The sequence below is a fragment of the Sphingomonas sp. BK069 genome (assembly GCF_014193405.1).
GTDB lineage: Bacteria > Pseudomonadota > Alphaproteobacteria > Sphingomonadales > Sphingomonadaceae > Sphingomonas.
This window is the reverse complement of record NZ_JACHZH010000001.1, coordinates 670542-781319: the sequence shown is the minus strand read 5'-3', so window position 1 is coordinate 781319 and position 110778 is coordinate 670542. Positions and strand designations below refer to the sequence as shown.

The window sequence follows — 110778 nt, the reverse complement described above, 5'->3', positions numbered from 1 at the left end:
CGGCGGTGGCCAGACGGTGTGGGGGGATGAGCATGCTCGATCGGTGCCGTGCTCCTAAGCAGGCAGGAGCCCAGGGTTACGAAGCGCACGCTCGCGGCTCTGGGCTCCTGCGTGCGCAGGAGCACGAGGATAGCGTAGAAGCATCAGCGTAGTAACCTGCCGTCACCCCGGACTTGATCCGGCGTATGGTGCCGCGGATATGACATTGGTGGCGCTCGCGGGACCATGGATGCCGGGTCGAGCCCGGCATGACGGGGCGGGGGCGCTAGGTGGGCCTAGCGCCGCTTCCGTCTCAGCCGCCGTAGCAGCCCGCGCTTCTCGAACGCCTCGAACATCTCGCCCGGCCCCTCTGGATCGAGCACCTCATTGTCCGCGAGCCACTTCTCGACCGCGCTGAGGTCGTCCACCTCATAGGGCACCAGCGTCCGCCCGCTGCCGCGCAGCGCCTCGATCGTGGCGATCAGACCGTCGCGTTCGACCCGCTCGCTCACCATCGCCGCGTCGACGCCGAGATGCTCGGCGATCAGGTCATCGCGGATCGCGGCGATGGTCGCCGCGCCGTCGGTGATGGTGACGTCGCACTCGGTGTCGAGCCGCAGCGAGCGGTTGTTGAAGTTGGACGAGCCGATCCGGATCGCCTGGTCGTCGATCACCGTCACCTTGGCGTGGCAGTAGATCGGCGTGCCCTTCTCGTTGACCGGGTGGTACATTCGGAAGCGCCCACGATGGTCGCGCCGGCGCAGCTCGGTGACCAGCCGCGCGCGCGCGGTGTCCATCGCGATCGGCTCGAGCCAGCCCTGCGCGGTCACCGGGTTGATCACAACGATCTCGGGCGGGTCGTCCTCCACCAGCCGCGCGGCGATCGCCTCGGCGATGCGGCGCGAGGCGAAATATTGGCTCTCGGCGTAGATGCGGTGCTTGGCCGAGGCGATCAGCGCGAGGTACAGCCGCTCGATCTCGAGCAGTTCGTCCTGCCCGTCATACCGAGGCTGCGAGCGCGACACCGCGACGTCGACGTCGGTGAAGACGGGCGTGAGCGACTCGGGCCAGCAACTGCCCTCGCGCGGCGGCGGCGGCGCGATCTCGGCGCCGCCCGCGATGGCCCACCGCGTGCGGCACAACTCGCCCAGCGCGCCCGCGACCGGGCCCTGCAGCGCGGTGGTGGCGTCGTGCCACGGCTTGTACGCGCGCCCGCTCGGCGACGTGCGACGCGGGTCGTCGTCGACGTGCGCGCGCGTGTCCCAGCGCTCGTCGGTCATGTCGATGCCGCCGCAGAAGGCGAGACAGTCGTCGATCACGACGATCTTCTGGTGTTGCGAGGCCGCGACGGGATGGTGGCCGTCGAGCAGCAGGTGGATGCGCGGCTGGCGATAGCGCCAGTTGAGCAGGGTCCACAACGTCTTGCCGCGCCCGAGCGTCTTGATCGCGCCTTTGTCCCAGCGGAGGATGTGGACCTGCAACCCCGGCGTGCGGTCGACCAGCCAGGTGATGAAGGCACCGACGTCGGTGGGCGCCTCGGGATGATCGTCGTCGTAGGCGAGATTGATGCGCGCGTCGAAGTCCCAGCCGACCAGCAGGATCTGGTGCTGCGCGCGTAGCATCGCCTGGCGCGCGGCACGGAAATAGGCGTCGGCGTCGATCACCACCGCGGCCTGGTTGGCGCGCTCGACGCGCCAGCGCGTGTCCTCGGGGAGGATCACAGGATCTCGCGCACCAGCTCGGGCGGGCGCGCCAACCGCACGCCCTTGTCGGTTTCAACGAGCGGCCGCTCGATCGTGGCGGGATCGCGCGCCATCAGGTCGAGTGCGGCCTCGTCGTCGGCGACCGTCGGTGCGTCCCTGCGCAGGGCGGCACGCGGCGCGATCCCGCCGCGCGCGAGCAGCGCGGCGAGCGTGTCGCGCGAGGGCGGCGTCTTGAGATACTCGATGACGGTCACGTCGGCTCCGGCGTCCTGCAACAGCGCGAGCGCCTGACGCGACTTCGAGCAGCGCGGGTTGTGGTAGATCGTCGCCGACGCGCCGCTCGCCACCGTCACGCGTCCTGGCGCGCCAGCCACTCCTCCAGCCATTTGATCGTGTAGCTCCCCTGCTGGAACTCCGGGTCGTCGAGCAGCGCCTGGTGGAGCGGGATGGTGGTCTTCATCCCCTCGATCACGAACTCCTCCAGCGCGCGGCGAAGACGACGCAGCGCTCCCTGCCGGGTGGTCCCATAGACGATCAGCTTGGCGATCATGCTGTCGTAATAGGGCGGCACGGTATAGCCCGCGTACAGCCCCGAATCGACGCGGACGTGCATGCCCCCCGGCGCGTGATATTGCGTCACGCGGCCCGGCGAGGGCGCGAAGGTGCGCGGGTCCTCGGCGTTGATGCGGCACTCGATCGCGTGGCCGCGGAAGACGACGTCCTCCTGGCGCAGCGTCAGCGGGTGGCCCTCGGCGACGCGGATCTGCTCGCGCACGAGATCGAGTCCGGTGATCGCCTCGGTCACCGGATGCTCCACCTGCAGGCGCGTGTTCATTTCGATGAAGTAGAACTCGCCGTTCTCCCACAGGAACTCGATCGTCCCCGCGCCGCGATAGCCCATGTCGGCCATCGCCCTGGCGACGATCCCGCCCATCCGCTCGCGCTCCTCGGCGGAGATGACGGGGGAGGGCGCCTCCTCCAGCACCTTCTGGTGGCGGCGCTGGAGCGAACAGTCGCGCTCGCCGAGATGGATCGCCTGGCCGTTGCCGTCGCCGAACACCTGGAACTCGATATGGCGCGGGTTGCCGAGATACTTCTCCATGTAGACCGTGGCATCGCCGAATGCCGCCTTCGCCTCGGTCCCGGCCTGCTGCATCAGCGTCTCGAGCTGGTCGGGCGACTGGCACACCTTCATGCCGCGCCCGCCGCCACCGCTCGCCGCCTTGATGATCACGGGATAGCCGATCTGCTCGGCCAGCGCCTGGGCCTCGGCGACGTCGCTGATCGCACCGTCCGAGCCCGGCACGAGCGGCAGCCCGAGCGCGCCCGCGGTGCGCTTGGCCTCGACCTTGTCGCCCATCACCCGGATATGCTCGGGCTTCGGACCGACGAAGATCAGGTTATGCAGCTCGACGATCTCGGCGAATTTGGCGTTCTCGCTGAGGAAGCCATAGCCCGGGTGAATCGCGTCCGCGCCCGAGATCTCGGCCGCGGAGATGATGTTGGGAATGTTGAGGTAGCTGTCGGTCGCCGCCGGCGGCCCGATGCAGATCGCCTCGTCGGCGAGGCGGACGTGCATCGCGTCGGCATCGGCGGTGGAGTGTACCGCCACCGTCTTGATGCCCATTTCGTGGCACGCGCGGTGGATCCGCAGCGCGATCTCGCCGCGGTTGGCGATCAGCAGCTTCTTGATCTGGGGCAAGGGCGTTACTCGACCACCACGAGCGGCTGGTCGAACTCGACCGGCTGGCCGTTCTCGACCAGCACCGCCTTGACGGTGCCCGCGCTCGGCGCGGTGATCGGGTTCATCACCTTCATCGCCTCGACGATCAGCAAGGTGTCGCCCGCGGCGACGCTCTGGCCCACCGCGGCGAAGGGCTTGGCGCCCGGCTCGGCGGCGAGATAGACGGTGCCGACCATCGGCGAGCGCACGGCATTGGCGTGCGCCGGCGCGGACGGGCCGGCGGTGTCGACCTGCGGCGGCGCGCCCGCGGCCGGCGCGGCGACGGCGGGCGCCGGCGCATAATGCACCGGCGCGGCGACCGCGGCGGCCTTGCGCGCGACGCGGATCTTTCGCTCGCCGTCCTCGACCTCGATCTCGGTCAGCTGGGTGGTGTCGAGCAGCTCGGCGAGCTGGCGGACCAGATCGACGTCGACCTGCATCGCGCCGCCGTTGTGAGAGATGTCAGCCATGCAACCCTGTTTCCCCTAGATAGGGCGCGCCTCCTGTCAGAAGCGGGCCGCGGCTTCAAGCGCGAGCATGTACGACATCGCGCCGAAGCCGGCGATGGTTCCCTTCGCGGCGCTGCCCACCAGCGAGACGTGGCGGAAGCTCTCGCGCGTGTGCGGATTGGACAGATGCACCTCGATCACAGGCGTCTTGATGCTTTTGATCGCGTCGTGCAGCGCCACCGAGGTGTGCGTGTAGGCCGCGGCGTTGAGCAGCACCGCGCGCGCGTCCACCGCCTGCGCCTCGTGCAACCACTCGACCAGATGCCCCTCGTGGTTCGACTGGCGCAGGTCGACCCGCAGGCCGAGCTCGCGCGCGCGGTCCTCGAGCTGCCCGGCGATGTCGTCGAGCGTGTCATGGCCGTAGATCTCCGGCTCGCGCGTGCCGAGCAGGTTGAGGTTGGGGCCGTTGAGGACGAAGACGGTGTCGGTCATGCGCTCCCTTGGGGTCGTTGCCCTTCGTGCAGGTGTCATTGCATCCGGCGCGGCGCGGCGCAACGTTGCCCCTGCGGGTCCGCGGGCCTAGATGGCGCGCATGGCACATTCCGACGGCACCATCACCATCACCCTCAACGGCGAGCACAAGCGAGTCCCTGCCGGACTCTCGATCGCGGGCCTCGCGGAGTCGCTCGGGCTGGTGCCCGAGAAGCTCGCGGTCGAGCGCAACCTCGAGGTCGTTCCGCGCTCGACGCTGGGCGAGGTGCAGGTCGAGGACGGCGACGAGCTGGAGATCGTCCATTTCGTCGGTGGCGGCGACCATGCCGCGCCGCTCACCGACGACACATGGACGGTCGCGGGGCGCACCTTCCGCTCGCGGCTGATCGTCGGCACCGGCAAGTACAAGGACTTCGCGCAGAACGCCGCCGCGCTCGAGGCGTCGGGGGCGGAGATCGTCACCGTCGCGGTGCGCCGCGTCAACGTCAGCGATCCCAGCGCACCGATGCTGACCGACTTCATCGATCCGAAGCGCGTGACCTACCTGCCCAACACCGCCGGCTGCTTCACCGCCGAGGACGCGATCCGCACGCTGCGGCTGGCGCGCGAGGCGGGCGGCTGGGATCTCGTCAAGCTCGAGGTGCTCGGTGAGGCGCGCACGCTCTACCCCAACATGCGCGAGACGCTGAAGGCGACCGAGGTGCTGGTGCGCGAGGGCTTCAAGCCGATGGTCTATTGCACCGACGATCCGATCGCGGCGAAGCAGCTGGAGGAAGCCGGCGCGGTCGCGATCATGCCGCTCGGCGCGCCGATCGGTTCAGGTCTGGGCATCCAGAACCAGGTGACGATCCGGCTGATCGTCGAGGGCGCGGGTGTGCCGGTGCTGGTCGACGCCGGCGTCGGCCAGGCGAGCGACGCCGCGGTGGCGATGGAGCTCGGCTGCGACGGCGTGCTGATGAACACCGCGATCGCCGAGGCCAAGGACCCGATCCTGATGGCGGCGGCGATGCGCGCGGCGGTCGAGGCGGGGCGGATGAGCTATCGTGCCGGCCGCATGGGCAAGCGCCGTTACGCCGACCCGTCGAGCCCGCTGTCGGGGCTGATCTGAACCGTGAGGAATTGACGTACGTCAATCCTCAAGGGGAACATCGCCGTTTCGGGTCCGTTGTTCTGTCACCGGGTTACACTAGACGGAGAACGACGATGGGCGAGCTCACCGACAAGATCAAAGGCAACGTCAACGAGCTGGTCGGCAAGGCCAAGCAGGCGATCGCGGATAAGGATCCGGCGGATCGCACCGCGTCCGACGATCGTCTCGCCGCCGAGGGCGCGGCGCAGGAGACCAAGGGCAAGGGCCAGCAGTTCGCCGGCAAGGTGAAGGGCGCACTCGGCGACGATATCTGATCGTTGCGTCCTGACGATGAGGGGCCGTCGCGGGAGACCGCGGCGGCCTTTCGTCGCTAATCGGTGTAAGGAAGAGGCGCTTACAATTCACATGGCGTCATCCTGAACTCGTTTCAGGATCCACTGTGTCGCTCACCCAGCAGCGGCGAAGGCGCGAAGCCATGAATCCTGAAACGAGTTCAGGATGACGCTGATCAATAAGGGAAAGCCGGTCGCCGACGCCCCGACCTCTCCCCTCAACCCTGCCGCAGTGCGCTCAGCGTCAGCCCCGCGGTGATCTGCTCGACGTCGGTGCGGCAGTGGATCAGCCGCACGCCGCGCTCGGCGAGCGCGCGCTCGAGCGCTGGCGCAAAATCCTCGGTCCGCTCGACCGTCTCGGCCCAGCCGCCATAGGCGCGCGCGAGCGCGGCAAAGTCGGGATTGACCAGCCGCGTCGCCGACGGGCGACCGGGATATTCGCGCTCCTGGTGCATCCGGATCGTCCCGTACGCGCCGTTGTCGACGAGGATGACGAGCAGGTCGACGCCGTGCTGGACCGCCGTGGCGAGTTCCTGGCCGTTCATCAGGAAGTCGCCGTCGCCTGCCAGCGCGACCACGCCGCGTCCCGGCCGGCGCAGCGACGCCGCCACCGCGGCGGGCACGCCATAGCCCATCGCTCCGGCGGTCGGCGCCAGCTGCGTCCCCGGGCCGGCGTAGCGCCAGTAACGATGCCACCAGCCCGAAAAATTGCCCGCGCCGTTGCAGATGATCGTGTCCGCCGGCAACTTCTCGCGCATGGTCGCGACGCAGGGGCCGAGATCGAGCGCGACGCCGTCGCGGCGGCGGGGCGTGCTCCACGCCTCATAGGCGGTGCGCGCCTCGGCGGCGTGCGGGTGGACGCCGCCGTCGAGCGGCACCAGTGCCTCGGCGAACTCGGCCATGCCGGCGCAGATCGCGAGGTCGGTAGCGTAGGTGCGCCCCAGTTCCTCGGGGTCGGGATGGACATGGACCAGCCGCTGGCCGGGGTGATCGGGCGTGATCAGCTGATAGCCGTCGGTGGTCGCCTCGCCGAGCCGCGCGCCGACCACGATCAGCAGGTCGGCGCCGCGCACGCGCTCGACCAGCGCGGGGCTGGGGCCGTAGCCGAGGTTGCCGGCATAGGCCGGGCAATCGTTGGCGATCGCGTCCTGGCGGCGGAAGGCGGCGGCGAGCGGCACGCCGGTGCGAGTCGCCCAGTCCGCCATCGCCGCAGCGGCCGCCACGTCCCAGCCGGCGCCGCCGACGATCGCGAGCGGGTTCTCGGCGGTGGCGAGCAGGTCGCGCAGATGCTCGATCGAATCCTCGTCGACCGCCTGGGCGACGCGTTCGACGCGCGCGCGATCGGGCGCGGTGACGGTGTCGAGCAGCATGTCCTCGGGCAGCGCGAGCACCACCGGGCCGGGGCGGCCGTTGATCGCGGTGGCATAGGCGCGCGCGACATATTCGGGGATGCGCGCGGCGTCGTCGATCCGGGCCGCCCATTTCGCGATCGGCGCGAACATCGCCTGGAAGTCGATCTCCTGGAACGCCTCACGGTCGCGCGTCGAGCGGTCGACGTCGCCGACGAACAGGATCATCGGCTGCGAGTCCTGCATCGCGACATGGACGCCGATCGCGGCGTTGGTCGCGCCGGGGCCGCGCGTGACGAAGGCGATCCCGGGGCGATGCGTCAGCGCGCCATCGGCGCAGGCCATGAACGCGACGCCGCCCTCCTGCCGGCACGTCACCACCTCAATCGCAGGGGTGTCGTGAAGCGCGTCGAGTACCGCCAGGAAGCTCTCCCCGGGTACGGTGAAGAGACGGTCGCAGCCCTGGGCGACGAGCTGGTCGACGAGCAGGCGTCCACCGGTGCGGGGTTCGGTCATGCGGCGAGCCTAGCCGCCCGAAAGGGTTAGGCGAAAGGGGTATTAGTTCCTAAGCGGCGCGGCTTCCTTTTCTCCCCCCGCGAGATGCCGCTGTCACCTCCGGCGAGCCTATTCCCCACCTTCCGTCATCCCGGACGTGTTCCGGGATCCACTCCGCCGCGCGAGCAACGCTCTTGGAGTGTGCGGCACGGTGGACCCCGGCACAGGTCCGGGATGACGAAGGGGACTCACAACGCGATCTCTCCACGACCGGACGTGCCCATCACCGAGACCATGCAGCATCGTCCCAAACCCACCGCACACCACCGATTGCCTTCGTCGCGCCGAGCGCTAAGGATCGTTCGCATGCGGGACACGGTGATCTTCGACTTCGGCGGGGTGATCACCTCGTCGCCGTTCGCGGCGTTCAACCGGCTGGAGCGCGAGCGCGGCGTGCCGATCGACCTGATCCGTCGCCTCAACGCCACCGATCCGGACAGCAACGCCTGGGCGCGCTTCGAACGCGCCGAGATCGACGTCGCTACCTTCGACCGCGACTTCGCCGCCGAGGCCAGGGCGCTCGGCCACGAGCTGCGCGGGCGCGACGTGCTGCCGCTGCTGTACGGCGATGTCCGCCCGCGCATGGTGCACGCGCTCGACTGGCTCAAGCGCGAGGGCTTCCACATCGGCTGCATTACCAACAACGTTCCTGCCGGCGACACGCCGCGCGACCCTCAGGCGGTCGCTGCGGTGGCGGCGGTGCTCGCGCGCTTCGACCACGTGGTGGAGAGCAGCAAGGTCGGCATCCGCAAACCCGACCCGCGCATCTATCTGATGATGTGCGAGACGCTCAACAAGCGCCCCGACCAGTGCGTCTACCTCGACGACCTGGGGGTGAACTGCAAGGCCGCGGCGCAGCTCGGCATGGCGGCGATCAAGGTGAGCGGCGAGGGTCAGGCGCTCGACGAGCTGTGCGGCGCGCTCGGCGTCGCGCCGGGACATTTCTGAAGGAGACAGCGGGTGGTGGACAAGCTGTACGACGGCGCCGCGGCGGCGCTCGACGGGCTGCTGTTCGACGGCATGACGATCTGCGCCGGCGGCTTCGGCCTGTGCGGGATCCCCGAGCGGCTGATCGACGCGATCCAGGCCGCGGGCGTGACCGGGCTGACGGTCGCCAGCAACAACGCCGGGATCGACGGCGAGGGGCTCGGCAAGCTGCTGCGCACGCGCCAGATCGCCAAGATGATCTCGAGCTACGTGGGCGAGAACAAGGAGTTCGAGCGCCAGTATCTCAGCGGTGAGCTGGAGGTGGAGTTCTGCCCCCAGGGCACGCTGGCGGAGCGCTGTCGTGCCGGCGGGGCGGGCATTCCCGGCTTCTACACCAAGACCGGCGTCGGCACGTTGGTGGCCGAGGGCAAGGAAGTGAAGGCGTTCGACGGCGAGGACTATATCCTCGAACGTGGCATCCGCGCCGATCTCTCGATCATCAAGGGGTGGAAGGCGGACACCAGCGGCAACCTCGTCTTCCGCAAGACGGCACGCAACTTCAATCAGCCGATGGCGACCGCGGGCAGGATCTGCGTCGCCGAGGTGGAGGAGGTCGTGCCGGTCGGCGCGCTCGATCCCGATCACGTCCATCTGCCGGGCATCTACGTCAAGCGGATGATCGTCGGCGCGCCCTACGACAAGAAGATCGAGTTCCGCACGACTCGTCCGCGCGCGGAGGCCGACGCGGCGTGAGGTCACGGCTGCTGCTGACGGTCGCGGCAACGGCGCTGCTTGCCGGCTGCGCGACCGCGCGCCCCGAGCGTCCGCCCGCGCGCGCGGTGAGCGCCGTCCCGGCGGCGCCCGTGTCCGCCCCACTGCCGGCCGGGGCGATGGCCTATCTGTACGGCTCGGCCGAGGCCGCGGCGCTGAGCGAGCAGACCTATAACGCGCTGACCGCCTATGTCCGCGGCGTGATCGAGCGCGCGCGCGACCGTCGCGGGCGGCTGCCGACCGAGCGCCGCGCCGGCACGCTGCCGCGCTGGCCCAACTCGGCGGTGCTGGTCCCGGGTGCGACTGCGGCGAGCGCCGAGACGATCCCGTGCAGCGCGCTGCCGCCCGCGGTGGTGCTCGACATGGACGAGACCGCGGTGCTCAACCTCGGTTATGAATATAACGACGCGCGCACGGGCGCGGCCTATGACGCCAAGCGCTGGGATCGCTGGGAGCGGACCGGCGCCGACAAGGTCGTCGCGGTGCCCGGCGCGGTGGCGGCGTTCCGCCAGCTGCGCGCGCTCGGCGTGACGATGGTGATCAACAGCAACCGCTCCGCCGACAACGCCGCCGCCACCGCGGCGGCGCTGCGCGCGGCGGGGCTGGGCGACTTCCGCCACGGCGACACGCTCTACCTGAAGGGGGACGCCGACGGCCGCTCGGGCAAGGACGGTCGCCGGCTCGAGATCGCCAAACATTATTGCGTGCTCGCGCTCGTCGGCGACCAGCTCGGCGACTTCGCCGACCTGTTCAACCCGCCCGGCCCGGCGCCCGCGCTCGGCCGCCGCGCGCTCGCCGGGGTGGGGCCGATCCAGGCGCGCTGGGGGCAGGGCTGGTTCGTGCTGCCCAATCCGGTCTACGGCACCGGGCTCGGCACCGGCTGGGACGAGACCTTCCCGCAGGACAAGCACTGGGGCGACGCCCCGGCCGAAGGAGCGAAGTGATGGCCGTGGAAGCCAAGGGATGGGACCGCAACGGCATGGCGGCGCGCGCCGCGCGCGAGCTGCGCGACGGCTATTACGTCAACCTCGGCATCGGCATCCCGACCTTGGTGGCGAACAACATCCCGGACGGCATCACCGTCACGCTGCAGAGCGAGAACGGCATGCTCGGCATCGGTCCGTTCCCCTACGAGGATGAGGTCGACCCCGACCTGATCAACGCGGGCAAGCAGACGATCAGCGAACTGCCGCAATCGGCCTACTTCGGCAGCGAGCAGAGCTTCGCGATGATCCGCGGCGGGCATATCGACCTCACCGTGCTCGGCGCAATGGAGGTGTCCGAGCACGGGGACATCGCCAACTGGATGATCCCCGGCAAAATGATCAAGGGCATGGGCGGCGCGATGGACCTCGTCGCCGGCGTCAGGAAGATCATCGTCGTGATGGAGCATGTCGCCAAGGACGGCGCGCCCAAGTTCATCCCGGCATGCACGCTGCCGCTGACCGGGCGCGACGTGGTCGACATGATCGTCACCGACCTGGCGGTGTTCCAGCGCCCCGACCATCACAGCGCCTTTCGCCTGATCGAGCTGGCACCGGGGGTGACCGCGGGCGAGGTCGCCGCCAAAACGAGCGCGCACTACAAGGTCTGACGCGATGGCGTACACGCTGATCACCGCCAATCGGAACTATTCGAGCTGGTCGCTGCGGCCGTGGCTGCTGATGCGCGCGCTCGGGATCGCCTTCGAGGACCGCGTCGAGCCGTTTGCCTCACTGGACAACCATGAAGCGTTCCGCGCCTTCTCGCCGACGGGACAGGTGCCGGTGCTGATCGACGGCGAGCGGACGGTATGGGACTCGCTCGGCATCGCCTTGTACCTCGCCGAGCGCCACCCGGGTGTATGGCCGACCGACGCGGCAGCGCGCGCCTGGGCGGTCTGCGCCGTAGCGGAGATGCACGGCGGCTTCGGCGCGCTGCGGCGCGAGCGGACGATGACGGTGGGGCAGCGGATCAGGCCGACGCGCGGCTCGGAGGCGCTCGCGCGCGACGTCGCGCGGATTGCCGAGCTGTGGGACGAGGGCCTGTCGCGCTTCGGCGGCGCGTGGCTGGCGGGTGAGCGCTTCACCGCGGTCGACGCCTTCTACGCGCCGGTGGCGTTTCGCGTTCGCGCATGGGGGATCGACGTTGGCGCCGCGGGTAAGCGGTGGGTCGAGACGCTGCTGGCGCACCCGGCGACGCTTGAGTGGGAGGCTGCCGCCTTGGCCGAGACGTTCCGAGAGGAGGGGCACGAGGCCGAGGTGGCGGCGTATGGCGAAGTGACCGAGGACCTTCGCGCCACGGTGTGAGGAAGCCGCATCGCGCGGCGCGGTGCTCCTGCGCACGCAGGAGCCCAGGGTGACAGAGCGGGGCCCTCGCGGCGTTGGATTCCTGCGTGCGCAGGAACACGAGGCGTTGCATAGCAAAAACTCCCCGCGCCGAGCGCCGTCATCCTGAACTCGTTTCAGGATCCACGGTGCGGCATACTCAACCGCGGAGGCGTCTGCGGGACGGTGGATCCTGAAACGAGTTCAGGGTGACGCCAGTGGGTTAGTGATTGCGACATTTCAGACCCATTCCACTGGAGAGAGGCCACCTACGCACTTACCCATTCTGCCGATCATCAGCCGCAAGCCACGACATTTCCTGTCACTCTGCCTTGGACCCGCGCACCTTTTCGGTTAACAGCCGCAGATCATGCCAAGCCCGCGCACCTTGTACGAGAAGGTCTGGGACGCTCACGTGGTCGAGCGCCGAGACGATGGTTCCTGCCTGATCTACATCGACCGCCACCTCCTCCATGAGGTGACCAGCCCGCAGGCGTTCGAAGGCCTGCGCACCGCCGGCCGCCGCGTGCGCCGCCCCGACCTCACGCTCGCGGTGCCCGATCACAACCTGCCCACCACCGCGCGCACCGACGCCGCGGGGCAGGAGCTCCCGATCGCCGACCGCGAGAGCGCCGAGCAGCTCGCCGCGCTGCGCCGCAACGTCGCCGAGTTCGGCGTGCCCTATATCGACGCGCTGTCGGCGCGGCAGGGGATCGTCCATGTCGTCGGCCCGGAGCAGGGCTTCACGCTGCCGGGCACCACGATGGTGTGTGGCGACAGCCATACCTCGGCGCATGGCGCGCTAGGCGCGCTCGCCTTCGGCATCGGTACCAGCGAGGTCGAGCACGTGCTGGCGACCCAGACGCTGATCCTCTCGCCCTCCAAGACGATGGAGGTGCGAGTCGACGGCACGCTCGGCTATGGCGTCAGCGCCAAGGACGTCGTGCTCGCGATCATCGGCCGGATCGGCGCCGCGGGCGGCACCGGCCATGTCATCGAGTTCACCGGCGAGGTGATCCGCGCGCTGTCGGTCGAGGGTCGGCTGACGATCGCCAATATGTCGATCGAGGGTGGGGCGCGCGCGGGCATGATCGCGCCCGACGAGACCACCTTCGCTTATCTCAAGGGCCGCCCGATGGCGCCGCAGGGCGAGGACTGGGCGCGCGCGGTCGAGTGGTGGCGCACGCTGCCGAGCGACGCCGGCGCGCGCTACGACAAGGTCGTGCGGCTGGAGGCGAGCGACATCGCTCCCGCGCTCACCTGGGGCACCAGCCCCGAGGACGTCGTGCCGATCACCGGCAGCGTGCCCGCGCCCGACAGCTTCGCCGACGCGTCGAAGCGCGCCGCGGCGCAGAAGTCGCTCGATTACATGGGGCTCACCCCGGGGATGCGGATGCAGGACGTGCCGATCCAGCATGTCTTCATCGGCAGCTGCACCAACAGCCGCATCGAGGACCTGCGCGCCGCCGCCTCGGTGGCGAACGGCCGCCGCGTCGCCGATGGCGTGCGCGCGCTGGTGGTGCCCGGCTCGGGGCTGGTCAAACGCCAGGCCGAGGCGGAGGGGCTCGACCGGATCTTCACCGCCGCCGGCTTCGAGTGGCGCGAGCCGGGCTGCTCGATGTGCCTGGCGATGAACCCCGACAAGGTGCCCGCGGGCGAGCGCTGCGCCTCGACCTCGAACCGGAATTTCGTGGGAAGACAGGGACCTGGCTCGCGTACCCATCTGTTGTCGCCGGCGATGGCGGCGGCGGCGGCGGTGACCGGGCGACTCGCGGACGTCCGCGAGCTGATGGGCTGAAGCACAAGAACCAAGGGGTTGCGTGATGAAGAAAGTGCTCATGTTCCTGATCGCCGGCTCGGTGCTGAGCGGCGTGGCGGCCTATGCGGCGATCGCCAAGCCCGCGATCCCGCCGAGCAACCCGGCGCGCTGATGGAGGCCGTCACCCGCGTCAGCGGCACCGCTTATCCCTGGGGCGCCAAGAACGTCGACACTGACGTCATCATCCCGGCGCACTGGCTCAAGACGATCACGCGCTCCGGCCTCGGCCGCGGCGCGTTCGAGACGGTGCGCGCGCAGCCCGGCAACCTCTTCGACGACCCGCGCTACGCCGGCGCCCCGATCCTGATCGCGGGCGACAATTTCGGCTGCGGCTCGAGCCGCGAGCATGCCGCCTGGGCGCTCGCCGACATGGGCGTGCGGGCGGTGATCGCGCCGAGCTTCTCGGACATCTTCTCGGGCAACGCCTTCAAGAACGGCATCGTCACCGTGGTGCTGCCGCAGGAGGCAGTGGATCGGCTGGTCGAGGTGGCGAAGACCGACCCGGTCACCGTCGATCTCGAGACCATGACGGTCACTACGCCGTACCAGGATCGCTATTCGTTCGAACTCGACCCCTTCCGCCGTCGCTGTCTGATGGAGGGGCTGGACGAGGTCGGCCTCACGCTGGCAAAGGATACCGTGATTTCGAATTTCGAGGAGCGGCTCGGCGTCGAGCGCCCTTGGATCGGGCACGGGAGAGTGGACGATGCGGGCCTTGCTGTCGAGGGTGCCGGGCGGGCCTGACACGCTGGAGATCGGCGAGTTGCCCGATCCCGTCGCTGGGCCGGGCGAGGTGGTGGTCGCGGTCAAGGCCTGCGCGATCAACTATCCCGACGTGCTGGTGATCGAGGATCGCTACCAGATGCGCCCGCCGCGCCCGTTCGCGCCGGGCGGCGAGATCGCCGGCGTGGTCGCCGAAGTCGGGGAGGGCGTCACCCGCTGGCAGGTCGGTGACCGCGTGATGGGTAACACGATGATGGGCGGGCTGAGCGAGCGGTTGCGCTTCGCCGCAGACTCGCTCCACGCCGTGCCCCTTGGGCGCAGCTTCGAGGAAGCCTCTGCGCTGCTGCTCACTTATGCGACGACGATCCACGCTCTGGTCGACCGCGGCGCGATCGCCGCGGGCGAACGGCTTCTGGTGCTGGGCGCCGCGGGCGGGGTCGGGCTCGCGGCGGTCGAGCTGGGCAAGGCATTCGGTGCGTACGTCGTCGGCGCGGTGTCGAGCGAGGCCAAGGCGGTGGCGGTGCGCGCGGCCGGTGCGGACGAGGTGCTGGTCTACGATCGCGCGCCGTTCGATAAGGAACGGAGCAAGGCGCTGGCGGACCGCTTCAAGACAGCGGCGGCGCCGAATGGTTTCGACCTTGTCTACGATCCCGTCGGCGGCGACTATGCCGAGCCGGCGCTGCGCTCGCTCGGCTGGGAAGGGCGCTATCTCGTCGTCGGCTTTCCCGCCGGCATCCCCAGGCTGCCGCTCAATCTGACGCTGCTGAAGAGCTGCGACGTACGCGGCGTCTTCTGGGGCGCGTTCGCCGCGCGTCACCCCGAGCGCAACCGTGCGCACATCGCTCGCCTGTTCGAGCTGTGGGCCGAGGGCAGGATCGCGCCGCGCGTTACCGAGGTGTTCCCGTTCGAGCGCGGCGGCGAGGCGATCGCCCGCATGGCGGCGCGCGAGTCGGTCGGCAAGCTGGTGGTGCGGGTGGGGGCGTAGGTTGCACCGTCGCCGCGGCCATGTCGCCGGGTGCCGCGTATCGTCGCGAGTAACGGCGCGGTGCGCGGCGCCCCGACCGGCCCTTTCGGACGGCGCCATCATCCGGGGGATCAGGTGCCAACCGGCACGGTGAATCCCGGAACAAGTCCGGGATGACGGAAGAAGAAGCAGGCGATTGCCTTGACCTCCCGCATGCCTCGGCCGTCCGCCCGTTGCGCCGCGCCCCTGCGCGCACTATCCCGGTCTGCTACACCGTGGGGAACCAGCATGACCACCTTCGAGGACCGCCAGCGCGCGTTCGAGGCCAAGTTCGCGCGCGACGAGGAAGTGGCGTTCCGCATCGTCGCGCGGCGCAATCGCCTCGTTGGGCAATGGGCCGCCGAGCTGATGCAGCTCACCCCCGCTGAGACCGACGCTTATGCCAAGGCGGTCGTCCAGGCCGACTTCGAGGAGGCCGGCGACGAGGATGTGGTGCGCAAGGTGTACGGTGACCTCACCGCCGCCAACGTCGACGTCGACGAAGGCGCGGTGCGCCGCGCGCTCGAAGAGAAGACGATCGAGGCGCGGCGCCAGCTGCTGCAATCGGAGTAAGACGGATGCCGATGGAAGGGGCGGAGATCGCCGCGCTGATCAAGGCGGGCATTCCCGATGCCGAGGTGGAGATGACCGATCTCGCCGGCGACGGGGACCATTGGTCCGCGCGCGTCGTGGCGCCGTCGTTCGCCGGCATGCCGCGGGTGAAGCAGCATCAGGCGGTCTATGCCGCGCTGGGCGGTCGCATGGGCGGCGTGCTGCACGCCTTGCAGTTGACCACCGCCGTCCCGAAATAAACGCGGTACAAGAGGGTTGAAGCGATGACCGACGACACGAACGCCCGCATCGACGCGGTGGTGAAGAACAATCCGGTGGTGCTGTTCATGAAGGGCACGCCGCTGTTCCCGCAGTGCGGCTTTTCCAGCCGCGCGGTGGCGATCCTGGAGCGGCTCGGCGTCGCGTTCGAGAGCGTCGACGTGCTGCAGGACCAGGCGATCCGGCAGGGCATCAAGGGCTATTCGGACTGGCCAACGATCCCGCAGCTCTACGTCGGCGGCGAGTTCGTCGGCGGCTCGGACATCATGATGGAGATGTACGAGTCGGGCGAGTTGGCCGCGCTGTTCCAGAACGCCGGCGCCGCGACGGCCGAGGCGAAGTAGCCGACTGAAAGGGGGGCACACGTCCTTCGCAGAAGCGGCTCGTAAGCTTCCGAATTCCTTCGTCACCCCGGCGAAGGCCGGGGTCCGGTTGGGACGGCGTCGTGAGTCTCACGTCCGTCCCTCAACTGGACCTCGGCCTTCACCGGGGTGGCGCGCATGTAGGGCATCAGGCCGTACCAGCTGCGATGCGCATCGCCGCGTGCTCCTGCGCCGCTACGATCGGGTAACGCACGGCTCATCACATCTTGGGCCGAAGCGTGATGAAGCGCATGAGCGCGATTGGCTAGGGGAACCATCGAGGCGTCCGAGGTAGGACGACCACGCTCCGCATCGAGTGGCGCTCGGCGGGAGACCGTCAGCTGTAAACAATCGCGACGACGTCCATGCATAACGCCATTGACTACAGCCGTAATCGAGATGATTACAGTCGTAGTCAGTGAGGAGTGAGTCGTGGCCGAGCGGATCAGCGATGCCGAGCATGCGGTGATGGAGGTGCTGTGGGATGACAGCCCGCTCACCGCGCAGGACGTGGCCGAGCGGGTCGACCCCGCGCGTGGCTGGAGCGCCGCGACGGTGAAGACGTTGCTCGGTCGGCTGCTCGCCAAAGAGGCGGTGTGCCACGAGGTCGACGGCCGCCGCTACCTCTACAGCCCGGCGGTCCAGCGCGAGGATTATGTCGAGGGCGAGTCGCGTCGGCTGATCGACCGGCTGTTCGGCGGCCGGCTCACCCCCTTGGTCGCGCACCTCGCCGAACGCGACGCGCTCACCGAGCAGGACATCACCGAGATCGAGGCACTTCTGCGGGAGTTGAAGCAATGATCGCCTGGGCCATGGAATCCTTGCTCGCGTCGGCGCTGCTGATGCTCGCGGTGCTGGTGTTGCGCACGCCAGTGCGGCGGAGCTTTGGGGCACCGGTCGCCTACGCGCTGTGGGCGATCCCGGCGCTGCGGCTGCTGCTGCCGCCGCTACCCGCCGGGTGGCGCGCCGAGGCGCTGCCGACGCTCGCGTCGCTGCCCGCGGCGGAGCCGATCGCGCACGCGCTCGAACCGGTCGCCGCGCTGCCCGCGTTGGTGCCGCAGACGGCATCGCTGCTGCCCGCGATCGTGCTCGGCACCTGGGCGGCCGGTGCGGTCGCGCTGTTGCTGTGGCAGGTCGCCGATTACTGGCGCTTCCGCTATCGGCTACTGCGTCACGGCCTCGCGCTCGACCAGATCGGCGGCGTCACGATCGTGCAGAGCGAGGCGGCGAGCGGACCGGTGGCGTTCGGCGTGTTCGACAAGGTCGTCGCTTTCCCGCGCGATTTCGCCGCGCGCTTCGACGCGGAGGAGCGCGCGCTCGCGCTCGAGCACGAGCTCGGCCATCACCGCCGCGGCGACCTGGTCGCCAATTGGGTGGCATTGGCGGTGCTCGCGCTCCACTGGTTCAACCCGCTCGCCTGGTTCGCCTTCCGCGCCTTCCGCGCCGACCAGGAGATGGCCAATGACGCCGGCGTGCTCGCGCGGCTCGGCGGCGCCTCACGCCATGCTTATGGCTGCGCCATCGTCAAGGCGGCGCACGGCCGCGCCGTGACCGCCACCTGCCACCTCCACACCGTCAAGGACCTGAAAGGGAGATTGCGCATGCTGAGCCGGACTCGCGCCTCGCGCGCCCGCACGACGCTCGGCGTCGCCGCCACCGCCGCGATCGCGCTCGGCGCGCTGGGGCTCACCGCCTCGGGCACGCAGGCGGCGGAGCGGATGCGTGGCGGGGTCGAGGAAGCGGTCGGGATCGACCCGCACGGCTTCGACGACGCTTTGTCGCTGATGGCCTCTTTCCCCGAGCCGCCCGCCGCGCCGGCGGTGCCGAGCGCGCCGGCCGCTCCGGCAGCTGGCCACCACCGCCAGCGAGTCACGATCGTGCGCGACGGCCAGACCACGACCTTCGAGGACCAGGAAGCGGCCGACTACATCGCGGCGCACCCGGCGCCGACCCCGCCGGTGCCCCCGGTCGCGCCGCTGCCGCCGGTGCCCGCCTTCGCCTCGGTCCCGCCAATGCCGCCGGTGCCGCCGGTCGCGAGCCGCCGCTGCGGCGGCGAGCCGTCGCGCTTCGTGATGAGCGCTGCGCAGAACGGCCAGCGCGTCACCGTGATCTGCACCGACCATGTCGAGCGCGCCGCGCGCGAGGCGAGCCGGGCGGCAGTGGAGGCGCGTGGCCAGCGCGTCGGTGCGATGCGCACCGCGCTCGCCAGCCTGGAGCAGACCCGCGCCCAGCTCGCCGCCAACCGCGACATGCCCGCCGAGGCGCGCCGCGAGGCGGTGCAAGGCGTCGAACAGGCAATGCGCGAGCTGCGCGACGAGATGACGCGGCGCGACGACGACTGAGCCGCGCCGCTTGCTTCGCCCCCGCTTGCTTCGCCCCCGCTTGCTTCGCCGCCGCGTAGCCGCCATCTGGTGGCGCGATGGCGAAGCCTCCTCCCACCGGCCTGGCCGTCCCGCTCGAGCCGCTCGTCACCCGCGTGCTCGCTCCCAACGCCTCGGCCTATACCTACACGGGCACGCAGACGCATATCGTCGGACGTGACGATATCGCGGTGATCGACCCGGGCCCCGACGACGCCGCGCACCTCGCCGCGCTCCGCGTCGCAATTGCGGGCCGTCCCGTGCGCGCTATCCTGATCACGCACCATCACCGCGACCATTCCCCCGCCGCGCGCACGCTCGCCGCCGCGACCGGCGCACCGATCGTCGGCGCCGCCGCCACGGTGCGCGGCGAGGCGGGCGAGGGCGCTGCGGTCGATGCCGCGTTCGACCGCGACTATGCTCCCGATCGAGTCCTCGCCGATGGTGACAGCGTGAGCGGCAGCGGCTGGACCCTCACCGCGCTCGCCACGCCCGGCCATACCAGCCAGCACCTCGCCTATGCGCTGGAGGAGAGCGGGGCGCTGTTCTCGGGTGACCATGTCATGGGCTGGGCCACCAGCGTGATCTCGCCGCCCGACGGCGACATGGGCGAGTATCTGGCGAGCCTGGAGACGCTGCTCGCGCGCGACGACCGCGTCTACTACCCCGGCCACGGCGAGGCGGTGGAGCGACCGCAGCGGCTGGTGCGCGGCATGCTCGGGCATCGCCGGCAGCGTGAGGGCCAGATCGTCCGCCTGCTCACCGCCGCGCCGCACACCGTCGCCGCACTGGTCGAGCGCATGTACGTCGGGCTCGACCCGCGGTTGGCGGGGGCGGCGGCGCGCTCCGTGCTGGCGCATCTGATCGATCTGGAGCGGCGCGGCGCGGCAACGCAGGAGGGGGGCGCGTGGCGGATCATCTGACCGGGCTGGGCAAGCTGCTGGTGTCGCTGGCGATCGCCACCGCGATCCTAGTCGCGACCTTCGTCGGCTACCGTTACTATACCGAGCGCTACGCCGTCTCGACCGACGACGACGGCGTCGCGGTGGCGCGCGTCGTCGCCGGGCGGCTGTACGGCAGCAGCGACCTGCGCGTCAGCCATCTCGCGGGCACGGTGCAGTCGACCGCGTCCACCACCCGGATGTTCGGCTGGCTGCGCTACGTGCGGCTGATCAAGGCACCTTACGACGTCGACTATTTCGTCAACCTCGGCGCGCTGGCGCCGCGCGACTTCCGCTACGACGCGCGCCGGCGCACCCTGCTGGTCGAGGTGCCCGACGTCGTCGTCGGCAACCCCAACGTCGACGAGGGCCGCGTCACGCTCGACACCACCACCGGCTTCCTGCCGCCGCGCGGCGCGATGGCCGAGCTGCAGAAGATGGTGTCGGCCAAGGCGACCACGGTCGTCGCCGCCAAGGCGCGCGAGCCCGAGAACATGCGCAAGGCGCGCGAGAACGGCCGCGCCGCGCTCGAGCGGCTGTTCGCCGGCAGCCTCGACGCCGCGGGACTGCCCGTGACCGTCACGGTGCGCTTCGCCGGCGAGCCGCGCACCGGCAGCAGCGAGCGCTGGGACCTCACCCGCTCGCTCCAGGAAGTGCTCGGCAACAGCAGCTGACTTGATCCGGCGGCGCTGCCGGGCCATCTGCGCAGCCATGAACCAGCCGACCAACCTCGCCGGGCTCGACCTGCGCGCCGAGATCGACCGCCTCCGCAAGGAGCGCAACGCCGTGATCCTGGCGCATTACTACCAGAAGCCCGAGATCCAGGATTTGGCCGACTTCGTCGGCGACAGCCTCGACCTGAGCCGCAAGGCGCAGGCGACCGACGCCGACGTGATCGCCTTCTGCGGCGTGCGCTTCATGGCCGAGACCGCCAAGATCCTGTCCCCGCAGAAGACCGTGGTGCTGCCCGACATGGACGCGGGCTGCTCGCTCGAGGACAGCTGCCCGCCCGAGCAGTTCGCCGCCTTCCGCGCGCAGCATCCCGACGCGATCGCGCTGACCTACATCAACTGCTCGACCGCGGTGAAGGCGCTGAGCGACGTCATCGTCACCTCCTCGTCCGCCGAGACGATCCTCGCCAAGATTCCGCCCGAGCAGAAAATCATCTTCGGCCCCGACCGCAATCTCGGCGGCTATCTCGCGCGCAAGACCGGGCGCGACCTGATCCTGTGGCCGGGGGTGTGCATCGTCCACGAGGCGTTCAGCGAGACCGAGCTGCTCAAGCTCAAGGCCGAGCATCCCGGCGCGCCGGTGGTTGCGCACCCGGAATGCCCCGCGGTGATCCTCGACCACGCCGATTACGTCGGCTCGACCCGCGGCATCCTCGAATATGCGATGGCGATGCCGGGCGACACGCTGATCGTCGCGACCGAGCCGCACATCATCCATCAGATGGAGAAGGCGCTGCCGGCCAAGCGCTTCATCGGCGCGCCCGGCGCGGACGGCAACTGCAACTGCAACATTTGCCCGTACATGGCGCTCAACACGATGGAGAAGCTGTACCTCGCGCTGCGCGACCTCACGCCGCGGATCGAGATCGAGGAAGGGCTGCGGCTCGAGGCGAAGAAGAGCCTCGACGCGATGATGAGCATGGCCGGCGCCACGGTGGGGCAGGGCGACCTCGGCAAGGTGAAGGTGACGGGGGACTGAGGGAGGCGGCCCCGCTTCTTCTGCACCCCTTCTTCCGTCATCCCGGACTTGTTCCGGGATTTACCCGTCCACGTCCTCGCCGGCCGCTGGGTGAGCGGAACGGTGGATCCTGGAACAAGTCCGGGATGACGGTGGAGGGTGGTTGGATGTTGATCCCCAACCCCCGCTCTCCACCATCCCCCGTCACCCCCGTGCTTCCCCTCCGCCGCCGCCGCCGTTACGCAGGGCGGCGATGAAGACGCTTCTCCCGCTCGCCCTCCTGCCGCTGATCGCCGCCGCCGCGCCCGCCGCCGATCCCTATCTCTGGCTCGAGGACATCGAGGGCGCCCGCGCGCTCGACCAGGTCAAGGCGTGGAACGCCGAGACCGAGGCCGTGCTCACCAAGGATCCGCGCTACCAGCAGGACCGCGCCCGCGCGCGCGAGATCCTCGACGACGAGGCGCAGATCGCCGATCCCGACGCGGTGCTCGGCCAGCAGGTCACCAACCTGTGGCGCGACGCGCGCAACCCGCGCGGGCTGTGGCGCGTGTCGCCGCTCGCCGACTATCGCGCCGGTAGGCCCCAGTGGCGCACGCTGATCGACGTCGACGCGCTCGGCAAGGCCGAGGGCAAGAGCTGGGTGTGGCACGGCGCCAGCTGCCTCGAACCCGCTTATACGCGCTGTCTCGTCAAGCTCAGCAACGGCGGCACCGACGCGCAGGTGGTGCGCGAGTTCGACCTCACCACCGGCCGCTTCGTCGACGGCGGCTTCGTCGTGCCCGAGGCCAAGAACGACGCTGCCTGGATCGACGCGGACACGTTGCTGGTCGCGACCGACTGGGGCCAGGGCTCGCTGACCGAGTCGGGCTACCCGCGCATCGTCAAACGGTGGAAGCGCGGTACCCCGCTCGCCGACGCGCGGCTGGTGCATGAGTCGCCGGTCACCGCGGTGGAGGTGACCCCGCTCGCCTTCGTCGACGCGAACCGGCGCTGGCCGATGATCAGCGTCGGGCGCAGCTTCTTCGATCGGGCGTTGCTGCTCGGCACCGACGACGGCCGCTTCGTCCCGCTCGGGCTGCCCAAGAACGCCGACGTGATGGAGGTGATCGACGGCCGCGTCGTCGCGCGGCTGAGCCAGCCCGCGCTCGGCTTCCCCGCCGGCGCGCTGGTCGCCTGGTCGCTCGCCGACATCGCCGCGGGCCGACGTGCGACGCCCGAGCTGGTGCTCGCGCCGACCGAGCGCCAGGCGATCGAGGAAGCGGGCGCGAGCGACGATGTGCTCTGGGTCAAGCTGCTCGACGACGTCTCGGGCAAGCTGCTCGCGCTGCGCCGCGCCGGCGACGGCACGTGGACACAGCGGGCGGTGCCGCTGCCGGGCAACAGCACGGTGCATCTTGCGACGCAGGTCGGAACCAGCGACGAGACCTTCGTCTCGGTCGAGGGCATGCTGACGCCGCCGACGCTGTACGTGGCGGGCGAGGAGGGGGCGCCGCGCGTCGTCCAGTCGCTGCCGGCGCGCTTCGACGCCAGCCGATTCGCGGTCACGCAGCGCTTTGCCACCTCGCGCGACGGCACGCGCGTGCCATACTTCCTCGTCACCAAGAAGGGCGCCACCGCCCCCGCACCCGCGCTGATCAACGCCTACGGTGGGTTCAAGCTCGCACAGACGCCAACCTATCTCACCGGCCAACCCTATCGCGCCGGGCCGCTGGCGCTGTTCTGGGTCGAGCAGGGCGGCGCCTATGTGCTCGCCAACCTGCGCGGCGGCGGCGAATATGGCCCGCGCTGGCACCAGGCGGGACTGCGCGAGAAGCGCCAGAACGTCTACGACGACCTCCACGCCGTCGCCGAGGATCTGGTGCGCACGGGCGTGTCGGCGAAGAAGAAGATCGCGGTATCGGGTCGCTCCAACGGCGGGCTGCTGGTGGGGGTGGCGCTGACGCAGCGGCCCGACCTGTACGGCGCGATCATCGCGGGCTCGCCGCTGGAGGACATGAAGCGCTACTCGCACCTGTCCGCGGGTGCGTCGTGGATCGACGAATACGGCGACCCCGACAGGCCCACCGACTGGGCCTTCATCCGCCGCTACTCGCCCTATCAGAACGTGCGCGACGGGGTGCGCTACCCGCCCGCCTTCTTCTATCTCTCGACCAAGGACGACCGGGTCCATCCCGGCCACGCACGCAAGCTGGCGGCGCTGCTGAAGGCCAAGGGCAATCCGGTCTATTTCCACGAGTACCTGGAGGGTGGCCACGCCGTCGGCGCCGACCATGCCGAGGACGCCAACCGCGCCGCGCTGCTCGACGCCTTCCTGCGGCGCGAGCTGATGGGGAAGAAATAGAGTGTGCCCCGGCGGAGGCCGGGGCCCAGGTAGGAAACCCCGGTGAGTCTCAGGACCGCTTCCTACCTGGACCCCGGCCTCCGCCGGGGAACGGTGAAGACGCGCGACGCCAGCCGATATCAGCCCAAATGCCTTGACTCGCCCCCGTCCGCCTCCAGACAAGGGCGCCTTCAAAGACACTTACGGGAGCAAGCGCGTGGAGAGCAGCCGGCGGGACCTGATGATGATGATGGCGCTCGGCGGCGCCGGCGCGGCGGCGGTGACCGGCGCGGCGGGTGACGCCGAGGCGGCCGCTCCCGCGATCCCGGCCAAGGTGATCCATCACGTCTTCTTCTGGCTCAAGAGTCCGGGCGACGCCGGCGACCGCGCCAAGCTGATCGCGGGGCTGCGCACGCTGGCGGGCATCCCCGCGTTGCGCGGGCTCCACATCGGCGTGCCCGCGCCGACCGAGCAGCGCGACGTGATCGATTCGAGCTGGGACGTGTCCGAGCTGATGTTCTTCGACACGGTTGCCGACCAGAAGGCCTATCAGGACCACCCGATCCATCGCGCCTTCGTCGCCGAGTGCGAGAAGCTGTGGCGCAAGGTGACGGTGTATGACGTGCTCAGCGCGTGAGGTGAGGAGGGCGGGCGATGGCGCCTGCCCTCCCGTTCCCCGGCGAAGGCCGGGGCCCGGTCGGAAGGCCTTCGTCGGTCTCCCCGGCGTTCCTCAGCTCTTCGCCGGGGAACGGAAGCGCGTGAAGCGGGCCGGATAACCGTCCAGGCGAAAGAGCGGAGCGCGCGCGACCACCCGAGCCGCGCCGCTCCCGGGCCTCAGTGCATCAGCTCGACCGCCATCGCCACGGCCTCGCCGCCGCCGATGCACAGCGAGCCGACGCCGCGCTTGGCGCCGCGGTTCTCCAGCGCCGCCAGCAGCGTCGCCAGGATGCGCGCGCCCGAGGCGCCGATCGGGTGTCCCAGCGCGCAGGCGCCGCCGTTGACGTTCACCACCTCGTGATCGAGCGCGAGCTCCTGCATCGCCACCATCGCGACGCAGGCGAAGGCCTCGTTGACCTCCCAGAGATCGACCTCGTCCTTGCTCCAGCCGGCGCGCTCCAGCACCTTCTTCATCGCCGGCACCGGCGCGGTGGTGAAGCGCGCGGGGCGATGCGCATGCGCGGCGTGCGCGACGATCTGCGCCACCGGCTTGATCCCCAGCCTCTCGGCGACCGACAAACGGGTCAGCACTAGAGCGGCGGCGCCGTCCGAGATCGAGGAAGCGTTGGCCGCGGTGATCGTGCCCTCCTTGGCGAAGGCGGGCTTGAGCGTCGGGATCTTGGTGATGTCCCCCTTGCTCGGCTGCTCGTCGACGCTCACCGTCGTCGTGCCCTTGCGCCCGACCACGTCGACGCTGACGATCTCACGGTCAAATGCGCCGCTCCGCTGCGCCGCCTGCGCGCGCTGGAGCGAGGCGATCGCAAAATTGTCCTGCGCCTGGCGGGTGAACTGATATTCCTGCGCGGTATCCTCGGCGAACACGCCCATCGCCTTGCCCGGCTCATAGGCATCCTCGAGACCGTCGAGGAACATATGGTCGAACAGCCGGTCGTGGCCGATCCGCGCGCCGCCGCGGTGCGCCTTGGAGAGATAGGGCGCGTTGGTCATGCTCTCCATGCCGCCCGCGATCACCAGATCGACCGAGCCGGCCGCGAGCGCGTCGCTGCCGAGGATCGCTGCCTGCATGCCCGAGCCGCACACCTTGTTGAGCGTGGTGGCCTCGACATGCTCGCCCAGCCCGGCGCGGATCGCGGCCTGGCGCGCGGGGGCCTGGCCGACCCCGGCGGAGAGCACGTTGCCCATGTAGATCCGCTCCACTGCGGCGGCATCCACCCCGGCGCGCTCGACCGCGCCCTTCACCGCCGCCGCGCCGAGCTCGCTCGCGCTCAGGCCCGCCAGACTGCCCTGCATCGAGCCCATCGGCGTTCGCGCATAGGATAGGATGACGACGGGATCGGTGGCCATGACGGGGTTCCTCTCGGGCGATTTGTTGCACCGCATCTAATCGCTCGCGGGCGGCTTTACAAACCGCTAGGCGGTCGCGGGTGACCAGCGAGACGGCAGCGAGCAAGCGGCGAACGGTGCGGAGCGAGCGCTCGATAGGAGGGGAGGTCGGTGCACGCTTGTTGCTCCTCGTTCCCCGGCGCAAGCCGGGGCCCAGGTGGGAGACATTGCGGTTCAACCACTTCGGTCTTCCCACCTGGACCCCGGCCTGCGCCGGGGAACAGCCAGTGGTGTGGAGCACGTTTTCTTCGCGCCGCCGCTCAGCGTCTCACCATGGCTGACCCGCTCGTCTGGCCCGCGCTGCTCGGTGTGCTCGGGGCGATCGTCGGCAGCTTCCTCGCCACGATCGCGGTGCGCTGGCCCGCCGGGCGCTCGGTGCTGACCGGCCGCTCGGCGTGCGACACGTGCGGCCGTAGGCTCGCCGCCCATGAGCTGGTGCCGCTCGTCAGCGGCGCGGTCGCGCGCGGCAGGTGCCGCAGCTGCGGTGCCGCGATCGACCAGCGCCACCTGCTCGTCGAGGCGGGCTGCGCCGCAATCGGCGTCGCCGCCGGGCTCGCGGCGCCGGGTTGGGAAGCGGCGGCGGGTGCGCTGTTCGGCTGGCTGCTGCTGGTGCTCGCTTTAGTCGACGCGAGCGACTTCTGGCTGCCCGACGAGCTGGTCGCGGCGCTCGCACTCGGCGGAGCAGCGAGCGCCTGGTGGTGCCCGCCTGATCTCGCCGAGCGCGTGATCGGCGGTGTCGCCGGCTTCGCGCTGCTGTGGCTCGTCGCGGCCGGTTACCGCCGCTGGCGCGGGCGCGAGGGGATGGGTGGGGGCGATCCCAAGCTGCTCGGCGCGATCGGGCTGTGGCTGGGGTGGCGGCTGCTCCCCGCGGTGTTGCTGGTAGCGGGGTTGGCCGGGCTCGGCTGGGTCGCCTTCCAGCATCTGCGCGGGCGCGGGCTGGCGCGCGACGACGCGCTGCCGCTCGGCACGCTGCTGGCGATCGCGGCTTATCCGGCGTGGCTCGTCATGATAGTCTCGGCGCCATGACGCTCGCTCTCCTGCTCGCGCTGGTCCAGGCCGCGCCGGCACTCCCGACCGACTCGATCGATGGCCTCCCCCTCAGCACGCTGCCGCGCCAGGAACTGCCCACGCGCGGCTGCGCCGCCTATCTTTTCTCGACCGGCCAGGTGCGCGGGCTCGCGGCGGTGGCCACCGCTGATCCGGCGACGCTGCGGATCGCGCTCGACGGCTCGGTCCGCGACCTGCCGCGCGCCGCGGCGGCGGGCACGGTCGCGCTCGGGCTTAATGCCGAGTCGATCTATCGCGCCTCGGAGGTCACCGCGACGGTGCAGCTCACGATCGAGCCGCGCCCCAACCTCAACAACGGCGCGGCCGTGCCCAGCGCGACGCTGCGGCTCGACCGTCCGGGGCAGGACACGCTGGTGGTGCCGCTCGCCGGGCTGGTCGGATGCGCGCCCGCCGCTGCCAGGCCGCGCTGAGCGGGACGGCATGAGAAAGGCCCGGCGGACCATGTCCGCCGGGCCCCTGCTCACGACTCGTGTTGCCGACGCTGGCGCGTCAGTGCAGCGAGTCGATCTCCTCCTTCAGCCTGAGCTTCTGCTTCTTCAGGTCCGCGATCACGATCGTGTTCGGCGCCGGTCGCTGCGACTCGCTGGCGATGCGCTGCTCGAGCGTCGCGTGCTTCGCTTCCAGGGCCGAGAGGTGCGCGGTCTGCATGGCAGTAGCCTCCTTCTTGGTTGAACGGAACTTCGGAGTGAACCACGAAATCGCCGAGAAGTCGCGTCTCTTTTGGTGACGATCGGTCGACCGCGGCGACGATGCGACGACTCGTGCGCGGCGCGTCGAATGCGCTAGGGAGATTGCCGGGGCCGCTGCTAGGGGCGGTGGCGTACGATCTGAGAGGTGGCGACAGATGCAGGCGGACGCGGACGAGGTGGAGATCGCGGCGCGGCTCGGGGCGCTCCGGCTCGAGCACCGCGACCTCGACGCCGCGATCGCCGCACTGGGCGGGGGCGCTACCGCGGACCAGCTCCAGCTGATGCGGCTGAAGAAGCGCAAGCTGCGGCTGCGCGACGAAATCGCTCTGCTCGAGGATCAGATCATCCCCGACATCATCGCCTGAGCGCACGGGCGCGCGAATGATGGTCAACGCGCTTGGCGGCGCGAGGCAGTTCGTGGCAGAATCAACGGCATGGCACAGCTATTCGACGCCGAGCGGATGCAGCGGCGGCTGATCGATACCTTCTACATGGAAGCCATGGTGCTGGCCGACGAGGCGCGCCACTATTTCGACGAGGGTGGGCGCGCCGAACGCGAGTCGCTCGCGCCGATCGAGCGGGTGACGTTCAGCTGCGAGTCGCTCAAGGTGACGACGCGGCTGATGCACGTGATCGCCTGGCTGCTGACCCAGCGTGCGGTGATCGCGGGCGAGCTGACGCCGGGGCAGGCGATCGACCCGGCGCGTCGCCTCGGTGCCGCCCCCACGACCGAGCCCGGCGAGGTGGAGGCGCTGCCCGAGCGCGCGCGCGCGATGATCGCGGCGAGCAGTGAGTTGCACCGCCGCGTCGCCCGGCTCGACCGCGCGCAGCTGGCGGAACAGCCGTCGGCGAGCCCGGCGCGCTCGATGCTCGATCGGCTCGCGACCGCGTTCTGAGGGTGGGGGGCGAAAGTCGTTCTGAGAGCGACTGGACCGCACTCAGACGGAGGAGATACATCCGGCTTCCCTCGATCTTCGCCGCGCCCGCGCTGCCGTCATCCCCGCGCAGGCGGAGATCCAGACACGCTGACGTCGCGGTTCCAACGAGGACCTGCGCGTCTGGATTCCCGCCTTCGCGGGAATGACGGAGGACGTGATGCGGTAAGGCACCACGACGGACACGCTGCTCGCGCGCCGCTGTCCGGCGGAGTCGCCCGCGCTACCTCGTCGCGTACCTCACGCCGCGATCCGCGCCCGCGCCGCCGCATATTCGCGCGCGATACGCTCCACCCGCTCGGCCACCGGCTCGACCCGGTCGACTGCGCCGATGCCCTGGCCCGAGCCCCAGATGTCGCGCCACGCCTTGGCCTTCGCGCCGCCCTCGTTCCCCGCGGCCGAGCCGAAGTCCATCGTGCGATAGTCGCCCTGCGGCAGGTTGTCGGGATCGAGCCCGGCCGCGGTGATCGAGCCGCGCAGGTAATTGCCGTGCACGCCCGTGAAGAGGTCGGTGTAGACGATGTCGGCCGCGCCGCCGTCGACGATGCCCTGCTTGTAGCGCGCGTCGGCGCGCGCCTCCTCGGTGGCGATGAAGGCCGAGCCGATATAGGCGAAGTCCGCCCCCATCGCCTGTGCCGCCAGCACCGCGTCGCCCGTGGCGATCGCGCCCGACAGCGCCAGCGGGCCGTCGAACCAGGCGCGGATCTCCTGCACCAGCGCGAAGGGCGAGAGCTTGCCCGCGTGGCCGCCGGCGCCGGCGGCGACCGCGATCAGTCCGTCGGCGCCTTTCTCGATCGCCTTGCGGGCGTAGCGGTCGTCGATCACGTCGTGCAGCGTGATCCCGCCCCAGGCGTGGACCGCGTGGTTGAGGTCCTCGCGCGCGCCGAGCGAGGTGATCGTGATCGGCACCTGCCACTTGGCGCAGACCGCGAGGTCGCGCTCGAGCCGGTCGTTCGAGCGGTGGACGATCTGGTTGACCGCGAACGGCGCCGCCGGCCGGTCGGGATGCGCGCGATTGTGCGCCGCCAGCTCCTCGGTGATCTGGTGGAGCCACTCGTCGAGCAGCGCCTCGGGGCGCGCGTTGAGCGCGGGAAAGGACCCGACGATCCCGGCCTTGCATTGCGCGATGACGAGCTCCGGTCCCGATATGATGAACATCGGCGAGCCGATGATCGGCAGCCGGAGGCGGGACAGGAGCGGCGGTGTCGACATGATCGGGGTTATGTGGAGGCGCCTCGGCGCTGGCAAGGCTGACGCCACGTCAACCGGTCGGCGCCGCGTCGATCCGCTCCAGCGTCGCCGCGGCGGCGTGCGCGTTCTCGACGTAATGCGCCGCCGAAGCGCGCAGCGCCGCCACCGCGGCGTCGTCGAGCTCGCGCACCGCGCGCGCGGGGCTGCCGATGATCAGGCTGCGCGGCGGGAAGACCTTGCCCTCGGTCACCAGCGCGCCCGCGCCGACGAGGCAGTCGTCGCCGATCACCGCGCGGTTGAGCACGATCGCGCCCATGCCGATCAGCACGCGCTCGCCCAGGGTGCAGCCGTGCAGGATGGCGCGATGGCCGATCGTGCAGTCGGCCCCGATCGTCAGCGGCGCGCCGGGATCGGAGTGGAGCGTGGAGCCCTCCTGCACGTTGCTGCGCGCGCCGATCACGATGTCGGTATTGTCGCCGCGGATCGTCGCGCCGAACCACACGCCGACATCCTCACCCAGCCGCACCGCGCCGATCACGTCGGCGCTCGGTGCCACCCAGGCGCGCGCGGCGAGTGTCGGTTGCTGTCCCTTGAAGGCGTAGAGCGGCATCGGTCGTCTCTCCTGTCGCTGCTGTCCCGCGGCGGGAAGCGCGCGCGGCATGGGGAACATGGTCCAAAAAGTAAAAATCACGTTAAAGCATAGTCATGGATCGCAGACTCGTCCTCACCAATGAAGGCGCCCGCCACCCGTTCCGTCGGTCGCTGCCGCCGCCCCCTCCGCTCGTCGCCGCGCCGCCGTCGCGCACACGCGAGGACGCGAAGCTGTTCCTGCTGAGCTTCTCGGCCTTCTTCACCTGCTTCTATACGCTGATCGCCTGATCGCGACGCGACGGCCGCGCTTCTTGGCACGGCGTGGCGCCTGGCGCATGCGCTTCCCTGATCCGAGTTCGGCGAAGGCTCTTCTCACACCGCCGTCATCCTGATCTCGTTTCAGGATGCCCTGCGCCGCAGGAGCTGATGGTTCGGCCCGCGCGGGGGAAGTGAATCCTGAAGCGAGTTGAGGATGACGGCGGTAGAAGAAGTGCTGCCGCGCGACCTGGCCCGCAGCCCGAACCAGCGCCCGATCATCGCCGCTGTCCTACACGCATGCGCTCTGGCACGAGGCTCGGCCGCGCTCTGTCTCATCCCCGGCGGTCGCGCGCGACGACACACGCCGGCACCATATCTCAGCTAGCCCCGCGCGCGCGTCCTGGCGCGACTCAACATTCGTACGATCCGCGCCAGCGACTCAACATTCGCAACATTCGCGCGCCCGGCAGACCTCACTTCCCGGCCACTGGCTTGAGTCATTCCTTGCGTCAAATCAACAACTTGCGAGGATATCTTCGCGTCAAGTCACGGCTGGAGCGAACGTTGGGTCCCGATGGATCCGCGCGCCCGTCAGTCGCAGGCGCGGTGCAGTCGCTGCGCGATCCAGGCGGAGACCACGCACATGCCCGCCACCACCAGCAGCAGCTGCGCCGGCGTAACGCCCATGGCGGTGATCGCCGCCACCACGATCGAGCCGATCGTCATCGCGCCGGCGTTGACGACGTTGTTCGCCGCCACGGTGCGCGCAGTATGGTCCTTGGTCACCGTGGTGGTGAGAAAGGCATAGAGCGGCACGACGAACATGCCGCCGAAGATCGCGACGCCGAGCAGCGCCAGCAGCACCAGCGCGGCGTGCGGCTGGTGCAGGAAGCCGACCATGTCGAACAGATGCCCCGGCGCCGCCGGCGTCCACAGCCCCACCACCCAGCGGAAGGCGAGCACCGCCACGCCCATCGCGATCACCGAGGCGGGCGAGTAGCGCGCCGAGATCTGCCCGCGCAGCAGCAGATTGATCACCACCGATCCGATCGCGACCCCGACCGAGAAGACCGCCAGCACCAGGCTGGCGACGCTCGCGTCCGCGGTCAGTACATTCTTCACCAGCGGCGGGAAGACGATGATCAGCACCGAACCGATCGTCCAGAAGAAGCTGATCGCGCAGATCGCCAGGAACAGCCGCGGGATGTGCATCGTCCCCGCGATCAGGCGCCAGGAGGCGCGGAACGGGTTCAAGTCCACCGCCAGCTTGGGCCCGAGCCGCGGCGCCGGCGGCACGGCGCGCGCGGTGAGCCAGCCGAGCAGCGCCACCGCGATCGTCAGTGCCGCCACCAGCGTCGTGGAGCGATAGACGAAGCCCGCCACGATCGTACCGAGCAGGATCGAGAGATAGGTCCCGGCCTCGACCAGCCCGGTGCCGCCGAGCACGTCGTCCTCGTCAAGATGCTGCGGCAGGATGGCGTATTTGATCGGGCCGAAGAAGGTCGAGTGGACGCCCAACCCGGTCACCGCGGTGAGCATGAGCACCAGCGGGAACGTCACCGCGCCGGTGCGTGCCAGCATCAGTCCGGCGGTGCCGACCGCCATGATCGCGATCTCCACCGTCTTGACGATCCGGATGATCCGCGCCTTGTCCATCGTGTCGGCGAGCTGCCCGGCGAGCGCCGAGAGCAGGAAGAAGGGCAGGATGAAGAGCGCGGCGCTCAGCGCGTTAAAGAAGCTCTCCTGCGTCTCGTCGGCGAAGATCTCGTAGGTGGCGAACAGCACCATCGAGGTCTTGAACAGATTGTCGTTGAAGGCGCCGAGGAATTGGGTGGTGAACAGCGGCAGGAAGCGCCGCCGCTTGAGCAGCCCGAGGGCATTGATCATGACGCGGGACCATGCCCTTCAGATAGTTGGTACGTGGCGCGGCCATAGCCCCTGGGTGCGCGCGTTCCAAACGCTGTTTTTCGCGGGCGCGGGTTGCGCCGCGGGCGCGCGCGGTCCACGTCGGCGGGCGATGCTGTCGCTGCCCAATCTCCTGACGCTGTCGCGGATCGTCATGGTGCCGCTGCTGGTCGCCTTCCTCTGGTGGCCGAGCTGGCAGGCCGGATTCGCGATCGCCTTCTGCCTCTACTGCCTGATGGGGATCACCGACTATTTCGACGGATACCTGGCGCGCGCGCAGGGCACCGTCTCGAAGCTGGGCGTGTTCCTCGACCCGATCGCGGACAAGATCATGGTCGCCGCGGTGATCCTGATGCTGGTCGGGACGCGCCACGACGACGTCGCGGTGATCACCGGCGTCCATATAATCGCCGCGCTGGTGATCCTGCTGCGCGAGATCGCGGTGAGCGGACTCCGCGAGTTCCTCGCCGGCCTGCAGGTATCGCTGCCGGTGTCGCGGCTGGCCAAGTGGAAGACGACGCTCCAGCTGGTGTCGCTCGGCGCCTTGATCCTCTCGGGCGCGGTGCCCGCGGCGGTGTGGGTCCACCAGGTCGGGCTCGCCAGCCTGTGGGGCGCCGCGGCGCTGACGATCGTGACGGGGTGGGACTACCTCCGCGTCGGTCTGCGGCACATGGATTGAGCGCGGTGCGGCTCTTGTATTTCGCCTGGGTGCGCGAGCGCGTCGGCGTCGGCGAGGAGGAGGTGGCGCCCCCATCGTCGGTGACAACGGTCGCCGAGCTGGTCGCCTGGCTCGCCGCCGCGAGCGAGCGTCACGCCGCCGCCTTCGCCGAGCCGGCGCGGCTGCGCGCCGCGGTCGACCAGGCGTTCGTGCCGCTCGACGCGTCGATCGCGGGCGCGCGCGAGGTGGCGATCTTCCCGCCGGTGACGGGCGGGTGATCCGCGTCGCCGTCTCGCCCGCCGTGATCGACGTCGCGGCGGAGCTTGAGGTGCTCGAGCGCGACGGCGCGGTGGCGAGCTTCACCGGGCTGGTGCGCGGCGACGACGGGGTCGCGACGCTCGAGCTGGAACACTATCCGGGGGCGACCGAGACCGCGCTCGAGCGACTGGCCGCCGCGGCGAGCGCGCGCTGGTCGCTCACCGCGGCGACGATCGTCCACCGCGTCGGCGCGATGGCGCCGGGCGAGCGGATCGTCTTCGTCGGCACCTGTGCCCCCCACCGGTGCGCGGCGCTGGAGGCGTGTGCCTACCTCATCGACCGGCTCAAGACCGACGCGCCCTTCTGGAAGCGCGAGACGGTGAACGGCGCTTCGCGCTGGGTCGAAGCGCGTGACGGCGACGGGGAGGCGGCGGCGCGCTGGGAGTAGAACCTGTCTCCGCTCTACTGTGCCCGGCGAAGGCCGGGGCCCAGTCGGGCGACGGTAGCGAGACCCACTCCCGCCTTCCCAGCTGGGCCCCGGCCTCCGCCGGGACACGAGTTTCCGCTCGCCTCAGCGCGGTAACACCCAATGGACGCGGTCGATGTAAGTCGCCGCGATCGGCGTTCCGGTATCGTCGAGGGCCGCGGTGAAGCGGCCGCGGCGCTGGTAGAGCCGGCACGTCGCCTGATCGAGCGCGTCATGTCCGCTCGACGCGGTGACGCTGCACCCGGTGACCTTGCCCGCGGCGTCGACCTGGACCGCGATCGCGACCACGCCCTGCTCGCCGGCGCGGATCGCGGAGGGCGGATAGTCCTCGGTCGAGATCCACCGCGTGCGATCGCCTCTCGCGCGGACGCCGCTCGCCTTGCTCAGCGGTGGCGGGGGCGGGGTGATCTCCACGGTGCCGCTGCCACCGCCGATGATCGGCGTGATCGGGATGATCGGGGTGACAGGCTCGACCGTGAAGGACGTGTCGGTGGTGGTCGGCACGACCGGCTCGGGCGTGACGATCGTCTGAATAGGCTGCTGCTTGGACGCGATCTGCGTCGGCTGCGGCGCCGGATCAGGTGGCGGCGGCGTCTCCGCCGGGATGTTGCGGATCGTCAGTTCGGTCGTCACCGTCGTCACGAAGCTCGCCGCCATGCCGCTGACGAACACATAGCCGATCAGGCCATGGATCGCAGCAACCGCGGCGAGGGTGGTGACGCGTCTCGAACTGGGGACCCGGTCTGCATAAGCCATGCGACAACCCTCCAACCTGGAGTGCCGTGGCGGCCATCTTGCCCGACCATCGGCGAGCTCCGGATCCGAGAGGCTGCGCCTCGGCCCGCGGGCGGTCAATCCGCCGTTCGATCCGTTCCGGTCGTGAAATGGGACAGGCGAATTCGCTTCAACCCATTCGGGCGGCGTCATCCTGAGCTTGTCTCAGTATCCACCGTTCCGCACACGCCACGGCCGTTGGATGCGTGGCACCGTGGATCCTGGAACAAGTCCAGGATGACGCGGACGTGGACGGGCGACGTTCGACACCCGCCCGCTCAGCCCGCTGCTTTCAGCACCTCGCCGAGCAGCTGGAAGTCGCGCTCGCGCGGCGAGGCACGGCGCCACACCAGTGCCAGCGTGCGCACCGGATGCGCCGCGTCGAGTGGGCGCGCGGCGACGTTGGTATGCTCCAGGATGCCAGCGTCGAGCGCGATTTTGGGCAGCATCGTTACGCCCAGCCCGTTGTCGACCATCTGCACCATCGTGTGGAGCGAGGTGCCCAGCATCGTCGCCTCGGCGCGCAGCTCGGCGCGGTTGCACGCCGCCAGCGCATGGTCCTTGAGACAGTGGCCGTCCTCGAGCAGCAGCAGCCGGGTCTCGTCGATCTCGGCCGGGCTCACCGCCGCCGGTGTGGCGGGCATCTCGCCCTCGGGAAAGGCGAGGAACAGGTGATCGTCGAACAGCGGCAGCGTCGTCACCTCGCCGCAGGCATAGGGCAGCGCCAGCAGCACGCAGTCGGTGCGGCCGTTGTGGAGCGCCTCGCACGCCGGGCCGCTCGGCTCCTCACGCAGGAACAGCTTGAGGTCGGGATAGTCGCGTCGCAGCCGCGGCAGCACGCGCGGCAGCAGGAAGGGCGCGATCGTCGGGATCACGCTCATCCGCATCTCGCCCGACAGCGGCCGCCCCGCGGCCCGCGCCATGTCGCCGAGTTCCTCCGCCTCGCGCAACACCGTTCGCGCCTTGGTCGCGATCTGCTCGCCCAGTGGAGTGAAGCGGACGACCCGGCGGGTGCGCTCCACCAGCGTGACACCGATCAGCGTCTCTAGCTCGCGCAGTCCTGCCGACAAAGTCGACTGGGTGACGAAGCACGCCTCCGCGGCGCGGCCGAAATGTCCGTGATCCTTGAGCGCCACAAGATACTGCAACTGCTTCAACGTGGGTAGGTATATGGCCGCCATTCATCGCCTCTGTCGATCAACGCCTTCGTAATAACCGACTTGATCGATCACGCGAACCCTTTTAGTGCCGCGTCGACGAGAGGCGGCCCACCGCCCGCGCGCGAGAGGATGGCTGAAGCCCATATTTCCATCAGGAGGCTTCCATGCTGACCATCGGCGATCAGTTCCCCGCCATCACCGTTCCCGTCCAGCAGGGCACCGGCGCTTTGCCCGCCGGCGAGACGCTCGACCTCACCACCGCCTATCCGGGCAAGTGGAAGGTGCTGTTCTACTGGCCGAAAGACTTCACCTTCGTGTGCCCGACCGAGATCGTCGGCTACAGCCAGATCAAGGGCGACTTCGAGGACCGCGACGCGGTGCTGATCGGCGCCTCGACCGACACCGCGCACGTCCATCTGGCGTGGCGCAAGTCGGACCCGGACCTCGCCGCGGCCGACTTCCCGTGGCTGGCGGACAACGGCCGCAAGCTGGCCGACGCGCTCGGCATCGTCGACAAGAACGAGCATGTCGCGTTCCGCGCCACCTTCATCGTTGATCCGGACAACGTGATCCAGGCGGTGCAGGTCAACGGCCTCAACGTCGGCCGTAACCCGGCCGAGACGCTGCGCGTGCTCGACGCGCTGCAGACCGACGAGCTGTGCCCGTGCAACTGGAACAAGGGCGACAACGTCCTCCAGGTCGCGGCCTGATCGATCCGGGAGCGGGGCCGCGCGTCCCGCCTCCTTCATCTACCCGTCGCCCCGGCGGCGGCTGACCCCTCGCGACCTCGCGAGGGCCGGTCGCGCCGGGGCGACTCACGTCCGAGAGAGAGACATGGCACTCAAGGAATTCGCGGGCACCTTGCCCGACTTCGCCAAGGACATCCGGCTCAACGTCGGTTCCTTGCTCAACGAGACGGTGCTTAACGACCAGCGCAAATACGGTCTGCTGCTCGCCTGCGCGCACGGTTCGGGGCACAAGCCGCTGGTCGAGGCGACCGAGGCCGAGGTGGCCGACAAGCTCTCGCCCGAGGCGGCCAATGCGGCGCGCGCCGCGGCGGCGGTGATGGCGATGAACAACGTCTATTATCGCTTCACGCACCTCGCCGGGAACGACGAGTACCAGCGCATGCCCGCCAAGCTGCGCATGAACGTGATCGCGGCGCCCGGCATCGACAAGGTCGATTTCGAGCTGTTCAGCCTGGCGGTCAGCGCGATGAACGGCTGCGGCATGTGCATCGACAGCCATGAGCAGGTGCTCAAGAAGGCGGGCATTACCGCCGAGGTGATCCAGTCCGCGGTGCGCGTCGCCTCGGTGATGAAGGCGGTCGCCACGGTCCACGCGGTCAGCGCATGAGCCGACGCCCCGGCGCGGCGGACGCGCCGGGGCAGCGAGGTCACATCAGCACCGCGCGCACGAAGCCGTAGGTGCTGGTGATCGTCAGCACCGCACCGACCAGCACCAGCATCAACTTCATCGGTATGCGCTTGGCGAACAGGGCGCCGAACGGCGCGGCGACGACGCCCCCGATCAGCAGGCCGATCGTGGCGGTGGCGAAGTCCTTCACGCCGAGATGATAGATGAAGGTCGCAGAGACGATCGTGGTGAGGAAGAACTCCACCGCGCTGACCGTGCCGACCACCTTGCGGGGTTCGACGCCCTGGACGAGCAGGTTGGAGGTGACGATCGGTCCCCAACCGCCGCCGCCTGCGGCGTCCATAAAGCCGCCGATTAGTCCGAGCGGCTCGACCACCTTGGGCTTGCTCACCTTGGGCGGGAAGAGCAGCCCGCGGATCAGCAGGTAGACGCCTACCGCGATGAGATAGCCGAGCACGAAGGGCTTGACCGTGTTGCCGTCGAGGTTGGTGAGCAGATAGGCACCAGTGACCCCGCCGATCACACCCGGGATCAGCAGGCGCAGGAACAGCCTACGGTCGATGTTGCCGTGCAAGGCGTGGCTGATCCCCGACACCGCGGTGGTGAAGGTCTCGACGATATGGACGTTGGCCGAGGCGCGCGCGGGCGCCACGCCCATCACCGCCACCAGCAAGGTGTTGCAGATCACGCCGAAGGCCATGCCGAGCGCGCCGTCGACGAGCTGGGCACCGAAACCGACGGCGATGAACGGAAGCAGGCCGGCGACGTCCAGCTGAGAGAGTAACTGCATGCACCTTCCTGATCGCGCCCGCCGCGAGCCCGATGCTAAGGGCTTGGGCGATCATCTACAACCGCGATAGGAAATTCGAGTTTCCGGCACCCAGGCGGTGCTTATGGAAACCGCCGCGCGTTCGCCTTATCTGTAGGCGACAACCATGATCGAGCGTCGGCGCCGCCGGCGCCTAAGGGGAGCCGGCGGGGACACGGATGGCGCGACTGAACGAATATCTCGACTCGATCCGCGCGCGCGATCCCGCCCCACACTCGCGGCTGGAGATCCTCACCTACCCGGGAGTCTGGGCGCTCGGCTTCCACCGCGTCGCCCACCGGCTCTATCGCCGCCGCTGGTTCCTCGGCGCGCGCGTGGTAAACCATGTCTCGCGGCTGCTCACCGCGATCGACATTCATCCCGGCGCCAAGATCGGGCGGCGCTTCTTCATCGACCATGGCTTCGTGGTGATCGGTGAGACCGCCGAGATCGGCGACGACGTCACCATCTACCAGTGCGTGACGCTGGGCGGCACCAGCCCCGACAACGGTGTCGCGGGCAAGCGCCACCCGACCATTGCCGATGGCGCCATCATCGGCTCGGGCGCGCAGGTGCTCGGGCCGATCCTGGTCGGCCCGCGCGCCAGGGTCGGCGCGAACGCGGTGGTGACGCGGGACGTTCCCGCGGGCGCGGTGATGGTCGGGATCCCGGCACGGCCGACGATGGTCGAAGGGGGCGCCGCACCCGAGCCGCGCTTCGTGCCTTATGGAACGCCGTGCAGCGAGGTGTTCGATCCCGCGACGCAGAAGGTCGAGATCCTGCGGTGCGAGCTGGAGGCGATGAAGAAGCGGCTCGATTCGCTGATCGCCGAGCGCGGCGACCAGCCGGAGCGCGATCGCGCCTGATGGGGATCGTCACACCCTTCCCGGGCGGCGCGCGGCCGATCCAGGTCGGCTTCGAGCGGCTCGAGCTCAACCGCATCCTCGATCTTTATGGCCGCATGGTGGCGGCCGGTCACTGGCGTGACTATGCGATCGACCTTGGTCGCGACGCCGCGGTGTTCAGCGCCTTCCGCCGCACCGCCGAGCGTCCCGAGTTCCGTATCGAGAAGCGCCCCGCGCTGCGCCAGCGTCAGGGCATGTGGGCGCTGGTGGGTGAGGCGGGGCAGGTGGTCCGGCGCGGCCATGAGCTCGGCCCGGTACTCGCCCCGGTCGAGCGGCGGCTGATGAAGCTGGTCGAAGAGTAAGTCGACCGAGCGGCCGGATCGCTGCCAGCCGCGCCCCTGACGTCAGATCGCCGCGGCGATCGGGGGCAGTCGCCGGCCGAGCGCGCCCAGTCGCAGGACCAGACGCGCGCGGATCCCTTGCCAGAAGGCGGACAGCGACAGCAGCGCGGCGCCGATGACCAGCGCGGTGAGCGCGGCGGAGAGTTCCACCGCTCCAGTGGTGCGGATCAGCGCCGACATCGCGTAGAGCACATAGACCAGGCTCGACACCAACAGGGCGCGACGGTCTACCGCCACGGCCACCAGCGCGAAGACCAGGTAGAGCAGCAGCACGACGATCGCGGTGCCGAGTGCCAGCTTATCTTCGAACACGCCGAGCAGCTGGAAGACGGGATGCGCGATCATCGGCGCGGCGACGAGGTGGAGCCAGAAAGCGACGTCGGCTCGCCGCGTCTCGCGCCGCGGGTCGCTCATGTCCCACCGCATCGCATAGGCGAACACGGCCAGTCCGCCGACGAGGAGCATCGCCCAGACGAGCGGCCGGGCGGTCGGTACCGCCGCCACGATCAGGCTGATGACGAGGCCGACCGACGCGGCGGCGCCGGCCGCGGGGGTGATGGGCACGCGAAACCGTCGCCAATGCGCCCAAGCCCCGAGCGCGGCTAGGCCAGCCGCAGCACTGACCGCGGTGGCACTCGACCGGTCGTCGATCAGGATGGCGTGCGGCGCCGGGATCGCGACCACCGCAGCCGCGACGCCGCCGACGAAGGTCAGCAGCAGCACGATGCTGGGCAGTGCCATGCGCCGACGCGCGGTGAAATAGAGTGCGAGCACCCAGGAGGTGGCAACGATCGCCGCCGCGCCCGCCGCGGGAGCCACTAGCCCGCCGAGCTGCGCCACCGCGACGAGCAGCAACGTGATCGCGATGGTGACGAAGATGTCGTTGAAGCCGGTCAGGAAGCGAAAATGCTCCTCGTCGGCCGCCGGGGCCGCACGCTGGGCGGCGACATAGTGGCGGAAGTCGGCGGCAAGCTGCGGCGGAAGCACGCCCGCGGTCACCGCCTGATCGAGGTCGCTGTCGCTGTACATGGAAGTTATTGTCGCGGTCGGATCAACGGTGCGCAACCCGCGGTGTGACCCGATCGGGTCGGTCGCTCAACCCTTAGAAAGTTTTGCGCCGATCAGCATCGCCTGCGCGGCGCCCGACTCGGGCACGGTCTCGCCGGTGCGGTCGGTTATCGCCGACCAGTGCGCCGCGACGCCCTCCGGTGAGAGCGCCTCACCCTCGAGCAGCACGCCCGGCGTGAGCGTGATCTGGCTCGCCTGGAACACGCCGGCGCCGGCACCGACGATCTGGTTGCTCGGCGCCTCCTCGCTGACGAGGAACAGCGCGGCCGGCGCGACCTTCTCGGGCGCGAAGGCGGCATAGGCCTCGGCCGGGAACAGCTCCTCCGTCATCCGCGTGCCGGCCACCGGCGCGATCGTATTGACGCGAATGCCGTAGCGCGCGCCCTCGAGGTGAAGCGTGCGCGCCAGCCCGACGAGACCCAGTTTGGCGGCGCCGTAATTCGCCTGACCGAAATTGCCGAACAGGCCCGATGACGAAGCAGTCATCAGCACGCGGCCGTAGTGCTGCTCGCGGAAGGTCTCCCAACAAGCCTTGGTGGCGTTCGCCGAGCCGATCAGGTGGACGTCGACGACGAACGCGAAATCCTCCGGCGTCATTTTCGCGAAGGTGCGGTCGCGCAGCACGCCGGCGTTGTTGATCAGAACATGGACGCCGCCCCAGGCTTCGCAGGCGCGGGCGACCATCTCTTCCATCGCGGTCATATCAGTCACGCTGGCGCCGTTGGCGAACGCCTCGCCGCCCGCGGCGCGGATCTCCTCGACCACCGCCTCCGCCGCGTCGGAGCCGCCCTGGCCCGAGCGGTCGCCGCCGAGATCGTTGACGACGACGCGCGCACCGCGTCGCGCCAGTTCGAGCGCATAGTGCCGCCCCAGTCCGCCGCCGGCGCCGGTGACGATGGCGACGCGGTCGTCGAAGCGAATGGACATGAGAAAGGCGCCCCCTCGTGCGATGGAGCGCCTTTCCTAATCAGGTGCGGGACGGGCGAGAAGCCCGTCCTGTCCCGTCAGCGACGACGCGCGCGCGCGCGCTTCTTGCCGCCGGCGTCGCTCGCCTGCATGCAGCCGTCATACTGGCCCTTCTTGCAGACCGGGTACTCCGACTTGGCTGCGGGCGCCGGATAGGCCTGATCGGGCGACGGCGCGGGCTGGAAGCGCACGGTCGCGCCGGGCTGCGGCGTACCGGACAGCGCCGGCTGCGACGGCTGGTAGCCGCCCGCGGTTTCGGTGCCCATCGCGCCCCCCGCGGCGGGCTGCGGCGAGGCGGGGCTGGCCGACGGCGGCGTCGCGGCGTCACCGGTCGAGGGCGCGCTCTGCATCGGCGCCTGCTGCTGGCTCATCGCCGGATCGGCGGTGGTGTCGGCCGAGGGCGCCGGGGCCGCGTCAGCCGGCGCGGTGGCGTCGGGCGCGGTGGTGGTGTCGGGCTGCATCGTGCCGGTCTGCGGCGTCTGCTGCGGAGTGTCCTGCGCGATCGCCATCGTCGGGATGGCGATTACGGCGGCTGCTGCCAGAAGGATCGTCTTCATGTTCTCTCTCCTGCCGTGCGTTCGGTCAGAAACGCGTAAAGTCACGCGGGTCGGCCAACGAACTGGCGGCGAGAAAAGGTCCATCGTTGCGCCGGCGCACCGAAGAAGAGGCGGCGACGATACGCCCGTGATGTCGTGTTCCCGCGAACGCGGGATCCCAGCGCCAAGGGTGTAGCGCCCCGCCTCCCTCGGCTCCTGCCTTCGCAGGAGCACGGGCGCCTCTCAATTTAACTACCTGTAGTTAAGCCTCAATGTCCCGTATCTAGCGCATAGCCGGCCGAGCGCACCGTGCGAATGATGTCCGGCCGTCCGCCCTCGTTGATCGCCTTGCGCAGGCGGCGGATGTGAACGTCGACGGTGCGGCTCTCGATGTCGCTGTCGTGCCCCCAGACGCTGTCGAGCAGCCGCTCGCGCGAGAAGACATGGCCGGGATGCTCGAGGAAGTGCTTGAGCAGCCGGAACTCGGTCGGCCCGAGCGCGACCACCTCGCCGCCCCGGCGCACCTTGTGGCCGACCGTGTCCATCTCGAGGTCGGCGTAGGTGAGCTGCTCGCCCGCTAGCGCCGGGCGGACGCGACGCAGCACCGCGCCGACACGCGCCACCAGCTCGCGCGGCGAGAAGGGCTTGGTGACGTAATCGTCGGCGCCGGTCTCCAGCCCGCGGACCCGGTCCTCCTCCTCGCCGCGCGCGGTGAGCATGATGATCGGCACATTCTGCGTCTCGGCGGCGCGGCGCAGGCGCCGGCACACCTCGATCCCCGAGATGCCCTCGACCATCCAGTCGAGCAGCACGATGTCCGGCGGGGTCTCCCTCGCCATCAGCAGGGCTTCCTCACCGTCGATCGTGTGCTGGACGGCGAAATGCTCGCGCGTGAAATGCCACACGAGCAGTTCGGCGAGGCTGGCGTCGTCCTCCACCAGCAGCATGCGGGCCTTGGCCATCAGATGGTACCCCCGTGATGAAGCTTGTCGCGCTCGGTCAATCGCGTTCCCGTTGCCGCGAAATAGACCATCTCCGCCACATTGGTGGCGTGATCCCCGATCCGCTCCAGGTTCTTGGCGACGAACAGCAGGTGCGCGCACTGGCTGATCGTCTTCGGGTTCTCGACCATGTAGGTCACGAGCGTGCGGAAGATGCTGTCATAGAAATCGTCCAGCGCGCGGTCGCTCTCGCACACCGCCAACGCCTGATCGGGATCGCGCGCGGCGAAGGCATCGAGCACGTTGTGGACCATCCCGGACGCCATCTTCGCCATCGCGGGAAGGGTGGAGATCGGATCGATGCGATGCTCGCTCTCGATCTGGGGCACGCGACGCGCGATGTTCTTGGCATAATCGGCGATGCGCTCGACCACGCCGGCGATCTTGAGCGCGGCGACCACCTCGCGCAGGTCGTCCGCCATCGGCGCGCGCAGTGCGATGATCCGCACCGCGGTGCGCTCCACCTCCGCCTCCAGCGCGTCGATCTGGCGATCGCCCGCCGCCACGCGCGCGGCCTGCTCGGCGTCGCCGCGCTGCAGCGCCACCATCGCCTCCGCGATCGCGCGCTCCGCCAGCCCGCCCATCTGCGAGATCAACCCGCGCAGCTGGCCGATGTCCTGGTCGAAGGCCTTGACCGTATGTTCCTGGCTGTTCGCCATCCGTCCCGTCCCGTCTCTCAGCCGTAGCGCCCGGTGATATAATCCTTCGTCCGTTCCTCCCGCGGGTTGGTGAAGATGTCGGACGTGTCGCCATATTCGACCAACTGGCCGAGGTGGAAGAAGGCGGTGCGCTGGCTCACCCGCGCCGCCTGCTGCATGTTGTGGGTGACGATCACGATGGCGTAGCGCCCGCGCAGGTCGTGGATCAGCTCCTCGATCCGCGCGGTGGCGACGGGATCGAGCGCGCTGCACGGCTCGTCCATCAGGATCACCTCGGGGTCGACCGCGATCGCGCGCGCGATGCACAGCCTTTGCTGCTGCCCGCCCGACAGTGCCGTACCCGAGTCGCCGAGCCGGTCCTTGACCTCGTTCCACAGGCCGGCGCGGGTGAGCGAGCGCTCGACGATCTGCGCGAGATCCGCCTTGGAGCGCGCCAGCCCATGGATCCGCGGGCCGTAGGCGACATTCTCGAAGATCGACTTGGGGAAGGGATTGGGTTTCTGGAACACCATGCCGACGCGCGCGCGCAACTGTACCACGTCCATCGCCTTGGCGTAGACGTCTTCGCCGTCGAGCCGGATGTCGCCCGAGACACGCGCGCCTGGGATGGTGTCGTTCATGCGGTTGAGCGTGCGCAGGAAGGTCGACTTGCCGCAGCCCGACGGTCCGATGAAGGCGGTGACGTCCTCCTGGCGCACGTCGATGCTGACGTCGCGGATCGCCTGCTTCGCGCCGTAGAAGACGTCGACGCCGCTCGCGGTCATCTTGGGCGGGGCGTTGCTCATCACCAGCGGGTCTCGAAACGGTTGCGAAGGTAGATGGCGAGGCCGTTCATCGCCAGCAGGAAGACGAGTAGCACGATGATCGCGGCCGAAGTCTTCTCGACGAAACCGGCCTGCACGTCGTCGGACCACAGGAAGATTTGCACCGGCAGCACCGTCGCCGGATCGGTCAGCCGCTGGGGCGGGGCGGCGATGAAAGCGCGCATGCCGATCATCAGCAGCGGCGCGGTCTCGCCCAGCGCGCGCGCCATGCCGATGATGGTGCCGGTGAGGATGCCGGGCAGCGCCAGCGGCAGTACGTGGTGGAACACCACCTGCACCGGCGAGGCGCCCAGCGCGCGCGCGGCGTCGCGGATCGAGGGCGGCACCGAGCCGATCGCGTTGCGCGCCGCGATCACGATCACCGGGGTGGTCATCAGCGCGAGCGTCAACCCGCCGACCAGCGCGGCCGAGCGCGGCATGTGGAACGTGCCGAGGAACACGGCGAGCCCGAGCAGTCCGAAGATGATCGAGGGCACCGCGGCGAGGTTGTTGATCGATACCTCGATCAGGTCGGTCCAGCGGTTCCGCGGCGCATATTCCTCGAGGTAGAGCGCCGAGAACACGCCGATCGGGAAGGCGAGCAGCAAGGTCACCAGCATCGTCAGCAGCGAGCCTTTGAGCGCGCCCCAGATACCCGCGCGGGTCGGGTCGGTCGAGTCGGCGCCGCCGAGGAAGTCGTGGTTGAGCCCGCGCGAGAGACGTGGCGCGAGTGATCGGGCGATTGCCCGGTCAGCACGCGAGCCGCCGCCCTTGAAAGCGATGTCGAGCCGCGAGGTGACGGGTACGTCGATGGTCGCGCGGCGACTCAGCAGGCTGGGGTCGCGTTTGACCGCCTCGCGCACGCGCAGCCACGCCGCGTCGGACAGCAGCGCCGCGCCGCCGTCACGCGGGAAGGCGGTCTCGGCGGCCGTGTCGACCGCTCGCTCCAAGCCGGCCCCGGCGAGCGCGAGATCGGCGCGCGGGCCGCGAAGTTGCGCCGGCGTGACGTTCAGCCCGGCGCGCGCGAGGTCGAGCGGCAGCGCGATCCGCGTCTCGACGAAGCCGCCGGCACCGCGCGCCAGCATGGACGCGAGCAGGAACAGCAGGAAGGCGGCCGAGGCGACCACCGCGGCGAGCCCGAGCAGGCGGAAGCGCCGCTCGGCGGCGTAGCGCTGGCGCACGCGGCGCTGCATCGACGCGGTGCGCCAGTCGGTCGGGCGTCGTTCGGCCGTCTCGGCGGCGCTCACCGGCGCCTGTGGAACGAGCGACTTACTCATAGGCCTCGCGGTAGCGGCGCACCACGATCAGCGCGACGACGTTGAGCAGCAGGGTGATGACGAACAGCGTGAGCCCCAGGGCGAAGGCGGCGAGCGTCTTGGCCGAGTCGAACGCCGCCTCGCCGGTGAGCAGGTCGACGATCTGCTTGGTCACGGTGGTGGCACTGGCGAAGGGGTTGAGCGTCAGCGTCGCCACGCCGGACGCGGCCATCACCACGATCATCGTCTCGCCGATCGCGCGGCTCACCGCCAGCAGCACGCCGCCGACCACGCCGGGGAGGGCGGCGGGAAGGAGCACCTGCCGGATCGTCTCCGAGCTGGTCGCGCCCATCGCGAGGCTGCCGTCGCGCATCGCCGCGGGCACGGCGGAGAGCGAGTCGTCCGCCATGGAGGAGACGAAGGGGATGATCATCACGCCCATCACCGCCCCCGCGGCGAGCGCGCTCTCGGACGAGGCCCAGCTCACCCCCAGCGCGACGCCGAGGTCGCGCACCGCCGGCGCCACCGTCAGCGCCGCGAAATAGCCGTACACGACGGTCGGCACGCCCGCGAGGATCTCGAGCAGCGGCTTCACCCAGCGCCGCGTCGCCGGTCGCGCATATTGCGTCAGGTAGATCGCGCTCATCAGCCCGAACGGGATCGCCACCGCCATCGCGATCACCGCCCCGATGAAGAAAGTACCCCAGAACAAGGGCACCGCGCCGAGCGAGGCGCCGGGATCGCGCGGGTCGATCGCCTGCGGACTCCAGTGCATGCCGAGCAGAAAATCGCTGAGCGGCACGATCCGGAAGAAGCGCGCGCTCTCGAATAGCAACGAGACGACGATCCCGGTCGTGGTCACGATCGCGATCAGCGAGGCGCCGAGAAGCGCGCCCATGATCACGCGCTCGACGTGCGTGCGCGCCGAGAAGCCGGGGCGTACGCGCAGGTAGCAGAGCGCACCGCCGACGAAGGCTAGCAGCAGCGCCACCGCGGTGGCGATCCAGTCGTAGCGCGCCTGCGCCGCGGCATAGGCCGGCGCGAGCTGCTCCGAGAGCGGGTGAAACGCGCCATAGGCGCGTCCGGCGGCGAGGTTGCGCGCCTCCGCCAGGATGGCGGCGCGGTCGAGTCCGGGCGGGGGCAGCGTCGCTGCACCGGGCGTGGCGAGCACCGCCTCGGTCACCAGCGCGGGTGAGGTGAGATGCCACACCGTGAGAAACAGCAGCGCCGGCAGCAGCGTGCCCATCGCGACGAACCAGCCATGATGCTGCGGCAGCGAGCTGAAGCGGCGAGCAGTGCCGCGGCGGAAGCGCGCGGCGCGCGCGCGCGCCGTGACCCAGCCGATCAGCGCGAGTGCGGCGATCACGAAGGCGAGCGCGAGCGGCGACATCAGCGCAACTCCGCCGGATCGAGCGCGATCTCCTGCGCGATCACCGCGGCGGCGCGACGCTGCACCGGCTCGGGCGAGGCGATCAGCCCGCGTCGCACCAGCGGTCCCTGCCGGCCCCATAGGGCGCCATATTGGCGAAGAAAGGCGCGCAGCCCGGGGATGGCGCGCAGGTGCGCCTTCTTGACGTAGAGGTAGAGCGGCCGCGCGCCGGGATAGCTGCCGTCGGCGATCGTGGCGTAGCTCGGCGCCACACCGCCGAGCGTCACGCCGCGTACCGCGCCGCCATTCTCCTCGAGATAGGCATAGCCGAAGATTCCGATCGCGTCGGGGTTGGCCCGCAACTTCTGGACGATGAGATTGTCGTTCTCGCCCGCGTCGATATAGGCGCCGTCGTCGCGCAGCCGGTGGCAGCGCGCGGCGAAGAGCTCGGGCGCGCGCTCGCGCAGCGCGCGCGTGTCGGGCTGGACCGCCTCGCAGCCCGGCGCCATGATCAGCTCGACGAACGAGTCGCGTGTCCCGCTCGTCGCCGGTGGCCCGTAGACCTGGATCGGGATCGCGGGCAGCGCCGGGTCGACGTCGCGCCACAGCCGCGCGGTGTTGCGGCGTCCGCCGGGCGCCGCGGCGAGCGCGCGATAGAGGTCCGTCGTGGTCAGCGCCAGACCCGGCCCACGCAGCGACTCGGCAAGGGCGATGCCGTCGATGCCGACCTGTACCTCGAGCACCGCACCGACACCGTGGCGCGCGCACGCGTCATATTCGGACCGATGCATCCGTCGCGAGGCGTCCTCGATGTCGGGATGGGCTGCACCGACGCCGGCGCAGAACAATTTCATCCCCGCGCCTGTGCCGGTCGACTCGATCACCGGCGGCTTCGCGCCCGGCGTATTGGCGAGGAACTGCTCGGCGACCAGGGTCGTGAAGGGGTAGACGGTGGAGGAGCCGACGATGCGGATCTGATCGCGCGATCCCGACGCGCCGCCAGCGGCCTGATCGACGCAGCCGCCCAGCATGCCGCACGCCACCGTCGCCAGCATGGTGTAGGGCAGCGTCGCTGGCATCCTGGCCGCGAGCGCGTGGACGAGACGCGACATCATTCCCCCGAGCGGGCAGCCGACACGGCGCCGCGATGGCGCCGCCAATGTGACACGTGAGTTACGCCTTGATGACAGCGGTGGCCGTGCCGCGCTCAGGCCAGCGGCGCGGGTACGGCGGCGGGAAGGGTAACGGCCACGCGCGTGCCCACCCCGACCTGGCTGGTGATGTCGAGCCGCCCACGATGGCGCTCGACGATATGCTTGACAATGGCGAGGCCCAGACCGGTACCACCGAGCGAGCGGCTGCGGCCGGGATCGACTCGGTAGAAGCGCTCGGTCAGGCGCGGCAGATGCTCAGGGGCGATGCCCTCGCCTTGATCCGCCACGACGAGGCAGAGGTTGCGGTCGACGGCGCTCAGCGACACCTCCACCGGCGTGCCCGCCCGGCCGTACTTCATCGCGTTGCCGACCAGATTGTGAATCAGTTGTGAGAGCTGCGCCTGGTCGCCGATCACGCGCGGCATGTCCTCGGCCAGCTCCAGCCGGATGTCGCCGCCGCGGTTGCCGTGGGTGGTGGAGAGCGAGTCGCACGCGTCCTGTACCAGTTCGGTCAGGTCGACCTCGGCGCGCGGCAGACGGAACTTCTCCGCCTCGATCCGCGACAGGCTCATCAGGTCCTCGACGAGCCGCTCCATCCGCCGCGCCTCGTCGAAGACGATGCCGAGGAAGCGCTGGCGCAGCCCGGGGTCCTCGCCCGCGGCGTCGGCGAGCGTCTCGACATAGCCGAGGATCGAGGCCAGCGGGGTGCGCAGCTCGTGGCTGGCGTTGGCGACGAAATCGACGCGCATCCGCTCGGCGGCATATTGGTCGGTCTGGTCGACGAGATGGACCAGCCGCAGCGCGGGCCCGAGCGCGGCGGCGCGCATCTGCCAGCGCTGGTCGAGCGTGCCGATCCCGACCAGGTCGACCGGATGCTCGGCGCCCTCGGCGAGATGTTCGGCCGCACCGGGATGACGGATCGCGACGCGCGCGTCCTCGCCGAGGATATGCTGGCCGAGCAACGCGCGCGCCGCGGCGTTGGCGACCACGACTCGTCCGGCACGAAGTACCAGCACAGGCTCCGCGATCGCCTCGAGCGCGGCCTCGAAAGGGACTTCGGCGCGGGTCGGCTCGGGCGCGCTGTCGGCGGGCAGCTCTTCCGGGATGGTGGCGATGATCACCACCAGCGCCGCGCAGCCCGCCAGCGCGGCGAGCGCGATCTGATAATCGTCCGCGAGCGCGAGCACGACCGCGGCGGTCGCTGCCGCGATCGCGACCGCGAGCCAGGTGCGAAGCGGGATCTCGTCGATCACGCGCGCCGGTGTAGCGCAGATCGTCGCGGCTGGGCACCGGGCGCGCGAGCGTCAAGGCGGCGGAATAGCACGATCACGAACAACACCGCGACGATGATCAGCGTGTCGGCCAGCCAGTCCATTACGTCGCAGTCGCGGTGGAGCGAGGGGATCGACTGGAATACCTCGATCAGCGCGCCGAGGAACGACATGCGCTCGCCGATGCGCAGCAGCGAGGTCGCCGGAAACGCCAGCACCGACAGGATCGTGAGCGTGCCGAAGGCGAACATGTGCTGCCATTTGTCGCTGACGTGGCCGAGCGACGGCGGATGCGGCATCAGCGCCAGCGTCACCGCGCCCACGGTCGCGATGATCAGCGCGACGAGGAACAGCGGGCGCACCTGCGCCAGCGAGGTGGTCTCGGTCATAGCCGCTCCAGCGTGGGGATGAGGTCGTCGAAGCCGTCGATGATCGCGTCCGCGCCGAGCTCCTCGACGGGCTGCATAAGGAAGCCGAAGCGGCACGCCACCGCGGGCAGCCCGGCGGCGTGCGCGGCCTGTATGTCGTAGATCGAATCACCGACGAACGCCGCGCGCCCGCCGCCGCAGCGCGCCACCATGGCGTCGATCGGCTGCCGCGACGGCTTGCCGTTCCCCGGCCCCATCGTATCGCCGCCGATAATCGTGACGAAGCGCCTGGTCAGACCGAGCTGGCCGAGCACCTGACGCGCGAGATGCTCGAGCTTGTTGGTCACCACCGCGAGCCGCACGCCGCGCGCGTCCAGCGCGTCGAGCGCCTCGATCACGTGAGGGTAGGGCTGGGTGTGGACCGTGAGATGCGCCTCGTAATAGTCGAGCAGCCGCCGGTGCAGCACCGCCAGCTCCTCCTCCGAGCAGCCGCCTGTCGCCGCCATGCCCTGCGCCAGCATGTGGCGCGCACCGCCGCCGATCATCGGCTTGACCTGCTCGACGCTCAGTGTCGGTCGCCCAACCGAGGCGAGCGCGTGGTTGGTCGCCGCGGTGAGGTCGCCCGAGGTGTCGAGCAGGGTGCCGTCGAGGTCGAACCCGACGATTGGAAAGGGGAAGTCAGTCATGCGCGCGCCGCGTTGCCGCCTCGTACTGGAATTGGCAAGCAAAGGGTGGCAGGGCACGGTCATGTCGAGCCAGCCGCCCGTCGCTGTCGTCGTCCTCGCCGCTGGCAAGGGCACGCGGATGAAATCCGATCTGCACAAGGTGCTGCATCCCATCGCGGGACACCCGATGCTGCTCCACCTGCTCGCCAGTGCGGCGTCGCTCGCGCCAGAGCGCACCGTCGTCGTGGTCGGGGCCGGGCGCGAGCAGGTCGAGGCGGCGGTGGCGCCGCTCGGCGCCGCCACCGCGCATCAGTCCGAGCAGCTCGGCACCGGCCACGCGGTGATGCAGGCCGAGGCGGCGCTGGCGGGCTTCTCTGGCGACGTGCTGATCCTCTACGGCGACGTCCCGCTGGTCAGCGCGGCAACGATGCGCGCGATGCTCGACCGGCTCCACGCCGCGGACTCGCCCGACGTGGTGGTGCTCGGCTTCCGCCCCACCGACCCTGGCGCCTACGGCCGGCTGATTGTCGCGCCCGGCGGCGACCGGCTCGAGCGGATCGTCGAATTCAAGGACGCCAATGCGACCGAGCGCGCGGTCGATCTGTGCAACACCGGGCTGATGGCGGTTCGCGGCGAGCGGCTGTTCGCGCTGCTGGCCCGGCTCGGCAACGCCAATGCGGCGGGGGAATATTACCTCACCGACGTGGTTGAGCTGTCGGGACAGGCCGCGGTGATCGAGGCGGCGGCGGACGAAGTTGCGGGGGTCAACAGCCGCGCCGAACTCGCGACCGTGGAGGCGACGTGGCAGCAAGCGCGCCGCGCGCGCGCGATGGCGGAGGGAGCGACGTTGCTCGCGCCCGAGACGGTGTGGTTCGCGCACGACACGGTTATCGGCCGGGATGTCACGATCGCGCAGAACGTCGTCTTCGGGCCGGGCGTCGAGGTGGCGGACGGCGCGACGATCCACGCCTTCAGCCATATCGAGGGCGCCAGGGTGGCGAGCGGAGTCGAGGTCGGCCCCTACGCGCGGCTGCGGCCGGGTGCGGTGCTCGAGAAGGGCGCCAAGGTCGGCAATTTCGTCGAGGTCAAGAACGCGGTGCTCCACGCCGGCGCCAAAGCTAACCACCTCAGCTACATCGGTGATGCCGAGGTCGGCGCGAAGGCCAATATCGGCGCCGGCACGATCACCTGCAACTACAACGGCTATCTCAAGAGCCGCACGGTGATCGGCGCGGGCGCGTTCATCGGCTCCAACTCGGCTTTGGTCGCCCCGGTGACGATCGGGGCCGGCGCCATCGTCGCGGCAGGTTCCGTTATTGTCCGGGATGTTACGGAGGATTCACTTGCCTTGGCACGAGGTCGGCAGGAAGAGCGCGCGGGTTGGGCGGCGCGCTTCCGCGCGTCGATGAAGGCGAAGAAGGGCGGCCAATAAGATGTGCGGTATCGTCGGTATCCTCGGCCATGACGACGTGGCGGATCGCCTGCTCGACGGGCTCAAGCGGCTCGAATATCGCGGCTATGATTCGGCCGGCATCGCCACCGTGGTGAATGGCGCGATCGCGCGTCGCCGCGCCTCGGGCAAGCTGATCAACCTCCAGCGCGCACTGGCTGCGGAGCCGCTGCCCGGCCACACCGGGATCGCGCACACGCGCTGGGCGACCCACGGCGGCCCCACCACCAACAACGCGCACCCGCACGCCACCGACGAGGTGGCGGTGGTGCACAACGGCATCATCGAGAATTTCAAGTCGCTCCGCGACGAGCTGATCGCGCGCGGCCGCGTCTTCACCAGCGAGACCGACACCGAGGTGGTCGCGCACCTGATCAGCGAGAAGGTCGAGGCCGGTGCCGCGCCCGCGGACGCGGTGCGCGAGGTGCTGCCGCGGCTCCACGGCGCCTTCGCGCTGGCGATCCTGTTTCGCAGCCACCCCGAGCTGCTGATCGGCGCGCGGCTCGGCTCGCCGCTGGTGGTCGGCCACGGCGACGGCGAGACCTATCTCGGCTCGGACGCGCTCGCGCTCGCCCCGCTGACGCAGCGGATCGCCTATCTCGAGGAGGGCGACTGGGTCGTCTGCACGCGCGACGGCGCGCAGGTGTACGATCGCGACAACGCGCCGGTCGAGCGGCCGGTGACGATCTCGGGCGTGACCGGCGCGCTGATCGACAAGGGCAACCACCGCCACTTCATGCAGAAGGAGATCTACGAGCAGCCGATCGTGGTTGCCCAGACGCTGCGCAGCTATCTGCAGCGCTTCGAAGGGCGGATCGTGCTGCCGATCCCCGATTTCGATCTCTCCGGCATCCGCCGCGTCACGATCGTGGCGTGCGGCACCAGCTTCTACGCCGGCATGGTCGCCAAATATTGGTTCGAGCAGTTCGCGCGCGTGCCGGTCGACCTCGATGTCGCGAGCGAGTTCCGCTATCGCGCGCCGGTGATGGAGGAGGGCGGTCTGGCGCTCTTCATCAGCCAGTCGGGCGAGACCGCGGACACGCTCGCTGCGTTGCGCCATGCGCGCGCCGAGAAGCAGACGATCGCGGTGGTGGTCAACGTACCCACCAGCACGATGGCGCGCGAGGCCGACCTGCTGCTGCCGACCCACGCCGGCCCGGAGATCGGCGTCGCCTCGACCAAAGCGTTCACCTGCCAGCTCGCGGTGCTCGCCGCGCTCGCCGCCAATCTCGCCAAGGCCAAGGGGCGGCTGACCGAGGCGGAGGAGCGCAATATCGTCCGCCAACTCGCCGAGGCGCCCGCCGCGATCAACGGCGCGCTCGCCTATGACGAGTCGATCGAGGCGATCGCGGGCACCGTCGCGGGCGCGCGCGACGTGCTCTATCTGGGGCGCGGGACGGACTATCCGCTGGCGCTGGAGGGCGCGCTGAAGCTCAAGGAGATCAGCTACATCCACGCCGAGGGCTATGCCGCGGGCGAGATGAAGCACGGGCCAATCGCGCTGATCGACGAGCATGTCCCGGTGGTGGTGATCGCGCCGACGGGTCCGCTGTTCGACAAGACCGTCAGCAACATGCAGGAGGTCCAGGCGCGCGGCGGCAAGGTGCTGCTGATCAGCGACTATGACGGCGTCGAGGCGGCGGGCGAGGGCTGTGTCGCGACGATCACCATGCCCAAGGTCCACCCGCTGATCGCGCCGCTGGTCTATGCGGTGCCGGTGCAGCTGCTCGCCTACCATGTCGCGGTGGCGAAGGGGACCGACGTCGACCAGCCGCGCAACCTGGCGAAGAGCGTCACGGTGGAGTGAGGGGGGCGCTCCGTCACGCCGGCTCGCGCTGGCGCAGGAGCGGGCGGACGCTCTCTTTTTCGTCCGCCGCCCCCGCCGCTGGCGTCATCCTGAGCTCGTCTCAGGATCCACGGTTCCGCAAACGTAGGTACCGCGACTCCTGCGGCACGGTGCATCCTGAGACGAGCTCAGAACGACGGCAGAAGGAGGGGGCGGAGGCTATCCATCCCCTGTCACTCACCCGCCGTCGGTGATCCCACCCAGCACGACCCGTTCCAGCCCGAGCCACGCCGCCATCCGCTCCAGCTCTGCCAGCAGCCGCGGCATCGCGTCGGCGGGCGCGCCTGGCTCAAGCGTCACACGCCGTGCCGCCAGCACGCCCGCGGCGCGTTCGGCCTTGAGGTCGACCCGCGCCACCAGCGCCTCGTCGAGCAGGAAGGGAAGGACGTAGTAGCCGTGCTGCCGGCGCTCCTGCGGGACGTAGATCTCGATCCGGTAGCGGAAGCCGAACAGCCGTTCGGTCCGCCCGCGCTCCCACACCAGCGGGTCGAACGGCGCCAGCAACGCCGCCCCCCGCACCCGCCGCGGCGGCGCGGCGTCACGATGCAGCCACGTGCGCTGCGACCAGCCCTCCACCCGCACCGGCAGCAGCTTCCCCGACTCGGCCAACGTCGCGATCGCGTGGTCGCCCTCGGCCGGACGCAGCCGATAATAGTCGCGCAGGTCCGCCGCGGTCGCGACCCCGAGCGCGCGGGCGGCCCGCTCGATCAGCCCCGCCTGCGCCACTTCGGGCGAGGGCGTCGGCAGCGCCAGGACCGCCGCGGGCAGCACGCGCTCGGGCAGGTCGTACACGCGCGCGAAGCTGCCGCGCCGCGCCGCGGTGGTGATCCGACCCGACCAGAACAGCCATTCGAGCGCGTGCTTGGTATCGCTCCACTCCCACCAGCCGCTGCGGCTCGCGCCGTCCTCGAAGTCCGCTGCGGTGAGCGGTCCCTCGGTGGCGATACGTTCCTGCACCGCCATCGCGCGCGAGCGATCCTCGCCGGCGAAGCGACGCAGCCGCAGATAGCCGGTCTCCCCGCGCTCGGCCCGCGCCATCCGCCAGCGGAGTAGCGGGTGGAGGTCGAGCGGCAGCAGCGACGCCTCGTGCGCCCAATATTCGAACAACCGGCGGTGGCGCAGCGGCCCCCAGGCGTCGCGTTCGAGCAGGTCGCGGTCGTAACCGCCCAGCCGCGCGAAGGCGGGAAGGTAATGCGCGCGCGTCAGCACGTTGACGCTGTCGATCTGGAACAGGCCGAGCCGCTCCGCGGTGGTACGCAGCTGCGCCGCACCAGGGCTCAGCGGCAATCGGCGGCCGAAACCTTGCGCCGCGAGTGCGATCCGGCGCGCCTCGCGCTGCGAGAGAGTCAGCGTCATGCGCCTTGTCCTGCCGGTCGCGACGCGGCGGCGTCAACCCGCGGGTAGATCAGGCGGCGCGAGCCACTCGCGGTGCCGTGCTGGCACGGACATGCTCGTCGATGGCGCCGACGATCGGCTCGATCAGCTCAGGCGGCAGCGTATGCCCCATGCCCTCGATCTCGAGCAGCCGCGCCCCCGGGATCGCGCGCGCGGTCTCGCGGCCTCCCGCGGGTGGCACCAGCGGGTCGTCGCTGCCGTGGATCACCAGCGTCGGTGCCTCGATCGCGCGCAGCCGCTCGGTGCGGTCGCCGTCGGCGACGATCGCGGCCATCTGACGCAGGAAGCCGGTGGGGCAGCGGTTGCGCAGCGTCTCGGCACGGATGCGCTCCGCCATCATCGCGTCCTCCATCGGGAAGCGCCCGCTCACCGCGCGGCCCGCCATCGTGCCGTGCGCGACGATCGCCTCGATATCGTCGCTGCGCGGATGCCGCAGCAGCAGCGCGGTGGCGCGCATCGACGGGCGCGAGCAGCCGGGATGGCCAGTGGTGGACATGATCGAGGTGAGCGAGGCGGCGCGCGCCGGCCATCCCGCGGCCACCAGCTGCGCGATCATGCCACCCATCGAGGCGCCGACCAGATGCGCGCGCTCCACGCCGAGCGCGTCGAGTACGCCGACCGCGTCCGCCGCCATGTCGGTCAGCGTGTAAGGGACCGGCGGCACGCGGCCGAACTGCTTCTGCATCACGGTCCACACGATGCTGGGCACGCCCGCGTGATCGAACTTGCTGGAAAGACCGACGTCGCGATTGTCGAAGCGGATCACGCGATAGCCGAGCGCCGCGAGCGCCTCGACCATCGCCGGTGGCCAGCGCACCAGCTGTGCACCCAGGCCCATGATCAGCAGGATCGCCGGCCCGTCGCGCGGGCCGCTCTCTTCCACGTCGATCTCGATCCCGTTCGCTTGTACCAAGGCCATCGCTCACTCCGTCCCGGACGCACCTCCCGCCGCGCCCCTGTGCCTGTATGATAGGCGTCATATCGTCGTCACGTGAATGCAACATTTCCATTCCGGTTCCGCTGCGCCGCGTCCCGTGTTAGCGCAGCGAGTTCATGGCCGATCGCCTCCATCTCGACCGCTTCCTGCCCTACCTGCTGTCGGTCACCTCCAACCGGGTGAGCGACCGGATCGCGCGCGCCTATGACGCGCTGTTCGGACTGTCGATCCCGGAATGGCGGCTCATCACGCTGATCGCGGAGCACGCGCCGATCACGCAAGTGGCGCTGGGCGAGCGCAGCCGGATGGACAAGGTGACGGTGAGCCGCGCCGCCATCGCACTGACCGGGCGGGGCCTGCTCGAGCGCAGCCCCAACGACACCGACCGGCGCTCGCACCACCTGCGGCTGAGCACGGCGGGCGAGGCGCTGTACGCGCAGGTCGCGCCCGAGGCCAAGGCGCTGGAGCGGCGCATCTTCGGTCGCTTCACCGCGACCGAGCTCGACCAGTTCACGGACATGCTGCGGCGGATCGACGCCGCGGTGCAGGAGGAGAGTTGAATGGCGGAATTGCCGCTGATCGCGGGCGTTGAACTCGGCGGGACCAAGTGTATCGCGGTACTGTCGCGCGGTCCGGACGCGATCCTGGAGGAAGTTCGTGTGCCCACCACGCGCCCGGAGGAGACGCTCCCCGCGCTCGAGGCGGCGCTCGACCAGTGGCGCGGCTTCGCGGCGATCGGCGTGGCGAGTTTCGGTCCGGTCTCGATCGATCCGCACTCAGGCGACTATGGCAAGATCACCTCGACGCCCAAACCGCACTGGGCGAACACCGACGTCGCGCGGCGGCTGGGCGCGCGCTACGACGTACCGGTCGGATTCCACAGCGACGTCGTCGGCGCGGCACTGGCCGAGGCGCGCTGGGGCGCGGGGAAGGGGCTGCCCGACCTCGCTTATGTCACGGTGGGGACCGGCGTCGGCGCGGGCATGATCGCGCATGGGCGCCCGGTCGACGGGCTGACCCATTCCGAATTCGGCCATATCCGGCCACCCCGCGTCGCCGGAGACGACTGGATCGGCGCCTGTCCCTATCACGGCGCCTGCGTCGAAGGACTCGCCGCCGGTCCCGCGATCGCGGCGCGGACGGGGATCAAGGGCGAGGATCTCGACGCCGATCACCCGGCGTGGGAGACGGTGGTCGGCGCGCTGTCGACGCTGTTCGCGACGCTGACGCTCACCGGCGTGCCGCGCCGGATCGTGCTGGGCGGCGGGGTGATGGTGGGCAACCCTTGGCTGCTGCCACGGCTGCGCGCGGCGACCGCAGCGAACCTGAACGGCTATGTCGCGCTACCGGAAGTGACGGACATGGATACGTTTCTCGTCCCGGCCGCGCTCGGTGGCAACGCCGGGCCGCTCGGTGCGGTGCTCCTCGGCGCGTTGGCGGTAGAGGATCAGCTCGGCGCCGCGTTGCCGGGGTAGGCGTTCGGCGGAATGCGGGCGGGGCATGCCGCATGCCCCGCCCGCGAAGCCCTCCTTAGGCTTGTTCGAAGCGCTGGCCGGTCCGTCGTCCAGGCAGGACGCCCTGTCAAGAATCGCCGCAGTACGCACTCGATTGATCCCGCCAGGCCGACGCGGGCGCGCCATGACGAGGACATGACTATCGTCATGTCGTAGTTCGCTCCGGCTCAACCGGCGTGACCGGCGCGTCCAGTAGCGGCGCGAGCGCGTCGACGGGGCTGACCGTCGGCAGCGCCGCGAGCGCTTCCTCGAGTCGCGTTCCACCGCCGCTATTCAGCGGTCCGCTGAGCAGTCCGAAGACGCGGCCGCTCGGCTTGGCCTCGAAGCCCGCGGCGTAGCGCTGGTGCAGCGAGCCGAGGTCGCTCATCCGACCGAGCATCGCCAGCGCGATCGCGTGACGCAGCACCACGATCTGCTCGACGTCGCTGAGCGGCGCCGCGGCGCGGGGCAGCAGCGACTGGTCGGCGACGACGAGATCGGCCCAGCGCCGCTGTTTCCACAGGATCTCGCTGCGGAGCGCGGCACTGTTCGGCACCTCCGCCAGGATCGCCACGGCCTGGTCGACCCGGCCGAGCTGCGACAGCGCGATCGCCTGGACACGCTGGCGTTCCGCGATCATCGCGGGCGTGTAATCGCTCCTCAAGGTGGTGCGCAGCAACGTCACCGCGTCGCCCGGCTTGCCGGCGAGGATCTGCAGCGTAGCCACGCGAGCGGAGAGCGGCCCCTGCGCGATGTCACTCGTGCGATAACGCAGCTGATAGGCGAGCAGGTCGGCCGCCTGCTGGTACAGACCCGCTTGAACGAGGCGCTGCGCGAAGGTCTCGATCAGCTGATCACCGCTCGCACCCGACGGCAGGATGTCGCGATAGTCCCACAACAGGGTCGCGCTGCGCGGTAGCGCCGTGGTCGCACCCGGGCCGATCAAGGCTTCGAGCTGGCGCTGCACCTCGGCGCGGAAGTCGGCCGGGCGGCGGGTCACGTCGAAATAGCGGAGCAGCGCACCGCCCGCGGCGAGCGCGGCGGCGTGGTCGCCCCGCTCGGCCGCAAGCCGGAACGTGAGCGCACGAGCGCGCTCCTCGACCGCGTCGCCCCGCCAAGTGAAGGTGAGCGCGTTCAGCTGTTTGATCGCCGCCTCGGGCGCGAGCGACCGGTCTGCCAGGCCGACCTCGATCAGCCCGAGCCTGGCGATAGCGCGGTCCACCGCCGACCCCTCGCGCTCTATCTTGCCGAAGAGCGTGCGCGCCGGGGCATACTGCCCCTCAAGCGCCTGCGCCCGCGCGCGCAACAGCGTCGCGCCAGGGTGATCCGCGGGCATGCCCGCGAGCACCGCCGTCGCAGCCTCGGGGCGGCCTGTCTCGAGCGCGACCGTGGCGATCGCCAGCGTGAACGGCGTTCTTGCCACCGCCGGTCGGGCCATCAGCGCCGGGGTGGCGCAGCTCACCAAGGCGCGCGCGGCCTCATATTGAGCGAGCTCGGCCAGCGCGCGTAGCCGCCAGGCACAGCGCTCGGCGCTCGGCGAGTCCGTGCCACCCGAGGGCGGTGTGAGCGCGACCAGCGCCTCATCGTCGTGATGCGCGAGCGTCAGCGCGGCACCATAGGCGAGCCGGAACGAGTCAAGCAGCAGCAGATCGGGCTCGTCCTGACGCATCGTCTCGAGCACGCCCAGCGCCTCGGCGCCGCGGCCCTGCCCGATCAGGCTGCGGGCGAACGCCCAGCGCGCCGCCTGCCGCTCGCTCGCGGAGACGCTCAGCGCGTGCCAGGATGCGGTGTCGGGCACGATCGGCCACGCCGCCTTGCCGCTGGGCAGCGGCAGCCGTGCGAGCGTCGGTGCGAAGGTGGCGCCGCTCGTCTGCGCCGTCGCGCCGCCGGCGGCGAGCGCCAGCGCGAGCGCCGCGGTGAGAGGCGCCCTCACGACAGCACGTCCGGGATCAGGCCGAGCAGCGCGACGCCGGCACCGCCAGCAGCGGTAGCGGAGAGGAACAGGCCGATCAGTGGCCACGACGCCGCATCCTCGCCGCGAGCACGCGCCGGTGTCGAGGGTTCGGCGCCGAACGGGTCATCGTCCCAGCGCCGGTCACGCGGCTCGGCGCGCGACGCTGGTGTCTCGCTGTCGCGGGTGATCACGCGATAGCGTGGCGGAAGGTTTCGTCCGGGCATTGACCATCCATCGAGTTGCTCGTCCTATCATAGGAGCGGATGAGCGGCGCGCGGTGGCGCCGCCTCGCTTTCGGAGGATCGCTTGAGACGCTCGCTGCTGCGTGCCCTGCTGCCGCTCGTGCTGGTCGCGGCTGACCGCGGCGCCGACATACGCGGCTACATCACCGATCGCCCGATCGTGTACGTCGATCCGATCGAGCTGCCGCTGTTCGAGGGTGGCACGATCAGTGGTCGGATGCGGGTGCGGCTCGCCTTGCAGGCGTCCGATTCCAACGGCGCACTCCGGCTCTATCAGCAGCGGCCCGAGGCGCGATCGGCGTTGCTGATCGCGCTCATCGACTTCGATCGCGCGGAGTGTGGGCCACTGGCGCCGATCAATGCCGAACGCATGAGCGGCGTGCTCAACCGCGCCATGCAGCGCACGGGGATGAGCGACGCACGCCAGGTGTTGATCCTGGAAGTGACCAGCGAGCCGATCTGAACGACGCCGGCTTCGCGACCTAGGGCCGGAGGCGAGCGCGGATGCGACGGGCGCGGCGCGCCGCTATCGGCGCGAAGATCCGGAGCGAAGGGGTAGTAGCTAACGCGCCGCCGAGCTGTTGCTGCCAGCAGCCGCTACGGCGCGTGCGCCGAGTGCGAGCCTCGTGACGTGAAGCGCTATCAGCGCCCCAGACCACCGCTGCCGCTCCGATCAACGCGGCGATCGGGGCGGCTCCGGTCCGCGATGCGCGATCGTGGGAGCTTGCTAGCCCCGAGGATCGGCGCAGTGTGGCGCTTACAGACATCGTGGTTTGCGAGCACCGAGGAACGTAAGCGGCCCCGGCGCCTGACGATCACGTCACATGCGCTCCGATATGCACCCGACAAGGTGGCGTCGATCAGTTCGCCTTGTGGTAGGCATGCGGCAACCGTGCGTGACCTAGGTAGCAGGTCGCGCTGAAGGGGCTGCAGACCGGCTGGGCGTGCCGCCGGCGTCCGACGGCGGGAGCGGCGGAGCGGCGACGCGCGGTGGGATCACCCGCGGCGAGACGGGGCCCAAACGCGGCGGCTCGGCGCGCGCCGGTGCCGACGTCTGGGCTACTGCCGGCCGCGCCGTCGACGGTCGCGGCGCTGCTGTGGGTAGAGTGATCCCCGCCGCGGTGGCGACGCGCTGCTGCGCCGCCGACATCTCGGGCGCGGCACGTCCGGCGAGGGCGGTGCTGAGCCTCAGCGCGGCCGCGGGCGTCATCGCTCCCATCATCAGCGCCAGCGACCGGCCGCGCATACGCCGCGCCACCTGTGCCTGAAGATCAATGTCCAATGCCGCGAAAACCGGTGCCGCGCGATTCGGCTTCATCGTCTGATAGACGCGCGCGAGATCTTCGATCGGCTGCGGCGCATCGCCGTAACCGCCTGCCTGGTCAGTGCCCGTTCCGTCGCCGCGGCGAGCGCCGAGCTGCGACTGAACCCGCTGCTCCAGCGCCAGCGCGCTCTGCTCGCGCAGCTCCGCGGCACGGTTGCGTCGTGCGATCGCTTGGTCCCGCTCGCTGATGCTCTGCGCGATCGCGTTGCCGAAGCGATTGTCGCTCACCGCCTCGGTCGCACTTGTTCCCGCGACCGCATGCGCGATCGTCGAGGCCGCCGCTGCCCCGGCGGTGAGCGTGAGCAGCGACGGCCGGAGCAGGCGCTTGGTCCAGCCGCGCGCCGGCGCCGCTGTCACACTGGCCGAGGGTAGGGGCTTCGCAGCCGCTGCGCCGGCGCGCGCCGCGGCAGGGGGAACAACTTGCTGGGTCACGATCGGGGTTCCTTGGCAGCGGCTTTGGACGACGTATCGGCGCGATCAACCCCACCCGTAGTGAAGAGCTCGCGCTCATCGGTCGACGGCGCTTCGGTCGCGGAAACAACCGCGAGCGCTCTTCCCCGATCATTCCGGCCACTCTTCTCCACTTGGCGCGGTCTGGTGACAGGTGCCGGCGTGGGTGGGACAGGCATCGAAGTTGCGTCCTCGGATCCCTCGCGCGCTTCCTGCGCCGACGACGAAGAGGCTCGTCCCTCCGTGTGACGGGCGGCGCGCCCGTCGAGCTCACCGGCTACCCGGGGTACGTCGCGCGCGCCGTTCGCCGCCGCCAGGATGCGCTCGGCGACTCCGTTGCCGATGTCGATCATCAGCGACAGCTCGTCGCGCAGGGTGACCAGCTGCGCCCGCAGGTCGCGGGCGCCGCGCACCGCCGCGTCGAGCGGCGGGCCCTCGGCGCTCAGCACCTTGGTGAGCTCGCCGAGCGCCTGCTGCGACGTGTCCGTGGCGGCCTCGAGCGAGGCGACCACCTCGATCAGCCCGGCGTGGCGGAGCTTGTGCACGGCGCGCGAGAGCCGCACCGTCTGCACCAGCACCGCGGCGCAGAACAGCGAGGTTATGACATTGGTGATGAAGGAGAGGTCAGTCACGACGCCACCTGACCGATCGGGGTGCTCAGCCGGATCGCCGCCAGCGAGCTGTGCGTGCCGATCGTGCCCGTCGCGAGCGGGACGCCGCGACATTCAAGTGCGACGCCGTCGTCGGGCGCGCGGTCGAGCGTGATCGTGCGCCCCTCACTGAGCGCGAGATAGTCCTCGATCCTCAGCTCGCGCTCGCCGAGCACGGCGTCGACCTGCACCTCGGTATGCAACAGCTCCTCGGCGATATGGCTCTCCCACATCGTGTTGCGCCCCATCTTCTCGCCGACGAAGCGCTCGATCAGCTTTTCCCGAACCGGCTCGATCGTGGCGTGCGGCAGGACGAGATGGAAGCGGCCACCGCGCCCCTCCATGTCGATGCGGAAGCTCGCTACCGCGGTGAGGTTGGTCGGCGCCGCGATCGCGGCGAAGCGCGGCGTCACCTCCACGCGCTCGAGCGCGAAGTCGACCGGCTCGATCGCCTCGAACGACTGAGCGAAATCGTCGAGCGTCTGCTGCATCATGCGCCCGACCAGATGTGTCTCGATGGCGGTAAAGGCGCGACCGTCGATGCGCATCGTATTCGGGGCACGGCGACCGCCCAGGAGCGAGTCGACAACCGCGTAGACGAGCGATGAGTCGACGGTGATCAGCCCGTAATTGCCCCATTGCTTGGCGAGGAAGACGCCGATCATCGCGGGGAGCGGCAGATGGTCCATGAACTCGGCGAACCGCATCGTGCTCACGCGTTCGGCGCGGACGTCCAGCGAATCGGCGGTCAGGTTGCGCATGCTGGTACCGAGCGTGCGGACCATGCGCTCGCACACGACCTCGAGCATCGGCAGTCGCTCGTGATTGGCGACGTCGGCCTCGATCAGCGCGCGCAACCCGGTGCGCCGCGTCGGCCGGGGGGCGCTCTCGACGCCGAAGAGAGCGTCGATGCTCGCCTGGTCGAACGTGTCCGGCGCGTCGCCGTTCGCGCCAGGCTCGATCGTGTCGGTTGGCCCGGCGTGGCCTGAATCGATTGTCGTCGGAGTCGGCGCGGGACTTGTGGCGGCGGCGGCGCCGCTCGCCGGTGCGGCGGCGCTCGGCCGGACGAGTGTCGCCGCGTCCGTCGCGGAAGCCGTGGCGTGTGTGACGTTGGACTCGCCCGGCGCCGTCGTTCGGGCCGCCGCGGGTGCGCGCGCCTCGCCTGGTCGCGGCGTCGCGGCGGCGGTCGCGCGATCGGTGTTGACGCGGTCGCCGCGCGGCGGATCGGTGCGCTCCGGGCGCGCGGGGGCGGGGGTGGAGCCGGGTGCGCGGCCGTCGGGACTGGTGGTCATTGCTCGATCAGATCCTGGATCAGCACCTCGTTCACGCCGTCATGGCCGAGCGCGTCGCGCAACCGCACCAGGATCTCTTCCTTGACCCGGAACACGGCGGCCGAACCGCTGAGATCCTCCGGGCGCAGCTCGCGCAAAAACGACTGCAGCGTGTCGAGGATCAGCGGCATCGACGAGGTGATCCGGCCGACCTGCGCGGCGTCAGAGGCGACGATGACGAAGTGCAATTTGAGGAAATGCTGTCGGCCGTCGGCGCTGCGCAAGGTCACCACCATCGGCGGCACGTCGACATAGCGCGCGCTGGCCGCCTGGCCGCTTGGCTGTCCGGCCGTGTCCCCGCCGCCGAACGGCCATACGTCGGCGTATGCCAAGCCACCGCCGATGATCAGGAGAGCGGCCAAGCCGACGATCACCGCCAGCAGCAGGCGACGTTGCTCGTCGCGCGGTTCCGTCGTCACCGCCGCGGTGCCGCGGGACCGGTCGAATCTCAACACGTCGGCTCGTTCTGCCACGTCATACCTCATGCTTGGCCGCGCAATTTCGAGCGGTGAGCCACCACCCGGCGCGGTTGGTCCTATTATAGGGGCGAGCCTCGGGCAGTTGCCGCGACGCGCTGGTTTTTGGTGCGAGGACCGCGCCGATCCCGGCCGCGGCGGCGGCGTCGCGGCGATGCAACGTAGAAGGACGGGCGAGAGAGACGGATGGGATCCGACGTATCCACCTATGTGCTGCTGAGCCACCAGGCCGCGCTGCGGCGTCAGCTCGACGTCACCGCCAACAACATGGCGAACAGCAGCACGGTCGGCTTCAAGCGCGAGCAGGAAGTCTTCCGTGAACACGTCGAGCGCGTCCGCCGCGCCCCGATCGAGGACGCCAAGCGCCTGTCCTTCGTGCTCGATTACGGCCAAGTGCATGACTCCCGCGCGGGCGCCTTCCAGCCCACCGGCAATCCGCTCGACGTGATGATCGACGGCCCGGGCTATCTCTCGGTAGAGGACGCGAGCGGTGCGACCGCTTATACGCGCGCCGGGTTCATCACCCTTCTCACCACCGGGGAGCTCGGCACCCCGTCGGGCGCACCGCTGCTCGACGAGAACGGCCGCCACATCGCGGTGTCGCCGGACGAGCGGGGCAGTCTCGCCATCGCCGAGGACGGCACCGTCTCGACCAGCGCCGGCCCGATCGCTCGGCTCGCGGTGACCCAGTTCGACGAGATGCGCGTGAACGAGCGCGGCGACGGCCTGCTCACCGGCGCCGGCGGGCGGCTGCTGCCGGCCGCGGAGACGCGCCTGCGAAGCGGCGGCGTCGAGGGCTCGAACGTGCAGCCGATCATCGAGACGACCAACATGATCGAGGTGCTGCGCGCCTATCAGCGCACCAGCGAGGCCGCCGCCAATATCGACACGCTGCGCAAGCTCGCGATCTCGCGGCTCGCCAAGCCCGACTGATCACCTTCCCGACCCACTCTCACCACAGGAAAACCACGATGCGCTCCCTGTCGATCGCCGCGAGCGGAATGCTCGCGCAACAGACCAACGTCGACGTCATCGCGAACAACATCGCGAACATGAACACCACCGCCTTCAAGCGGCAGCGGCCCGAGTTCGAGGATTTGTTGTACGAGCAGGTGAGCCGGCCCGGCGCGGCGACCAGCGCCGACGGCACGCGCGTGCCCGCGGGCATCCAGCTCGGCAGCGGCGTGCGCGCCGCCGGCGTGTATCGTGTTCTGGAGCAGGGTGCGACCACCGAAAGCAAGAGCAAGTTCGACGTCGCGATCCTCGGTCAGGGCTATTTCCGCATCGCGCTGCCCAACGGCGAGGTCGCTTATACGCGTTCGGGCGCGTTCAAGCTCTCGGACCAGGGCGAGGTGGTGACGACCAACGGCTATCGCGTCCAGCCCGACATCACCATCCCCAACGGCGCCACCGACGTGTCGATCAGCCCGACCGGGCTCGTGCAGGTCAAGCTCGCCGACCAGGTGCAGCTGCAGGACGTCGGCCAGCTCGACCTCGCGACCTTTGTCAACGAGGCGGGGCTCGAGGCACTCGGCTCCAATTTGTTCCAAGAGACCGAGGCCTCGGGCCAGCCGACGGTCGCCAATCCGGGGCAGCCGGGTTTCGGGACGCTCAAACAGGGCTATCTTGAGGCGTCGAACGTCAACCCGGTGGCCGAGATCACCGCGCTGATCAGCGCGCAGCGCGCCTATGAGATGAACAGCCGTATCGTGAAGACGGCCGACGAGATGCTCGCCACCACGACGCAGCTGCGGTGAGGTGATGCGGTTCGGGTTCACGCTGCTTGCCGTCGCTCTTCTGCCAGTGGTGGGAGCGCCCGCGGCAGCGCAGTCCGCGGCGCCAGCGGCGCCCGTCGTCCTGGCGCAGCCGGTCGCGGCGGGAGCCGTGATCGGCGCCGACGATCTGCGCGTATGGGACATGGGCGATCCGCCGCCGATGCGCGGCGCGCTGGCGATGGCGAATATCGTCGGCCGCGCCGCGGCGCGCCGGCTCGCCGCGGGCGCGGTCGTGCGCGAGGGCGACGTGCGCGCGCCGCAGGTAATCCAGCGCGGCGAACCGGTCATGCTCGTGCTGCGCAGCGGCGCGCTGACGATCAGCACACAGGGCCAGGCGCTCAACGCCGCCGGATTGGGTGAGCCGGTCCGCGTGATCTGCGATTCGACCAAGCGCACGCTCTCGGGTCGTGCCGAGGCGCCGGGCCGCGTCGTGGTCGCCGGCTGAAGGAAGGAAGAGCGTGATGAGACTGCAGCCCTACCGCGGCGTCCTGCTGCTCGCCGCGATCGTGCCGCTGCTCGCCGGCTGCGGTTCGGTCGGCCGGCTGAAGGCGATCGGCAAGCCGCCCAAGATCGAACCGGCGGAGACGCCGGTGGCCCCGACGGTGACCCCCTCGCTCGGCGACCAGGCGCAATATGGGCGGGACCCGGCGGCGATGACCGAGCCAGGCGGCAGCGCCTCGTTGTTCCGTACCGGCGCGGGCGCCTTCTTCCATGACCAGCGCGCCTCGCAGGTCGGCGACATCCTCACGGTGCGGATCAGCATCGCCGACAGCGCCACGCTCGACAATAAGTCGAGCCGCGCGCGAAGCGGCAACGACAGCGTCGGTCTGCCCAACTTTCTCGGGCTGGAGAATACGCTCAAGAAGGTCCTGCCGTTGGGCGCCAACCCGGCCTCGCTGATCGACACCAAGAACGCGTCGGGCAGCACCGGCACGGGCAACACGTCGCGCAGCGAGCAGATCAACACCGTCGTCGCGGCCACCGTCGTCGGGGTGCTGCCCAACGGCAACCTCGTGATCCGCGGTCACCAGGAGGTGCGAGTCAATTTCGAGCTACGTCAGCTCCTCGTCAGTGGCATCGTCCGGCCGCAGGATATCGCGCGCGACAATAGCGTGCTGAGCAGCCAGATCGCCGACGCTCGCATCAGCTATGGTGGCCGAGGGCAGATCACCGATGTGCAGCAGCCGCGCTGGGGTCAGCAAGTGATCGAGGCGGTTTCTCCTTTCTGAGCTGCGTGGGCGCACGGCCAGTCTTGTCCGGCCGCGCTTGGGGACGTGAACGGCACGTCGCGACGAGGCGCCGATCACGTCGCGGTCGTGGCCGATCAGGGTTCGCCACTCGGCGGCTAACCCGCCGCGCGGTGACCGTGAGCCGGATGCCGTGAAGGCGCGATGAGGAAGCTCATCGCGGGCTGCTGCATTCGTCCTGATCTCATCCCTACGGCATATCCTGGTTGGTCTGACGAAAGGCCTCGGAGAAGGCACCGGGTGACGCGCATTCGGCTGACTGCCTCGTGAAGTCGGGCGTCACTGACGCGAGGGGAAAGGGGCGCCTGTCCCACGACGTCGTGGCTGCCGGCGACGGCGCTTCCCGCAAGAACCCAGAGAGCTGAAACGATCCAGACCGTTACGCCATCGCACCCCCGCGTGTCGCCTCAGGCAACCCGGATCGCCTGGGTCGCTTCCTGGTCTCCGCCGGGCGTAGCGGTGCCGATCGCCCCCTCGAGCGCGTGACAGCTCGGCGTACGCGCGTCTCCGTTGATCGCTCGATTGATGACCACTTGTCGGCGCCGTGCGCTGCTGCGAGGACAGGGAACGTCAGTCGCGCCACGGGAACCGGTCGCGTCGAAAAGGGAGAAGACAATGCGTGTTCGTACCGCTGTGACCGCCGCCTGCGGGCTGGCGATGCTCGCCGCCTGCTCGAAGAAGCCGGTCACCCCGCTGCCGCCGCCGCCGCCGCCGGGCGCGGTCGCCGGCAGCAGCGCCGCCGACCGCGACGGTGATGGTATCGTCGACGGCTATTACACGTCGGACGGCATCTATCACCCCTATGCGCCGCCGGCCCCTCCGCCGCCGCCGCCCGCGCCGACCCGTCGCGGAGAGCGCGGCTGATCGCTGACGCGCCGGTGCGGCGAGCGGGACGGGGGCGCGCGGCGGCGCTGCTGCTGCTCGCCGCCGCGCCGGCCGGCGCCGAGCAAGGAGCGGCAGCAGCGCCGCGGGCCGCATCGGCGCGCGCGTTGGCCGACGACGCCGCCGAGCGCGCCGTCGCCGCGGCGTTGCGCGACCGCGCGGGGGGCTGGATCGGGCGGGTCTATGCCGAGCGCGGCTATCGCCCGCTCTGGGCCGCCGGCGGCCGTCTCGGTCCCGCCGCCGACGCGCTGCTCGACGATCTTGAGACGAGCACGCTCGACGGGCTCGACTCGAGCTATGGCGCGCGCGAACTTCGCGCTCAACTCGCGGCGGCGCGCCAGCGCGGGGATGCCGATGGCGTCGCGCGCGTAGAGCTGGCGCTGTCCAAGGCGTTCACGCGCTACGTCCGCGACCAGCGCCGCGCCCGCGACGTCGGGATGATCTGGGCCGATCCGTCGCTCAAGCCCAAGCGCTTGAAGCCAGAGGCGGTGCTGCGCGCCGCGGCATTCCCGCGATCCTTCAACGACTATGTCGCCGGCATGGAGTGGATGAGCCCGCATTACGTTCGTCTCCGAGAGCTGGTCGCGCGCGCGCGCCGCGACGGCGTCGCACCTGCCGACGAGCAGCGGCTTCGCCGCAACCTCGAGCGCGCCCGGCTGCTACCCGGCCCGTGGACGCGACACATCGTCGTCGACGCCTCGTCGGGGCGACTGTGGTACTATGAGGCGGGCCGCCAGGTGGGGACGATGAAGGTGGTGGTGGGCGCGCGCGAGACGCAGACGCCGCTGCTCGCCGGCGTGGTGCAATGGGCCATCGTCAATCCCTACTGGAACGTTCCGACCTATCTCGCCCGCAAGAGCGTCGCGCCGAAGGTGCTGGCGGGCCGCTCGCTCGCTTCGCTGCGCATGGAAGCGCTGAGCGACTGGAGCGCGGCGGCGCGTCCGTTGCCCGCCGGCGCGATCGACTGGCACGCGATCGCCGCCGGCACGCGCGAGATCCGGCTGCGCGAGCTGCCGGGGCGCGGCAACTCGATGGGCCGGGTCAAGTTCCTGTTCCCCAACGACGAGGGCATCTACCTCCACGACACGCCCGACCGCGAGCTGCTCGACCGCGACGACCGTCACCTCAGCAATGGCTGTATCCGGCTGGAAAAGGCGCCGGTGCTGGCACGCTGGCTGACCGGTCGCCCTCTGCCGGCGTCGACACGGAACCCGGAGCAGGCGGTGGCGCTGCAGGTGCCCGTTCCCGTCTATCTCACCTATCTTACCGCGACGGAGAGCAAGGCGCGCGTGGCGTTCCGCGATGACATTTACGGCCGCGACGCCGCCAGGAGCTAAGGCGGCCTACCGTCGAGCGCCGCTCAGCCCGGAAAAGCGAGGAAGGCGGGCCGCGCGGCGGCGCGGAGCGACAGCGCTGCCAGCGCGGGCGCGCGTTCCAGCGTGACGATGTCGGGAACGATCGCGCGCGTGAATTGCCCAGGCGATCGCCGCGGTGACGTCGGCCTGCAGTGGACGGCCCCCGCCAGCCAGTCGTCCTCCTCGGCATAGCAGGTGTCGAGCAGGGTGTGGGCCGCGATCAGCTGCGCCTGGATCCGTTCGAGCCAGGGCTGGTGCTGCTTCTCGATCGGGCGGAGCCGACGCTCATAGGCGATCTGCATCGTCTTCTCGCAGGCGGCCAGCGCCAGACCGATGACCCGCTGCGCGGTGACATAGTCGGCCGTCGCCGCCGGCGTGAGATGACGCTCTGCGGTGGTAAGGCGCTCGGCAAATTCGAGGATCAGCGTCGGATCGATCCGCTGAATGCCGTCGTCGAGCACCAGCGTCGGCGCCTTCACCACGGGATTGATCGCGGCGAAGGCGTCCAGGTCGCGGAACACCGACAGGGGCTCGAGCGCGACGGGCAAGTCCATCATCGCCAGCGACGCCGCGACGCGGCGGGCATAGGGCGAATCGAGCGTTCCGATCAGGCGCATCATCGTCCCCGCCGTGCTCCCGAACGAGCGACCACGATGACAACCCTAACCGCAGCTCGAGTTCGCGTCCTGGGTACGGCGACCCGAGTGGGCGATCCTCGATGACGCGGAGAGGCTAGCGCAGCCGCCGCCCCAGCAGGATCAGCAGCAGCCCGCCGACCGCGAGCGCGCTGCCATAATCGGCCCAGACCCGCTGATCGAGCATGAAGCTCGATCGCGGCCAGTGGATATAGCCGAGCCCCTGGCCGATCCAGAGCAAGCCCATCAGCGCCATCGCGGCGCCGAGCACGATCAGGATCGGCCGAAGGCGCATCGGCTCAGCGCTGCGCCAGCGGCACGTAGCTGCGCTGCGTCGGCCCGGTGTAGAGCTGACGCGGGCGACCGATCTTCTGGTCGGGATCGGTGATCATCTCGTTCCACTGCGCCACCCAGCCGACAGTGCGCGCGAGCGCGAACAGCACGGTGAACATGCTGGTCGGGAAGCCGATCGCCGAGAGGATCACGCCCGAGTAGAAGTCGACGTTGGGGAACAGCTTCTTCTCGACGAAATAGTCGTCGCTGAGCGCCAGCTCCTCGAGCCGCAGCGCGGTCTCGAACAGCGGATCCTGCACGTTGAGCGCCTTGAACACCTCGCGCACCGTCTTCTGCATGACCGTCGCGCGCGGGTCGTAGTTCTTGTAGACGCGATGGCCGAAGCCCATCAGGCGGAACGGATCGTTCTTGTCCTTGGCGCGCGCGATGAACTCGGGGATGCGCTCGGGCGTGCCGATCTCGTGCAGCATGTTGAGCGCCGCCTCGTTGGCGCCGCCATGCGCCGGGCCCCACAGGCAGGCGATGCCCGCGGCGATACAGGCGAACGGATTGGCGCCCGACGAGCCGGCGAGCCGCACCGTCGATGTCGAGGCATTCTGCTCGTGATCGGCGTGGAGGATGAAGATCCGGTCCATGGCGCGCTCGACCGCGGGGTTCACCTCATAGGGCTCGGCCGGCACACCGAACGTCATCCGCAGGAAGTTGCCCGTGTAGCTCAGCGAGTTGTCGGGATAGAGGAAGGGCTGGCCGACGCTGTACTTGTACGCCATCGCCGCGATCGTCGGCATCTTGGCGATCAGCCGGTGCGACGCGATCATGCGCTGCTGCGGATCGTGGATGTCGGTGGAGTCGTGGTAGAAGGCGCTCAGCGCACCGACCACGCCGCACATGATTGCCATGGGATGCGCGTCGCGACGGAAGCCGCGAAAGAATTGCGCCAGCTGCTCGTGCACCATGGTGTGGCGCGTGATCGTGTGGCTGAAATGGTCGAGCTCGCCCTGGTCGGGCAGCTCGCCGTTGAGCAGCAGGTAGCAGACTTCCATGAAGGTCGACTGCTCGGCCAGCTCGCCGATCGGGTAACCGCGGTGAAGCAGCACGCCCTCGTCGCCGTCGATATAGGTCAGCTTCGACTGGCACGAGGCGGTCGAGGTGAAGCCCGGGTCATAGGTGAACGCGCCGGTCTGCGCGTAGAGCTTGCGGATGTCGACCACGTCGGGGCCGACCGAGCCCGACAGCACCGGATATTCGAGCTCCTTGCCCGACAGGGCGAACTGGGCTGCTTCGGTCATGGATGATCTCCTGTCAGGCTTTGTGGTCCGCGATCCGAGCGAGGCTCTCGTCGCGCCCTAGAAGGACGAGTACGTCGAAGATGCCGGGCGAGGTCCTGCGCCCGGTGAGCGCGGCGCGGAGCGGCTGGGCGACCTGCCCCAGCTTGACCCCGGCCGCCTCGGCCACCTGCCGCACCGCGGCTTCGGTGGTCTCCGTATCCCAGTTGTGCACTGCGTCAAGCGCGCCGTGCAGCCGCGCCAGCAGCGCGGGGGCGTCGCCCGCCAGCAGCGGCGCCGCGTCGGAGTCGACCGCGAGCGGACGCGTTGCGAAGAGAAACGCGGTACCCTCGGCGAGCTCGTTGAGGTTGGCGGCGCGCGGCTTCAGCGCCGGGATCGCCGCGGCGAGCGAGGCGCGGCGCGTGTCGTCGTGATCGAAGCCGAGCTTCTCCGCGACCAGGTCGGCGAGCCGCGAGTCGTCGCTGGCGCGGATATAATGACCGTTGAGATGCTCGAGCTTCTTGAGATCGAACCGACTCGGCGACTTGCCCACGGCGTCGAGGTCGAACCATCGGATCGCGTCCTCGCGCGCGATAATCTCCTCGTCGCCGTGTCCCCAGCCGAGCCGCAGCAGGTAGTTGTCGAGCGCTTCGGGGAGGATGCCCATCTCGTCGCGATAGGCCTCGATGCCGACCGCGCCGTGGCGCTTGGAGAGCTTGGCGCCATCGCTGCCGTGGATCAGCGGGATGTGCGCGTAGACCGGGTCGGGCCATCCTCCCTCGATCGCGTCCATCGCGCGATAGATCGGCAGCTGGCGAAAGGCGTTGTTGAGATGATCGTCGCCGCGGATGACGTGGGTCACCCCCATGTCGTGGTCATCGACCACGACCGCGAGCATATAGGTCGGCGTGCCGTCAGAGCGCAGCAGGACGAGGTCGTCGAGCTCAACGTTCTGGACGGTGACCTCGCCTTGAACGCGGTCGTGGATCGTCGTCGCGCCCTCGGTCGGCGCGCGCAGGCGGACGACATAGGACTGGTCGGCGGGCCAGTCGGTGCGGTCGCGCCACGGCGAGCGGATCCGCAGCGGCTGCTTCGCCGCCTGGGCCTCGGCACGCATCGCGTCGAGCTCCGCGCTGGTGAGATAGCAGCGATAGGCGTGCCCTGCCTCGATCATCCGGTGGGCGACCCCGGCGTGGCGGTCGGCGCGAGCGAACTGGTAGACTTCCTCGCCGTCCCAATCGAGCCCGAGCCAGCGCATGCCGTTCAGGATGGCGTCAATCGCCGGCTGGGTCGAGCGCGCGCGATCGGTGTCCTCGATCCGCAGCCGAAAGCTCCCGCCGTGGTGGCGCGCGAAGAGAAGGTTGAACAGCGCGGTGCGCGCGCCGCCCAGGTGAAGGAACCCGGTGGGTGACGGGGCAAAGCGCGTGACGACGGCGCGCTCATTGATCTCGGTTGCGCTCAAGCGCGCGTGCTCCCAGGCTGGATGGTCGGATGGCTCGATCGGCCGCGCTCGCCCCTAGCAAAGCCTCTCTCCCGCATCAAATCGCCTCCCGCGCCGGCAACGCTTTGGAACGTTGGCTGGAAGCGGAGCGCGACCAACTTTTTCTGTGGCTGCCGGTGGCGCTGGGCACGGGCGCGGCGGCGTGGTTCGTGCTGCCGGAGCGGCACGAATGGGTCGCGCTCATCCTGATCGCGCTCGGGCTCGCCGCCGCCGCGGCGGTGAGCTGGCGCGGCGGTCGCGCGGCGCCGTTTGCGGCGATGCTCGGCCTCGCGGTCGCGGCGGGAACGGGGCTCGCGTGGACGCGCGCGACGCGAGTCGCCGCGCCGACGCTCGACCGGTCCGCGGTGGTGCGGCTGGTGGGCGAGGTGGAGAAGATCGAGCCGCTGCCCGCGCGCGGGCTGGTGCGGGTGACGCTGGGTGCCTTGCGGTGGGAGCGGCCACCACGCCGCGCGCCGCTCCACGTGCGCGTGAGCCTGCCCGAGCGCGCGATACCGACCAATCTCGCGGCGAGTGCCGCCATGACGTTGCGCGCGCGGCTGATGCCGCCTGCGGCCCCCACGGTTCCTGGCGCCTATGATGCCGCCCGCGCGGCCTGGTTCGACCGCGTCGGGGCGAGCGGGCGCGGCTTCGAGCCGGTCACTGTACGGGGGGTGGGCACGCCGGGCGTGCGCGACCGGATCACCGCGCATATCACCGCGGCGCTCGCGGGTAGCGCCGGCGGTATCGCGGCGGCGCTGGTGACAGGCGACATGGGCGCGATCGACGACAGCGACTCGCTGGCGATGCGGCGTGCCGGGCTGGCGCACCTGCTCTCGGTCAGCGGGCTGCACATTACCGCGACCGTAGGAATCGTGATGGCGGCGGTGCTGCGGCTGCTCGCGCTGTCGCGGCGACTGGCGTTGACGGGGCTGCTTCCGCTCATCGCGGCCGGAGCAGGGGCGGGGGCGGCGATCGGCTATACTTGGCTGACGGGATCGCAGGTGCCGACGATCCGCAGCTGCGTCGCCGCGCTGATGGTGCTCGCCGCGCTGGCGCTCGGGCGCGAGGCGCTGACGCTGCGACTGGTGGCGATGGGCGCGCTGGTAGTGCTGGTCGCCTGGCCCGAGGCCGTGGTGGGGCCAAGCTTCCAGCTCTCGTTCGCGGCGGTCGCCTCGATCGTCGCCTTGCACGAGCACCCGCGGGTCCGCGCCGCGCTGCTGGCACGCGACGAGCCATGGCCGCATCGATGGACGCGCGAGGCCGTGTCGCTGCTCGTTACCGGGGCGGTGGTCGAGCTCGCGCTGATGCCGATCGCCGTCTTCTCTTTCCACCAGGCCGGTGCCTATGGCGCGATCGCCAACATCGTCGCCATTCCGCTGACCACCTTCGCGATCATGCCGGCGGTCGCGGTGGCACTGCTGCTCGACACGCTCGGCTGGGGCGCGCCGGCGTGGTGGGTGGCGGGACGGGCGATCGCACTGTTGCTGTGGATCGCGCACAGCGTCGCCGCGCTCCCCGGCGCGGTGCGCGCGATCCCGGCCATGCCCCTGGGTGCTTTCGCGACGATGGTGGCGGGTGGTATCTGGCTGGCATTGTGGCGCACGCGGGCGCGCTATCTGGGGCTGGCACCGCTGGCGATCGGGGCGGCGTGGACGTTGGCGACCCCCGCTCCGGACCTGCTCATCACAGGCGACGGGCGCCACCTGGCGGTGCGCCAGGCGGACGGCGGCTTGATGCTGCTGCGCGACCGTGCCGGCGGATACGTGCGCGACGTGCTCGCGCAGAACGCCGGGATCGACGGCGTGCCGGGCTTGCTCAGCGAGTCCCCCGAAGCGCGCTGCAATCGCGACCTGTGCTGGTGGCAGCGTCGCGTCGACGGGCGCTGGTGGCGCGTGCTGGCGACGCGCAGTGGCTACACCGTGCCGATGCAGCGGCTGACGGCGCTTTGCGCCACGGCAGACGTCGTGGTGAGTGAGCGCCGCCTGCCGCGCCGCTGTCGCGCGCGCTGGCTGACGCTCGACCGTGATGCCCTGGCCCATAGTGGCGGGGTAGCGATCACCTTCAAAGATACGCGTGTCGTGGCGGTGCGGAAGGAAGGGGACGAACACCCCTGGGCGATGGCGGACGAGCGATCCGCCCGTGCTCCTGCGCACGCAGGAGCCCAGAGCCACGAGCACTGCCGCCTGCGACCCTGGGCTCCTGCGTGCGCAGGAGCACGGCACGTCGACTAGGCGGCGACTGATTGGAGCGTGCGCAAGAACCGACCGCCTGCCACCCCGACACCCCCGCCGCTCAGTCGTAGCGACGCAGGATCCCCGCCAGCTTGCCCTGCACCCGCACCTGGGTCGGCGCGTAGCGCTGCGGGTCGTAGGAGCGATTCGCCGGATCGAGCCGGATCATCGCACCCTCGCGACGGAAATATTTGAGCGTCGCCTCGCTCTCGTCGATCAGCGCCACCACGATCTCACCGTCGCGCGCCACTTCCTGGCGGCGGATCAACGCATAGTCACCGTCGAGGATGGCGGCGTCGACCATCGAGTCCCCCGCCACCTCCAAGGCGAAATGCTCGCCACTGCCGAGCAGGGCGGCAGGAACGGGCAGGGTGGTCGCGCCCTCGAACGCCTCGATCGGCACGCCCGCGGCGATGCGGCCGTGGAGCGGGATCTCGACGACATCGTTGGCGGGCACCACGAGCTCGACCGGCGCCCGCTTGGCCGGGGCTGCGGCGCGTTTGGGTTCGCCGCGCTCGGGCGCCTTGAGCACTTCCAGCGCGCGCGCGCGATTGGGCAGGCGGCGGAGATACCCGCGCTCCTCGAGCGCGCTGATCAGCCGATGGACACCCGACTTGCTCTTCAGCTCGAGCGCGTCCTTCATCTCCTCGAACGAGGGCGACACGCCGCTCTCGGCGAGCCGATCCTCGATGAAGCAGATCAGCTCGTGCTGTTTGCGCGTCAGCATGTCCACACTCCCCATTCGCGAACGGATGCGGAACCTTTATGGAACACGACAGGCCTCGTCAAGCGATGACGAGGATTTCCGCCGAGTCGCCCGCGCGCGTCGCTGGAGCGTGCGGCGGACGCACGATCAGGCAGGTCGAGCGCGCCAGCGTGCGCAGCATCGAGCTGTCCTGGATAGTCGAGGCATAGGCACGTCCCTCGCGCAGTTCGGCGCGCAGATAGTCGCTGCGCTCGCCGTTGGCGGGCAGGTCCTCACCGAGGATCGCGCTGGTCGCAGTGGGGAAGGGATCGGCCGCGCCGGCGAGGTGCGCCACCAAAGGCCGCACGAACAGCAGCGCGGTGACGAAGGCTGAGACCGGGTTCCCGGGCAGCCCGACCACTGCCAGCCCATCGCGCCGCCCCGCCAGCATGGGCTTGCCGGGGCGCAGCGCGATCCGCCAGAAGTCGAGCGTCACCCCTGCCGCCTCAAGCGCCGGCCGTACCAAGTCATGGTCCCCGACCGACGCGCCGCCGGTGGTGACGAGCATGTCGGCGTGGACCGCGGCGAAGGACTGGGTGAGCGTGTCGAGCCGGTCGGGCAGGATGCCGAGATCGACGATCTCCGCGCCGCTGTCGGCCAGCAGCGCGCGCAGCAGCAGCCGGTTGGACTCGGGCAGCGCCTCGCCCGGCGTACCAGGTTCGACCAGCTCGTCGCCGGTCGCGGCGAGCGCGACGCGCACCGGTCGCGCGACCGTGACCCGGCCGACCCCGCCGGTGGCCGCCACCGCGAGCCGCGCGGGGGTGAAGCGCTCGCCGCGCGCGACCAGCACGTCTCCCGCCGCGAAGTCGAGCCCGCGCGCGCGCACGTTGCGCCCCTGATGCGCCGGCCCCTCGCCGTCGAGCTCGACCTTGTCGCCCTTGCGCCGCGCCTCTTCCTGGACGAGGACGGTGTCACTGCCCGCGGGCATCATGGCGCCGGTGAAGATCCGCACCGCCTCGCCGGGCGACAGCGCGCCCGTGTGCGGAGCGCCCGCCGCGCTCTCGCCGACGACGCGCAGGGGGCCAGGCAGGTCGGCGTAGCGCAGCGCGTAGCCGTCCATCGCCGAGACATCGCGCGCGGGCTGGGTACGCCGCGCCACCACCGGCGCGGCGGCCCAGCGCCCGAGGGCCTCGGCGAGCGACACCTCGACAGGGGCGACGGGCGTGCCGAGCGCCAGCACACGCGCCTGCGCCTCGGCGACCGGCAGCAGCCCCGGCCGTGACGGCGACCCCATCAGGCGCGCCAGTCGCCGGAGCGTCCGCCGCTCTTGGCGAGCAGGCGCACGCCGCCGATCACCATGGTCTTGTCGAGCGCCTTGGCCATGTCGTAGACGGTGAGCAGCGCGACCGACACCGCGGTGAGCGCCTCCATCTCGACCCCGGTCTTGCCGTCGGTCGCGACCGTGGCCGAGGCCGTTACGCCATGCTCGTCGACGGTCAAGTCGACCGCGACGCGGCTGATCGGCAGCGGGTGGCAGAGCGGGACGAGCTCGCTGGTGCGCTTGGCCGCCATGATCCCGGCGACACGCGCCACGGCGAGCACATCACCCTTGGCGACCGCGCCGTCACGGATCGCGGCGGCCGCCTCCGCCACCATGTCGATCCGGCCGCTCGCCACCGCCTCGCGTCGCGTCACCTGCTTGCCGCCGACATCGACCATGTGCGCCGCACCCGAATCGTCGAGATGGGTGAGCCCCGTCATCTCAGCCGACCAGCGCGTGCGTCGCTGCCGTGACATCGGCCTGGCGCATCAGCGCCTCGCCGATCAGGAAGCAGTGGACGCCGTGGCCTGCGAGCGAGTCGAGGTCGGCGCGGGTGCTCAGCCCGCTCTCCGCGACCAGAAGCGTGTCCGCGGGCACGCGCGCCGCCAGCTCCCAGGTGCGCCGCACGTCGACCTCGAAGCTGCGTAGGTCGCGATTGTTCACCCCGATCAGCCGCGAGCGCAGTCGCGCCGCGCGCTCCAGCTCGGCGGCGTCGTGCACCTCGACCAACACGTCGAGCCCCTGCTCGATCGCCGCAGCCTCGCACTCAGCGAGCAGCGTGTCGTCGAGCGCGGCGACGATCAGCAGGATCGCATCGGCACCGATGCTGCGCCCCTCCAGCGCCTGCCACGGATCGACCGTGAAGTCCTTGCGCAGCACGGGCAGGTCGCAGGCGGCGCGCGCAGCGATCAGATACTCCTCACGCCCCTGAAAAAACGGCGCATCGGTCAGCACCGAGAGGCAGGAGGCGCCCCCCGCGGCGTAAGCACGTGCGTGCGCCGGCGGATCGAAGTCCTCGCGGATCAGACCTTTCGACGGACTGGCCTTCTTGATCTCGGCGATCAGCGCGTGCCGACCGGCGGCGACGCTCCGCTCCAGCGCCGAGCGGAAGCCGCGCGGCGCCGTCTGTGCCGCGGCGCGCTCGCGCAACGCGCTGTCGCTCACGGCGGCACGGCGCGCGCGCACCTCGTCTCGCTTGGTAGCGCAGATATCGGCGAGGATGGTCATGCGTAGGCGATCCAGCGGTCGAGCAGCGCGCCCGCGTCGCCGCGGTCGAGCGCCTCGGCGGCGCGCGCCGCGCCATCGGTAAGGGAGGAGTCGCGTCCGGCGAGGACCAACGCCGCGGCGGCGTTGACGAGCACCGCGTCGCGGTAGGCGCCGCGCTCACCGCGCAGCAGCTGGCGCAGCGCCAGCGCGTTATAGGTCGGATCGCCGCCGCGGATCGCCAGCGTGGGGTGGCGGGCGACGCCCGCGTCCTCGGGGATGATCCGCGACGGCAGCGCCACCGCGCCGATCGATACCACGTGCGTCGGGCCGGCCCCGGAGATCTCGTCGAGCCCCTCCTCGCCCGCTACGACCAGCGCCGCCTCGCTGCCGAGCTGTGCCAGCGCCTCGGCGTAGATCGGGGCGTAATCCGGCCGCGCGATGCCGATCAGCTGGCGCGTGACGTGCGCCGGATTGGCGAGCGGTCCCATCAGGTTGAAGATCGTGCGCCGCCCGACCTTGCGGCGGATCGGGGTGATGCGCCGCATCGCCGGATGGTGGTTGCCGGCGAAGAGGAAGCAGATGCCGAGGTCGCGCAGCGTCGCCTCCGCCTGCGCGCCGGCGCGCTCCATGTTCAGCCCCAGCGCCTCGAGCGTGTCGGCCGCGCCAGCCTTGGACGAGGCGGCACGGTTGCCGTGCTTGGCGACGGGCACGCCGCACGCCGCGACGACGAGGCTCACCGCGGTCGACACGTTGAGGGTGTGCTGGCCGTCCCCGCCGGTGCCGCAGACGTCGATGGCGCCCGGCGGCGCGGTGATCGGGATCATCCGGTCGCGCAGCGCGCGCGCCGCCTCGGCGATCTCGACGCTGGTCTCGCCGCGCAGCGCCAATTGGAGCAGGAAATCGGCGATCGCCTCGTCGCTCGCGCGCGCGTCGAGGATATCGGCGAAGGCCTGCGCCGCACTCTCGCGCGACAGCGGCGAGGCCGGATCGGGCATCAGGGTAACGGTTGTCACGCCGCGGCCCGAGCGACGTGGTCGATTCGCGCGAGCCGCAGGAAATTGGCGATCAGCGCGTGGCCGTGTTGGGTGGCGATGCTCTCGGGGTGGAACTGCACGCCGTGGATCGGCAACTCGCGGTGGCGCAGCCCCATCACCGAGGCGTCCTCCGCGGTGGCATTGACGGCGAGCGCGTCGGGCACGTCGGTGACGATCAGCGAGTGGTAGCGCGTCGCGGTGAACGGCGAGGGCAGTCCCTCGAACACGCCGGTGCCGTCATGCTCGACCGGGCAGGTCTTGCCGTGCATCAGGCCACCGCGCACGACGTGCCCGCCGAAATGCTGGCCGATCGCCTGGTGGCCGAGGCACACCCCGAACAACGGCCGGCGCGCCTCCGCGCAGGCGGCGACCAGCTCGAGGCTGACCCCGGCCTCGTTGGGCGTGCACGGCCCAGGCGAGATCAGGATCGCGCGGGCGCCGCTCCCCAGCGCCTCCGCCGCGGTCAGCTCGTCGTTGCGCACCACGCGCACCTCGGCGCCCAGCTCCATGACGTAATGGACCAGGTTCCAGGTAAAGCTATCGTAATTGTCGACCACCAGGATCATGCCGCATGCCATAACCGATGCGGTGCGCATCGCAACACGCCGCTGCGCCGCGATGGCGAAAGGATTCTTGCGCGGCGGCAAACAATCGACATAGCGCGGCCATCACTCGCGCGGAGCCAGCGGCTATGGCACGCGTTGTGGTTAGCGAGGAGAAGGTCGATGCTGCGTACGCTAGTCGTGATGGTCGCCGGTCTCGCGCTGCCGCTCACCGCCGCGGCGCAGACCGAGAGCGCGGGAGATACCGGGCGCACGCCGCAGCGCGTGCGCAGCGTGACACTCTCGGGCAATGAGCAATGTCCCAAGTCGCAGGGCGACGAGGTGGTGGTGTGCAGCCGCATCAACCCCGACGAGCAGTTCCGCATTCCCAAGGAGCTACGCAACACCGCCGAGCCGGCGGCGAAGAACCAGGCCTGGACCAACCGCGTCGCGGTCGCGGACCGCGCCAGCCGGGTCAACGGCGGCGTGCCAGACAGCTGTTCGCCCGTCGGTGCCGCGGGCCAGTCTGGCTGCGCACTCGCGATTAACAACGCCTTCGCCGCCGAGAAGCGCGCCGCCGAGAAGAACGACTCGATGATCCCAGGCGGGCGTTGACGCCAGTCTGGCGCGCTGCTCACTCCGCCTAGCGCCCGTTATCCCGGTGTCGGGCCGGGATTCATCCTAGGCAAAGCGCGACGGCGGTCGCATGTGCGGCGCGATGGATCTCGGCCTCCTACCGGGACCGCGACGATTTCGTACTATCTCTGCGAAATAGCGACGCGGCGAACGCTCGCGTCCGCGCTGGTCAGTCCATCATTGCCCGAACCCGGGCTCGCTCGCCTGGCGGATCGCCTCGCGCGCGGCGGCGAGGAGCGCGCCCGACTTGGCCTCGCACTCGCGCTGCTCGGAGGCGGCATCGCTGTCGGCGACGATGCCCGCGCCTGCCTGGACGTGGATCATGCCGTCCTTCACCACCGCGGTGCGCAGCACGATGCAGGAGTCCATCGAGCCGTCGGGCGAGAAATAGCCGACCCCGCCGGCATAGGCGCCGCGTTTCTCCGGCTCGAGCTCGGCGATGATCTGGCACGCGCGGACCTTGGGTGCACCGCTCACCGTGCCCGCGGGGAAGCCGGCGAACAGCGCGTCGATCGCGTCGTGCCGGGGATCGAGCCGGCCCACCACGTTCGAGACGATGTGCATGACGTGACTGTAGAATTCAATGCCGTAGCTGTCGGTCACCTGCACCGTGCCCGCCGCGGCGACGCGCCCGACGTCGTTGCGGCCGAGATCGAGCAGCATGAGATGTTCGGCGCGCTCCTTTGGGTCGGCGAGCAGGCTGTCGCGGTTGGCGGCGTCCTCCGCCGCGGTGCGGCCGCGCGGGCGCGTGCCGGCGATCGGGCGGATCGTCACCTCGCCGTCGCGCGCGCGTACCAGGATCTCGGGGCTGGAGCCCGTCAGCGCGAAGCCGGGCAGGTCGAGATGGTAGAGGAAGGGCGAGGGGTTGATCCGCCGCAGCGCGCGGTACAGCTCGAACGCCGGAAGCGAAAAGGGCGCGGTGAAGCGCTGCGCCAGCACCACCTGGAAGATGTCGCCCGCGGCGATATAGTCCTTCGCCGCGGCCACCATCTCGCCGTAGCGTCCCGGCGGCAGCACCGGCGCGAGCGCCAGCTCGGTCGCGTCGGTCCGGGCCGGCGCGGGCAGAGCGCCGCGCGCCAGCCGCGCCTCGACGGCGTCGAGCCGCTCCTCGGCGCGCGCCACCACCTTGTCCGGCTTCTCTTCCCCGGGCCACACCGGCGCGACGAGGAAGAGCGCGTCGGCGAGCCGGTCGAACACCAGCACCACGGTCGGGCGAACGAACATCAGGTCGGGCAGGCCGAGCGAGTCGACCGGCGCGGCGGGCAGCTTCTCGACAAGCCCCACCGTCTCATAGCCGAAATAGCCGACGAGACAGGCGAGTGCGCCGGGCAGCTCGGCCGGCACGTCCATGCGAATGCTCGCCACCAGCGTGCGCAGCGCCGCCAGCGTCGGCTCGGCGCACGGCGCGAAGGCGGCGCGATCGTTGAGCCAGTCTCGGTTGATCTCCGCGCGCTCGCCCTGCGCGCGCATCACCAGGTCGGGGGCGAGCCCGATCAGGCTGTAGCGACCGCGCACCGCGCCGCCCTCGACCGACTCGAGCAGGAAGTCGCCGCGCCCGGGCTCGATCAGCTTGAGCGCGGCGGCGACGGGGGTCTCGGTGTCGGCGATGTGGCGGCGCCACACCAGCGCGGGGCGGCCCTCCGCCAGTGCGGCGTGTGCCGCTGCGGCGCTACTGCGCCCCGCCACCGACGAGGTCCTGCTTGAGCTGCGCGATGGCGTCGTCGAAGCGCTTGGCGCCCTGAAGCTTGGCCACCGCGTTGGCGAATTGCTGGGCATATTCCGGGCCGATCGCGCGACCGAGATCGGCGCGGGTGGCCTGGATCAGCGGCGGCTGCTTGCGCGCGTCTCCCGGCACGACCTGGTCGAGCTTGAGCACCAGCCAGCCCTTGCCGTCGGGCGACGGCACCGCGCGCGCGCTGCCCGGCGCCATGCTGAACAGCGCGGCGAGCACCGGGTTGACCTGGCCACGCGCGGTGATCTCGCCGCGCGACGCGCTGATCGGCTGCACCGGCGGCGCTTTCACTCCGGCCGACGACAGCGCCGCCGGCAGCGCGGCGCCGCCGTTGACCTTGGTCACCAGCGCGCTGGCCGCCTGCTGCGCCGCCTTGGCGGCGCGATCGGCGGTGAGATCGGCGATGACGCGCGGGCGCGCCACGGCGAGCGGCACCGGGGTCGGCTGCACCACGCGGTCGAGCGCGACCACCGCGAAGCTGCCGTCCTCGCCGAGGTTGACCGTGGTCGGCGTGTCGCCCTCCTCGGCCGCAAAGGCGGCCGCGACGATCGGCGTCATGCCCGGGTCGGCCGGGGTCTGCGGCTGGTCGGGGTTGGTGCCGTTCTGCAGCAGCGCCGGCGTGGTCTGCGCGCTGAGCTTCTGGTCGTTCACCACCTCGCTAATGTTGGCGTTGTCGGCGAGCGAGTCGTCGACCTTGTCGCGGATCGCGCCGATCGCCGCCTTGGTCTTGCTCGCGCGCAGCTGGGTGATCAGCTCGTCGCGCGCCTGCGTCAGCGTCTTGCCGGGATCCTGGGTGACCTTGTCGACGCGCGCGACGACGAAGCCGATCGCGCCGCGCACCGGACCGACCACCGCGCCGCTCGCCGCGGCCGCGATCGCCTGCGCCACCGCGGGCGAGGTCTGCGTGGCGAGCGCGCCCTGATCGGCACCCGAGATCGTGCGCGGCTCCAGTCCGCCGGCGCGCGCCGCGGCGGCGAGCGGCGTGCCCGCCTTCACCTTCGCGGCGAGCGCGCGCGCCGCCTTCTCGTCGAGCACGGTCACCAGCGTGACGTCACGCAGCGTCTTGGGCGCGTAGGTCGCCTTGGCGGCGTCATAGGCCTTCTGCACCTCGGCGTCGCTCGGCGTCACTTGGCCGGCGACCTGCTGCGGGCCGACGACGGCATAGCGGATCACGCGCCGCTCGGGCGTGGTGTAGCGGGCGACGTTGCGCTGATACCATTGCTGCACCTCCGCGTCGCTCGGCGCGGCGCCACTGGGCGTTGCCGGCACGAACGCGACCTCGCCGGTGCGGCGCTCGAGCAGCAGCGAGGCGTAGGTCAGCGCCAGCTGCTGCGGCACCTGATGCGCGCCGATCGTCGGCTGGGTGAGGAACTGCACCATGATCTGGCGCGCGAACTGCGCCTGCACCTGCGCGTCGGTGAAGCCGCGCTGCGCGATCAGCCGCTCATAGGCCTGCTGGTCGAACTGCCCCGTCGCGCCCGCGAAGGCGGGGATCGCCTTGAGCTCGCTGCCGATCAGCGCGCGGCTGACGCGCATGCCCTGATCGCGCCCGAACGTCTCGAGCGCGAGCGCGCTGACGTTGCGGTTTATAACCGCGTCGAGCCCGCCGAGCTGTACGAATTGCGCCATGTCGAGCGTCGGCTGCTCCTGCCGCGCCTGGGTGAGCTCGTCACGCGCCTGCTGGCGGACGTCCGCGGCGGTGACGCTCTCGCCGCCGACGCTCGCAATCGGGTGGCCGACCAGCCCGGTGCTGCTCGCCAGCCCGGTCACATCGCCCGCGGCGAAGGCGAGCGCGATGACGATCAGGACGCCGAAGGTGACGATCACGCCGACCTTGGAGTGGATGATGCCGCGGAAGAAGGTGAGCATAAGCGAGCGGGGACCGGATGAAGGAGAACGCCGCGTCCTAGGGACAAGCCGAGGTGGCATCAAGCCGCGAGGCCGGTTATCGCGGAGCCGAAACGAGAAGGGGGAGCGGGATGACGCGTCGCAAGCTGGTCGCCGGCAACTGGAAGATGAACGGCAGCCGCGCCGCGCTGGGCGAGCTCGAGGCGATCGCCGCCGCGGCGGCCGCGACTCCGGCAGTGGACGTGATGGTGGCGGTGCCGTTCACGCTGATCGCGCCGGCGTCGGAGCGTGTGCCCGCGCTCATGATCGGTGCCGAGGACGTGCACGAGGCCGACAGCGGCGCGCACACCGGCTGCGTCTCGGCCGCGATGGTGCGCGAGGCGGGGGCTCGCTTCACCATCGTGGGTCACTCCGAGCGGCGCCACGACCAGCATGAGACCAGTCAGGACGCCTGGGCCAAGGCCGCCGCGGCGCATCGCCACGGCTTGCAGGTGATCCTGTGCTGCGGCGAGACCGGCGCCGAGCGCGACGCGGGTCGCGCCGAACGCGTCGTGCAGGCGCAGATCGAGAAGTCGCTGCCCGAGAATGCCGCGGGCAACTGGCTCACGCTCGCCTATGAGCCGCGCTGGGCGATCGGCACGGGCGCGACCCCGACGCTCGACGATATCGCAGCGATCCACGCGATCGCACGCGCCAAGATGCGCAAGCTGATCGGCGACGCGGCGAGCGGGGTGCGGATCCTCTACGGCGGTTCGGTCACGGGCGACAACGCGCGCGCAATCATGGCAACTCCGGACGTGGACGGCGCGCTGGTCGGCGGCGCGAGCCTCACCGCGGCCAAGTTCGTGCCGATCATCGCCGCCGCGGCGGCAGTGTAGGGCGCGCGCGACGCGCTACACTCGCGCTTAAGGAAGGTAGAACGACACGGGCGGAACGCTCTTCCGCTTCCGTCATCCCGGACTTGGTCCGGGATCTACTCTTCCGCGAGAGCAACGCTTTCCGGAGGTGCAGCACGGTGGATCCCGGACCAAGTCCGGGATGACGAATTGATTGAGCGTTGGGGGAGCTTGAAGGTGCTGCCCTCCCCAACCGCTCACCTCAGCCGAACCGCGCCTTCAGCAGCGCATAGGCGGCGCGTAACCCATAGGCCTCGCCGCCGCGCGGTCGAGCCGGCTTGGCGGTCGGGCGCCAGGCGAAGGTGTCGAGATGCGCCCAGGGCAGCGTCGCCGGCACGAAGCGGCGCAGAAACAGCGCCGCGGTGATCGCTCCCGCGAAGCCGCCGTCGGGCGCGTTGACCAGGTCGGCCACCTCCGACTTGAGCATCTCCTCATACCCGCCCCACAGGGGCAAGCGCCACAGCGGGTCGCGTACCTGCTCCGCCGCGCCGAGCAGATCGGCGGCGAGCGTCTCGTCCTGAACGAAGGTGGCGGGCAGGTCCGGCCCGAGCGCGACTCGCGCGGCGCCGGTCAGCGTCGCGAAGTCGATCAGCAGGTCGGGCGCATCCTCCACCGCGCGCGCCAGCGCGTCGCCCAGGATCAGCCGGCCCTCGGCATCGGTGTTGGTGTTCTCCACCGTCAGCCCCAGCCGCGTCTGGAGCACGTCGCCGGGGCGGAAGGCGCTGCCCGAGATCGCATTCTCCACCGCCGGGATCAGCACGTGCAGCCGTACCTTGAGCCGCGCCTGCATCACCAGCCCGGCCAGCGCCAGCGCGTGCGCGGCGCCGCCCATGTCCTTTTTCATCAGCCGCATGCCTGCCGACGGCTTGATGTCGAGCCCGCCTGAGTCGAAGCACACGCCCTTGCCGACCAGTGCCACGCGCGGGTGCGCCGGATCGCCCCACAGCAGCTCGATCAGCCGCGGTGCGCGCTCGCGGCTGGCCGCCTGGCCGACTGCGTGGATCATCGGGTAGCCGGTCGCCAGCGCATCGCCGCGCGTGACGGTGACGCTCGCACCATGCGCCCGGGCCAGCGCGTCCGCCTCGGCCTCCAGCTCGGCGGGGCCGAGGTCGCTCGCACCGGTGTCGACCAGGTCGCGCACGCGCGCGGTCGCGCTGGCGAGGCGCACCGTCTCGTCGACCGCCCCGACATCGCTGGTCAGCAGCACGCGCGGCCGCGCCGGCTCGGGCTTGCGATAGCGCGTGAAGCGATGCTGCGCGAGCAGCCAGCCGAGCCCGGCGGCGCCGAGCGGGGTCTCGCCGGCGAGCCGGTAGCTGCCCTCGGGCAGCGTGTCCCCCAGCGAGGCGATCCGCCACGGCGACGACGGCTCCTCGTCGCACACCAGCAACGCGGCCCAGTCTTCGGCGCCGTCACCGGGCAGGTTCGCGCGGTCGCCAGCCTTGCCCGTCACCCGCGCCGCCGTCGCGGCGGTGCGCGCCCGCGCCGGCTGGGTGGCGAGCCAGGCGTCATACGCGTCAGGGTGGACGACGTGGAGCAGCCGCGCGGGCTGGCCACGATCGGGCTGGAGGAGCGCGGAAAAGTCGGTCATCGCGCGACCAAAGCAGGACTTGGGCGCCCGCGCAACGCGCGGTTCCCTTCGCGCGACCGGCACCTTACATCGCCGCCATGACCACGCACACGACTCGCATGCTGATCCTCGGTTCGGGCCCCGCCGGGCTCTCGGCGGCCATCTACGGCGCGCGCGCCGGCATGGCGCCGATCGTCGTCCAGGGCATCCAGCCCGGCGGCCAACTCACCACCACCACCGACGTCGAGAACTATCCCGGCTTTCGCGAGGTGATCCAGGGCCCCTGGCTCATGGAGCAGATGCAGGCGCAGGCGGAGCATGTCGGCACGCGGCTGATGTGGGACACGATCGTCGAGGTCGACCTGACCCGCCGCCCGTTCCGCCTGATCGGCGACGGCGGCGACGTCTACGAGGGCGAGGTGCTGGTGATCGCCACTGGCGCGCAGGCCAAGTGGCTCGGGCTCGACAGCGAGGACGCGATGAAGGGCAAGGGCGTCAGCGCCTGCGCCACCTGCGACGGCTTCTTCTACCGCGGCAAGAAGGTCGCGGTGATCGGCGGGGGCAATACCGCGGTCGAGGAGGCGTTGTACCTTACCAATCACTCGGACGACGTGACCCTGATCCACCGCCGCGACTCGCTACGCGCCGAGCGCATCCTGCAGCAGCGGCTATTCGCACACCCCAACGTGACGGTGCTCTGGAACAAGGAAGTGCGCGAGTTCGTCGACGGCGGCGGGAATGCCGGCCTCGTCGCGCTCGAGCTGGAAGACACGCGGACAGGCGAGCATTCGCGGCTCGACGTCGACGGCGGCTTCGTCGCGATCGGCCACCATCCCGCGACCGAGCTGTTCCGCGGGCATCTCGCGCTCGACGAGGACGGTTATATCGCGGTCGAGACCGGCTCGACGCGCACCAGCGTGCCCGGCGTGTTCGCCTGCGGCGACGTGATGGACAAGGTGTATCGTCAGGCGGTCACCGCCGCGGGCACCGGCTGCATGGCCGCGCTCGACGCCGAGCGCTTCCTCGCCGCCGTGGAGTTCGCCGAGGTGAGCGAGGCGGCGGAATAAGGTTCAGACCAGCGCCTTGCTCGCGGCGAAGCGGGTCAGCGCGCCGAACGTCTCGAGCATCTCGCCGTCGACCTCGTCGTCCTCGATGACGATGCCGAGCCGGTCCTCCAGCTCGGTGAGCACGCCCGCGACCGCCATCGAGTCGAGCTCCGGCAATGCGCCGAACAGCGGCGTGTCGGCGCGGAAGGTGTCGACCCGCTCGGGGGACAGCGCCAGCACGTCGGCGAGCACCGCGCGCACCGTGGTCTCGACCTCACTCATGCCTTCCGGGATCACGCTGCCTCCTCGCTGGCGCCGCGGCAAGCGGCGATGCGCGCGGCGTTAGGCGGCGGCGCGATGGAGCGCAACCGGGTCGCTTTCCACCACGCGCGACGACGCGGGCGCTACTGTCCGCGCGTGATCCGCTCTAGGGGATGATGTCATGGTTCCGCTCGATCCCGTCCCGTCGTCGATCGATCACGTTCTGCGCGGCGAGCCGGACACGATCGCATTGGTCGATCGCGCCGGCACGCTCGATTATACCGCGGCGGAGGAGGCGGTGGCGCGGCTCGCCGGCTGGCTCGCCGCGCAACGGCTCGCGCCCGGCACCCGCGTCGCCACCTGGCTGCCGAAGACGCGTGAGGCGTGCTGGATGCCGCTTGCCGCGGCGCGGGCGGGGCTGGTCCACGTGCCGATCAACCCGCTGCTCAAGCGCGCGCAGATCGCGCACATCCTCGCTGACAGCGGCGCCGCGCTGCTGGTCACGCACGCCCCGCGCGCCACCACGCTGGAGGACGGCGACCTGCCCCCCGGTTGCGCGCTCCACGTCGAAGCTGGGCAGGGCGACGCCTTGCCCCGTTCGCGCGCCGACCCGGACACGCTCGCGGCGCTGCTCTACACATCGGGTTCGACCGGTCGCCCCAGGGGCGTGATGCTGAGCCATGCCAATCTGTGGCTCGGTGCGATCAGCGTGGCGCATTACATGGCACTCACCCCGGACGACCGCGTGCTCGGCGTGCTGCCGCTGAGCTTCGACTACGGCCAGAACCAGCTCCTCTCCACCTGGGCCGCGGGAGCCAGCGTGGCGCCGCTCGACTATCTCACGCCCCGCGACGTGGTGAAGGCGGTGGAGCGGCTTCATATCACCACGCTCGCCGGCGTACCGCCGCTGTGGGTGCAGCTGCTCGAGGCGGAGTGGCCGGAGACGACCGCGGCGCGGCTGCGACGGCTGACCAACTCGGGCGGCGCGCTCACGCCGGCGCTCGTGCGCGGTCTGCGCGCGCGCTTCCCCGACGCACGTCTCTTCCCGATGTACGGGCTGACCGAGGCGTTCCGTTCGACCTATCTCGACCCGGCGCTGGTGGATGATTACCCTGAGTCGATCGGCCGCGCGATCCCCTTCGCCGAGGTGCTCGTGGTCCGTCCGGACGGCGCGCGCGCGGCGACGGACGAGCCCGGCGAGCTGGTCCATGCCGGTCCGCTGGTCGCGCAGGGATATTGGCAGGATGCGGAGCGCACCGCGACGCGCTTCCGCCCTGCGCCCTCCTTCGCGCGCGCAAGCGGCACGGCGGTCTGGTCAGGCGATACGGTGGTGGAGGGCGCCGACGGGCTGCTCCGCTTCGTCGCGCGCGCCGACGAGATGATCAAGACCGCGGGCAACCGCGTCAGCCCGCAGGAGGTCGAGGAAGCGGTCACCGCCGGCGACGAGACGCGCGAGGCGGTCGCGGTCGGTATACCCGACGCGCGGCTCGGGCAGGCGATCCTGGTCGTCGCGCGCGGCGACGGCGGCGCCGACGCGGGACTGCGCGAGCGGTTGAAGCGCGACCTGCCCGGCTTCATGCAGCCGGCGCGCGTCGTGTGGCGCGCCGAGCTGCCGCGCAACGCCAACGGCAAGCTCGACCGCGCCGCGCTACGGGAGGAGTTCGCGTGAAGCCGATGGGTCCGCTGCCGCCCGCCTTCGCACACCAGCAGGGTGTGCTGACGATCGCGGGCGAGGATGCCGCTGCGCTGGTAGCGGCATATGGCTCGCCGCTGTTCGTCTACGACCTGGCCGCGGTCGCGGCGCAGGTGGCGCGTTTCCGTGCGGCGATGCCGGAGGCGATCGGACTTCATTACGCGATCAAGGCCAATCCGTTCGCGCCGCTGCTGGCGGCGATGGCGCCGCTGGTCGACGGGCTCGACGTCGCCTCGGGCGGCGAGCTCGAATGCGCGCTCGCGGTCAAGCCCGCCACCGCGGTGAGCTTCGCCGGACCGGGCAAGCGCGACGACGAGCTCGCCGCGGCGATCGCGGCGGGGGCGACGCTCAACATCGAGTCGGCGGGGGAGGCGCGGCGCGCGCTCGCGGCAGGCGAGCGGCTCGGCATCGCGCCGCGCGCGGCGGTGCGGGTCAACCCCGACCTCGAGCTGCGCGGCTCGGGGATGAAGATGGGAGGGCGTGCCTCACCGTTCGGGATCGACGCCGAAGAGGCCGCCGCGGTGGTGCGCTCGCTGATCGAGGGCGGTGCGACGTGGCGCGGCTTCCACATCTTCGCGGGCAGCCAGGCGCTCGACGCAGGCGCGCTGATCGAGACCCAGGCGGCGACGCTCGCGCTCGCGGCGCGGCTGGCGGACGCGGTCGGCGCCGCGCCGCCGCTGGTCAATCTGGGCGGCGGCTTCGGCGTGCCCTATTTCGCCGGCGACGTGGCGCTCGACGTCGAACGGGTCGGCGGGGCGCTCGCGGAAGCGCTGTCGCGCCGCGCCGAGGTGCTTGCGGATAGCGGCTTCGCGCTCGAACTGGGGCGCTGGCTGGTGGCGGAGGCGGGGGTGTATCTCACCCGCGTCGTCGACCGAAAGGTGAGCCGCGGCGAGATCTTCCTCGTGGTCGACGGCGGGCTGCACCACCAGCTCGCCGCCTCGGGCAATTTCGGCACCGTGGTGCGGCGCAATTATCCGCTCGCCGTGGGGGGGCGCATGGGCATGGCGGGCGAGGAGGAGGTGAGCGTCGTCGGCTGCCTCTGCACTCCCCTCGACCGATTAGGCGATCGCGTGCTGCTGCCGCGCACGGCGGCGGGCGACGTGGTCGCGGTGTTCCTCGCCGGTGCTTACGGGCTGACGGCGAGCCCGAGCGCGTTCCTCGGCCATCCGGCACCGGCGGAGGTCGTGGTCGGCTAAGCGGCAAAGGTGTTCGTGGGCTGAAACGCCTTAGTCATCCTGCCGTCAGCAACCTCCTGGTCCAGGCGTCGAACAGCTGCGGCCAGTGCGACCCCGGCAGCTCGGGTGGCAGATAGGCTGGGCCGAAGCCATGACCGCCCTCCTGGAAGAAGTGAGCCTCCACCGGCACCTGTGCGGCCTGGCAGGCGGTCAGCATCGCCATCGGCTCGCTCACCGGCACGGTGGTGTCGTCGAGCGCGTGCGCGATGAAGATCGGCGGCGTGTCGCGACGCACCCGCCGGTTCGTGTCGAACCGTGCCGCCGCCCGCGCGCCCACGCGCATCCGGTCGCCCGTGATCACGGGATAGACTAGCCCTGCGAAGGCGGGACGTGCGTCACCCGCATCGGCGGCATCAACGCGATCGTATACCGGGTCCATCGACGCGGTGGCGAGGCTGGCGGCGAGCAGCCCGCCCGCGGAGAAGCCGACCGTCCCCAGCTTCGCCGGATCGACGCCGTAGCGCACCGCGTCGGCGCGGATCAGCCGCATCGCGCGCTGGGCGTCCTGCAAGGGGACGTCCTCGCTCTCCAGCCAGCCCTCGCCCGGCAGGCGATAGGCCAGCACGAAGACAGTGACGCCGAGCGGGTTGAAGACCTTGGCGACGTTGATCCCCTCGTTCTCGACCGAGAGGAAACGATAGCCGCCGCCGGGCATCGATAGCACAGCGCGCCCGTCCGGCCGCGTCGCGCGATAGACGCCGACGACCGGCTCGGCGACGCCGCGCAGGTGCAGCTCGCGGCGCGGTGCATTGCCTTCCATACGGTTGTCGGGGGTGGGCAGGCGGCGCGGCGCGTTGGGCGGCTGTTTGGGCCAGAGCCGGAAGCTCTCGGCGGGCGGCCAGGCGGTGTCCCGCGCTGCTTCCTGCGCGAGCGCCCGCGGCGCGGAAGCGAGTGTCGCCAGCCCGGCGGTCACGCCCATCATCGTGCGCCGATCGATCCGCATCTGCCCGCTCCCACCGCCATTGTCCGTGTGAGCCGGTCTATGGGATGGCGGAGTGTGTAGGCAAGCGGCAGCCGAGCGCAGGTAAGGGTCGCGCCGGATCCCTCCCAGCGAACCCGACGCGAGAGGGCCCCCGCCGGATCGCTCCGACGGAGGCCTCGTCTTGGGCGCGCGTTACCGCCTCAGGCGAACAGCTTGGCCCAGGCGCGGGTCGGGCGGTCCTTCCACAGCCCGCGGTGATAGGCGTCCGACGCCAGCAGCGGCATCACCGAGCCGGCCTCAGCGAACACCATCTGCTCGATGCCGGTGTTGACCTTGCCCCAGCTCGCCGCCTCCTGCAGCGTCGAGGACGAGCAGGCGCCGTCGCGCACGTCCGCCACGGTGATCTGCACCGCATACTTGTGCACCGCGACGTCGTCGTGGCCGAGGATCTCGGCGCAGACCACCGTGTCCTGGATAAAGTTCTTCGGCACGCCGCCGCCGATCATCAGCAGGCCGGTGGTGCCCGCCTTGATCTTGATCTCGGTGAGCTCGCGGAAGTCCGCCACCGCGTCGATCATCAGATACGGCTTGCCCGCCTCGGCCGAATCGACCTGGTGCTTGACCAGCCCGAAGCCCGCCGAGCTATCGACGAAGGCCGGGCAGAAGATCGGCACGTCATGCTCATAGGCGAGCTTGACCAGGCTGTTCTCCTTCTTGCCGTGCTCGACGAGATACTTGCCCATCTCGCGGATGAAGGCGCGGCTGGAATAAGCCTTGGGCTCCAGCGACTCGGCGATCTCGAAGATCGTGTGGTCGACGTTCTGGAGCGCCTCCTCGTCGATGTACGTGTCGTAGATGCGGTCGATGTAGAGCGAGCGCAGCGTGTCGTCGTCGGGGATCTCGAGCGCCTGGTAGTGCTTGTGGCCGAGGCCCTCGAAGAAGTCCATGTCGACGATGGTCGCGCCGGTGGCGACGATCACGTCGACCATGTTGTTGCGCACCAGCTCGGCGTACAGGTCCATGCAGCCGCCGGCCGAGGTCGAGCCCGCGATCACCAGACACACCGTGCAGTCCTTGTCGGCCAGCATCTGGTTGTAGATCTTGGTGGCGCGGCCGAGGTCGCGGCTGGTGAAGCTCATGTCGCTCATCGCGTCGACGATCGGGCGCGCGTCGAAGCTCTTGATGTCCACGTGCTTGACCTGCTTGGACAGCAGCTCCGCCTTGCGCGTGTCGTTGATCTTCGCCTGGTCGTGCGAGGGGGCGAGGGTATCGGTCATGGGGTGCTCCCATTGGGGTACACGTCGTTCACGGGGACGCGGAAACCCATCTGACGGCGGCACGCCACCGCGCGCCGCCGCCAATTTCTTGAGGTCGTAAGGTTACAGCTTGACGACGTTGCTCGCGACCGCAGGTTCGACCACGGTGTAGAGCGATTCCATCGGCTCGTCGGTCGCGATCACCGTCTCGTCCGAGCCGAAGCCGTTGAACGCGGTGCGCATCGCCGCGCCATAGGCGCCCAGCATGCCGATCTCGACATAATCGCCGACCGTAATGTCCGCCGGCAGCGGAAAGGGGCCGGGCATATGGTCGAGGTCGTCGCAGGTCGGGCCCCAGAAGCTGAACGGATGGTCGCGGACGGTCGACTCCGGCTCACGCAGCAGCGCCACCGGGTAGCGCCAGCCGATGTGCGCCGCGTCGAACAGCGCGCCATAGGCGCCGTCGTTGATGTACAGCTCCTCGCCGCGGCGTCGCTCGACGCGCACCACCACCGAGCTGTACTCGGCGCAAAGCGCGCGACCCGGCTCGGCCCAAAGCTCGGCCGAATAGCTGATCGGCAAGCTCTCGAACGCGCGGTGGATCGTCTCGAAATAGCGCTCGAGCGGCGGCGGGGTCATGCCCGGATAGGCCGAGGGGAAACCGCCGCCGACGTCGATGACGTCGACCGTCACCGCCGCGCCGACGATCGCCTGACGCACGCGCTCCATCGCGTTGCTGTACGCCTCGGGCGTCATCGCCTGCGAGCCGACGTGGAAGCAGATGCCGAGCGCGTCCGCCACCTGGCGGGTCGCCAGCAGCAGCTCGCGCGCTTCGTCCGGCGCGACGCCGAACTTCGACGCGAGGCTGAGCTTCGAATGCTCCGACGACACGCGCAGCCGCACGCAGAGCGTGAGGTCCGCTGCGCCACGGGTGGCGCGCACGATCTTCGCCAGCTCTTCCATGCTGTCGAGCGAGAAGGTGCGGACGCCGTGCGTGAAGTACGCCTCTGCGATGGCCTCCTCGGCTTTTACCGGGTGCATGAAGCACAACGTCGCCTGCGGCAGCGTGCGGGCGACCAGACGCACCTCGGCGATCGAGGCGACGTCGTACGTCGTCACGCCGTTGTCATACAGCGTCCGTAGCAGCTCGGGGCTCGGGTTCGCCTTGACCGCATACATGGTCCGGCCCGGAAACTTCTCCGTGAAGAAGCGGGCGGCCCGTGCCGCGGCGTGCGGACGAACGATCGTCACCGGCTGAACCGGCTGACGGGCGGCAATGTCGATGGCCCCGGCGACGGAATCGGCGGGAACGGTCGAGAGGGGCGCTAGCCCCAGCGCGCGATGATGCTGGTGCAATTCAAGGGACCTCCAATTGCCTTGCGGCATACGGTGACAAAAAGCTGCCTTGCGGTTGGAAGTCCCATGGGGCAGCGGAGGCGCGAATTAGGATCGCTGGACCGCCTTGTAAAGTGGTTCGGTGGAGGAAAGGTTCAGATGTGACTGTTCTGCGACAACCGACGCGGGCGGGGGTGCGCGACGCTGCCGCCAAGGTCGCTGCCATCCTCCCGCCGACACCGATATTTGTGAGTGAAATCAACGGCGTAGATGTGGTTCTCAAAGCCGAGTCGCTGCAGCCGATCGGCGCCTTCAAGGTGCGCGGCGCGTGGCATCGACTGACCGCCCTGGACGACGAAGCGAGACGTAGAGGCGTCGTGGCGTTCTCCTCGGGCAATCACGCGCAGGGGATCGCCTGGGCGGCGCGCCGGCTCGGCATCGCCGCGACGATCGTGATGCCCGCCGACGCGCCGCGGGCGAAGCGCGAGTCGACGCTCGCGCTCGGCGCCGAGGTGGTCGATTATGACCGCGCGACGCAGAGCCGCGAGGCGATCGCGGCGCGGCTCGCCGAGGCGCGCGGCGCCACGCTGGTGCCGAGCTTCGACGATCCCTGGGTGATCGAGGGGCAGGGCAGCGCCGGCGTCGAGGCGGCGCGGCAGGTGGATGCGCTCGGACTCGGCGCGGTGCGGCGCGTGGTGGTGCCGTGCGGCGGGGGCGGGCTCGCAGCGGGGATCGCGCTGGCGCTGCCCGAGGCGGCGATCACCGTGGTCGAGCCAGAGGGCTGGGACGACATGCGCCGCAGCCTCGAGGCGAGCTGGATCGAACCGGTCGGCGCCAACCCGCCGCCGACCGCGTGCGACTCGCTCCAGACCAAGGAAGTCTCGCCGCTGACCTTCGACGTGCTGTCGCGCCGCGACGCGACCGGCGTGGCGGTGAGCGAGCACGCGGTACGCGAGGCGCAGCGTTGGGCGGCGGCGCAGCTGCGGCTGGTGATCGAGCCCGGCGGGGCGGTGGCGCTGGCGGCGCTGCTCACGGGACAGGTCGCGGCCGAGCCGGGGACGCTGGCGATCCTCTCGGGCGGCAACGTCGACCTCGACGCCTATGCCGCGGTGCTCGCCGGCGAGCCGGTCGCGGTCGCGGCGGCGCACGGGTCGGTGGAGCCGGTATGACGCCCGCGTTCGGCAGCATCGCCGCGGCGGCGCCGGCCTTGGCGATGCTGGGCGCGCTCGCCTGCCTGATCGGCGGGGGCTACCTGATCGCGACGCGGCGCGACCGCACCAAGGGCGTGCTGATGCTCGTGATGGCCGCGGTGCTGGTCGGCAACGTGCTGATCTGGGTGGCGTGAGCGCGACGTCGCGGCGCCAATGTTGCGAATGTTGAGTCGCTGCGCGTTGGAGCGCGGGGCGTATGTTGTGTCGGCGCGGCTGTGAGATGAGGGCGAGGCGCATCCGCGACGCGTACCGCGGCGGCGGTGACGTAGGACAGCGCTTGACCCTAGCAGAAATCCTCCCCGGCACGGGGAGGAGGACCGCCGGCCGCAGGCCGGTGGTGGAGGGGGGGCTTCCACAGGCGCTATGCTGCGCGGCGAGCCCCCTCCACCACGCCCTGCGGGCGCGGTCCCCCTCCTCGCGAGCGGGGAGGAGTTCGCCCTCACTTGATCGGCGAGTTCGGGTCCAGCCGCATGTCGAGGTAAGTGTCGACCGAACGCATCAGGTCGTCCATCTCATGCTCGAAGAAGTGGTTGGCGCGCGGGATCACGTCGTGGTGGATCGTGATGTGCTTTTGCGTGCGCAGCTTGTCGACCAGCTTCTGCGAGGCGAGCGGGGTCACCACCTCGTCCTCGGCGCCCTGGATGATGATCCCCGACGAGGGGCAGGGCGCCAGGAAGCTGAAGTCGAACATGTTCGCGGGCGGCGCGATCGAGATGAAGCCGCGGATCTCGGGCCGGCGCATCAGCAGCTGCATGCCGATCCAGGCGCCGAAGCCGAAGCCCGCTACCCAGGTGGTCTGCGCCTCGGCGTGGAAGCTCTGCACCCAGTCGAGTGCCGCGGCCGCGTCGGAGAGCTCGCCCACGCCATTGTCGAACACACCCTGGCTCTTGCCGACACCGCGGAAGTTGAAGCGCAGCGTGGCGAAGCCGCGGCGCTGGAAGGTCTTGTAGAGCTCCTGCACGATACGATTGTTCATCGTGCCGCCCGCGTTGGGGTGCGGGTGGAGGATCATCGCGACGGGCGCGCGCGGGCGCGGCGCTGGGGCGAAGCGGCCCTCGATGCGGCCTTCGGGTCCGGGGAAGATGACTTCGGGCATGGTCACTCGTCTGGAGGCGGGGCGTTGGGCCCGGCGAGAAGCGCGCTATATAGGCCACGCGCCCGATAATGGAACGATTGGTTGACCGAACCCCGATCCCTCGACGACACGACCCTGCCTGACGCTCCTCCCGCGGATGCGCCGGTCTACCTCGATCACGCCGCGACCGCGCCGCTCACCGCCGGCGCGCGTACGGCCATGGTCGAGGGAATGACGCATTGGGCCAACCCGTCCTCGCCGCACGCCGCCGGACGCGCCGCGCGCGCCGCGCTGGAGCGTGCGCGCGGGCAGGTGGCGGCGGCCTATGGCTGGCGGCACGAGGCGCTGTTCACCAGCGGCGCCAGCGAGTCGCTCGCGATCGCGCTCGGCCGCGCGGTGGCAGGGCGGCGCGTGGTCAGCGCGGTGGAGCATGACGCGGCGCTGCGCGCCGCGGGGGCGGCCGAGGTGCTGCCGGTCGACCCGCTCGGACGCCTCGACCCGGCATGGATCGGCGACGTAGCGGGCGCGGTGGTGGCGGTGCAATGGTGCAACAGCGAGACCGGGGTACGCCAGCCGATCGCCGCGATCGCCCAAGCGGTGCACGCACGCGGCGGCATCCTGCTCGTCGACGCGGCGCAGATGCCCGCCTCGGACGAGCTCGCCGGGCACGCCGACCTGATCGCGCTGTCGGCGCACAAGCGCGGCGGTCCGCCGGGCATCGGTGCGCTGCTGGTGCGCGACCTGGCCGTGCTCCACCCCAGCGGCGGGCAGGAGCGCGGCTATCGCCCCGGGACCGAGAATCTGCCCGGCGCGCTCGGCTATGCCGCCGCGCTCGCCGAGCCCGAGCCCGACCACGAAGCGCTGCGCGCACGGCTCGACGACCTGATCCGGCGCTCGGGCGGCGAGGTGGTCGGCGAGGGCGCCGAGCGCCACGCGGCGATCGGCTCCTATCGCATGCCCGGCGTCGCCGCGGCGGCGCAGCTGATCCGCTTCGACCTCGACCGCATCGCGGTGTCGGCGGGCAGCGCCTGCGCCAGCGGCAGCCTCAAGCCCAGCCACGTGCTGCGCGCGATGGGCTGGAGCGAGGACGCCGCGCGCGAGGTGGTGCGCGTGAGCTTCGGCCGGACTACCACCGCGGCGGAGGTGGAGCGTTTCGCCGCCGCCTGGCGCGCGGTGGCGCGGACGCGGCGGTTCGCGGCGTGACCTATCTCGACTATCAGGCAACCACGCCGCTCGCGCCGGAGGCGCTGGAGGCGATGCTGCCGTGGCTGCGCGACCAGCATGCCAACCCGCACTCGCCGCACCGCCCCGGCCGCGCCGCGCGCGCGGCGGTGGAGCTCGCGCGCGACCGGGTCGCGGCGCTGCTGCCGCCCGGCGGCCGGGTCGCCTTCACGAGCGGCGCGACCGAGGCGCTCAACTGGGCGATCAAGGGCGCGCCGCCGAGGCGGGTGGTGACGATCGCGACCGAGCATGCCGCGGTGCTCGACAGCGTCGCGGCGCGTGGCGACGCGATCGTGCTGCCGGTCGGCACCGACGGGCTGGTCGATCTCGCCGCGGCCGAGCGCGCGATTGTGCCCGGGGTGGCGCTGGTCGCGGCGATGCTGGTCAACAACGAGGTCGGTGTGATCCAGCCGCTCGACGCGCTGGCGGCGATGGCCAAGCGCGCGGGCGCGCTGCTGCTGTGCGACGCGGTGCAGGGGTTCGGCCGCGTGGCGATCCCCGCCGGCGCCGACCTCGTCGCGGTATCGGCGCACAAGGTGTACGGACCCAAGGGCATCGGCGCGCTGTGGATCCGCGACGGCGTGACGCTCGCGCCGCTGCTTCACGGCGGCGATCAGGAGAGCGGTCGCTCGGGCACGCTCTCGCCCGCGCTGTGCGCCGGTTTTGGCGCGGCGGCGCTGCTGCTTGCCGAGCGGCGCGAGGTCGATGCCGGCCACATCGAGCGGCTGTGGCAAGTAGCGCGCGAGCGATTGCCCGGCTGGACGATCAACGGCGCGACCGAAGCGCGCTACCGCGGCAACCTCAGCGTGCGACGCGGCGCGGTCGACGTGGCGCGGCTGATGAGCGACGTGCGCGACGTCGCCTTCTCGGCCGGGTCGGCCTGTGCCAGCGGCTCGGGGCGGAGCAGCCACGTGCTGCGCGCGCTCGGGCTGAGCGAGGCCGAGGCGCGCAGCACGATCCGGCTCGGCTTCGGCCGCTACACGCGCGAGGACGAGCTCGCGGCGGCGCTTGACCGGCTCGACGCCGCCGCCCGCGCGCAGCGGATCGCGGCGTGAGGGTGCGCTTCACCGATGGCGGCGCGGTGCGCGAGGTGGAGGCGGTGCCGGGCGAGCGGCTGCTCGACGTGGCGCGGCGCGACGGTCAGCCGCTGGAGGGGACCTGCAACGGCGAGCTGGCGTGTGCGACCTGCCACGTCATCGTCGCCGCGGAGGACTTCGATCGACTGCCGCCGGCGAGCGAGGAGGAGGAGGACTTGCTCGACCTCGCCCCCGACGCGCGGCGCACCAGCCGGCTCGCCTGCCAGATCGTGCTGACCCCCGCGCTGGATAAGCTTTCGGTTCGATTACCAACAAGTTCAGCATAAGTGCAGCGCGACTCCGCGATGGTCCTCGCACAGGGACATGTGAGGAGTGTTGCACATGAGATGGATGATGATGGGCCTCGCCGGCGTACTCGCGGCGACCTCGCTGGCACCGGCGGCGGAGGCGCAGCGCTGGCGCGACGATCGCGGCTGGCACGACAACGGCCGCCATCGCGGCTGGGACCGCGGCGACCACCGCCGCTGGGATCGCGAGCGCCGCTGGCGCGACGACCGCCACTGGCGCGGCGACGGCCGACGCTATGGTTGGAACGGCTATGGCCGTGATCGCGGGTGGGATCGGGGCCGTACCGTCTGCCGCTGGCAGGACGGCCGCTACGGCCCGGTAAAGCGGTGTTTCCGCGTCCGCGGCTGACGCGGGCTTGATCGCGCCGCCCGGCTTCGCCATATGGCGCGCGGGAGTCGGGCGGACGTGGTCGTCGCCAACCTGGTCAGGTCCTGACGGAAGCAGCCACAACGATTTCGCCGCGGGTCGTTCCGGCTCCCACCTTTGCCAGCATCGCGACCGGCCACTCCGCTCGTCATCTTACCGGGTCGACACATCGCTGCGGCGTTGCAACAAAGCGCGGCGTCGCCTGTTTCGCTACGCATGCGAAACTTCTCCCGACGCGACCTGATCAGCACGGCCGGCGGCGCTTCGCTGGTCTCCAGCCTCACCTGGGCCGTGCCCGGCCTCAGTCAAAGCGGGGGTGGCGAGACACCCTTCTCCTGGGCCATCCTGCAGCAGCGTGCCGCCGCGCTGGCCAAGCGCCGCTACCAGCCGCCGCGCGAGAGCGCCGCTGCCAAGGCGCTCGACTTCGACGACGTTGGCACCATCCGGTTCAAGCCCGATCGCACCGTCGCGGGCGGCATCCGGCTGTTCCCGCTCGGCAACGGCGCGGTTACGCCGGTCGCGGTCAACCTGGTCGAGAACGGTCGTGCACGCCCGATTGTCTTCTCGCCCGAGCTGTTCGAGGGCGGCAAGGTCTCGCCACCGCCGGGCTTCGCGGGTTTTCGCGCGATGGAGACGGGACGCGAGAGCGACTGGCTCGCCTTCCTCGGTGCGTCCTATTTCCGCAGCGCCGGGTCGCAGGACCAATATGGCCTGTCGGCGCGCGGCATCGCGGTCGACACCGGGCTCGCGCATGAGCAATTCCCCAATTTCACCGAGTTCTGGATCGAGCGCGCGGGCGACCAGAGCTATACCATCTACGCGCTGATGGACGGCGAGAGCCTCACCGGCGCCTACCGCTTCGTCAGCCGCCACCCCAAGGCGGTGGTGCAGGATGTGTCATCGGTGCTGTTCCTGCGCCGCGCGGTCGAGCGGCTCGGCGTCGCGCCAGTGACGAGCATGTTCTGGTACGACGACCGCACGCGCCGCGGCGCGACCGACTGGCGACCCGAGATCCATGACTCGGACGGTCTCGCGCTGATCAGCCGCGAGGGCGAGCGCGTGTGGCGGCCGCTGCGCAACCCGCCGCAGCCCGCCACGGACAGCTTCGCCGCGGACGACGTGCGCGGCTTCGGCCTGCTCCAGCGCGACCGCAACTTCGACCATTATCAGGACGACGGCGCCTTCTACGACAAGCGGCCCAACCTGTGGGTCGAGCCGCGCGGGTCGTGGGGGCAGGGGCGCGTGATGCTCTACGCCTTCCCGACCGACAGCGAGACGGTCGACAATGTCGTTGCCTTCTGGACTCCAACGGCGCCGGTGCGTGCGGGCCAGCGGCTCCAGTTCGACTATCGCCTGACCTGGACCTCGGACGATCCGAGCCTCGACCGCGCCGCGCACGCGACCGACATGTGGGTCGGCGCCGCCGGCCGGCCAGGGCTGCCGGCGCTGGCGGGGGCGAGCAAGCTGGTGGTCGACTTCGTCGGTGACTCACTCGCCGGCCTCGATCGCGACAGCAAGGTCACCGCCGAGATCGGCGTCACCCGCGGTACGCTGCTGCACAGCGCGGCCTACCCCGTCGTCGGGCAGCGCAACCGCTGGCGTGTCACCGCCGACATTCGCCCCGCGGCGGCGGGCGGCACCACCGGCCCGGTCGACGTGCGGCTGTACCTCAAGCGCGGCGAGGCGGCGCTGAGCGAGACCTTGCTCGTGCCGATCTACCCGGCGTGAGCGCGCTGCCGCCGCGGCTGCCCCCCGAGGCGCCGCTCGCGATGCCCGAGCAGCGTTTCGACGGTCCGCAACCGCTGCCGTCGGCCCCTCCGCCGATCGTCGGCGCGATCGGCTCGCCGACCGACGTGCTCGCGCGCCGCGCCATCCTGGTGCTGCTGACGCTGGTGCTGGCGCTGTTCGCCTCTACCTCGCTCAAGGAATCGGTGCTGAGTGACGGCATCGGCGTGACCGACGCGATGTTGCTCGCGATCTTCTTCCCGCTCTTCGCGCTGCTCGCCTTCGGTTTCATCAACGCCACCGTCGGCTATGTCGTGCTGACGACCGGTCTGCACCCCGGCTTCCGCCCGGTACCGCGCTGGTCCGAGCCCTTGCAGGGGCGCACCGCGGTGCTGATGCCGGTGCACAACGAGGACGTCGCCGACGTGTTCGGTCGGCTCGCGCATATGGCGGACGCGCTCGAGCGCGCCGGTGCGGCGGGGTCGTTCGACTTCTTCGTGCTGAGCGACTCGGCCGCCGACAATGAGGCGGAGGAACTCGCTGCCTGGGAAATCCTGTCGCGCCGGAGCGCCTGCGCGATCTATTATCGTCGGCGCACCGAGAATGTCGGGCGCAAGCCGGGCAATATCGCCGAGTGGCTGCGCCGCTTCGGCGCGAGCTACGACTATATGCTGATGCTCGACGCCGACAGTCTGATGGGCGGCGAGACGATCCTCGGTATGGCGCAGATCATGGACCGGCGCCCCGCCGTCGGTCTGCTCCAGACCGTGCCGCAGGTCACCGGCGCCCGGACGCTGTTTCAGCGCTGGATGCAGTTCGCCAGCCGCATCTACGGCCCGATCGCGACCGCGGGGCTGGTCTGGTGGTCTGGTCCAGAGGCGACCTTCTGGGGCCATAACGCGCTGATCCGCGTCCGCGCCTTCGCCGAGAGCTGCGGCCTGCCCGTGCTGCCTGGCAAGCCACCTTTCGGCGGCACGATCATGAGCCACGACGTCGTCGAGGCGGCGCTGCTGCGGCGGCGCGGCTGGCGCGTCCACATGGTGATGACGGAGGATACGTTCGAGGAATATCCGCCGACGATGATCGATGCCGCGGTGCGCGACCGCCGATGGGCGCAGGGCAACCTCCAGCATCTCGCGCTGCTGCATGCCTCGGGCTTCCACTGGATCAACCGTCTCCAGCTGCTGCTCGGCGCGGCGGGCTATCTCGCCTCGCCGCTGTGGCTGCTGCTGATCACGGTGAGCGTGGTGCAGGCGGTGCGGGGTGAGCGAGGGCTAATGTCGGGTGATTCGACCGGCACCGTGCTGTTCGTCACGCTGGCGCTGCTGTTCGGCCCCAAGCTGCTCGGCGTGCTCAACGCCATCGCCGACGTGCGGCTGCGGCGGTCGATGGGCGGGACGGGCGCGATCCTGCGCTCGGTCGCGCTCGACGTGCCGCTCTCCACGCTCGCCGCTCCCGCAATCGCGCTGACTCAGACGATCGACCTGATCGGCATCACGCGTCAGCGCCGTGCCGAGTGGCAGCCGCAGAATCGCCGCGGCGACTCGCTCGTCATGGCGGCCATCCTACCGCGCTACCGCTGGCATATCGGGCTGGGAGTGCTGCTGCTCGCGCTGACGCCGCTGATGCCGCTCACCGCGTTGTGGCTCGCGCCGGTCACGCTCGGGCTGCTGCTGTCACCGCTGATCGTGCAGTGGACCGCGAGCGAGCGTTGGGGTCGGCGCGCCGCGGCGGGTCGGCTGTTCCTGACCGACGTTGGCGTGCCCGAGCCGCAGCCGCTGCCGATCCTCGATGGAGCGGCCGGTCGCGGCACCTGAGCCTGCCACGAAAAAGGGGAGCGCCCGACTGGGCACTCCCCTTCCTCGTCAAGCGATCGGTCAGCTCAGTTGCTGTCCGAGTCGTCACCGTCGTCGGCGATGATGATGATGCCGGCGACGACCGCCGCAGCGGCCACGGCCGCCACGATCAACCCGCCGCCCGCGAGCGCCTTGCTGTCCTTCGAGGTCGCCGCGCCGGCGCGAGCCGACTTGGCGACCGACAGGCTCGCTGCCGGGTTCGCCGGCGCCGCGACCGCCGGAGCGACCGCGAGCGAGGCGGCAGCGACCGCGACCAGATACTTACCGAACTTCATTACTTATCTCCCCGGAAGGAGCGGCTGGTTTTCCATGTCGCCGCTCAGAAGGCAATTCTGAACTGACCCAAAACGCGACCGGTTGATGACGACGAGCGGCCACGTGGCGCGAACGCCGGCGATCGACCCCGCTCACTCCTTCGCGGTGCCGGGTTCCGCCATGTTGCGGTGCATATGCGCGGTTACCTCGGCGGGCAGGACGTGTGCCGCCGCGGCCTGGAGCTTGTTCTTCCAGCCCGACACGATCGAGTGCTTGCCCGCCATCAGCGCGTCCCAGCCGTCGCGCGCCACCTTGGCCGGATCGGACTTGCTGTCCGAGGTGCCGACGTCGGTGTCCATCATGTCGGCGCGATCGAAGAACTCGGTATCGACCGGACCCGGCATCAGCGTGGTGAGCGTGACGCCCGCGTGGTCCTTGAGCTCGTCGCGCAGCGCGTCGGTGAAATGGTCGACGAACGCCTTGGTGCCGTTGTAGACCGCCTGGAAGCTGCCCGGGATGAAGCCGGCGATCGAGCCGGTCACCAGCACCTTGCCGTCGCCGCGCACGACCATCTGCTGCAACACCTTCTGGAGCAGATAGGTGGTGCCGGTGATGTTGGTGTCGACGACACGCTTCCAGTCAGCCACGTCCTGGTCGAGGAAGGCGCGGCCGAGCCCGACCCCCGCGTTGGCGCAGAGCAGGTCGATCGGCCGGCCGCCAGCGGCGGCGAGCAACTGGTCGACGCCGTCGATCGTAGCGAGGTCGGCCTCGACCGAGCTCACCTGCGTGCCGAACTGCTCGAAGTCCGCCGCGGCGGCGTCGATCAGCGGCTCGTCGGCGACGACGAGGATGTCGTAGCCGCCCTGCGCCGCGAGCGTCGCCAGCTCGAAGCCGATACCGGTCGAAGCGCCGGTAATGATCGCGAATTTATCCGCCATGTCTGTCTCTCCTCAGTCCAGACCGGGCTTGAGCACGATCTTGGTGACCTCGTTCTGCTGGTCGTGGAACATCTTGTAACCCTTGGGCCCTTCGCTCAGCGGCATCCGGTGCGAAATCAGGAACTCGGTGTCGATCTTGCCCTCCAGGATCGCCTGGAGCAGCGCGGGCATGTAATGCTGGACGTGGGTCTGCCCGGTCTTGAGCGTCAGCCCCTTCTCCATGAAGGCGCCGAGCGGCCATTTGTCGACGAACCCGCCGTACACCGCCGGCATCGAAACGCGACCGCCCTTGCGGCAGGCGATGATCGCCTGGCGGTTGGCATGCGCGCGGTCGGTGCCAAGGAAGGTGGACGCCTTGATCTGGTCGAGCACGTTGTCGACGAAGAATCCGTGCGCCTCGAGCCCGACCGAGTCGATCACCGCGTCGGGCCCGATCCCGCCGGTCATCACCATCAGCGCCTCGTAGACCGCGCTCTCCTCGAAGTTGATCGTCTCCGCGCCGAAGCGCTTGGCGAGCGCGAGCCGGTTGGGGAAATGATCGATCGCGATCACGCGCTCCGCGCCCATCAGGAAGGCCGACTGCACCGCGAACAGCCCGACCGGGCCGCAACCCCAGACCGCCACCGTGTCGCCCGGCTCGATGTCGGCATTCTCCGCCGCCATCCAGCCGGTGGGCAGGATGTCCGAGAGGAACAGCACCTTGTCGTCCTCGACGCCGTCGGGGATGACGATCGGGCCGACGTCGCTGAACGGCACGCGGACATATTCCGCCTGGCCGCCGGCATAGCCCCCGGTCATGTGGCTGTAGCCGAACAGTCCTGCCATCGGCTGGCCGTACAGCTCCTGCGCGATATCCTGGTTGTCCGCGGGCAGGCCGTTGTCGCAGGCCGAATATTGGTGCTTGGAGCAATGATAGCAGCTGCCGCACGAGATGGTGAACGGCACCACCACACGCTGCCCCTTCTTCAGCGTCGACTTGGGGCCGACCTCAACCACCTCGCCCATGAACTCGTGGCCGAGCACGTCGCCCGACTGCATCGTCGGGATATAGCCGTCGTAGAGGTGAAGGTCCGAACCGCAGATCGCGGTGGACGTCACCTTGATGACGCAGTCGCGCGGGTTGACGATGCCGGGATCGTCGACCGTGTCGACGCGGACGTCATGCTTGCCATGCCAGGCGATCGCCTTCACAGCCCCATCTCCTCATATTGCTGGCGGTTCATCGCGGGCGTGGCGATCTCGCCGGTCTCGAGCAGCTGCTTGAGCCGCCGCAGGTCGCGGCGTGCCTGGATCGCCGGCTCGCGCTGGAACATCTTGGCGATCACCTTGCCGATCACGCCGCCGGGCGGATCGTAGAGGATCGTCGCGACCAGCACGGTGCCCCGCGGGCCGGCGTCGTGGAACTCGACTTTGCCCGAGTTGGGCACCTCCGCGCCGTCCTCGCTGGTCCAGACGAGGAGCTTGTTCTCCTCCTCGGCGGTGAGGCGCGCGTCCCACTCGACCGTGCCGCCCGCCGGCGCCTTCACGATCCAGTGAGAACGTTGCCGGTCGAGCACGTCGATCCGCTCGACATTCTCCATGAAGCTCGGAAAATTCGCGAAATCGCGGAAATAGGCGAACACCTCCGCGACCGGGCGGTTGATCGTCACCGCGCGCGCGGTGATCTGTGTGCCGCTCGCCTCAGGGATCGAGGCTTTGGCGCGCTCGACGGCGTCGCGCTGTTTGGAGGTGGCAAGGGGTGCGTCGTCGGACTGCTGGTGAAGCAGCTGGTCGGCCATAAAGGGCTCCTTCGTGTCTGCTGCCCCACCAAGCGCGCGCTGTCGAGTTGTGTTCCTCGCTAAAATCAACCACTTGATCTAACTCACTCGGCTCGTCTCACGGATTGCCCTTGCCGCCGTGCGCGCCCACCGCGGTGCCGGTGGAGAAGCTGGTCCCGTCCTCCGCCAGCGCGACGTAGAGCGGGGCGAGCTCGGCCGGCTGGCCGGCGCGGCCCAACGGCGTGTTCTGCCCGAACTCGCCCATCTTGCCCGGCAGCTGGCCGCCTGCGACCTGTAGCGGGGTCCAGATCGGCCCAGGCGCCACCATGTTGACGCGAATGCCCTTCTTGGCGAGCTGCTTGGCGAGCCCCTTGGTGAAGATCAGGATTGCCCCCTTCGTGGAGGCATAATCGAGCAGCTCGGGCTCCGGCTCGTAGCTGTTGACCGAGCCGGTGTTGATGATCACCGAGCCGGGCGGCATCGACGGGATCGCCGCTTTGGCGATGCGGAACATCGCGAAAATGTTGGTCTCGAAGGTGCGCACCATCTGCTCGTCGCTGATCTCGGAGATATCCTCCTTGCTCTGCTGATAAGCGGCGTTGTTGACGAGGAGGTCGAGTCCGCCGAGTCCGCGCACCGCATCGGCCACCAGCTTGGTGCAGGCGCGCTCGGTGCGGATGTCGGCCGGCAGCAGTACCGCCTTGCGCCCGGCCTGCTCGATCAGCGCCTTGACCTCCTGCGCGTCGGGCTCCTCGGTCGGAAAGTAATTGATCGCGACGTCCGCGCCCTCGCGCGCGAAGGCGATCGCGGCGGCGCGCCCCATGCCGCTGTCGCCACCGGTGACGAGCGCGCGCCGACCGGTGAGCTTGCCCGAGCCGCGGTAGCTTGTCTCGCCGCTGTCGGGGCGCGGGTTCATCTTCGACTGCAGCGCCGGCCAGGGCTGGCGTTGCTCGGGAAAGGGCCGGTTGGTGTATTTGGTACGCGGGTCGCTGAGCTTGGCCGGGCCGGACGGCTGCGCGCCGGCGCCTTGTGCCGCCGCGGTGGTGGCGGTGAAGGCGAGGCCGGCGGCAGCGCCGCCCAGGATGGTGCGGCGCGTCGTGCCCTGATCGTCCATGTCGCTGATCTCCAGAGAGGATTTGCGCCGAACGGGTGAGAGGCGCGGAGGTTCAGGGAGGGACGGGCGACGGCGCGTGAATGTTGCGAATGTTGAGTCGCTGGCAGGGCGGCGGGGCGACAGTCGGGGGGCATCGCTAACGATGTCGACCATGTCAAAGAGCGGGCGCCGGGATAGCTCGACCACCGCCCCGTAGGACAGGCTGAGATCCTCCCCGGCGCGGAAAGGGGGACCGCCGGCGACGCCGGTGGTGGAGGCGGATTTTCACGCAGCGCAGCGCCTGCGGAAGCCCCTCCACCCCCGCGCTGGGCGCGGCGGTCCCCCTTCCCGCGAGCGGGGAGCATCTAGGCCATCACGGGCCGTTCGCTGCCAGCTCCGCGAGCCATGCCTTGGCGGTACCGTCCGAGGGCGCGCGCCAGTCGCCGCGCGGGGACAGAGCGCCGCCCGCCGACACCTTCGGCCCGTTGGGGATCGCCGAGCGCTTGAACTGGCTCGTCTGGAAGAAGCGGACGAGGAAGCGCTCGAGCCACAGTCGCACCGTGTCGAGATCATAGGCGGTGCGCGCCGCCTCGGGATAGCCGATCGGCCAGCGTCCCTGATCGACGTCGCGCCACGCGTGCCACGCCAGGAACGCGACCTTCGACGGCGCCAGCCCATGGCGGATCACGTAATGCGCGAAGAAGTCGTTGAGCGCGTACGGCCCGATCTTGCTCTCGGTGCTCTGCAGCTCCTCGCCCGGGACAAGCTCGGGCGAGATCTCCTGCGACAGGATGGCATCAAGCACCGCGTTGGTCGGCGCGTCATATTGGCCAGTCGCAATCGCCCAGCGGATCAGGAACTGGATCAGCGTCTTGGGGACGCCAGCGTTGACCGCATAATGGCTCATCTGGTCGCCGACGCCATAGGTGCACCAGCCCAGCGCCAGCTCGCTGAGGTCGCCGGTGCCGACCACCAGCCCGTCGCGCTGGTTCGCGATGCGGAACAGATAGTCGGTGCGCAGCCCTGCCTGGACGTTCTCGAAGGTGACGTCATACACCTTCTCGCCGCGGCCGAACGGATGCCCCATGTCGGCGAGCATCCGCGTGGCGGCGGGGCGGATGTCGATCTCCTCGGCGGTGATGTCGAGCGCGTCCATCAGCTTCCAGGCGTTGCTCTTGGTGCCCTCGCTGGTGGCGAAGCCGGGGAGGGTGATCCCGAGGATGTCGCCGCGCGGCCGTCCGAGCCGGTCGAGCGCCTTGGCCGCGACGATCAGCGCGTGCGTGCTGTCGAGCCCGCCCGACACGCCGATCACCAGCCGCTGGGCGTTCGCCGCGACGAGCCGCTTGGCGATGCCCTCGACCTGGATGTTGAACGCCTCGTAGCAATCCTCGTCGAGCTTGGCGGGATCGTTGGGCACGAACGGGAAACGGCGCAGCTCGCGCTCCAGCCCGACATCGGTAAAGTCAGGCCGGTGCGCGAAGCCGACACGGCGGAAGCGCGTCTCGGGATGGCCGAGCAGTGCGGCGCTGTCGTTGAACGTGCCGTTGCGCAGCCGCTCCTGCGCGAGCCGCTCGAGGTCGACGTCGGCGATCACCAGCTCGGGCTCGTGCGCGAAGCGGGTCGATGCCGCGAGCAGCTCGCCGAGCTCGTGGACCGTGCCCTGACCGTCCCAGGCGAGGTCGGTAGTGCTCTCACCGGGCCCGGCGGCCGAATAGACGTAGGCGCACATCGCGCGCGCCGACTGCGACGCCGACAGCATCATCCGCTCGCGCGACTTGCCGATCACCACGTTCGAGGCGGAGAGATTTGCGCACACCAGCGCGCCGGCGAGCGCGCCGAGCGTCGAGGGCGGGGTCGGGGACCAGTAATCCTCGCAGATCTCGGCGTGGAGGACGAAGCGCGGCAGGTCGTCGGCGGCGAACAGCAGGTCGGTGCCGAACGGCACGTCCGCGTCGCCGAGCCGGATCGTCAGCCCGGTCAGCCCGGCGCCGCTCGCGAACCAGCGCTTCTCATAATATTCGCGGTAGTTGGGGAGGAAGGTCTTGGGCACCACGCCGAGCACGCGGCCGCGCGCGATTGCCAGCGCGCAATTGTAGAGGCGCCCCTCGCGCTCGAGCGCGGCGCCGACCAGCAGCACGGGGCGCAGCTCGGCGGAGGCTGTCACCACGCGCGCGATCGCGTCGCGCGTGGCGCGCTGCGACGCCGACTGGAGGTGGAGGTCGTCGATCGCGTAGCTGCTCAGGTTGAGCTCGGGGAAGACCACGAGGTCGACCGCGCCCGCGTGCGCGCGCCGCGCCAGCGCGATCGTCTGCTCCGCGTTGAAGGCGGGATCGCCGACGCTGGCTGGCGGGGTGGCCGCGGCGACGCGCAGCAGGCCGTGGTGGTGGATCGAGCGGAAAGCCGGGTTCATGTCACAGGCCTAGCCGCCCGCGCGCCGCCTCACCACCCGGCGCATCTTAACTTCTCTCAGTCGCCACGCCGCGCTAGGCTGGCCGACGCGATGAACCAACCGCTAACCTCGGCGAGCGACCCGGCTTTATTGTTCGCGCACGGCGGCGAGATGGGCCAGCGAATCCTGGCGCACGACTGGTCGGCCTCGCCGCTCGGCCCGATCGCCGGCTGGCCCGCGGAGCTGCGCAACGCGCTCGCGCTGGCCTTGCCCGCGCGGATCGAGATCGTGCTGTTCTGGGGGCCCGACTACGTCGCGCTCTACAACGATGCCTATGCGCCGACGATCGGCGCCAAGCACCCGCGCGCACTGGGCCGCCCGGCGGACGAGTCGTGGAGCGAGTTGTGGGACGATCTCGAGCCGCTGCTCGCGCACGTGCGCACCAGCGGCGAGACCTTCGCCGCCAAGGACCGCCCCTTCTACATCGAGCGGGCAGGGCAGGGCGAGACGGTGTATTTCGACGTCAGCTACTCGCCGGTACCGCTGGCGGACGGCAGCGTCGGCGGGGTGCTGTGCATCGTCTCGGAGACCACCGCTCGGGTGCGCGCCGCGCGCGCGATGGCGGAGGACCGCGAACGGCTGCGCGAGATGTTCGATCAGGCACCCGGCTTCATCGCGGTGCTGCGCCAGCCCGGCCATGTCGTCGAGCTCGCCAATGCCTCCTACCGCCGGCTGGTGGGCGGGCGCGACGTGGTCGGCCGCGCGCTCGCGGAGGCGGTGCCCGAGGTGGCGCAGCGCGGGCTGATCGACAAGCTTGACGGCGTCGTGGCGACTGGGCGACCGTATCGCGGAACCGAGGTGCCGCTGCTGCTGCCGCGCGGCGACGGCGGCAGCGAGGAGCGCCGGCTCGACTTCATCCTCCAGCCGGTCACCGATGCAAAAGGCGCGGTTACCGCGGTGTTCGTCGAGGGCACCGACGTCACCGAGCGGCATCGCGCCGAGAGCGCGCTGGCGCTGAGCCGCGACTCGCTCGAGCTCGCTACCGAGGCGGGCGAGATCGGTACCTGGGACTATGATCTCGCCGCTGACCGCTTCTCCTGCTCGCCGCGGACCTGGGCGATGTACGGAATCGAGCCGGGGCCGGCGCAGTCGCTCGCCGAGTTCGCAGCCTTGCTCCACCCCGAAGACCGGCCGCGCGTACGGCAGGCCTTCCTCGCCACGATCGATCCGGCGCGCCGCGCGCGCTACGACATTGAGTATCGCACCCGCCCCGC

The 110778-nt window shown here is 70.4% G+C and carries 116 protein-coding genes and 1 other RNA gene (1 of these 117 cut by a window edge); 59 read left to right on the top strand and 58 right to left on the bottom strand.

The features are described from left to right. Positions 1 to 275: 275 nt before the first annotated feature. The 5 genes from FHY02_RS03985 to aroQ are packed head-to-tail and all read right to left on the bottom strand — an operon-like array spanning position 276 to position 4346. Complete coding sequence (locus tag FHY02_RS03985) at positions 276 to 1700, bottom strand: phospholipase D-like domain-containing protein (protein ID WP_183920583.1); 1425 nt, start codon at positions 1698 to 1700, stop codon at positions 276 to 278. Beyond that, entirely contained in the window at positions 1697 to 2029 is a 333-nt protein-coding gene (locus tag FHY02_RS03980; protein WP_311731769.1) for an arsenate reductase family protein, read from the bottom strand. Before FHY02_RS03980 ends, FHY02_RS03985 begins: the two co-directional genes overlap by 4 nt. Positions 2030 to 2031: 2 nt before the next feature. Next, positions 2032 to 3384 (bottom strand): acetyl-CoA carboxylase biotin carboxylase subunit, encoded by a 1353-nt coding sequence (gene accC, locus FHY02_RS03975; RefSeq protein WP_183920581.1) that lies wholly within the window; start codon positions 3382 to 3384, stop codon positions 2032 to 2034. A gap of 5 nt (positions 3385 to 3389) precedes the next feature. Further along, positions 3390 to 3875 (bottom strand): acetyl-CoA carboxylase biotin carboxyl carrier protein, encoded by a 486-nt coding sequence (gene accB, locus FHY02_RS03970; protein ID WP_183920580.1) that lies wholly within the window; start codon positions 3873 to 3875, stop codon positions 3390 to 3392. Positions 3876 to 3911: 36 nt separating this feature from the next. Then, positions 3912 to 4346 carry a type II 3-dehydroquinate dehydratase gene (gene aroQ, locus FHY02_RS03965; protein ID WP_183920579.1) on the bottom strand — a complete coding sequence of 145 codons (435 nt, stop codon included), beginning with the start codon at positions 4344 to 4346 and terminating at the stop codon, positions 3912 to 3914. Between the two features lie 100 nt (positions 4347 to 4446). On the opposite strand from aroQ, the gene thiS reads away from it, so the two are divergent. Together thiS and FHY02_RS03955 are read left to right on the top strand one after the other, a co-directional pair. Then, entirely contained in the window at positions 4447 to 5454 is a 1008-nt protein-coding gene (gene thiS / locus FHY02_RS03960; protein WP_183920578.1) for a sulfur carrier protein ThiS, read from the top strand. Between the two features lie 95 nt (positions 5455 to 5549). Next, positions 5550 to 5750 carry a CsbD family protein gene (locus tag FHY02_RS03955; protein WP_183920577.1) on the top strand — a complete coding sequence of 67 codons (201 nt, stop codon included), beginning with the start codon at positions 5550 to 5552 and terminating at the stop codon, positions 5748 to 5750. A 236-nt stretch (positions 5751 to 5986) separates the two neighbouring features. Here the strand turns inward: FHY02_RS03955 and FHY02_RS03950 are convergent, their stop codons facing one another. Continuing rightward, complete coding sequence (locus FHY02_RS03950; RefSeq protein WP_183920576.1) at positions 5987 to 7633, bottom strand: thiamine pyrophosphate-binding protein; 1647 nt, start codon at positions 7631 to 7633, stop codon at positions 5987 to 5989. 345 nt (positions 7634 to 7978) lie between these two features. Between FHY02_RS03950 and FHY02_RS03945 the strand changes: the two genes are divergently transcribed. The 18 genes from FHY02_RS03945 (at position 7979) to FHY02_RS03860 (ending at position 24361) form a co-directional block, all read left to right on the top strand. Further along, positions 7979 to 8620: an HAD-IA family hydrolase gene (locus FHY02_RS03945; protein ID WP_183920575.1), complete on the top strand. Its 642-nt coding sequence runs from the start codon at positions 7979 to 7981 to the stop codon at positions 8618 to 8620. Between the two features lie 15 nt (positions 8621 to 8635). After that, a complete protein-coding gene (locus FHY02_RS03940; protein ID WP_183921423.1) occupies positions 8636 to 9352 on the top strand; it encodes a CoA transferase subunit A in 717 nt (238 codons plus the stop codon). Further along, positions 9349 to 10314, top strand: a complete 966-nt coding sequence (locus FHY02_RS03935) for an HAD family acid phosphatase (RefSeq protein ID WP_311731768.1) — start codon at positions 9349 to 9351, stop codon at positions 10312 to 10314. The genes FHY02_RS03940 and FHY02_RS03935 overlap by 4 nt, the downstream gene beginning before the upstream one ends. After that, positions 10314 to 10964 carry a 3-oxoacid CoA-transferase subunit B gene (locus FHY02_RS03930; protein WP_183920574.1) on the top strand — a complete coding sequence of 217 codons (651 nt, stop codon included), beginning with the start codon at positions 10314 to 10316 and terminating at the stop codon, positions 10962 to 10964. Before FHY02_RS03935 ends, FHY02_RS03930 begins: the two co-directional genes overlap by 1 nt. Before the next feature lie 4 nt (positions 10965 to 10968). Then, positions 10969 to 11658, top strand: coding sequence for a glutathione S-transferase family protein (locus FHY02_RS03925; protein WP_183920573.1), 690 nt, complete (start codon positions 10969 to 10971; stop codon positions 11656 to 11658). Positions 11659 to 12046: 388 nt separating this feature from the next. Next, positions 12047 to 13474 (top strand): 3-isopropylmalate dehydratase large subunit, encoded by a 1428-nt coding sequence (gene leuC, locus FHY02_RS03920; RefSeq protein ID WP_221198468.1) that lies wholly within the window; start codon positions 12047 to 12049, stop codon positions 13472 to 13474. A 132-nt stretch (positions 13475 to 13606) separates the two neighbouring features. Beyond that, a complete protein-coding gene (leuD, locus tag FHY02_RS03915) occupies positions 13607 to 14239 on the top strand; it encodes a 3-isopropylmalate dehydratase small subunit (protein WP_183920572.1) in 633 nt (210 codons plus the stop codon). Beyond that, positions 14202 to 15203 carry an NADPH:quinone oxidoreductase family protein gene (locus FHY02_RS03910; protein ID WP_183920571.1) on the top strand — a complete coding sequence of 334 codons (1002 nt, stop codon included), beginning with the start codon at positions 14202 to 14204 and terminating at the stop codon, positions 15201 to 15203. The genes leuD and FHY02_RS03910 overlap by 38 nt, the downstream gene beginning before the upstream one ends. Positions 15204 to 15470: 267 nt before the next feature. Then, a complete protein-coding gene (locus FHY02_RS03905) occupies positions 15471 to 15794 on the top strand; it encodes a DUF1476 domain-containing protein (RefSeq protein WP_183920570.1) in 324 nt (107 codons plus the stop codon). A 5-nt stretch (positions 15795 to 15799) separates the two neighbouring features. Then, on the top strand, positions 15800 to 16033 hold the full coding sequence (locus FHY02_RS03900) for a BolA family protein (RefSeq protein WP_183920569.1): 234 nt from the start codon (positions 15800 to 15802) through the stop codon (positions 16031 to 16033). Positions 16034 to 16057: 24 nt separating this feature from the next. Continuing rightward, on the top strand, positions 16058 to 16396 hold the full coding sequence (gene grxD / locus FHY02_RS03895) for a Grx4 family monothiol glutaredoxin (protein WP_183920568.1): 339 nt from the start codon (positions 16058 to 16060) through the stop codon (positions 16394 to 16396). Positions 16397 to 16846: 450 nt separating this feature from the next. After that, on the top strand, positions 16847 to 17215 hold the full coding sequence (locus FHY02_RS03890) for a BlaI/MecI/CopY family transcriptional regulator (RefSeq protein ID WP_183920567.1): 369 nt from the start codon (positions 16847 to 16849) through the stop codon (positions 17213 to 17215). Between the two features lie 11 nt (positions 17216 to 17226). Beyond that, a complete protein-coding gene (locus FHY02_RS03885) occupies positions 17227 to 18756 on the top strand; it encodes a M56 family metallopeptidase (RefSeq protein ID WP_260172594.1) in 1530 nt (509 codons plus the stop codon). Positions 18757 to 18833: 77 nt separating this feature from the next. After that, the gene (locus tag FHY02_RS03880) at positions 18834 to 19697 is read left to right on the top strand and encodes an MBL fold metallo-hydrolase (protein WP_183920565.1); all 864 of its coding nucleotides are present in this window, start codon (positions 18834 to 18836) and stop codon (positions 19695 to 19697) included. Further along, a complete protein-coding gene (locus FHY02_RS03875) occupies positions 19682 to 20389 on the top strand; it encodes a DUF4230 domain-containing protein (protein ID WP_183920564.1) in 708 nt (235 codons plus the stop codon). The genes FHY02_RS03880 and FHY02_RS03875 overlap by 16 nt, the downstream gene beginning before the upstream one ends. 37 nt (positions 20390 to 20426) lie before the next feature. After that, complete coding sequence (nadA, locus tag FHY02_RS03870; protein ID WP_183920563.1) at positions 20427 to 21425, top strand: quinolinate synthase NadA; 999 nt, start codon at positions 20427 to 20429, stop codon at positions 21423 to 21425. Positions 21426 to 21657: 232 nt separating this feature from the next. Beyond that, positions 21658 to 23745 (top strand): prolyl oligopeptidase family protein, encoded by a 2088-nt coding sequence (locus FHY02_RS03865; RefSeq protein ID WP_183920562.1) that lies wholly within the window; start codon positions 21658 to 21660, stop codon positions 23743 to 23745. Positions 23746 to 23941: 196 nt separating this feature from the next. After that, entirely contained in the window at positions 23942 to 24361 is a 420-nt protein-coding gene (locus FHY02_RS03860; protein WP_311721340.1) for a Dabb family protein, read from the top strand. Between the two features lie 197 nt (positions 24362 to 24558). Here FHY02_RS03860 and FHY02_RS03855 read toward each other — a convergent pair whose 3' ends face one another. Further along, positions 24559 to 25746: an acetyl-CoA C-acyltransferase gene (locus FHY02_RS03855; protein ID WP_183920561.1), complete on the bottom strand. Its 1188-nt coding sequence runs from the start codon at positions 25744 to 25746 to the stop codon at positions 24559 to 24561. Positions 25747 to 26058: 312 nt separating this feature from the next. Here FHY02_RS03855 and FHY02_RS03850 point away from each other — a divergent pair, with 312 nt between their 5' ends. Both FHY02_RS03850 and FHY02_RS03845 read left to right on the top strand, forming a co-directional pair. Next, a complete protein-coding gene (locus tag FHY02_RS03850; protein WP_183920560.1) occupies positions 26059 to 26811 on the top strand; it encodes an A24 family peptidase in 753 nt (250 codons plus the stop codon). Beyond that, entirely contained in the window at positions 26808 to 27263 is a 456-nt protein-coding gene (locus FHY02_RS03845; RefSeq protein WP_183920559.1) for a hypothetical protein, read from the top strand. Before FHY02_RS03850 ends, FHY02_RS03845 begins: the two co-directional genes overlap by 4 nt. 79 nt (positions 27264 to 27342) lie before the next feature. Here FHY02_RS03845 and FHY02_RS03840 read toward each other — a convergent pair whose 3' ends face one another. After that, positions 27343 to 27501, bottom strand: a complete 159-nt coding sequence (locus tag FHY02_RS03840; RefSeq protein WP_183920558.1) for a YdcH family protein — start codon at positions 27499 to 27501, stop codon at positions 27343 to 27345. Positions 27502 to 27697: 196 nt separating this feature from the next. On the opposite strand from FHY02_RS03840, the gene FHY02_RS03835 reads away from it, so the two are divergent. Further along, the gene (locus FHY02_RS03835) at positions 27698 to 27907 is read left to right on the top strand and encodes a YdcH family protein (RefSeq protein WP_183920557.1); all 210 of its coding nucleotides are present in this window, start codon (positions 27698 to 27700) and stop codon (positions 27905 to 27907) included. Between the two features lie 69 nt (positions 27908 to 27976). Further along, positions 27977 to 28438, top strand: coding sequence for a DUF1465 family protein (locus tag FHY02_RS03830; protein ID WP_260172591.1), 462 nt, complete (start codon positions 27977 to 27979; stop codon positions 28436 to 28438). 279 nt (positions 28439 to 28717) lie between these two features. Here FHY02_RS03830 and FHY02_RS03825 read toward each other — a convergent pair whose 3' ends face one another. Both FHY02_RS03825 and FHY02_RS03820 read right to left on the bottom strand, forming a co-directional pair. Continuing rightward, positions 28718 to 29689: a nitronate monooxygenase family protein gene (locus FHY02_RS03825; protein ID WP_183920556.1), complete on the bottom strand. Its 972-nt coding sequence runs from the start codon at positions 29687 to 29689 to the stop codon at positions 28718 to 28720. A gap of 49 nt (positions 29690 to 29738) precedes the next feature. Next, positions 29739 to 30278 (bottom strand): gamma carbonic anhydrase family protein, encoded by a 540-nt coding sequence (locus FHY02_RS03820; protein WP_183920555.1) that lies wholly within the window; start codon positions 30276 to 30278, stop codon positions 29739 to 29741. Between the two features lie 95 nt (positions 30279 to 30373). Here FHY02_RS03820 and FHY02_RS03815 point away from each other — a divergent pair, with 95 nt between their 5' ends. Continuing rightward, positions 30374 to 30547: a hypothetical protein gene (locus tag FHY02_RS03815; protein WP_183920554.1), complete on the top strand. Its 174-nt coding sequence runs from the start codon at positions 30374 to 30376 to the stop codon at positions 30545 to 30547. 561 nt (positions 30548 to 31108) lie between these two features. On the opposite strand, the gene FHY02_RS03810 is transcribed toward FHY02_RS03815, so the two are convergent. After that, positions 31109 to 32404: an MFS transporter gene (locus FHY02_RS03810; RefSeq protein WP_183920553.1), complete on the bottom strand. Its 1296-nt coding sequence runs from the start codon at positions 32402 to 32404 to the stop codon at positions 31109 to 31111. Between the two features lie 130 nt (positions 32405 to 32534). Here FHY02_RS03810 and pgsA point away from each other — a divergent pair, with 130 nt between their 5' ends. From pgsA to FHY02_RS03795, 3 genes are read left to right on the top strand one after another with little or no spacing between them, the layout of a single operon-like run. Beyond that, positions 32535 to 33101, top strand: coding sequence for a CDP-diacylglycerol--glycerol-3-phosphate 3-phosphatidyltransferase (pgsA, locus tag FHY02_RS03805; RefSeq protein ID WP_183921418.1), 567 nt, complete (start codon positions 32535 to 32537; stop codon positions 33099 to 33101). Positions 33102 to 33106: 5 nt separating this feature from the next. Next, positions 33107 to 33358 carry a molybdopterin converting factor subunit 1 gene (gene moaD, locus FHY02_RS03800; protein ID WP_183920552.1) on the top strand — a complete coding sequence of 84 codons (252 nt, stop codon included), beginning with the start codon at positions 33107 to 33109 and terminating at the stop codon, positions 33356 to 33358. After that, a complete protein-coding gene (locus FHY02_RS03795) occupies positions 33355 to 33786 on the top strand; it encodes a molybdenum cofactor biosynthesis protein MoaE (RefSeq protein WP_183920551.1) in 432 nt (143 codons plus the stop codon). Before moaD ends, FHY02_RS03795 begins: the two co-directional genes overlap by 4 nt. A 123-nt stretch (positions 33787 to 33909) precedes the next feature. On the opposite strand, the gene FHY02_RS03790 is transcribed toward FHY02_RS03795, so the two are convergent. Together FHY02_RS03790 and FHY02_RS03785 are read right to left on the bottom strand one after the other, a co-directional pair. Beyond that, on the bottom strand, positions 33910 to 34581 hold the full coding sequence (locus FHY02_RS03790; protein ID WP_183920550.1) for an energy transducer TonB: 672 nt from the start codon (positions 34579 to 34581) through the stop codon (positions 33910 to 33912). 296 nt (positions 34582 to 34877) lie between these two features. Then, positions 34878 to 35780 (bottom strand): hydrogen peroxide-inducible genes activator, encoded by a 903-nt coding sequence (locus FHY02_RS03785; protein ID WP_132907700.1) that lies wholly within the window; start codon positions 35778 to 35780, stop codon positions 34878 to 34880. 143 nt (positions 35781 to 35923) lie between these two features. Between FHY02_RS03785 and FHY02_RS03780 the strand changes: the two genes are divergently transcribed. Together FHY02_RS03780 and FHY02_RS03775 are read left to right on the top strand one after the other, a co-directional pair. Beyond that, positions 35924 to 36469 carry a peroxiredoxin gene (locus FHY02_RS03780; RefSeq protein ID WP_183920549.1) on the top strand — a complete coding sequence of 182 codons (546 nt, stop codon included), beginning with the start codon at positions 35924 to 35926 and terminating at the stop codon, positions 36467 to 36469. Positions 36470 to 36593: 124 nt separating this feature from the next. Next, positions 36594 to 37115: a carboxymuconolactone decarboxylase family protein gene (locus FHY02_RS03775; protein WP_183920548.1), complete on the top strand. Its 522-nt coding sequence runs from the start codon at positions 36594 to 36596 to the stop codon at positions 37113 to 37115. A gap of 40 nt (positions 37116 to 37155) precedes the next feature. Here FHY02_RS03775 and FHY02_RS03770 read toward each other — a convergent pair whose 3' ends face one another. Continuing rightward, positions 37156 to 37926: a sulfite exporter TauE/SafE family protein gene (locus FHY02_RS03770; RefSeq protein ID WP_183920547.1), complete on the bottom strand. Its 771-nt coding sequence runs from the start codon at positions 37924 to 37926 to the stop codon at positions 37156 to 37158. 197 nt (positions 37927 to 38123) lie between these two features. Between FHY02_RS03770 and epsC the strand changes: the two genes are divergently transcribed. Next, the gene (gene epsC / locus FHY02_RS03765; RefSeq protein ID WP_183920546.1) at positions 38124 to 38810 is read left to right on the top strand and encodes a serine O-acetyltransferase EpsC; all 687 of its coding nucleotides are present in this window, start codon (positions 38124 to 38126) and stop codon (positions 38808 to 38810) included. After that, complete coding sequence (locus FHY02_RS03760; protein ID WP_183920545.1) at positions 38810 to 39151, top strand: DUF2794 domain-containing protein; 342 nt, start codon at positions 38810 to 38812, stop codon at positions 39149 to 39151. The genes epsC and FHY02_RS03760 overlap by 1 nt, the downstream gene beginning before the upstream one ends. A 42-nt stretch (positions 39152 to 39193) precedes the next feature. On the opposite strand, the gene FHY02_RS03755 is transcribed toward FHY02_RS03760, so the two are convergent. The 12 genes from FHY02_RS03755 to FHY02_RS03700 all read right to left on the bottom strand — a co-directional run bounded on the left by FHY02_RS03755 (position 39194) and on the right by FHY02_RS03700 (position 50327). Beyond that, positions 39194 to 40219 carry a hypothetical protein gene (locus FHY02_RS03755; RefSeq protein WP_183920544.1) on the bottom strand — a complete coding sequence of 342 codons (1026 nt, stop codon included), beginning with the start codon at positions 40217 to 40219 and terminating at the stop codon, positions 39194 to 39196. A gap of 66 nt (positions 40220 to 40285) precedes the next feature. Then, the gene (locus tag FHY02_RS03750) at positions 40286 to 41185 is read right to left on the bottom strand and encodes an SDR family NAD(P)-dependent oxidoreductase (RefSeq protein ID WP_183920543.1); all 900 of its coding nucleotides are present in this window, start codon (positions 41183 to 41185) and stop codon (positions 40286 to 40288) included. 77 nt (positions 41186 to 41262) lie between these two features. Next, on the bottom strand, positions 41263 to 41781 hold the full coding sequence (locus tag FHY02_RS03745) for a hypothetical protein (RefSeq protein ID WP_183920542.1): 519 nt from the start codon (positions 41779 to 41781) through the stop codon (positions 41263 to 41265). A 248-nt stretch (positions 41782 to 42029) separates the two neighbouring features. Continuing rightward, the gene (gene phoB, locus FHY02_RS03740) at positions 42030 to 42722 is read right to left on the bottom strand and encodes a phosphate regulon transcriptional regulator PhoB (protein ID WP_183920541.1); all 693 of its coding nucleotides are present in this window, start codon (positions 42720 to 42722) and stop codon (positions 42030 to 42032) included. Beyond that, the gene (phoU, locus tag FHY02_RS03735) at positions 42722 to 43420 is read right to left on the bottom strand and encodes a phosphate signaling complex protein PhoU (protein WP_183920540.1); all 699 of its coding nucleotides are present in this window, start codon (positions 43418 to 43420) and stop codon (positions 42722 to 42724) included. The genes phoB and phoU overlap by 1 nt, the downstream gene beginning before the upstream one ends. A 17-nt stretch (positions 43421 to 43437) precedes the next feature. Next, the gene (gene pstB / locus FHY02_RS03730) at positions 43438 to 44205 is read right to left on the bottom strand and encodes a phosphate ABC transporter ATP-binding protein PstB (protein WP_183920539.1); all 768 of its coding nucleotides are present in this window, start codon (positions 44203 to 44205) and stop codon (positions 43438 to 43440) included. After that, positions 44205 to 45500, bottom strand: coding sequence for a phosphate ABC transporter permease PstA (pstA, locus tag FHY02_RS03725; RefSeq protein WP_183920538.1), 1296 nt, complete (start codon positions 45498 to 45500; stop codon positions 44205 to 44207). The genes pstB and pstA overlap by 1 nt, the downstream gene beginning before the upstream one ends. Beyond that, entirely contained in the window at positions 45493 to 46869 is a 1377-nt protein-coding gene (gene pstC, locus FHY02_RS03720) for a phosphate ABC transporter permease subunit PstC (protein WP_183920537.1), read from the bottom strand. The genes pstA and pstC overlap by 8 nt, the downstream gene beginning before the upstream one ends. Next, on the bottom strand, positions 46869 to 47960 hold the full coding sequence (locus FHY02_RS03715) for a substrate-binding domain-containing protein (RefSeq protein ID WP_183920536.1): 1092 nt from the start codon (positions 47958 to 47960) through the stop codon (positions 46869 to 46871). Before FHY02_RS03715 ends, pstC begins: the two co-directional genes overlap by 1 nt. 95 nt (positions 47961 to 48055) lie before the next feature. After that, entirely contained in the window at positions 48056 to 49255 is a 1200-nt protein-coding gene (locus FHY02_RS03710) for an ATP-binding protein (RefSeq protein ID WP_183920535.1), read from the bottom strand. Continuing rightward, positions 49252 to 49662 (bottom strand): VanZ family protein, encoded by a 411-nt coding sequence (locus FHY02_RS03705; protein ID WP_260172587.1) that lies wholly within the window; start codon positions 49660 to 49662, stop codon positions 49252 to 49254. Before FHY02_RS03705 ends, FHY02_RS03710 begins: the two co-directional genes overlap by 4 nt. Beyond that, the gene (locus tag FHY02_RS03700; protein WP_183920534.1) at positions 49659 to 50327 is read right to left on the bottom strand and encodes an HAD-IA family hydrolase; all 669 of its coding nucleotides are present in this window, start codon (positions 50325 to 50327) and stop codon (positions 49659 to 49661) included. Before FHY02_RS03700 ends, FHY02_RS03705 begins: the two co-directional genes overlap by 4 nt. 61 nt (positions 50328 to 50388) lie before the next feature. Here FHY02_RS03700 and glmU point away from each other — a divergent pair, with 61 nt between their 5' ends. Next, a complete protein-coding gene (gene glmU / locus FHY02_RS03695) occupies positions 50389 to 51738 on the top strand; it encodes a bifunctional UDP-N-acetylglucosamine diphosphorylase/glucosamine-1-phosphate N-acetyltransferase GlmU (protein WP_183920533.1) in 1350 nt (449 codons plus the stop codon). A 1-nt stretch (position 51739) separates the two neighbouring features. Next, positions 51740 to 53563, top strand: coding sequence for a glutamine--fructose-6-phosphate transaminase (isomerizing) (gene glmS / locus FHY02_RS03690; protein ID WP_183920532.1), 1824 nt, complete (start codon positions 51740 to 51742; stop codon positions 53561 to 53563). Positions 53564 to 53779: 216 nt separating this feature from the next. Here the strand turns inward: glmS and FHY02_RS03685 are convergent, their stop codons facing one another. Both FHY02_RS03685 and FHY02_RS03680 read right to left on the bottom strand, forming a co-directional pair. After that, positions 53780 to 54958, bottom strand: a complete 1179-nt coding sequence (locus FHY02_RS03685) for a winged helix-turn-helix domain-containing protein (protein ID WP_183920531.1) — start codon at positions 54956 to 54958, stop codon at positions 53780 to 53782. Between the two features lie 49 nt (positions 54959 to 55007). Then, entirely contained in the window at positions 55008 to 55916 is a 909-nt protein-coding gene (locus tag FHY02_RS03680) for an alpha/beta fold hydrolase (protein WP_183920530.1), read from the bottom strand. A 134-nt stretch (positions 55917 to 56050) separates the two neighbouring features. On the opposite strand from FHY02_RS03680, the gene FHY02_RS03675 reads away from it, so the two are divergent. After that, positions 56051 to 56494 (top strand): MarR family winged helix-turn-helix transcriptional regulator, encoded by a 444-nt coding sequence (locus tag FHY02_RS03675; RefSeq protein ID WP_183920529.1) that lies wholly within the window; start codon positions 56051 to 56053, stop codon positions 56492 to 56494. Beyond that, positions 56495 to 57409, top strand: a complete 915-nt coding sequence (locus FHY02_RS03670; RefSeq protein ID WP_183920528.1) for an ROK family protein — start codon at positions 56495 to 56497, stop codon at positions 57407 to 57409. Positions 57410 to 57593: 184 nt separating this feature from the next. Here the strand turns inward: FHY02_RS03670 and FHY02_RS03665 are convergent, their stop codons facing one another. Next, complete coding sequence (locus tag FHY02_RS03665; protein ID WP_183920527.1) at positions 57594 to 59360, bottom strand: hypothetical protein; 1767 nt, start codon at positions 59358 to 59360, stop codon at positions 57594 to 57596. Beyond that, positions 59357 to 59605 carry a hypothetical protein gene (locus FHY02_RS03660; RefSeq protein ID WP_183920525.1) on the bottom strand — a complete coding sequence of 83 codons (249 nt, stop codon included), beginning with the start codon at positions 59603 to 59605 and terminating at the stop codon, positions 59357 to 59359. The genes FHY02_RS03665 and FHY02_RS03660 overlap by 4 nt, the downstream gene beginning before the upstream one ends. Before the next feature lie 82 nt (positions 59606 to 59687). On the opposite strand from FHY02_RS03660, the gene FHY02_RS03655 reads away from it, so the two are divergent. Then, complete coding sequence (locus tag FHY02_RS03655) at positions 59688 to 60086, top strand: hypothetical protein (protein ID WP_183920523.1); 399 nt, start codon at positions 59688 to 59690, stop codon at positions 60084 to 60086. Between the two features lie 438 nt (positions 60087 to 60524). Here FHY02_RS03655 and FHY02_RS03650 read toward each other — a convergent pair whose 3' ends face one another. From FHY02_RS03650 to FHY02_RS03635, 4 genes are read right to left on the bottom strand one after another with little or no spacing between them, the layout of a single operon-like run. Beyond that, the gene (locus FHY02_RS03650) at positions 60525 to 61379 is read right to left on the bottom strand and encodes a MotE family protein (RefSeq protein WP_183920521.1); all 855 of its coding nucleotides are present in this window, start codon (positions 61377 to 61379) and stop codon (positions 60525 to 60527) included. After that, positions 61376 to 62029, bottom strand: coding sequence for a hypothetical protein (locus FHY02_RS03645; protein ID WP_183920519.1), 654 nt, complete (start codon positions 62027 to 62029; stop codon positions 61376 to 61378). The genes FHY02_RS03650 and FHY02_RS03645 overlap by 4 nt, the downstream gene beginning before the upstream one ends. After that, positions 62026 to 63339 carry a flagellar motor switch protein FliM gene (gene fliM, locus FHY02_RS03640; RefSeq protein WP_183920517.1) on the bottom strand — a complete coding sequence of 438 codons (1314 nt, stop codon included), beginning with the start codon at positions 63337 to 63339 and terminating at the stop codon, positions 62026 to 62028. The genes FHY02_RS03645 and fliM overlap by 4 nt, the downstream gene beginning before the upstream one ends. Beyond that, the gene (locus FHY02_RS03635) at positions 63336 to 63851 is read right to left on the bottom strand and encodes a flagellar basal body-associated FliL family protein (protein WP_311731767.1); all 516 of its coding nucleotides are present in this window, start codon (positions 63849 to 63851) and stop codon (positions 63336 to 63338) included. Before FHY02_RS03635 ends, fliM begins: the two co-directional genes overlap by 4 nt. 189 nt (positions 63852 to 64040) lie before the next feature. On the opposite strand from FHY02_RS03635, the gene FHY02_RS03630 reads away from it, so the two are divergent. From FHY02_RS03630 to FHY02_RS03605, 6 genes are all read left to right on the top strand, one after another. After that, positions 64041 to 64787 carry a flagellar hook-basal body complex protein gene (locus FHY02_RS03630; RefSeq protein WP_183920514.1) on the top strand — a complete coding sequence of 249 codons (747 nt, stop codon included), beginning with the start codon at positions 64041 to 64043 and terminating at the stop codon, positions 64785 to 64787. Positions 64788 to 64825: 38 nt separating this feature from the next. After that, positions 64826 to 65611, top strand: coding sequence for a flagellar basal-body rod protein FlgG (flgG, locus tag FHY02_RS03625; RefSeq protein WP_183920512.1), 786 nt, complete (start codon positions 64826 to 64828; stop codon positions 65609 to 65611). 4 nt (positions 65612 to 65615) lie between these two features. After that, complete coding sequence (flgA, locus tag FHY02_RS03620; RefSeq protein ID WP_183920510.1) at positions 65616 to 66074, top strand: flagellar basal body P-ring formation chaperone FlgA; 459 nt, start codon at positions 65616 to 65618, stop codon at positions 66072 to 66074. A gap of 16 nt (positions 66075 to 66090) precedes the next feature. After that, entirely contained in the window at positions 66091 to 66858 is a 768-nt protein-coding gene (gene flgH, locus FHY02_RS03615; RefSeq protein WP_183920508.1) for a flagellar basal body L-ring protein FlgH, read from the top strand. 633 nt (positions 66859 to 67491) lie between these two features. After that, positions 67492 to 67740, top strand: coding sequence for a hypothetical protein (locus FHY02_RS03610; RefSeq protein ID WP_183920506.1), 249 nt, complete (start codon positions 67492 to 67494; stop codon positions 67738 to 67740). 14 nt (positions 67741 to 67754) lie between these two features. Then, positions 67755 to 69095, top strand: coding sequence for a L,D-transpeptidase family protein (locus FHY02_RS03605; protein ID WP_183920504.1), 1341 nt, complete (start codon positions 67755 to 67757; stop codon positions 69093 to 69095). Between the two features lie 23 nt (positions 69096 to 69118). Here the strand turns inward: FHY02_RS03605 and FHY02_RS03600 are convergent, their stop codons facing one another. The 4 genes from FHY02_RS03600 to gltX form a co-directional block, all read right to left on the bottom strand. Then, complete coding sequence (locus FHY02_RS03600) at positions 69119 to 69733, bottom strand: glutathione S-transferase family protein (RefSeq protein WP_221198467.1); 615 nt, start codon at positions 69731 to 69733, stop codon at positions 69119 to 69121. A 112-nt stretch (positions 69734 to 69845) separates the two neighbouring features. Continuing rightward, complete coding sequence (locus tag FHY02_RS03595) at positions 69846 to 70043, bottom strand: hypothetical protein (RefSeq protein WP_183921523.1); 198 nt, start codon at positions 70041 to 70043, stop codon at positions 69846 to 69848. A gap of 4 nt (positions 70044 to 70047) precedes the next feature. Next, positions 70048 to 71331 (bottom strand): citrate synthase, encoded by a 1284-nt coding sequence (locus FHY02_RS03590; RefSeq protein WP_183920502.1) that lies wholly within the window; start codon positions 71329 to 71331, stop codon positions 70048 to 70050. A gap of 13 nt (positions 71332 to 71344) precedes the next feature. Then, on the bottom strand, positions 71345 to 72769 hold the full coding sequence (gltX, locus tag FHY02_RS03585; protein WP_183920500.1) for a glutamate--tRNA ligase: 1425 nt from the start codon (positions 72767 to 72769) through the stop codon (positions 71345 to 71347). A gap of 104 nt (positions 72770 to 72873) precedes the next feature. Between gltX and FHY02_RS03580 the strand changes: the two genes are divergently transcribed. Further along, a complete protein-coding gene (locus tag FHY02_RS03580) occupies positions 72874 to 75018 on the top strand; it encodes a ComEC/Rec2 family competence protein (RefSeq protein WP_260172585.1) in 2145 nt (714 codons plus the stop codon). A 61-nt stretch (positions 75019 to 75079) separates the two neighbouring features. On the opposite strand, the gene lexA is transcribed toward FHY02_RS03580, so the two are convergent. The 6 genes from lexA to FHY02_RS03550 are packed head-to-tail and all read right to left on the bottom strand — an operon-like array spanning position 75080 to position 79830. Continuing rightward, on the bottom strand, positions 75080 to 75745 hold the full coding sequence (gene lexA, locus FHY02_RS03575) for a transcriptional repressor LexA (RefSeq protein WP_183920496.1): 666 nt from the start codon (positions 75743 to 75745) through the stop codon (positions 75080 to 75082). 58 nt (positions 75746 to 75803) lie between these two features. After that, the gene (gene glp / locus FHY02_RS03570; protein ID WP_183920494.1) at positions 75804 to 76997 is read right to left on the bottom strand and encodes a gephyrin-like molybdotransferase Glp; all 1194 of its coding nucleotides are present in this window, start codon (positions 76995 to 76997) and stop codon (positions 75804 to 75806) included. Next, positions 76997 to 77464, bottom strand: coding sequence for a cyclic pyranopterin monophosphate synthase MoaC (moaC, locus tag FHY02_RS03565; RefSeq protein WP_183920492.1), 468 nt, complete (start codon positions 77462 to 77464; stop codon positions 76997 to 76999). The genes glp and moaC overlap by 1 nt, the downstream gene beginning before the upstream one ends. A 1-nt stretch (position 77465) precedes the next feature. Continuing rightward, positions 77466 to 78251 carry an indole-3-glycerol phosphate synthase TrpC gene (gene trpC, locus FHY02_RS03560; RefSeq protein WP_183920491.1) on the bottom strand — a complete coding sequence of 262 codons (786 nt, stop codon included), beginning with the start codon at positions 78249 to 78251 and terminating at the stop codon, positions 77466 to 77468. Then, complete coding sequence (gene trpD / locus FHY02_RS03555; RefSeq protein WP_221198526.1) at positions 78248 to 79225, bottom strand: anthranilate phosphoribosyltransferase; 978 nt, start codon at positions 79223 to 79225, stop codon at positions 78248 to 78250. The genes trpC and trpD overlap by 4 nt, the downstream gene beginning before the upstream one ends. Positions 79226 to 79239: 14 nt before the next feature. Further along, on the bottom strand, positions 79240 to 79830 hold the full coding sequence (locus tag FHY02_RS03550; RefSeq protein ID WP_183920489.1) for an aminodeoxychorismate/anthranilate synthase component II: 591 nt from the start codon (positions 79828 to 79830) through the stop codon (positions 79240 to 79242). A 159-nt stretch (positions 79831 to 79989) separates the two neighbouring features. Between FHY02_RS03550 and FHY02_RS03545 the strand changes: the two genes are divergently transcribed. Further along, positions 79990 to 80421, top strand: coding sequence for a hypothetical protein (locus FHY02_RS03545; RefSeq protein ID WP_183920488.1), 432 nt, complete (start codon positions 79990 to 79992; stop codon positions 80419 to 80421). 198 nt (positions 80422 to 80619) lie between these two features. Here the strand turns inward: FHY02_RS03545 and FHY02_RS03540 are convergent, their stop codons facing one another. Both FHY02_RS03540 and FHY02_RS03535 read right to left on the bottom strand, forming a co-directional pair. Then, positions 80620 to 82128, bottom strand: coding sequence for a chorismate-binding protein (locus tag FHY02_RS03540; RefSeq protein WP_311731766.1), 1509 nt, complete (start codon positions 82126 to 82128; stop codon positions 80620 to 80622). Then, positions 82112 to 84043, bottom strand: a complete 1932-nt coding sequence (locus tag FHY02_RS03535) for a peptidylprolyl isomerase (RefSeq protein ID WP_183920485.1) — start codon at positions 84041 to 84043, stop codon at positions 82112 to 82114. The genes FHY02_RS03540 and FHY02_RS03535 overlap by 17 nt, the downstream gene beginning before the upstream one ends. Before the next feature lie 110 nt (positions 84044 to 84153). Here FHY02_RS03535 and tpiA point away from each other — a divergent pair, with 110 nt between their 5' ends. After that, the gene (tpiA, locus tag FHY02_RS03530) at positions 84154 to 84900 is read left to right on the top strand and encodes a triose-phosphate isomerase (protein WP_183920483.1); all 747 of its coding nucleotides are present in this window, start codon (positions 84154 to 84156) and stop codon (positions 84898 to 84900) included. Positions 84901 to 85120: 220 nt separating this feature from the next. On the opposite strand, the gene FHY02_RS03525 is transcribed toward tpiA, so the two are convergent. Next, complete coding sequence (locus FHY02_RS03525; RefSeq protein ID WP_183920481.1) at positions 85121 to 86506, bottom strand: M17 family metallopeptidase; 1386 nt, start codon at positions 86504 to 86506, stop codon at positions 85121 to 85123. A 77-nt stretch (positions 86507 to 86583) separates the two neighbouring features. Between FHY02_RS03525 and trxB the strand changes: the two genes are divergently transcribed. Then, complete coding sequence (trxB, locus tag FHY02_RS03520; RefSeq protein WP_183920479.1) at positions 86584 to 87552, top strand: thioredoxin-disulfide reductase; 969 nt, start codon at positions 86584 to 86586, stop codon at positions 87550 to 87552. 3 nt (positions 87553 to 87555) lie between these two features. On the opposite strand, the gene FHY02_RS03515 is transcribed toward trxB, so the two are convergent. After that, the gene (locus tag FHY02_RS03515) at positions 87556 to 87813 is read right to left on the bottom strand and encodes an acyl carrier protein (RefSeq protein WP_183920477.1); all 258 of its coding nucleotides are present in this window, start codon (positions 87811 to 87813) and stop codon (positions 87556 to 87558) included. 160 nt (positions 87814 to 87973) lie between these two features. Here FHY02_RS03515 and FHY02_RS03510 point away from each other — a divergent pair, with 160 nt between their 5' ends. Both FHY02_RS03510 and FHY02_RS03505 read left to right on the top strand, forming a co-directional pair. Next, the gene (locus FHY02_RS03510; protein ID WP_183920475.1) at positions 87974 to 89461 is read left to right on the top strand and encodes an AMP-binding protein; all 1488 of its coding nucleotides are present in this window, start codon (positions 87974 to 87976) and stop codon (positions 89459 to 89461) included. After that, positions 89458 to 90681, top strand: a complete 1224-nt coding sequence (locus FHY02_RS03505; RefSeq protein WP_183920473.1) for a pyridoxal-dependent decarboxylase, exosortase A system-associated — start codon at positions 89458 to 89460, stop codon at positions 90679 to 90681. Before FHY02_RS03510 ends, FHY02_RS03505 begins: the two co-directional genes overlap by 4 nt. Before the next feature lie 34 nt (positions 90682 to 90715). Here FHY02_RS03505 and FHY02_RS03500 read toward each other — a convergent pair whose 3' ends face one another. From FHY02_RS03500 to FHY02_RS03490, 3 genes are all read right to left on the bottom strand, one after another. After that, positions 90716 to 91663 carry an alpha/beta hydrolase gene (locus FHY02_RS03500; RefSeq protein ID WP_183920471.1) on the bottom strand — a complete coding sequence of 316 codons (948 nt, stop codon included), beginning with the start codon at positions 91661 to 91663 and terminating at the stop codon, positions 90716 to 90718. Between the two features lie 179 nt (positions 91664 to 91842). Further along, positions 91843 to 92919 (bottom strand): 1,9-bis(guanidino)-5-aza-nonane synthase, encoded by a 1077-nt coding sequence (locus FHY02_RS03495; RefSeq protein WP_183920469.1) that lies wholly within the window; start codon positions 92917 to 92919, stop codon positions 91843 to 91845. A 102-nt stretch (positions 92920 to 93021) separates the two neighbouring features. Further along, a complete protein-coding gene (locus tag FHY02_RS03490) occupies positions 93022 to 94254 on the bottom strand; it encodes a type III PLP-dependent enzyme (RefSeq protein ID WP_183920467.1) in 1233 nt (410 codons plus the stop codon). Between the two features lie 173 nt (positions 94255 to 94427). Here FHY02_RS03490 and FHY02_RS03485 point away from each other — a divergent pair, with 173 nt between their 5' ends. Beyond that, the gene (locus FHY02_RS03485; RefSeq protein WP_311731802.1) at positions 94428 to 95402 is read left to right on the top strand and encodes a threonine/serine dehydratase; all 975 of its coding nucleotides are present in this window, start codon (positions 94428 to 94430) and stop codon (positions 95400 to 95402) included. Next, a complete protein-coding gene (locus tag FHY02_RS03480; protein ID WP_183920463.1) occupies positions 95399 to 95578 on the top strand; it encodes a hypothetical protein in 180 nt (59 codons plus the stop codon). Before FHY02_RS03485 ends, FHY02_RS03480 begins: the two co-directional genes overlap by 4 nt. Before the next feature lie 305 nt (positions 95579 to 95883). Here the strand turns inward: FHY02_RS03480 and FHY02_RS03475 are convergent, their stop codons facing one another. Further along, positions 95884 to 96540 carry an alpha/beta hydrolase gene (locus FHY02_RS03475; protein WP_132907843.1) on the bottom strand — a complete coding sequence of 219 codons (657 nt, stop codon included), beginning with the start codon at positions 96538 to 96540 and terminating at the stop codon, positions 95884 to 95886. 198 nt (positions 96541 to 96738) lie between these two features. Here FHY02_RS03475 and FHY02_RS22830 point away from each other — a divergent pair, with 198 nt between their 5' ends. From FHY02_RS22830 to mdoH, 7 genes are all read left to right on the top strand, one after another. After that, the gene (locus tag FHY02_RS22830) at positions 96739 to 97722 is read left to right on the top strand and encodes a cysteine desulfurase family protein (RefSeq protein ID WP_409314175.1); all 984 of its coding nucleotides are present in this window, start codon (positions 96739 to 96741) and stop codon (positions 97720 to 97722) included. Then, complete coding sequence (locus FHY02_RS22825) at positions 97719 to 98795, top strand: cysteine desulfurase family protein (protein WP_183920461.1); 1077 nt, start codon at positions 97719 to 97721, stop codon at positions 98793 to 98795. Before FHY02_RS22830 ends, FHY02_RS22825 begins: the two co-directional genes overlap by 4 nt. Then, complete coding sequence (locus tag FHY02_RS03460; protein WP_183920459.1) at positions 98792 to 99103, top strand: 2Fe-2S iron-sulfur cluster-binding protein; 312 nt, start codon at positions 98792 to 98794, stop codon at positions 99101 to 99103. Before FHY02_RS22825 ends, FHY02_RS03460 begins: the two co-directional genes overlap by 4 nt. Positions 99104 to 99158: 55 nt before the next feature. Further along, entirely contained in the window at positions 99159 to 99473 is a 315-nt protein-coding gene (locus FHY02_RS03455; protein WP_183920457.1) for a hypothetical protein, read from the top strand. Positions 99474 to 99512: 39 nt separating this feature from the next. After that, an RNA gene (ffs, locus tag FHY02_RS03450) (signal recognition particle sRNA small type) lies at positions 99513 to 99610 on the top strand. A 97-nt stretch (positions 99611 to 99707) separates the two neighbouring features. Further along, positions 99708 to 101219, top strand: coding sequence for a glucan biosynthesis protein (locus FHY02_RS03445; RefSeq protein ID WP_183920455.1), 1512 nt, complete (start codon positions 99708 to 99710; stop codon positions 101217 to 101219). Beyond that, positions 101216 to 103033 (top strand): glucans biosynthesis glucosyltransferase MdoH, encoded by a 1818-nt coding sequence (mdoH, locus tag FHY02_RS03440; protein ID WP_311731765.1) that lies wholly within the window; start codon positions 101216 to 101218, stop codon positions 103031 to 103033. Before FHY02_RS03445 ends, mdoH begins: the two co-directional genes overlap by 4 nt. 65 nt (positions 103034 to 103098) lie before the next feature. Here mdoH and FHY02_RS03435 read toward each other — a convergent pair whose 3' ends face one another. From FHY02_RS03435 to FHY02_RS03410, 6 genes are all read right to left on the bottom strand, one after another. Beyond that, positions 103099 to 103347, bottom strand: a complete 249-nt coding sequence (locus FHY02_RS03435; RefSeq protein ID WP_183920453.1) for a hypothetical protein — start codon at positions 103345 to 103347, stop codon at positions 103099 to 103101. Positions 103348 to 103479: 132 nt separating this feature from the next. Then, entirely contained in the window at positions 103480 to 104265 is a 786-nt protein-coding gene (locus FHY02_RS03430; RefSeq protein WP_183920451.1) for an SDR family oxidoreductase, read from the bottom strand. A 12-nt stretch (positions 104266 to 104277) separates the two neighbouring features. Then, a complete protein-coding gene (locus tag FHY02_RS03425; RefSeq protein WP_183920449.1) occupies positions 104278 to 105456 on the bottom strand; it encodes a zinc-dependent alcohol dehydrogenase in 1179 nt (392 codons plus the stop codon). After that, on the bottom strand, positions 105453 to 106043 hold the full coding sequence (locus FHY02_RS03420) for an SRPBCC family protein (RefSeq protein WP_183920447.1): 591 nt from the start codon (positions 106041 to 106043) through the stop codon (positions 105453 to 105455). The genes FHY02_RS03425 and FHY02_RS03420 overlap by 4 nt, the downstream gene beginning before the upstream one ends. Positions 106044 to 106140: 97 nt before the next feature. Continuing rightward, complete coding sequence (locus FHY02_RS03415) at positions 106141 to 107136, bottom strand: SDR family oxidoreductase (RefSeq protein ID WP_183920445.1); 996 nt, start codon at positions 107134 to 107136, stop codon at positions 106141 to 106143. Positions 107137 to 107488: 352 nt separating this feature from the next. Beyond that, positions 107489 to 109525: an NAD(+) synthase gene (locus FHY02_RS03410; protein ID WP_183920443.1), complete on the bottom strand. Its 2037-nt coding sequence runs from the start codon at positions 109523 to 109525 to the stop codon at positions 107489 to 107491. Between the two features lie 90 nt (positions 109526 to 109615). Between FHY02_RS03410 and FHY02_RS03405 the strand changes: the two genes are divergently transcribed. Beyond that, positions 109616 to 110778 carry the start of a PAS domain S-box protein gene (locus FHY02_RS03405; protein ID WP_183920440.1) on the top strand. It continues 1720 nt past the right edge of the window, so 1163 of the gene's 2883 nt are visible here — the first part of the coding sequence; the start codon lies at positions 109616 to 109618; its stop codon lies beyond the right edge, outside the window.

Bases quoted from the DNA above. Each gene is read 5' to 3' on its own strand.
- accB (WP_183920580.1), bottom strand. From the start codon at position 3,875: ATGGCTGACATCTCTCACAACGGCGGCGCGATGCAGGTCGACGTCGAT.
- aroQ (WP_183920579.1), bottom strand. From the start codon at position 4,346: ATGACCGACACCGTCTTCGTCCTCAACGGCCCCAACCTCAACCTGCTC.
- thiS (WP_183920578.1), top strand. From the start codon at position 4,447: ATGGCACATTCCGACGGCACCATCACCATCACCCTCAACGGCGAGCAC.
- FHY02_RS03955 (WP_183920577.1), top strand. From the start codon at position 5,550: ATGGGCGAGCTCACCGACAAGATCAAAGGCAACGTCAACGAGCTGGTC.
- FHY02_RS03950 (WP_183920576.1), bottom strand. From the start codon at position 7,633: ATGACCGAACCCCGCACCGGTGGACGCCTGCTCGTCGACCAGCTCGTC.
- FHY02_RS03945 (WP_183920575.1), top strand. From the start codon at position 7,979: ATGCGGGACACGGTGATCTTCGACTTCGGCGGGGTGATCACCTCGTCG.
- FHY02_RS03930 (WP_183920574.1), top strand. From the start codon at position 10,314: ATGGCCGTGGAAGCCAAGGGATGGGACCGCAACGGCATGGCGGCGCGC.
- FHY02_RS03925 (WP_183920573.1), top strand. From the start codon at position 10,969: ATGGCGTACACGCTGATCACCGCCAATCGGAACTATTCGAGCTGGTCG.
- leuC (WP_221198468.1), top strand. From the start codon at position 12,047: ATGCCAAGCCCGCGCACCTTGTACGAGAAGGTCTGGGACGCTCACGTG.
- leuD (WP_183920572.1), top strand. From the start codon at position 13,607: ATGGAGGCCGTCACCCGCGTCAGCGGCACCGCTTATCCCTGGGGCGCC.
- FHY02_RS03910 (WP_183920571.1), top strand. From the start codon at position 14,202: ATGCGGGCCTTGCTGTCGAGGGTGCCGGGCGGGCCTGACACGCTGGAG.
- FHY02_RS03905 (WP_183920570.1), top strand. From the start codon at position 15,471: ATGACCACCTTCGAGGACCGCCAGCGCGCGTTCGAGGCCAAGTTCGCG.
- FHY02_RS03900 (WP_183920569.1), top strand. From the start codon at position 15,800: ATGCCGATGGAAGGGGCGGAGATCGCCGCGCTGATCAAGGCGGGCATT.
- grxD (WP_183920568.1), top strand. From the start codon at position 16,058: ATGACCGACGACACGAACGCCCGCATCGACGCGGTGGTGAAGAACAAT.
- FHY02_RS03885 (WP_260172594.1), top strand. From the start codon at position 17,227: ATGGAATCCTTGCTCGCGTCGGCGCTGCTGATGCTCGCGGTGCTGGTG.
- FHY02_RS03880 (WP_183920565.1), top strand. From the start codon at position 18,834: ATGGCGAAGCCTCCTCCCACCGGCCTGGCCGTCCCGCTCGAGCCGCTC.
- nadA (WP_183920563.1), top strand. From the start codon at position 20,427: ATGAACCAGCCGACCAACCTCGCCGGGCTCGACCTGCGCGCCGAGATC.
- FHY02_RS03865 (WP_183920562.1), top strand. From the start codon at position 21,658: ATGAAGACGCTTCTCCCGCTCGCCCTCCTGCCGCTGATCGCCGCCGCC.
- FHY02_RS03855 (WP_183920561.1), bottom strand. From the start codon at position 25,746: ATGGCCACCGATCCCGTCGTCATCCTATCCTATGCGCGAACGCCGATG.
- FHY02_RS03850 (WP_183920560.1), top strand. From the start codon at position 26,059: ATGGCTGACCCGCTCGTCTGGCCCGCGCTGCTCGGTGTGCTCGGGGCG.
- FHY02_RS03845 (WP_183920559.1), top strand. From the start codon at position 26,808: ATGACGCTCGCTCTCCTGCTCGCGCTGGTCCAGGCCGCGCCGGCACTC.
- FHY02_RS03840 (WP_183920558.1), bottom strand. From the start codon at position 27,501: ATGCAGACCGCGCACCTCTCGGCCCTGGAAGCGAAGCACGCGACGCTC.
- FHY02_RS03835 (WP_183920557.1), top strand. From the start codon at position 27,698: ATGCAGGCGGACGCGGACGAGGTGGAGATCGCGGCGCGGCTCGGGGCG.
- FHY02_RS03830 (WP_260172591.1), top strand. From the start codon at position 27,977: ATGGCACAGCTATTCGACGCCGAGCGGATGCAGCGGCGGCTGATCGAT.
- FHY02_RS03825 (WP_183920556.1), bottom strand. From the start codon at position 29,689: ATGTCGACACCGCCGCTCCTGTCCCGCCTCCGGCTGCCGATCATCGGC.
- FHY02_RS03820 (WP_183920555.1), bottom strand. From the start codon at position 30,278: ATGCCGCTCTACGCCTTCAAGGGACAGCAACCGACACTCGCCGCGCGC.
- FHY02_RS03815 (WP_183920554.1), top strand. From the start codon at position 30,374: ATGGATCGCAGACTCGTCCTCACCAATGAAGGCGCCCGCCACCCGTTC.
- FHY02_RS03810 (WP_183920553.1), bottom strand. From the start codon at position 32,404: ATGATCAATGCCCTCGGGCTGCTCAAGCGGCGGCGCTTCCTGCCGCTG.
- pgsA (WP_183921418.1), top strand. From the start codon at position 32,535: ATGCTGTCGCTGCCCAATCTCCTGACGCTGTCGCGGATCGTCATGGTG.
- FHY02_RS03790 (WP_183920550.1), bottom strand. From the start codon at position 34,581: ATGGCTTATGCAGACCGGGTCCCCAGTTCGAGACGCGTCACCACCCTC.
- FHY02_RS03785 (WP_132907700.1), bottom strand. From the start codon at position 35,780: ATGGCGGCCATATACCTACCCACGTTGAAGCAGTTGCAGTATCTTGTG.
- FHY02_RS03780 (WP_183920549.1), top strand. From the start codon at position 35,924: ATGCTGACCATCGGCGATCAGTTCCCCGCCATCACCGTTCCCGTCCAG.
- FHY02_RS03775 (WP_183920548.1), top strand. From the start codon at position 36,594: ATGGCACTCAAGGAATTCGCGGGCACCTTGCCCGACTTCGCCAAGGAC.
- FHY02_RS03770 (WP_183920547.1), bottom strand. From the start codon at position 37,926: ATGCAGTTACTCTCTCAGCTGGACGTCGCCGGCCTGCTTCCGTTCATC.
- epsC (WP_183920546.1), top strand. From the start codon at position 38,124: ATGGCGCGACTGAACGAATATCTCGACTCGATCCGCGCGCGCGATCCC.
- FHY02_RS03760 (WP_183920545.1), top strand. From the start codon at position 38,810: ATGGGGATCGTCACACCCTTCCCGGGCGGCGCGCGGCCGATCCAGGTC.
- FHY02_RS03755 (WP_183920544.1), bottom strand. From the start codon at position 40,219: ATGTACAGCGACAGCGACCTCGATCAGGCGGTGACCGCGGGCGTGCTT.
- FHY02_RS03750 (WP_183920543.1), bottom strand. From the start codon at position 41,185: ATGTCCATTCGCTTCGACGACCGCGTCGCCATCGTCACCGGCGCCGGC.
- FHY02_RS03745 (WP_183920542.1), bottom strand. From the start codon at position 41,781: ATGAAGACGATCCTTCTGGCAGCAGCCGCCGTAATCGCCATCCCGACG.
- phoB (WP_183920541.1), bottom strand. From the start codon at position 42,722: ATGGCCAAGGCCCGCATGCTGCTGGTGGAGGACGACGCCAGCCTCGCC.
- phoU (WP_183920540.1), bottom strand. From the start codon at position 43,420: ATGGCGAACAGCCAGGAACATACGGTCAAGGCCTTCGACCAGGACATC.
- pstB (WP_183920539.1), bottom strand. From the start codon at position 44,205: ATGAGCAACGCCCCGCCCAAGATGACCGCGAGCGGCGTCGACGTCTTC.
- pstA (WP_183920538.1), bottom strand. From the start codon at position 45,500: ATGAGTAAGTCGCTCGTTCCACAGGCGCCGGTGAGCGCCGCCGAGACG.
- pstC (WP_183920537.1), bottom strand. From the start codon at position 46,869: ATGTCGCCGCTCGCGCTCGCCTTCGTGATCGCCGCACTCGCGCTGATC.
- FHY02_RS03715 (WP_183920536.1), bottom strand. From the start codon at position 47,960: ATGTCGCGTCTCGTCCACGCGCTCGCGGCCAGGATGCCAGCGACGCTG.
- FHY02_RS03705 (WP_260172587.1), bottom strand. From the start codon at position 49,662: ATGACCGAGACCACCTCGCTGGCGCAGGTGCGCCCGCTGTTCCTCGTC.
- FHY02_RS03700 (WP_183920534.1), bottom strand. From the start codon at position 50,327: ATGACTGACTTCCCCTTTCCAATCGTCGGGTTCGACCTCGACGGCACC.
- glmU (WP_183920533.1), top strand. From the start codon at position 50,389: ATGTCGAGCCAGCCGCCCGTCGCTGTCGTCGTCCTCGCCGCTGGCAAG.
- glmS (WP_183920532.1), top strand. From the start codon at position 51,740: ATGTGCGGTATCGTCGGTATCCTCGGCCATGACGACGTGGCGGATCGC.
- FHY02_RS03685 (WP_183920531.1), bottom strand. From the start codon at position 54,958: ATGACGCTGACTCTCTCGCAGCGCGAGGCGCGCCGGATCGCACTCGCG.
- FHY02_RS03680 (WP_183920530.1), bottom strand. From the start codon at position 55,916: ATGGCCTTGGTACAAGCGAACGGGATCGAGATCGACGTGGAAGAGAGC.
- FHY02_RS03675 (WP_183920529.1), top strand. From the start codon at position 56,051: ATGGCCGATCGCCTCCATCTCGACCGCTTCCTGCCCTACCTGCTGTCG.
- FHY02_RS03670 (WP_183920528.1), top strand. From the start codon at position 56,495: ATGGCGGAATTGCCGCTGATCGCGGGCGTTGAACTCGGCGGGACCAAG.
- FHY02_RS03660 (WP_183920525.1), bottom strand. From the start codon at position 59,605: ATGCCCGGACGAAACCTTCCGCCACGCTATCGCGTGATCACCCGCGAC.
- fliM (WP_183920517.1), bottom strand. From the start codon at position 63,339: ATGACCACCAGTCCCGACGGCCGCGCACCCGGCTCCACCCCCGCCCCC.
- FHY02_RS03630 (WP_183920514.1), top strand. From the start codon at position 64,041: ATGGGATCCGACGTATCCACCTATGTGCTGCTGAGCCACCAGGCCGCG.
- flgG (WP_183920512.1), top strand. From the start codon at position 64,826: ATGCGCTCCCTGTCGATCGCCGCGAGCGGAATGCTCGCGCAACAGACC.
- flgA (WP_183920510.1), top strand. From the start codon at position 65,616: ATGCGGTTCGGGTTCACGCTGCTTGCCGTCGCTCTTCTGCCAGTGGTG.
- flgH (WP_183920508.1), top strand. From the start codon at position 66,091: ATGAGACTGCAGCCCTACCGCGGCGTCCTGCTGCTCGCCGCGATCGTG.
- FHY02_RS03610 (WP_183920506.1), top strand. From the start codon at position 67,492: ATGCGTGTTCGTACCGCTGTGACCGCCGCCTGCGGGCTGGCGATGCTC.
- FHY02_RS03600 (WP_221198467.1), bottom strand. From the start codon at position 69,733: ATGATGCGCCTGATCGGAACGCTCGATTCGCCCTATGCCCGCCGCGTC.
- FHY02_RS03595 (WP_183921523.1), bottom strand. From the start codon at position 70,043: ATGCGCCTTCGGCCGATCCTGATCGTGCTCGGCGCCGCGATGGCGCTG.
- FHY02_RS03590 (WP_183920502.1), bottom strand. From the start codon at position 71,331: ATGACCGAAGCAGCCCAGTTCGCCCTGTCGGGCAAGGAGCTCGAATAT.
- lexA (WP_183920496.1), bottom strand. From the start codon at position 75,745: ATGCTGACGCGCAAACAGCACGAGCTGATCTGCTTCATCGAGGATCGG.
- glp (WP_183920494.1), bottom strand. From the start codon at position 76,997: ATGGGGTCGCCGTCACGGCCGGGGCTGCTGCCGGTCGCCGAGGCGCAG.
- moaC (WP_183920492.1), bottom strand. From the start codon at position 77,464: ATGACGGGGCTCACCCATCTCGACGATTCGGGTGCGGCGCACATGGTC.
- trpC (WP_183920491.1), bottom strand. From the start codon at position 78,251: ATGACCATCCTCGCCGATATCTGCGCTACCAAGCGAGACGAGGTGCGC.
- trpD (WP_221198526.1), bottom strand. From the start codon at position 79,225: ATGCCCGATCCGGCCTCGCCGCTGTCGCGCGAGAGTGCGGCGCAGGCC.
- FHY02_RS03550 (WP_183920489.1), bottom strand. From the start codon at position 79,830: ATGATCCTGGTGGTCGACAATTACGATAGCTTTACCTGGAACCTGGTC.
- FHY02_RS03545 (WP_183920488.1), top strand. From the start codon at position 79,990: ATGCTGCGTACGCTAGTCGTGATGGTCGCCGGTCTCGCGCTGCCGCTC.
- FHY02_RS03535 (WP_183920485.1), bottom strand. From the start codon at position 84,043: ATGCTCACCTTCTTCCGCGGCATCATCCACTCCAAGGTCGGCGTGATC.
- tpiA (WP_183920483.1), top strand. From the start codon at position 84,154: ATGACGCGTCGCAAGCTGGTCGCCGGCAACTGGAAGATGAACGGCAGC.
- FHY02_RS03525 (WP_183920481.1), bottom strand. From the start codon at position 86,506: ATGACCGACTTTTCCGCGCTCCTCCAGCCCGATCGTGGCCAGCCCGCG.
- trxB (WP_183920479.1), top strand. From the start codon at position 86,584: ATGACCACGCACACGACTCGCATGCTGATCCTCGGTTCGGGCCCCGCC.
- FHY02_RS03515 (WP_183920477.1), bottom strand. From the start codon at position 87,813: ATGAGTGAGGTCGAGACCACGGTGCGCGCGGTGCTCGCCGACGTGCTG.
- FHY02_RS03510 (WP_183920475.1), top strand. From the start codon at position 87,974: ATGGTTCCGCTCGATCCCGTCCCGTCGTCGATCGATCACGTTCTGCGC.
- FHY02_RS03500 (WP_183920471.1), bottom strand. From the start codon at position 91,663: ATGCGGATCGATCGGCGCACGATGATGGGCGTGACCGCCGGGCTGGCG.
- FHY02_RS03495 (WP_183920469.1), bottom strand. From the start codon at position 92,919: ATGACCGATACCCTCGCCCCCTCGCACGACCAGGCGAAGATCAACGAC.
- FHY02_RS03480 (WP_183920463.1), top strand. From the start codon at position 95,399: ATGACGCCCGCGTTCGGCAGCATCGCCGCGGCGGCGCCGGCCTTGGCG.
- FHY02_RS03475 (WP_132907843.1), bottom strand. From the start codon at position 96,540: ATGCCCGAAGTCATCTTCCCCGGACCCGAAGGCCGCATCGAGGGCCGC.
- FHY02_RS22830 (WP_409314175.1), top strand. From the start codon at position 96,739: ATGGTCGAGGGAATGACGCATTGGGCCAACCCGTCCTCGCCGCACGCC.
- FHY02_RS03455 (WP_183920457.1), top strand. From the start codon at position 99,159: ATGAGATGGATGATGATGGGCCTCGCCGGCGTACTCGCGGCGACCTCG.
- FHY02_RS03445 (WP_183920455.1), top strand. From the start codon at position 99,708: ATGCGAAACTTCTCCCGACGCGACCTGATCAGCACGGCCGGCGGCGCT.
- FHY02_RS03435 (WP_183920453.1), bottom strand. From the start codon at position 103,347: ATGAAGTTCGGTAAGTATCTGGTCGCGGTCGCTGCCGCCTCGCTCGCG.
- FHY02_RS03430 (WP_183920451.1), bottom strand. From the start codon at position 104,265: ATGGCGGATAAATTCGCGATCATTACCGGCGCTTCGACCGGTATCGGC.
- FHY02_RS03420 (WP_183920447.1), bottom strand. From the start codon at position 106,043: ATGGCCGACCAGCTGCTTCACCAGCAGTCCGACGACGCACCCCTTGCC.
- FHY02_RS03415 (WP_183920445.1), bottom strand. From the start codon at position 107,136: ATGGACGATCAGGGCACGACGCGCCGCACCATCCTGGGCGGCGCTGCC.
- FHY02_RS03410 (WP_183920443.1), bottom strand. From the start codon at position 109,525: ATGAACCCGGCTTTCCGCTCGATCCACCACCACGGCCTGCTGCGCGTC.